Source organism: Stenotrophomonas sp. yr243, assembly GCF_900184195.1.
Classification (GTDB): Bacteria; Pseudomonadota; Gammaproteobacteria; order Xanthomonadales; family Xanthomonadaceae; genus Stenotrophomonas; species Stenotrophomonas lactitubi.
Genome location: NZ_FXWT01000003.1, coordinates 806,463 through 918,581 on the forward strand (window position 1 = coordinate 806,463; position 112,119 = coordinate 918,581).

Annotated in this window: 93 protein-coding genes and 3 pseudogenes (1 of these 96 cut by a window edge); 51 read left to right on the forward strand and 45 right to left on the reverse strand. The window is 65.1% G+C overall.

What is annotated here, in order from left to right; translation table 11 throughout:
- From QOL57_RS16510 to QOL57_RS16540, 7 genes are all read right to left on the reverse strand, one after another.
- Positions 1-79, reverse strand: the start of a protein-coding gene (locus tag QOL57_RS16510) for a DUF1295 domain-containing protein (RefSeq protein WP_089235745.1). It extends 698 nt beyond the left edge of the window; only the first 79 of its 777 coding nucleotides appear in the window; it begins with the start codon at positions 77-79; its stop codon lies off the left edge, out of view.
- A complete protein-coding gene (locus QOL57_RS16515; protein ID WP_089235744.1) occupies positions 79-621 on the reverse strand; it encodes a DUF2878 domain-containing protein in 543 nt (180 codons plus the stop codon). The genes QOL57_RS16510 and QOL57_RS16515 overlap by 1 nt, the downstream gene beginning before the upstream one ends.
- Before the next feature lies 1 nt (position 622).
- Positions 623-1,888, reverse strand: a complete 1,266-nt coding sequence (locus QOL57_RS16520) for a cyclopropane-fatty-acyl-phospholipid synthase family protein (RefSeq protein WP_089235743.1) — start codon at positions 1,886-1,888, stop codon at positions 623-625.
- Complete coding sequence (locus QOL57_RS16525) at positions 1,885-2,652, reverse strand: DUF1365 domain-containing protein (protein ID WP_089235742.1); 768 nt, start codon at positions 2,650-2,652, stop codon at positions 1,885-1,887. The genes QOL57_RS16520 and QOL57_RS16525 overlap by 4 nt, the downstream gene beginning before the upstream one ends.
- Positions 2,649-3,926, reverse strand: coding sequence for an FAD-dependent oxidoreductase (locus tag QOL57_RS16530; protein WP_089235741.1), 1,278 nt, complete (start codon positions 3,924-3,926; stop codon positions 2,649-2,651). Before QOL57_RS16530 ends, QOL57_RS16525 begins: the two co-directional genes overlap by 4 nt.
- Position 3,927: 1 nt before the next feature.
- Positions 3,928-4,884, reverse strand: a complete 957-nt coding sequence (locus QOL57_RS16535; protein WP_089235740.1) for an acyl-CoA desaturase — start codon at positions 4,882-4,884, stop codon at positions 3,928-3,930.
- A gap of 84 nt (positions 4,885-4,968) precedes the next feature.
- A complete protein-coding gene (locus QOL57_RS16540; protein ID WP_089235739.1) occupies positions 4,969-5,736 on the reverse strand; it encodes a hypothetical protein in 768 nt (255 codons plus the stop codon).
- Positions 5,737-5,880: 144 nt separating this feature from the next.
- On the opposite strand from QOL57_RS16540, the gene QOL57_RS16545 reads away from it, so the two are divergent.
- From QOL57_RS16545 to QOL57_RS16560, 4 genes are all read left to right on the forward strand, one after another.
- A complete protein-coding gene (locus tag QOL57_RS16545) occupies positions 5,881-6,504 on the forward strand; it encodes a sigma-70 family RNA polymerase sigma factor (protein ID WP_089235738.1) in 624 nt (207 codons plus the stop codon).
- A complete protein-coding gene (locus QOL57_RS16550) occupies positions 6,501-7,175 on the forward strand; it encodes a ChrR family anti-sigma-E factor (protein ID WP_089235737.1) in 675 nt (224 codons plus the stop codon). The genes QOL57_RS16545 and QOL57_RS16550 overlap by 4 nt, the downstream gene beginning before the upstream one ends.
- A gap of 19 nt (positions 7,176-7,194) precedes the next feature.
- On the forward strand, positions 7,195-7,878 hold the full coding sequence (locus tag QOL57_RS16555) for an NAD(P)H-binding protein (protein WP_089235736.1): 684 nt from the start codon (positions 7,195-7,197) through the stop codon (positions 7,876-7,878).
- 71 nt (positions 7,879-7,949) lie between these two features.
- Positions 7,950-8,246, forward strand: coding sequence for a hypothetical protein (locus tag QOL57_RS16560; RefSeq protein ID WP_089235735.1), 297 nt, complete (start codon positions 7,950-7,952; stop codon positions 8,244-8,246).
- An 11-nt stretch (positions 8,247-8,257) separates the two neighbouring features.
- Here QOL57_RS16560 and QOL57_RS16565 read toward each other — a convergent pair whose 3' ends face one another.
- A complete protein-coding gene (locus QOL57_RS16565; protein ID WP_089235734.1) occupies positions 8,258-8,743 on the reverse strand; it encodes a TspO/MBR family protein in 486 nt (161 codons plus the stop codon).
- Positions 8,744-8,823: 80 nt separating this feature from the next.
- Entirely contained in the window at positions 8,824-11,019 is a 2,196-nt protein-coding gene (locus QOL57_RS16570) for a hypothetical protein (RefSeq protein WP_244900596.1), read from the reverse strand.
- A gap of 120 nt (positions 11,020-11,139) precedes the next feature.
- Here QOL57_RS16570 and QOL57_RS16575 point away from each other — a divergent pair, with 120 nt between their 5' ends.
- The 4 genes from QOL57_RS16575 to QOL57_RS16590 all read left to right on the forward strand — a co-directional run bounded on the left by QOL57_RS16575 (position 11,140) and on the right by QOL57_RS16590 (position 14,273).
- Entirely contained in the window at positions 11,140-12,996 is a 1,857-nt protein-coding gene (locus tag QOL57_RS16575) for an XVIPCD domain-containing protein (protein WP_089235733.1), read from the forward strand.
- A 133-nt stretch (positions 12,997-13,129) separates the two neighbouring features.
- On the forward strand, positions 13,130-13,603 hold the full coding sequence (locus QOL57_RS16580) for an AraC family transcriptional regulator (protein WP_089235732.1): 474 nt from the start codon (positions 13,130-13,132) through the stop codon (positions 13,601-13,603).
- An 11-nt stretch (positions 13,604-13,614) separates the two neighbouring features.
- On the forward strand, positions 13,615-14,046 hold the full coding sequence (locus tag QOL57_RS16585; protein WP_089235731.1) for a VOC family protein: 432 nt from the start codon (positions 13,615-13,617) through the stop codon (positions 14,044-14,046).
- On the forward strand, positions 14,043-14,273 hold the full coding sequence (locus tag QOL57_RS16590; protein WP_089235730.1) for a hypothetical protein: 231 nt from the start codon (positions 14,043-14,045) through the stop codon (positions 14,271-14,273). The genes QOL57_RS16585 and QOL57_RS16590 overlap by 4 nt, the downstream gene beginning before the upstream one ends.
- Positions 14,274-14,356: 83 nt before the next feature.
- Here the strand turns inward: QOL57_RS16590 and QOL57_RS16595 are convergent.
- Positions 14,357-15,096 (reverse strand): annotated as a pseudogene (locus tag QOL57_RS16595) (DNA/RNA non-specific endonuclease).
- Positions 15,097-16,073: 977 nt separating this feature from the next.
- Here QOL57_RS16595 and QOL57_RS16600 point away from each other — a divergent pair.
- The 5 genes from QOL57_RS16600 to QOL57_RS16620 all read left to right on the forward strand — a co-directional run bounded on the left by QOL57_RS16600 (position 16,074) and on the right by QOL57_RS16620 (position 22,655).
- The gene (locus QOL57_RS16600) at positions 16,074-16,607 is read left to right on the forward strand and encodes a sugar dehydrogenase complex small subunit (protein WP_089235728.1); all 534 of its coding nucleotides are present in this window, start codon (positions 16,074-16,076) and stop codon (positions 16,605-16,607) included.
- A gap of 45 nt (positions 16,608-16,652) precedes the next feature.
- Positions 16,653-18,293: a GMC family oxidoreductase gene (locus QOL57_RS16605; protein ID WP_089235727.1), complete on the forward strand. Its 1,641-nt coding sequence runs from the start codon at positions 16,653-16,655 to the stop codon at positions 18,291-18,293.
- Complete coding sequence (locus tag QOL57_RS16610; RefSeq protein ID WP_089235726.1) at positions 18,290-19,687, forward strand: cytochrome c; 1,398 nt, start codon at positions 18,290-18,292, stop codon at positions 19,685-19,687. Before QOL57_RS16605 ends, QOL57_RS16610 begins: the two co-directional genes overlap by 4 nt.
- Positions 19,684-20,955: a carbohydrate porin gene (locus QOL57_RS16615; RefSeq protein ID WP_089235725.1), complete on the forward strand. Its 1,272-nt coding sequence runs from the start codon at positions 19,684-19,686 to the stop codon at positions 20,953-20,955. Before QOL57_RS16610 ends, QOL57_RS16615 begins: the two co-directional genes overlap by 4 nt.
- Before the next feature lie 125 nt (positions 20,956-21,080).
- Positions 21,081-22,655 carry a CocE/NonD family hydrolase gene (locus QOL57_RS16620; RefSeq protein WP_089235724.1) on the forward strand — a complete coding sequence of 525 codons (1,575 nt, stop codon included), beginning with the start codon at positions 21,081-21,083 and terminating at the stop codon, positions 22,653-22,655.
- Positions 22,656-22,728: 73 nt separating this feature from the next.
- Here QOL57_RS16620 and QOL57_RS16625 read toward each other — a convergent pair whose 3' ends face one another.
- Complete coding sequence (locus QOL57_RS16625) at positions 22,729-23,133, reverse strand: hypothetical protein (RefSeq protein ID WP_141134204.1); 405 nt, start codon at positions 23,131-23,133, stop codon at positions 22,729-22,731.
- A 255-nt stretch (positions 23,134-23,388) separates the two neighbouring features.
- Here QOL57_RS16625 and QOL57_RS16630 point away from each other — a divergent pair, with 255 nt between their 5' ends.
- Together QOL57_RS16630 and QOL57_RS16635 are read left to right on the forward strand one after the other, a co-directional pair.
- Positions 23,389-24,471, forward strand: a complete 1,083-nt coding sequence (locus QOL57_RS16630; RefSeq protein WP_089235722.1) for a retropepsin-like aspartic protease — start codon at positions 23,389-23,391, stop codon at positions 24,469-24,471.
- Positions 24,472-24,554: 83 nt separating this feature from the next.
- Positions 24,555-24,890 (forward strand): annotated as a pseudogene (locus QOL57_RS16635) (GFA family protein); the annotation flags it as partial.
- Positions 24,891-24,909: 19 nt separating this feature from the next.
- Here QOL57_RS16635 and QOL57_RS16640 read toward each other — a convergent pair.
- Positions 24,910-26,634 (reverse strand): fatty acid--CoA ligase, encoded by a 1,725-nt coding sequence (locus QOL57_RS16640; protein ID WP_089235720.1) that lies wholly within the window; start codon positions 26,632-26,634, stop codon positions 24,910-24,912.
- Between the two features lie 26 nt (positions 26,635-26,660).
- Positions 26,661-28,514 (reverse strand): 3-hydroxybutyrate oligomer hydrolase family protein, encoded by a 1,854-nt coding sequence (locus tag QOL57_RS16645; protein ID WP_089235719.1) that lies wholly within the window; start codon positions 28,512-28,514, stop codon positions 26,661-26,663.
- 88 nt (positions 28,515-28,602) lie between these two features.
- Here QOL57_RS16645 and QOL57_RS16650 point away from each other — a divergent pair, with 88 nt between their 5' ends.
- Positions 28,603-29,277: a response regulator transcription factor gene (locus QOL57_RS16650; protein ID WP_089235718.1), complete on the forward strand. Its 675-nt coding sequence runs from the start codon at positions 28,603-28,605 to the stop codon at positions 29,275-29,277.
- A 7-nt stretch (positions 29,278-29,284) separates the two neighbouring features.
- Here the strand turns inward: QOL57_RS16650 and QOL57_RS16655 are convergent, their stop codons facing one another.
- The 4 genes from QOL57_RS16655 to QOL57_RS16670 are packed head-to-tail and all read right to left on the reverse strand — an operon-like array spanning position 29,285 to position 36,234.
- Positions 29,285-32,617 (reverse strand): PAS-domain containing protein, encoded by a 3,333-nt coding sequence (locus tag QOL57_RS16655; protein ID WP_089235717.1) that lies wholly within the window; start codon positions 32,615-32,617, stop codon positions 29,285-29,287.
- A 46-nt stretch (positions 32,618-32,663) separates the two neighbouring features.
- Positions 32,664-33,149, reverse strand: coding sequence for a MaoC family dehydratase (locus QOL57_RS16660; protein WP_089235716.1), 486 nt, complete (start codon positions 33,147-33,149; stop codon positions 32,664-32,666).
- A complete protein-coding gene (locus tag QOL57_RS16665; protein ID WP_089235715.1) occupies positions 33,146-34,024 on the reverse strand; it encodes an alpha/beta hydrolase in 879 nt (292 codons plus the stop codon). The genes QOL57_RS16660 and QOL57_RS16665 overlap by 4 nt, the downstream gene beginning before the upstream one ends.
- A gap of 11 nt (positions 34,025-34,035) precedes the next feature.
- A complete protein-coding gene (locus QOL57_RS16670; protein ID WP_244900594.1) occupies positions 34,036-36,234 on the reverse strand; it encodes a TonB-dependent receptor in 2,199 nt (732 codons plus the stop codon).
- A 147-nt stretch (positions 36,235-36,381) separates the two neighbouring features.
- Here QOL57_RS16670 and QOL57_RS16675 point away from each other — a divergent pair, with 147 nt between their 5' ends.
- Both QOL57_RS16675 and QOL57_RS16680 read left to right on the forward strand, forming a co-directional pair.
- A complete protein-coding gene (locus tag QOL57_RS16675; protein WP_089235714.1) occupies positions 36,382-37,785 on the forward strand; it encodes a GntP family permease in 1,404 nt (467 codons plus the stop codon).
- 87 nt (positions 37,786-37,872) lie between these two features.
- Entirely contained in the window at positions 37,873-38,877 is a 1,005-nt protein-coding gene (locus QOL57_RS16680; RefSeq protein ID WP_089235713.1) for a PHB depolymerase family esterase, read from the forward strand.
- Positions 38,878-38,995: 118 nt separating this feature from the next.
- On the opposite strand, the gene QOL57_RS16685 is transcribed toward QOL57_RS16680, so the two are convergent.
- Genes QOL57_RS16685 through msuE form a run of 3 tightly spaced genes read right to left on the reverse strand, consistent with a single transcriptional unit; the run spans position 38,996 to position 41,693 of the window.
- Entirely contained in the window at positions 38,996-40,036 is a 1,041-nt protein-coding gene (locus QOL57_RS16685; protein WP_089235712.1) for a methionine synthase, read from the reverse strand.
- Positions 40,037-40,076: 40 nt separating this feature from the next.
- Positions 40,077-41,054 (reverse strand): DUF1852 domain-containing protein, encoded by a 978-nt coding sequence (locus QOL57_RS16690; RefSeq protein ID WP_089235711.1) that lies wholly within the window; start codon positions 41,052-41,054, stop codon positions 40,077-40,079.
- A 57-nt stretch (positions 41,055-41,111) separates the two neighbouring features.
- On the reverse strand, positions 41,112-41,693 hold the full coding sequence (gene msuE / locus QOL57_RS16695; RefSeq protein ID WP_089235710.1) for an FMN reductase: 582 nt from the start codon (positions 41,691-41,693) through the stop codon (positions 41,112-41,114).
- Between the two features lie 176 nt (positions 41,694-41,869).
- Between msuE and QOL57_RS16700 the strand changes: the two genes are divergently transcribed.
- Both QOL57_RS16700 and QOL57_RS16705 read left to right on the forward strand, forming a co-directional pair.
- Positions 41,870-42,781, forward strand: a complete 912-nt coding sequence (locus QOL57_RS16700; protein ID WP_089235709.1) for a LysR family transcriptional regulator — start codon at positions 41,870-41,872, stop codon at positions 42,779-42,781.
- Complete coding sequence (locus QOL57_RS16705) at positions 42,781-43,689, forward strand: methylenetetrahydrofolate reductase (RefSeq protein WP_089235708.1); 909 nt, start codon at positions 42,781-42,783, stop codon at positions 43,687-43,689. Before QOL57_RS16700 ends, QOL57_RS16705 begins: the two co-directional genes overlap by 1 nt.
- Here the strand turns inward: QOL57_RS16705 and QOL57_RS16710 are convergent.
- From QOL57_RS16710 to QOL57_RS16720, 3 genes are all read right to left on the reverse strand, one after another.
- The gene (locus QOL57_RS16710; protein ID WP_089235707.1) at positions 43,640-44,572 is read right to left on the reverse strand and encodes an ABC transporter six-transmembrane domain-containing protein; all 933 of its coding nucleotides are present in this window, start codon (positions 44,570-44,572) and stop codon (positions 43,640-43,642) included. The two genes, QOL57_RS16705 and QOL57_RS16710, sit on opposite strands and share 50 nt — an antisense overlap.
- 130 nt (positions 44,573-44,702) lie before the next feature.
- Positions 44,703-45,779 carry an ATP-binding protein gene (locus tag QOL57_RS16715; RefSeq protein ID WP_089235706.1) on the reverse strand — a complete coding sequence of 359 codons (1,077 nt, stop codon included), beginning with the start codon at positions 45,777-45,779 and terminating at the stop codon, positions 44,703-44,705.
- Positions 45,780-45,782: 3 nt separating this feature from the next.
- Positions 45,783-46,499: a response regulator gene (locus QOL57_RS16720; protein ID WP_089235705.1), complete on the reverse strand. Its 717-nt coding sequence runs from the start codon at positions 46,497-46,499 to the stop codon at positions 45,783-45,785.
- Between the two features lie 236 nt (positions 46,500-46,735).
- Here QOL57_RS16720 and QOL57_RS16725 point away from each other — a divergent pair, with 236 nt between their 5' ends.
- The 5 genes from QOL57_RS16725 (at position 46,736) to QOL57_RS16745 (ending at position 52,767) form a co-directional block, all read left to right on the forward strand.
- Positions 46,736-47,917: an efflux RND transporter periplasmic adaptor subunit gene (locus tag QOL57_RS16725; RefSeq protein ID WP_089237942.1), complete on the forward strand. Its 1,182-nt coding sequence runs from the start codon at positions 46,736-46,738 to the stop codon at positions 47,915-47,917.
- Between the two features lie 2 nt (positions 47,918-47,919).
- The gene (locus tag QOL57_RS16730; protein ID WP_089235704.1) at positions 47,920-49,863 is read left to right on the forward strand and encodes a MacB family efflux pump subunit; all 1,944 of its coding nucleotides are present in this window, start codon (positions 47,920-47,922) and stop codon (positions 49,861-49,863) included.
- Positions 49,864-50,016: 153 nt separating this feature from the next.
- Entirely contained in the window at positions 50,017-51,150 is a 1,134-nt protein-coding gene (locus tag QOL57_RS16735) for a serine hydrolase domain-containing protein (protein WP_244900591.1), read from the forward strand.
- Between the two features lie 70 nt (positions 51,151-51,220).
- Positions 51,221-51,802, forward strand: coding sequence for a hypothetical protein (locus QOL57_RS16740; protein WP_089235702.1), 582 nt, complete (start codon positions 51,221-51,223; stop codon positions 51,800-51,802).
- 143 nt (positions 51,803-51,945) lie between these two features.
- Positions 51,946-52,767: a trypsin-like serine protease gene (locus tag QOL57_RS16745; RefSeq protein ID WP_089235701.1), complete on the forward strand. Its 822-nt coding sequence runs from the start codon at positions 51,946-51,948 to the stop codon at positions 52,765-52,767.
- Positions 52,768-52,812: 45 nt separating this feature from the next.
- On the opposite strand, the gene QOL57_RS16750 is transcribed toward QOL57_RS16745, so the two are convergent.
- The 3 genes from QOL57_RS16750 to QOL57_RS16760 form a co-directional block, all read right to left on the reverse strand.
- Positions 52,813-53,304 (reverse strand): hypothetical protein, encoded by a 492-nt coding sequence (locus QOL57_RS16750; protein WP_244900590.1) that lies wholly within the window; start codon positions 53,302-53,304, stop codon positions 52,813-52,815.
- A gap of 104 nt (positions 53,305-53,408) precedes the next feature.
- On the reverse strand, positions 53,409-53,645 hold the full coding sequence (locus QOL57_RS16755; protein ID WP_141134203.1) for a hypothetical protein: 237 nt from the start codon (positions 53,643-53,645) through the stop codon (positions 53,409-53,411).
- A 20-nt stretch (positions 53,646-53,665) separates the two neighbouring features.
- The gene (locus tag QOL57_RS16760; protein ID WP_089235699.1) at positions 53,666-62,377 is read right to left on the reverse strand and encodes a glycoside hydrolase family 94 protein; all 8,712 of its coding nucleotides are present in this window, start codon (positions 62,375-62,377) and stop codon (positions 53,666-53,668) included.
- Positions 62,378-62,578: 201 nt separating this feature from the next.
- Between QOL57_RS16760 and QOL57_RS16765 the strand changes: the two genes are divergently transcribed.
- Positions 62,579-65,230 (forward strand): excinuclease ABC subunit UvrA, encoded by a 2,652-nt coding sequence (locus tag QOL57_RS16765; RefSeq protein ID WP_089235698.1) that lies wholly within the window; start codon positions 62,579-62,581, stop codon positions 65,228-65,230.
- 15 nt (positions 65,231-65,245) lie between these two features.
- On the opposite strand, the gene QOL57_RS16770 is transcribed toward QOL57_RS16765, so the two are convergent.
- Complete coding sequence (locus QOL57_RS16770; protein ID WP_198512171.1) at positions 65,246-66,211, reverse strand: AraC family transcriptional regulator; 966 nt, start codon at positions 66,209-66,211, stop codon at positions 65,246-65,248.
- A 103-nt stretch (positions 66,212-66,314) separates the two neighbouring features.
- Between QOL57_RS16770 and QOL57_RS16775 the strand changes: the two genes are divergently transcribed.
- Positions 66,315-67,559: an MFS transporter gene (locus QOL57_RS16775; RefSeq protein ID WP_089235696.1), complete on the forward strand. Its 1,245-nt coding sequence runs from the start codon at positions 66,315-66,317 to the stop codon at positions 67,557-67,559.
- Between the two features lie 24 nt (positions 67,560-67,583).
- Here the strand turns inward: QOL57_RS16775 and QOL57_RS16780 are convergent, their stop codons facing one another.
- Positions 67,584-68,528, reverse strand: coding sequence for a LysR family transcriptional regulator (locus tag QOL57_RS16780; RefSeq protein ID WP_089235695.1), 945 nt, complete (start codon positions 68,526-68,528; stop codon positions 67,584-67,586).
- 116 nt (positions 68,529-68,644) lie between these two features.
- Between QOL57_RS16780 and QOL57_RS16785 the strand changes: the two genes are divergently transcribed.
- Positions 68,645-69,676 (forward strand): NAD(P)-dependent alcohol dehydrogenase, encoded by a 1,032-nt coding sequence (locus QOL57_RS16785; protein ID WP_089235694.1) that lies wholly within the window; start codon positions 68,645-68,647, stop codon positions 69,674-69,676.
- 61 nt (positions 69,677-69,737) lie between these two features.
- On the opposite strand, the gene QOL57_RS16790 is transcribed toward QOL57_RS16785, so the two are convergent.
- The 3 genes from QOL57_RS16790 to QOL57_RS16800 all read right to left on the reverse strand — a co-directional run bounded on the left by QOL57_RS16790 (position 69,738) and on the right by QOL57_RS16800 (position 72,683).
- Positions 69,738-70,748 (reverse strand): NADP-dependent oxidoreductase, encoded by a 1,011-nt coding sequence (locus tag QOL57_RS16790; RefSeq protein WP_089235693.1) that lies wholly within the window; start codon positions 70,746-70,748, stop codon positions 69,738-69,740.
- Positions 70,745-71,524, reverse strand: coding sequence for an SDR family oxidoreductase (locus QOL57_RS16795; protein ID WP_089235692.1), 780 nt, complete (start codon positions 71,522-71,524; stop codon positions 70,745-70,747). Before QOL57_RS16795 ends, QOL57_RS16790 begins: the two co-directional genes overlap by 4 nt.
- A 61-nt stretch (positions 71,525-71,585) precedes the next feature.
- On the reverse strand, positions 71,586-72,683 hold the full coding sequence (locus QOL57_RS16800; protein WP_089235691.1) for an alkene reductase: 1,098 nt from the start codon (positions 72,681-72,683) through the stop codon (positions 71,586-71,588).
- 133 nt (positions 72,684-72,816) lie between these two features.
- Here QOL57_RS16800 and QOL57_RS16805 point away from each other — a divergent pair, with 133 nt between their 5' ends.
- A complete protein-coding gene (locus QOL57_RS16805; RefSeq protein WP_089235690.1) occupies positions 72,817-73,398 on the forward strand; it encodes a TetR family transcriptional regulator in 582 nt (193 codons plus the stop codon).
- A 90-nt stretch (positions 73,399-73,488) separates the two neighbouring features.
- Here the strand turns inward: QOL57_RS16805 and QOL57_RS16810 are convergent, their stop codons facing one another.
- Positions 73,489-74,382 carry a LysR family transcriptional regulator gene (locus tag QOL57_RS16810; RefSeq protein ID WP_089235689.1) on the reverse strand — a complete coding sequence of 298 codons (894 nt, stop codon included), beginning with the start codon at positions 74,380-74,382 and terminating at the stop codon, positions 73,489-73,491.
- 109 nt (positions 74,383-74,491) lie between these two features.
- Here QOL57_RS16810 and QOL57_RS16815 point away from each other — a divergent pair, with 109 nt between their 5' ends.
- The 3 genes from QOL57_RS16815 to QOL57_RS16825 all read left to right on the forward strand — a co-directional run bounded on the left by QOL57_RS16815 (position 74,492) and on the right by QOL57_RS16825 (position 77,240).
- Positions 74,492-75,550 (forward strand): alpha/beta hydrolase, encoded by a 1,059-nt coding sequence (locus QOL57_RS16815; RefSeq protein ID WP_089235688.1) that lies wholly within the window; start codon positions 74,492-74,494, stop codon positions 75,548-75,550.
- Positions 75,547-76,755, forward strand: a complete 1,209-nt coding sequence (locus tag QOL57_RS16820; protein WP_089235687.1) for an MFS transporter — start codon at positions 75,547-75,549, stop codon at positions 76,753-76,755. The genes QOL57_RS16815 and QOL57_RS16820 overlap by 4 nt, the downstream gene beginning before the upstream one ends.
- A gap of 137 nt (positions 76,756-76,892) precedes the next feature.
- Entirely contained in the window at positions 76,893-77,240 is a 348-nt protein-coding gene (locus tag QOL57_RS16825) for a cyclophilin-like fold protein (RefSeq protein ID WP_089235686.1), read from the forward strand.
- A 140-nt stretch (positions 77,241-77,380) separates the two neighbouring features.
- Here QOL57_RS16825 and QOL57_RS16830 read toward each other — a convergent pair whose 3' ends face one another.
- The gene (locus tag QOL57_RS16830) at positions 77,381-78,700 is read right to left on the reverse strand and encodes an outer membrane protein transport protein (RefSeq protein WP_089235685.1); all 1,320 of its coding nucleotides are present in this window, start codon (positions 78,698-78,700) and stop codon (positions 77,381-77,383) included.
- Between the two features lie 261 nt (positions 78,701-78,961).
- On the opposite strand from QOL57_RS16830, the gene QOL57_RS16835 reads away from it, so the two are divergent.
- From QOL57_RS16835 to QOL57_RS16865, 7 genes and pseudogenes are all read left to right on the forward strand, one after another.
- Positions 78,962-79,588, forward strand: a complete 627-nt coding sequence (locus QOL57_RS16835; RefSeq protein ID WP_089235684.1) for a TetR/AcrR family transcriptional regulator — start codon at positions 78,962-78,964, stop codon at positions 79,586-79,588.
- Positions 79,589-79,653: 65 nt separating this feature from the next.
- Positions 79,654-80,766 carry an efflux RND transporter periplasmic adaptor subunit gene (locus QOL57_RS16840; RefSeq protein WP_089235683.1) on the forward strand — a complete coding sequence of 371 codons (1,113 nt, stop codon included), beginning with the start codon at positions 79,654-79,656 and terminating at the stop codon, positions 80,764-80,766.
- On the forward strand, positions 80,763-83,828 hold the full coding sequence (locus QOL57_RS16845) for an efflux RND transporter permease subunit (RefSeq protein ID WP_089235682.1): 3,066 nt from the start codon (positions 80,763-80,765) through the stop codon (positions 83,826-83,828). Before QOL57_RS16840 ends, QOL57_RS16845 begins: the two co-directional genes overlap by 4 nt.
- A 79-nt stretch (positions 83,829-83,907) precedes the next feature.
- Positions 83,908-84,183: pseudogene (locus QOL57_RS16850) on the forward strand (beta-ketoacyl synthase N-terminal-like domain-containing protein); the annotation flags it as partial.
- Between the two features lie 34 nt (positions 84,184-84,217).
- Positions 84,218-85,147: a beta-ketoacyl-ACP synthase II gene (locus tag QOL57_RS16855; RefSeq protein WP_280521843.1), complete on the forward strand. Its 930-nt coding sequence runs from the start codon at positions 84,218-84,220 to the stop codon at positions 85,145-85,147.
- A 62-nt stretch (positions 85,148-85,209) separates the two neighbouring features.
- Positions 85,210-85,785 (forward strand): TetR/AcrR family transcriptional regulator, encoded by a 576-nt coding sequence (locus QOL57_RS16860; RefSeq protein ID WP_198512172.1) that lies wholly within the window; start codon positions 85,210-85,212, stop codon positions 85,783-85,785.
- An 86-nt stretch (positions 85,786-85,871) separates the two neighbouring features.
- Positions 85,872-87,059, forward strand: a complete 1,188-nt coding sequence (locus QOL57_RS16865) for a serine hydrolase domain-containing protein (protein WP_089235681.1) — start codon at positions 85,872-85,874, stop codon at positions 87,057-87,059.
- A 12-nt stretch (positions 87,060-87,071) separates the two neighbouring features.
- Here the strand turns inward: QOL57_RS16865 and QOL57_RS16870 are convergent, their stop codons facing one another.
- From QOL57_RS16870 to QOL57_RS16885, 4 genes are all read right to left on the reverse strand, one after another.
- Positions 87,072-88,718 (reverse strand): phosphoethanolamine--lipid A transferase, encoded by a 1,647-nt coding sequence (locus QOL57_RS16870; protein WP_343238822.1) that lies wholly within the window; start codon positions 88,716-88,718, stop codon positions 87,072-87,074.
- Positions 88,719-88,785: 67 nt separating this feature from the next.
- Entirely contained in the window at positions 88,786-89,178 is a 393-nt protein-coding gene (locus QOL57_RS16875; RefSeq protein ID WP_089235679.1) for a diacylglycerol kinase, read from the reverse strand.
- 60 nt (positions 89,179-89,238) lie between these two features.
- Positions 89,239-90,459, reverse strand: coding sequence for a HAMP domain-containing sensor histidine kinase (locus QOL57_RS16880; RefSeq protein WP_089235678.1), 1,221 nt, complete (start codon positions 90,457-90,459; stop codon positions 89,239-89,241).
- A gap of 45 nt (positions 90,460-90,504) precedes the next feature.
- Positions 90,505-91,200, reverse strand: a complete 696-nt coding sequence (locus tag QOL57_RS16885) for a response regulator transcription factor (protein ID WP_089235677.1) — start codon at positions 91,198-91,200, stop codon at positions 90,505-90,507.
- A gap of 123 nt (positions 91,201-91,323) precedes the next feature.
- Between QOL57_RS16885 and QOL57_RS16890 the strand changes: the two genes are divergently transcribed.
- Positions 91,324-91,863, forward strand: coding sequence for an NADPH-dependent FMN reductase (locus QOL57_RS16890; RefSeq protein WP_089235676.1), 540 nt, complete (start codon positions 91,324-91,326; stop codon positions 91,861-91,863).
- A 41-nt stretch (positions 91,864-91,904) separates the two neighbouring features.
- Here QOL57_RS16890 and QOL57_RS16895 read toward each other — a convergent pair whose 3' ends face one another.
- Positions 91,905-92,360 carry a hypothetical protein gene (locus QOL57_RS16895; RefSeq protein ID WP_089235675.1) on the reverse strand — a complete coding sequence of 152 codons (456 nt, stop codon included), beginning with the start codon at positions 92,358-92,360 and terminating at the stop codon, positions 91,905-91,907.
- A gap of 94 nt (positions 92,361-92,454) precedes the next feature.
- Here QOL57_RS16895 and QOL57_RS16900 point away from each other — a divergent pair, with 94 nt between their 5' ends.
- Positions 92,455-93,417, forward strand: coding sequence for a helix-turn-helix domain-containing protein (locus QOL57_RS16900; RefSeq protein WP_089235674.1), 963 nt, complete (start codon positions 92,455-92,457; stop codon positions 93,415-93,417).
- A gap of 37 nt (positions 93,418-93,454) precedes the next feature.
- On the opposite strand, the gene QOL57_RS16905 is transcribed toward QOL57_RS16900, so the two are convergent.
- Together QOL57_RS16905 and QOL57_RS16910 are read right to left on the reverse strand one after the other, a co-directional pair.
- Positions 93,455-94,231, reverse strand: coding sequence for a chromate transporter (locus QOL57_RS16905; RefSeq protein ID WP_244900588.1), 777 nt, complete (start codon positions 94,229-94,231; stop codon positions 93,455-93,457).
- 8 nt (positions 94,232-94,239) lie between these two features.
- Positions 94,240-94,704 (reverse strand): chromate transporter, encoded by a 465-nt coding sequence (locus QOL57_RS16910; RefSeq protein WP_244900587.1) that lies wholly within the window; start codon positions 94,702-94,704, stop codon positions 94,240-94,242.
- Positions 94,705-94,876: 172 nt separating this feature from the next.
- Between QOL57_RS16910 and QOL57_RS16915 the strand changes: the two genes are divergently transcribed.
- Positions 94,877-95,224, forward strand: a complete 348-nt coding sequence (locus QOL57_RS16915; RefSeq protein WP_089235673.1) for an RcnB family protein — start codon at positions 94,877-94,879, stop codon at positions 95,222-95,224.
- Positions 95,225-95,455: 231 nt separating this feature from the next.
- A complete protein-coding gene (locus QOL57_RS16920) occupies positions 95,456-96,805 on the forward strand; it encodes a chloride channel protein (RefSeq protein WP_089235672.1) in 1,350 nt (449 codons plus the stop codon).
- 7 nt (positions 96,806-96,812) lie between these two features.
- Here QOL57_RS16920 and QOL57_RS16925 read toward each other — a convergent pair whose 3' ends face one another.
- Positions 96,813-97,715 (reverse strand): LysR family transcriptional regulator, encoded by a 903-nt coding sequence (locus QOL57_RS16925; RefSeq protein WP_089235671.1) that lies wholly within the window; start codon positions 97,713-97,715, stop codon positions 96,813-96,815.
- Positions 97,716-97,824: 109 nt separating this feature from the next.
- Here QOL57_RS16925 and QOL57_RS16930 point away from each other — a divergent pair, with 109 nt between their 5' ends.
- The 5 genes from QOL57_RS16930 to QOL57_RS16950 all read left to right on the forward strand — a co-directional run bounded on the left by QOL57_RS16930 (position 97,825) and on the right by QOL57_RS16950 (position 103,265).
- The gene (locus QOL57_RS16930) at positions 97,825-98,946 is read left to right on the forward strand and encodes a 4-oxalomesaconate tautomerase (protein WP_089235670.1); all 1,122 of its coding nucleotides are present in this window, start codon (positions 97,825-97,827) and stop codon (positions 98,944-98,946) included.
- Positions 98,947-99,021: 75 nt separating this feature from the next.
- Complete coding sequence (locus tag QOL57_RS16935; protein ID WP_089237936.1) at positions 99,022-100,083, forward strand: ABC transporter substrate-binding protein; 1,062 nt, start codon at positions 99,022-99,024, stop codon at positions 100,081-100,083.
- Between the two features lie 14 nt (positions 100,084-100,097).
- On the forward strand, positions 100,098-100,931 hold the full coding sequence (locus QOL57_RS16940; protein WP_089235669.1) for an ABC transporter ATP-binding protein: 834 nt from the start codon (positions 100,098-100,100) through the stop codon (positions 100,929-100,931).
- On the forward strand, positions 100,915-101,691 hold the full coding sequence (locus tag QOL57_RS16945) for an ABC transporter permease (protein ID WP_089235668.1): 777 nt from the start codon (positions 100,915-100,917) through the stop codon (positions 101,689-101,691). Before QOL57_RS16940 ends, QOL57_RS16945 begins: the two co-directional genes overlap by 17 nt.
- A gap of 134 nt (positions 101,692-101,825) precedes the next feature.
- Positions 101,826-103,265 (forward strand): porin, encoded by a 1,440-nt coding sequence (locus QOL57_RS16950; protein WP_089235667.1) that lies wholly within the window; start codon positions 101,826-101,828, stop codon positions 103,263-103,265.
- Between the two features lie 24 nt (positions 103,266-103,289).
- Here QOL57_RS16950 and QOL57_RS16955 read toward each other — a convergent pair whose 3' ends face one another.
- Positions 103,290-104,537, reverse strand: coding sequence for an arsenic transporter (locus QOL57_RS16955; RefSeq protein ID WP_089235666.1), 1,248 nt, complete (start codon positions 104,535-104,537; stop codon positions 103,290-103,292).
- Positions 104,538-104,933: 396 nt separating this feature from the next.
- Between QOL57_RS16955 and QOL57_RS16960 the strand changes: the two genes are divergently transcribed.
- A complete protein-coding gene (locus tag QOL57_RS16960; protein WP_089235665.1) occupies positions 104,934-105,668 on the forward strand; it encodes a BPL-N domain-containing protein in 735 nt (244 codons plus the stop codon).
- Positions 105,669-105,674: 6 nt separating this feature from the next.
- On the opposite strand, the gene QOL57_RS16965 is transcribed toward QOL57_RS16960, so the two are convergent.
- The 3 genes from QOL57_RS16965 to QOL57_RS16975 form a co-directional block, all read right to left on the reverse strand.
- A complete protein-coding gene (locus QOL57_RS16965; RefSeq protein WP_244900585.1) occupies positions 105,675-106,157 on the reverse strand; it encodes a hypothetical protein in 483 nt (160 codons plus the stop codon).
- A gap of 30 nt (positions 106,158-106,187) precedes the next feature.
- Complete coding sequence (locus tag QOL57_RS16970; protein WP_089235664.1) at positions 106,188-106,544, reverse strand: hypothetical protein; 357 nt, start codon at positions 106,542-106,544, stop codon at positions 106,188-106,190.
- A 457-nt stretch (positions 106,545-107,001) separates the two neighbouring features.
- Positions 107,002-107,757 carry a tetratricopeptide repeat protein gene (locus QOL57_RS16975; RefSeq protein ID WP_089235663.1) on the reverse strand — a complete coding sequence of 252 codons (756 nt, stop codon included), beginning with the start codon at positions 107,755-107,757 and terminating at the stop codon, positions 107,002-107,004.
- Positions 107,758-107,952: 195 nt separating this feature from the next.
- On the opposite strand from QOL57_RS16975, the gene QOL57_RS16980 reads away from it, so the two are divergent.
- Positions 107,953-108,660: a hypothetical protein gene (locus QOL57_RS16980; RefSeq protein WP_244900581.1), complete on the forward strand. Its 708-nt coding sequence runs from the start codon at positions 107,953-107,955 to the stop codon at positions 108,658-108,660.
- A 400-nt stretch (positions 108,661-109,060) separates the two neighbouring features.
- On the forward strand, positions 109,061-112,119 hold a 3,059-nt coding region (locus QOL57_RS16985), incomplete at its 3' end, for an amino acid adenylation domain-containing protein (RefSeq protein ID WP_283401537.1).

The following is a 112,119-nucleotide window of genomic DNA, read 5'->3' on the forward strand; positions in this document are numbered from 1 at the left end:
TCTGGTGCCTGCGCTGCCACGCCCAGCCCCAGGCCATGATCAGCACGGCGTACAGCAGTACCCACCACACGCTGCTCATCAGGTTGCTCCAATCAATGGGGTGTCGTGGTTGCCGGGCGTTCGGCGGCGGGCCACCGCGCACAGCAGCGACAGCGCGATGCACCAGCCCAGCGCCAGTGTTGCTACGCCCTGCCAGGCCGGGGGCGTGAAATGCACCGCCTGGAATCCGCGCGCCGCAGATAGATACGCCAGCGGCGCCAGCAGGCCGAGGGCCACCGGCAGCAGCCAGTGCCGCTGCAGGAATGCCATCGATGCAGTCAGCGTCATCGCAAAGGCAGCCCACAGGGCGAGAATCCACGGTGGCGGCACCCAACCCAGCGGCGCAGCGGCGTAGTGCACGCCACCACTGGCGGCCGCGCTGCCATCCACCAGGAATGCGCAGGCCAGCGCGAGCAGCAACAAGCGCAGATCCAGACGGGGCTGCGCTGAAGTGAGCAGCTGGCTGCCGATGTATACGGTGGCTGACAGCATTGCCGGCCATTGCCAGCCCCGGCCGCCGCCGGCAACGGCGCACAGCCATACCAGCTGGTTGCCGATCACGTTGACCCAGGTGCGGCGCATGTCAGCCGGTCCGTTCGCCATGGGCATCCGCTTCGGGGCGGTAGCCAGGGCGTGCCAGCAGCAGATGGGAAACGCCGATGGAGCGCTCCAGGAAGCCACCTTCGCAGTAGGCCAGGTAGAACTCCCACAGCCTGCAGAAGCGCTCATCGAAGCCCTGCGCGTGTACCGCCGGCAACTGCGCGAGGAAGCGCTGCCGCCAGGCGCGCAGGGTCAATGCATAGGAGTGGCCGAAGTCCTGCTGGGCGATCAGCTGCAGGTCACTGGCCCGGGTCTTGGCAGCCAGGATGGCGTTGATCGAGGGAATGAAGCTGCCTGGAAATACGAAGCGCTTGATGTAGTCCACGCTGCGCCGCGCCTGTTCGTAGCGCTGGTCCTCGATGGTGATGGCCTGCAGCAGGGCCGCCCCGTCAGGCTTGAGCAGTCGCTGCAGGGTGGCCATGTAAGTGTCCAGATACTCGGCACCGATGGCCTCGATCATCTCGATGGAAACCAGTTTGTCGAACTGTCCCTGCAGGTCGCGGTAGTCCTGCATCAGCAACGTCACGCGATCCTGCAGGCCGGCCTCGTGCACGCGCTGCGCGGCCAGCGTGTGCTGCTCGGCGGAGATGGTGGTGGTGGTGACATGGCAGCCGTAATGCTGCGCGGCATGCACGGCGAAGCCGCCCCAGCCTGTGCCGATCTCGACCACGCGATCACCCGGCCGCAGTCGCAACTGCTGGCAGATGCGGTCCAGCTTGCGTCGCGACGCGCTTTCCAGCGAGTCACCGGCATCAGTGAACAGCGCCGAGGAGTACATCAGGTCCGACGACAGGAACAGGGCGAAGAAATCATTGCCCAGGTCATAGTGGGCGGCGATGTTGCGACGGCTGCCTTCGCGGCTGTTGCGCCGCAGCCGGTTCCAGCCGCGCAGCAGCCAGCCGCCGATGCGCGCCGGCCCGCGTTCCATGCCATCCAGCAGGTCGCGGTTGCGTACCAGCAGCTGCACCAGCGCCACCAGGTCGTCGCAGCGCCAATCACCGTTGATGTAGCTCTCGCCGGCGCCAACGCTGCCGTTCGCCGCCACCTTGCGGTAGAACGCGGGGTCATCGATGGTCACGGTGACCTGCAGGTCGCTTCCTGCGCTGCCCAGCTGCACCTCGCCAAACGCATCGCGCACGCACAGACGCCCGTTGTGCAGCGGCGCAAGCTGGTCCAGCAGGCGTCGGCGCAGGAACGCGTCCAGGGTGCCGGGCTGGGGCAGGGTGGCCGAGGGGGTCATTTCGTTCATCGCGGTTTCTCGGCTAGGGAAGGGTGGTCGTGCACGGGGTTGCGCTTGAGCCATAGCCGCAGCGCCTGCCAGTGGATGGCGGCGACGACCTGCGCGCTCATCAGCGGGTAGCAGGCCAATACCCGGGCAAGCCCACGGCCATCGATGGGCCGCCGCTGCATGCTCTGTGTGGCATCGAACTGGCGCTGGCCGTTGCGCCATACCTGCATGTGCACGCGCAGATCGTCCGCGGGCGCAGTGAAGCGCCAGTCATACGCGCAATCCATCGGCATGAAGGGTGAAACGTGGAAGGCCTTGTCGAACTGCCAGCGCAGGGCGCGGCCCTGCCGTATCGCAGTTTCGACCGGAAGCACGTAGGCGTGTCGCTCCTTCCAGGGCGTATTGGTGATCTCGGCGACGATGCAGTCCAGGGTTTCCCCGTCAGCCTGGTAGCAGTAGTAGAAGCTGACCGGGTTGAATACGTGGCCACCGAAGCGCAGGTGGGTCAGCAGCCGCACCGGGCCGTCGGGGCGCCGCCCCAGCGCCGTCGCGGCATGGTCACGCACTGCGTCGGCCAGGGGGGTCGCGGGATCACCCAAATAGTCGTTGCGGCGGAATTCTGCCAGGTTGCGGCGACCGACCGACCACAGCCAACGTCCGGCAAATACCTGGTCCAGCTCGTCCAGGTCCAGCAGCAGCTGCGCGATCGGGTAGCGGAACGCGTGTGCATGCGGGTGGTAGCGACGATGCTCGACGTGGCCGAAGTAGATGGCGCTGGCGCTCACGCGGGCACCTCCGCTTGCTGCTCGCTGTGGCTGCGGAATGAGCGTGCCTGCAGCGCGTCGATCACGCGGCGGGCACTGCGGATGCCGTCCTCGTGGAAACCCCAGCCCCAGTACGCACCCGCGAACCAGGTGTGGCGATGTCCCTGCACCTCGGCCCAACGCTGCTGTGCACTTACGGCGCTGTGGTCATGCACCGGATGTGCGTAGTGCAGGCGCCGCAGTACCTTGGCCGGATCGATCGCCTCGCTGCGGTTGAGGGTCACCACCAACGGAGTGTCGCCGGGCAGGCCCTGCAGCAGGTTCATGCAGTAGCTGACCGTGCAGGGCGCGGACGGATCGCGCGGCACATGCGCGTTCCAGGCCGCCCAGGCCTTGCGGTTGGCAGGCAGCAGCGAGGCATCGGTGTGCAGCACGGCCTCGTTGGGCTGGTAGCGGATCGCACCCAGCACCGCCTGCTCAACCGGATCCGCGTCTGGCAGCAGGGCCAGGGCCTGGTCGCTGTGGCAGGCCAGAATCACCTCATCGAAGCCTTCGATACCGTTCGCCGTGTGCACGCGCGCGCCCCATGGCATGCGCTCGACCGCGTGCACCGGGCATTCCAGCCGCTCGTGTACCCGCCAGCGCGCACGCAGGGCATCCACATAGCGGGCCGAACCGCCCTTGACCACGCGCCAGGACGCACGCCCGGTCATCTGCAACATCTGGTGGTTGGCCATGAACTGCACCAGGTAGCGCGCCGGGAAGTCCAGCACCTGCGCAGTCGGTGACGACCACAGCGCCGAGGCCATCGGCAGCAGATGCTCCTGCACGAACGCCTCGCCATAGCGCTGGCTGTGCAGGTATTGGCCCAGCGTAGGCCCCTTCTCCTCGCCGAGCAGCAGGGGGGCGTCACGATAGAAGCGCCGCAGGTCGGCCAGCATCCCCCAGAAACGCGGGGACACCAGGTTTCTTCGTTGGCAGAACAGGCCATCCAGCGAGGTGGCGTTGTACTCCACGCCGCTGCGCTCGCTGTGCATCGAGAAGCTCATCGTGGTGGGTTGCGAGGCCACGCCAAGTTCATCGAACAGGGCCGACAACAGCGGGTAGTGGTGCGGATTGAAGACGATGAACCCGCTGTCGACCGCCATCCTGCGTCCGTCCACCGTCACGTCGTGGGTGTGAGTGTGGCCGCCCAGGTGGTCGTTGGCCTCGAACAGAGTGACGTCATGCTCGCCGTCCAGCCACCACGCGCTGGCCAGACCAGCGATGCCAGAGCCGATGATCGCGATACGCATGTCAGTGCCTCGCCTTGGCCAGCACCCAGGCCGGGATCGGTTTGAGCCCCTTCACCAGGCCCAGCGCGGCCATGACGCGCAGGCCATACCAGCTGATGTCGATCTCCCACCAGTGGAAGCCCTGGCGCGCGGTGCCGGGGAAGAAGTGATGGTTGTTGTGCCAGCCCTCGCCGAAGGTCAGCAGGGCCAGCCACAGGTTGTTGCGGCTGTCATCGCGGGTCTCGAAGCGGCGCCGGCCGAAGCGGTGCGCCAGCGAATTGATGGTGACCGTGGCATGGAACAGCACGACGGTGGAGATGAAGAAGCCCCAGACCAGCAGTTGTGGGCCGGAGGTATGCAAGGTCGGGGCCACGCGTTCCAGTGCTGCACCGAGGCCGTACAGCGCAGCGGCCAGCAACACCGGAACCACGGTGTCGAACCGGTCCAGCCAGCGCAGCTCAGGGTATTTGGCCAGATCGGGAATACGCTGCAGATCGGTGGCAAAGGCGCCGCGGGTCAGGAACCATCCCATGTGGCTGCGCCAGAATCCGCCCTGGCGTGGGGAATGCGGGTCCTGCGGTTGATCCGCGTGGCGGTGGTGATGGCGGTGGTGGGCTGCCCACCAGAGGGGGCCACGCTGCACGCTGGCGGCACCGATGACCGCGAACACGAACTGCACGGTGCGCGATGCCTCGAAGGTGCGGTGAGAGAAGTAGCGGTGATAGAACGCGGTAATAGCGAACATCCTGATCGCGTACAGGAACACCGCGGCCGCGACGGCCGTCCAGGACACACCTACCCAGATCACCCCCAGGCAGGCCACATGCAGCAGCGCGAAGGGCAGGGCGCGCAGCCAGTCGATGCGGTCACCCTGGCCACCGTCGGCCGCCGCTTCGCTTCCGGCATCGGTATCGAACCAGCGCTGGAAGGTACGCAACAGGCGCGAACGTCTGCGGAGTGGAGGCGCTGCGGATGCCATGGACGGAAGACCGAATGAGTCGATTGCCTACCTCTACGTGTAGTAGTGCAGGTTGGATGCAGTGGATCGCATCCGTCTGTGTTTTCACTTGGTTGTCACAACGCAGCTCGATACCAGCGGCCGCTGCAGTTCATCGCGCCAGCGTTGCTCAGGTTGTTCCGTTGCGGATGCCGAGAAGCGCACGGTCACCTGCGGATAATCGCCGCGCGCATCGCGCAGATTGCTGGTACCTCGGAACTCCAGCAGACGGCGATCGGCATCGGCGTAGACCAGCGAAAGACGCGGCGCTACCGCCCCGAACCAGGTGTCAAGGCGGACATCCACCGCATGGGCGGCAAGCCCTTGCCAGCGCACCAGGCCGCGGTACTGCACCTGCACGGGATAGAAGCGCTGCCGCCCGGGCACCAGAAAGGGCAGGCTGACCGGGACTCCCCCCAGCAGCGTCTTCCAGTGGGCCCGCACGGCGGCATCGAAACCGGCGTCGATCACGGCATCCGGCGGAAGAGGCAGCTGCTTGGTTCGTGAAGGCGCGGACGTGTCTTCCTTCCAGTCGACCTGGACACCGTCGCGGCCGACCACTACGCGGGCCGCTTGACCACTGCGGGCGTCCTGCAGCACATAGCCCCGTACCTGGGCCCGCACGGCGGCGGGCATCTGCTTGCGGGCGAAAGGCTGCCCAGCAGGGCACAGGTATTCCACCCAGCGCTCGTTGCCATCGCCGGCTTCGCGCTGCCAATGCACCTCGCGGTAGGCGGTGGTTCCATTGGGCAGGGTGGCAACGCCTTCCAAACGCAACAGTGGCGCCGCGCCGGCAGCGCAGGGGGTGAGAAGCAGCAACCAGACAAGGCGCATCGGGGCGATCCACGGGAGGCTTGCCAGGCTGTACGTACGTCGGTGTAGGCTGGATGCACGCTGGCGCCCATCCGGGGTGCATCCAACCGGCGCTGCTGTGCGTAGAGGGAAGGACTCCTCTTCACTCAACGGCTGCCCCCGCCGATGTACCGTCCTCCCGCCAGCCCCTCTCTTTCCTTTGACACCGCGCGGATCGTGTCCAGTTCACAGCAGCCCAGCAACGAGCCGACGAACTGGAATGGCGAGATGGACGGCGTCGCCCGGCTGCGCGACCGTGACTGTTTCATGCGCATCTACGACCATTTCATGCCGCGCCTGTGCATCTACCTGCGCGGCCTTGGCGCACCTGCGGCGGTGGCCGAAGAACTGGCCCAGGAGTGCCTGCTGCGCCTGTGGCTGCGCGCAGCCGAGTTCGATCCCGCGCAGGGCGCGCTGAGCACCTGGCTGTACCGCATCGGCCGCAACCTGCACATCGACCGGGTGCGCCGTGAGCGCAGCTGGATGCAGGTGCAGGAGGCGGTGGAGGATGCTGCCGCTGGAGATGTCAGCGAACGCAGCAGCGCCGAACAGTTTGCCGACCATGCCCGCCTGCGCCAACGCATCAACGAGTTGCCGGCCACGCAGGCGCGCCTGGTGCGGATGTCCTATTTCGAGGCCAAGAGCCACAGCGAGATCGCACAGGCGCTGGGCATGCCGTTGGGTACGGTCAAATCGCACCTGCGACGAGCGTTCCTGCAGTTGCAGTCGAAGGTCGGGGGTGCATCATGAATCCGCACCATCACCTGCATGAGTCGACGTTGATGAGCTACGCCGCCGGTGCCCTGCCGACGCCCTTGAGCATCGTCGCCGGCACGCATCTGGAACAGTGCCCGCACTGCCGCCAGCGGCTGCGCGAAGCAGAGGCCATCGGTGCCGCACTGCTGGAGCAGACCCAGCCGCCGGCAGCTGAGGTGCGGCGGGCAGGGCTGCGCGACGCGATGCTTGCGCAGCTCGGTGAGGACCACGCCGGCATCGTTCCGAGCCCGCTGCGGTCGATGCCGCCGGAACGGCCCGAGGCCGACCCGGACCATCTGCCGAAGTCGCTGCATCCTTACTTTGGCGATTCGCTGGGTCGGCTGCACTGGCGGTGGATGGCGCCCGGTGTGCATTGCATCCGCGCCGAGCAGATGCCTTCGCTGATCATGCTGAAGATCGCGCCGGGCAAATGCCTGCCGATGCACAGCCACGGCCGCAGCGAACTGACACAGATCCTGCGAGGCTCCTACAATGATGCGCTGGGGCTGTTCGCGCCGGGCGATGTTGCAGACCTGGACGAGGACGTCGAGCACCAGCCTGTAACGGCGCCTGGTGTACCGTGCATCTGCGTTTCCGCGCTGGATGCGCCGCTGGTGTTCAGTGGTTGGCTGGCCCGCAAGATCCAGCGCTTCGTCAAACTCTAGTCTTCTTCAAGGTCAACGCATGCACGAAACACGCCCGCTGCGGATTCTGCTGACCGGTGCAACCGGACTGGTCGGGCAGGGCGTTGCCCGTGCCTGCCTCGCTTCGCCGCAGGTTGCGCGGACCGCAGCCCTGGTCCGCAGCAAGGCCGGGCTCGATGCTCGAATCGAGCAGATCGTGCTCGCGGATTTCCAGCAGGCCCGCAACGTGAGCCCGCAGTTGGCCGGATTCGATGCCTGTTTCTACTGCGCCGGCGCGCCACCGGTCGGCACCGCCGAGGATGAGTATCGGAAGGTGACGTTCGATGCGACCCTGGCTGTTGCTGCAGCGTGGGCGGAAGCGAATCCGGACGGCCGATTCCTGTATGTCTCTGGCGCCCACGCCAATCCACACAGCCGGATCATGCCGCTGCGCATCAAGGGTGAGACCGAGGTCGCGCTGGCGCAGCTCGCGGTGCGCACCGTGATGCTGCGTCCAGCCGGGGTACGCCCGGTGGCGGGAACCGGCACCCGTCATGCGGCATTGAAGCCGCTGTACCGCTTTGGCGGCCCCTTGATGGCTGCGGCGGGCCGCGTCCTGCCTTCGCTGGTGGCCAGCAACGAGGCCATCGGCCGCGCGATGATCGTGCTGGCGACGATGCCTGACCCGCCAGCAGTGCTGGAATGTGCGCAGATCAATCGACTGGGTTCTGCTTCCGCAGACTGAGGACCGTGGTGCACATCTGCTGCACATCGCGGCGACTACAGTCGAGGCTCCTCCTTCTGTGACGCATCGACGTGAACCTGCAGCCATCGTCCTCTCCGCTTCGCCCCTCGCGTCCAGCGCCTGACAACGGCCGTTTCGACCTGCTGGATGTCAACGCGCTGCAGGATCCCGGCAGCGGCCGCATCGTTCATCTCTATTCGCTGGTGGCGCGCTGCCTGTCCTGCGAGCTGGTGTTCAAGGCGCAGGAAGGCGATGGACTGGTCAGCACCTCTGCCGCACGCGTACTGCGTTGTCCGACCGGCTGCGGCGAGCAGGCTTTCAGGGGCAGCGTGCTGCGCCAGTGGCAGCAGGCGCCACACGCTCTGTAAGCATTGCCCGGCTAAAGCACGCCCGGATTGGCCTGCCACACGGCGTAGTTGAGCGCGCTGGCGAACGCCACCCATGCCAGGTAAGGCAGCAGCAGCCACGCGGCTGCCGGGCGCACGCGATGGAAGGCGACCACCGTGGCCACGATCAGCACCAGCAACAGCAGGATGTCCGCAAACGCCAGCGCCCCCTGCTTCCAACCGAAGAACAGCCAGCTCCACAACACATTGAGAGCCAGCTGCAGCAGGTAGAGCACCAGCGCAGGCGTGGCCGCGCGCCATCCGTCCTGGCGCCAGACCAGCCACGCGGCCAGCGCCATCAGCGCGTACAGCACCGTCCACACCGGACCGAACACGCTGGCAGGCGGCGCCCATGCAGGCAACGTGAGGCCTGCGTAGAAGTCCGCCGCAGAAATGGAGGCGCGTGCACCCAGCGCGGCAGCCAGAAAAGTAACCACGGCCCCGCCCAGAAGACCAACAACCTGCCTGCGGACATTCATGGTGTATCTCCTCCTGCACTGCCACCGGTTGTGACAGCGCGTTGTACGCAGTTGCGTCGTGACTGGATGCAGGCGCCCGGTCAGTCGGCTGTGCCACCGGTGCCGGACTGCGCAGGGGCTGGCAACAACGCAGGCCGACCGTCGAACCACTCCCGCGCGCCGGCCAGATGCCATTGCCGGCGCTGGCCATCCAGTTCGATGCCGGCGCCCAGCAGGCCCCAGCGCAGGTAGAGGTCGCCGCGCTTGCGCTGGTCCAGCAGATCCAGCCGCGCACGCAGCGAAAGACGCTCGTTTTCCGCTTGCAGCCCATCCAGCACCAGATGCCCGGCCCGCCAGCGCAGTCGGGTATGCGCGTCCACCTGGCCGGAATCGAGCAGGGACAACGCCCAGCGCGGGTAATCGCTGCGCTCGGCGAACAGCGCCAGCAACGGGCCGGCGTCGCGCATGGCAAGGTCCGCACGCGCGTCCACCTGGAAGGGGGACTGCGCATCGATGTCGCCGCGGGCGATGGTGACACGGCCCCACCACGGTTGTGGTCGCTGCTGGTCACCGACCTGCACGTTGCGCAGTTCGATCACGCTTCCGCCCAGATCGAACCGGCGCTGGCTGAAATCGCCACGCTTCAGCCTGCCATCAACCCGGGCGTCGCCCTGCAGGTCGAGCCCGGCCACCTGAAGGCGTGCGCGTTGACTGCGCAGGCGGACACTGCCGTTGCCGACCCGGCCCTGGGTATCAAGGTGAGCATCGCCGCTCACCTGGCCGGCGCCTCCCAGCAGCCGCACCTGGCCGCTGCCCAGATAGCGGTTGTAGGCGGTGAGGTCTGGAATGGTCGCGTCATCGAAGTGCAGCTGCGCACGCACACCCTTGCGCAGCTCGCGCAGGCGGCCGTCACCGGTCAGTGTCAGCGCCAGGTCGCGCCCATCGAACAGCGTGGCACCTTTGGCGTTGCCCGCACGGGCATTGAACGTGGGAAGCTTCACTGCCAGCACGGCGCGAGTCGGCGTGCCGGCCTGCAGTTGCCCATGCGCGCTGGCCGTTCCCTGCATGTGCACGCCGGCGACCTCGGCCACCGCCCGCGCCGCGGGAATATCGACGCTGCTGCCGGCGGCCAGCTCGCCGTTCTGCAGGCGCAGGTCCGCGCGCAGCACGCCGCCGCCCTGCAGCTGGAACCAGGGCTTCTGCACGAACAGTGCGGGAATCCAGTTGAGCGAGGTGAAGGTCCATTCGCCCTTGACCGTGCCGGAGGTGCGCCCCAGCACCTCGCTGGGATCGTCAAATGGAAGGTGTCGCCCGGCAATGATCAGATCCGCGTCCAGTGCAGCACCGGTGCCATCGCGCTGCGGCAATCGCGCCTGCAGACGGATATCGCGAGCGGCATCCAGCTGTATCGCCAGCGTTCCACGGTCCGGTGCGCCGGCCCCTACCTGCAACGGAACCCGCCAGACGGCATGGCTGCCCGGCTGCAGGGCGCCCTGGTCAAGGGTAAGCGAGGCCTGCAGCTGCCCCGGTACGGCGGCGCTGGCAACGGCGGGTCGTTGCGTGTCCGTATCCAGGCGCAATCCCTGGCTGCGCGCCTGTACCTTCAGCACTGCGTGCAGCAGGCCCAGCTTTTCCAGGCCCGGCGCTTGGTCACGGTAGTGCCGTGGATAGGAGAACTGCGACTTCAACTGCATGTCGCCGAGCAGCTGGGTGCCGTCAATGCTCATATCGGCATCAGCGAACGCCACCTCCGAGTCCAGCAGCTCCGATGGCCCGCCGCGCAGCTGCTTGACGAAGCCGACCGTGCCGCTGCCTTCGCCGACGATCAACAATTTGCCGGCGCGGAAGCTGCGGATGCTCTCACTGTGAATGGCATCGAATCGCAACGTCCAGCCGCGATCGCCGCGCGGAGGTGAGGGGATCGCCTCATCCACCCGCGCGATCTCGGCGGCTACACCGGTCGCGTGCAGCGACGGCACGCGCACCTCGCGCTCGAACAGTGGCAACAACGCCAGACGTGCACTGGCCCGGTCTGCGCGCAGCACATACACCGTGTGATTGACGTGGCCGCGCATCTGCACGTTCCAGGCGATCACATGGCCCGGCAGCAGCGTGATCGCGGGCCCGGTTGTCATCACGAACTTGTGCGGCTTGCGATTGGTGACCTGATCGAACAGCGGCGTGTTGAGAAAGACATTGCCCGCGAGCAGGTACAGCAGATACAGGCCCAGCAGATAAGGCAGGAGCTTGCGGGCATGGTGGAGCCATCGCTGCGGGCGGGCGAGGGAGCGGGGCATGGACCCTCGGCAGGGAATGGGATGGCCATCACTATCGTGGATGCTGCTGCGGCGCGATGTGAACGTGCCGCGCGCCCTGCGCCCTATAATCAGCGCGTCTCTGTTCAAGGAGGTCACGGCATGAATGCCCAGACCAGCAAGGAAGGCGCAACCCCGGATGCGCCGCGCGATGCCGCCGCGGCGTCGTTCGATCCGACTTACACCTCGGCCAACAGCGAGGTCCGCGCCGCCGCCGGCGGTTACTCGGTCACGTTGAACGAGGGTGACGGCGCGTTGAAAGTGGGTGCCGAGCAGAAGCGTGCAGCGTCCAGTCTTGCATCGCAGTTCCAGGGCACGTCGCTGAACATGGCCGGCAGCCCGACGCCCGATGGCGGCAGGGATTACCTGCTGACGATGGAGTCGGTGGTCGGTGCAAGCGTGAAGGGTGCCGGTTTCCAGGACACCAGCAGCACCGGTGTACGCGGGCGCTACAGGGTCACCCTGCCCAGTGACGCCCTGGACGTCGATCCCACACGCATCAACCCGTTTGATCCGCAGACCATTCCCAAGGGCGGCAGCATCACCCTTGATGGTCAACAGTTCACCGGCACCGCGCTGGAAGGCAGTTTCCGCAACATTGCCATGCAGAGCCAGACGACCGAGGCGAGCGGTGCCAGCTACCGTGTGGATCGCTTGGATGATGGCCGGGTGCGCGTTACCACCGGGCCGAACGAGGCGGTCGAGGCCTTCAATGGCATCGGCTTCAGCGCAGGCAGGTTCAGCGCGATTGCTGGTCGCCAGGACGCACTCGGTCACTCCGCCGTCCGCACCGCCACCTTCAACCTCGATCACGCCGAGGGCCGCCAGGCCTATGAACACTTCATCGACAACGGCACGATGAACAGCCAGACCCCGGGCGTGCAGGATCTGGCCACGGTCGAGCGAATGGGCATGAGCTCGCAGACCCGTTTGAAGGTCGGCTACGGCGACACGTTTGGCATGGATCTGGCGGGTGCACGCAACAGCGGTGATGTGGTGCAGGTCAGTCGCGAAGATGGCAGCCGCACCGAGCTGCGCAGCGTGCAGTACAACGGCAACCTGCCGGCATCCCGGATCAGCACTTACGGCGCCGATGGCCAGGAGGATACGGCGCAGCGCCGCTACGAATTCACCTTCGACCTGCGCGGGCACGCGCAGGGCGAACAGATTGCCGGCATGGTCAACGCGGCGCTGTCCGGCGACCCTGCCGGTGATCGCGGGCCAATGAAGGCCGGCGAACTGAATACCCTGAGCTTCAGTGAGGCCCAGATGCGCACGTTGATGGAGCGCACCCAGTCGATGGTCAAGGACAACCCCATGCTGGGGCCATCGTGGCAGGTGCTTGCAGAGGACGGCAGCGGCAAGCCGCAGCAGGACGTGGACGCCTTTGCCCTGGGGCTGGCGCGCAACCAGGGGCAATCCACCTACGGCATGGCCGAGCGCATGTTCCACATCGCCGCGGCTGGCGGCAAGGATCTGCAGAAGATCGACGCTGCCGTGCAGGGCGAACACCTGCAGTCACTTGCGCCGCCGTCACCGCTGCTGCCCCGGCAGGACCCCCGGCACACTGCCAGCCCGGACCATGGCATGTGGCTGCAGAGCCAAGGCGCGGTCAGCAGCCTCGATCAGGCGATGGGGCGACAGCCGGATGAAATGAGCGAACGCCTTGGCATGGCACTGCTGGTAGCGGCCAAGGACAAGGGCATGCAGCGGATTGACGAGGCCGTGCTCAGTGACGACGGCAGGTATGCATTTGCGGTGCAGGGCCAGCCGCACGCCGCGGATCGACAGATCGCCCGCACCGAGACCGCGCAGGCGGTGGCGACGCCGGTCAGCGAGCATGTGCGTGAACTGCAGGAGCAGACGCAGTCGGCAGCGGCCCAGCAGCCAAGCCCGCAGCAGGAGCGGGAACAGGAGCAGTCTGCGCGTGAGCAGTCGGCCCGTGTCATGGCGCACTGAGTTGAGCGTTGGTGTAGGGGTGAACATCCCTGCGCCAATCCGCAGCGGAATCTGCCTCGGGCACACGCTGCTGCGCGGACGTCGACCAGGGGATTGACCCCGCAGGCGGCACGGCTCAGGCTAGGCCGCACCTATGGCCGCCAACGCCCCTCAGAGTCCGGAACTGCTGCGCCGCCTGCTGCGCGCAAAAGATCACATGGATCGAGCCAGCCATGAAGACTGGCCGGTGGCACGGCTGGCACAGGTCAGTGCGGTGTCCACGGCCCATTTCGCGCGTTCCTTCAAGGAGGCGTTCGGAGTGCCGCCGCACCGCTATCTGCTCAGTCGACGCATCGAGCGGGCCGTCGCTCTGTTGCGCGATACCGACCTGCCGATCACCGAGATCGCGTTGCAGACTGGCTGGGCCAGCCTGGGCACCTTCGGCCGGATCTTCCGCGACATCACCGGCGACAGCCCCGGCGCCATCCGCGACCGCCAGCGTGCAAGCGCCCCGGCGCAGGACCTGGTTCCCGAGTGCCACGCCCGTGCCGCGCAGCGTCCGGACCTGAAGATCGCAGTTTTGGAGAAGCGCCGCCGCAGCGGCCTTGTTAGCGTAGATCCCACCTGAGGGAGGATCCTATGACTGGCATGGTGAATATGGTCGGCCTGTATGTGCATGACCAGGACGCAGCGCTCGATTTCTACGTCAACAAACTCGGCTTCCAGGTGCACACCGACGTGGGCAGCGGCGACTATCGCTGGCTGACGGTGCATTCGGGCGACGAGGCCGGTTTCCAGCTCGGGCTGTTCAAGCCGGGGCCGCCGGTGCACGACGCAGCCACTGCGCTGACCCTGCAGCAGATGGTGGCCAAGGGCGCGATGCCGCCGCTGGTGTTGGCGGTGGACGATTGCCGCGCCAGCTACAAACAACTGCTGGCTCGTGGCGTGGAATTCAACCAGGAGCCGGTGGAGCGCTACGGTGCGGTGGATGCCGGATTCCGTGATCCGTCCGGCAATGGCTGGAAGATGATCGAGCGCCCTGCGAAGACTGCCGCGAGGAAGCCGCAGTGAGGGCCGGCGGCTGGGCTCGTCCCGTGCACCGCTGGACGTCCATCGTCTTCACCCTGACGGTGATCGCCAATTTCGTGGCGCGCTGGACGGGGCAGGGCGAACCCCCGGCGTGGGTCACATATTCGCCGCTGCCGCCGTTGTTCCTGCAGCTGTTCACGGGGCTGTATCTGTTTGCGCTGCATTACCGGCGCGGAGCTCTCGGTTCGCGCGCCGACACTGTACCTTGAGGCGGCCCAGCAGAGGGGCACCCAGGCTTAGCTGGCAAGCGTGATGGGCCCGGCGAAGCGCACTCCGCCGGGCCGTTGGACACTCAGCTCAGATCGCAACCGCTGGGCAGCGGCCAACTGGCGCTGGGCAGCATGTTCTTCAGCGACGCCGGTGCGTTGATCGCCACGTAGCTGGCGCCCAGCAACTCTTCCAGATCCGCGATGGTGACCAGATAGCTGTCCAGGCTGCCCAGTCCCGTTTCATTGGGAATGATCCAGCTGATGGCCTTGGCGGTGCCGGTGTTCGGATCCTTGGTGATGATCGTCTTCCAGAAGAATTCCGGTGTCGGAATGCCATGGCTGGACAGGAAATAGTCATTGGACGCATCGCCATAGACAACGCCGCCATAGACGTCGACCGGGGCGATGTCCCGATAGCACTCGGCCACGTTCTCGGCCTTCACCCAGATGCCCTGGTTGAAGCTGGACACCTGCGGCACGATGTTGGTCATGTAGTTGGCGCGGCGGATGTAGGTGGTGTCGTAGTCCATGTGGTTGGACGTCACCAGGTGGCCGCGGTCATAGCCGGACTGCACGCTGGCATAGGAGGCAGTGCTGGTCTGGCCGAGGCAGCCGGCCGGCAGGTCCGGGTCCTTGTAGAAGCTGGACGGGCGGGCGGCCGAGCCGGTGTCAGCCACCAATGTGTATTCGTATCGGGTCGCGCTGTGGATGCTGCAGTCATAGGTCAATACGAATCCGCCCTTGTTGAGGGTCACGACCTGGCATGTACGGCACCGGCAAAGGTGCTGAAAACAAGGGCAAAGAAGAACGTGGCAAGGCGCATTGCGGATCTCCATGGGTATGGGCAAGGCGCAGCCGTCCACCACGGCAGGCCAGGCCTTTCCGTGTGAAGGACGATGCGGTGACAGGTATTGGGGACGCGACCCGGCCGTGGCCGGTACTGCCTGGGATCTCGACCGCGGAAGGGCACTAGGAATAGTGCTGCGGTGTCGTTAGCGTCATTTGTTGACGCCAGCAGGTCAACGACCAAAGTGCGAAGGTGTGACTGCGCGCAAGCACTGGGCTCCTGTCAGATCAGGGCACCCATGCATGAAAAGAAGAGCTGCTAGTGGCGTGGCCGTTGCCTGGGCGATACCTGTCCGCAGTGGGCGTGCCGACGATCAGCGTGACGCATCCCGGCCGGGTAAGCCGATGCCCGTAGCGACCGCGCAGCGCTGACGCCGTGATCCAAGCCAAGGCAGAGTCGAGTGTTCCCTGCCACAGATATTGGATCCAGCATCCATCCGGCAGCTGGAGGGCGACCTTTCCAGGCCTAACGCTTTGCAGGAGGCTGCGGCGGGGCATCCTTTCCGTCGTTGGCGTCCGTTCCCGATGCCTGGTCCTCGGAGGCTGCGGTCCCGCTACCGCCGCCGGGCACGTTGCGCGCCGGCTCGCTGCCCGCTGGTGCGGTTTGCCGAACCGCATCGGCATGCTGTGCCTGATCGGTCCGTTCGCCTTGGCCGCAGGCCGACAATGCCATCACCGCCACGGCACAGAGCAGTAGTACCCGCATGGCCAGACTCCAGAGTGGGAAACCCCCTTGTTTCTAGCGGTGAGAGCGTAATCCGGGCGTGACGGGGCCGCGTTGCCACCAGCGAAAATCCGCCTCCTCCGGCACTGAAAGGGAGCGCACCTGGCCCTTGTATCGCCCCTCCCACTCACCCCGCGACGACGAGCAGGTGCGTTACAGTTTCGCCTGTAGGTGCCCCCCGCGTCGCGGTCCGGGGCAGCCGAAGAAGTGACGCATCAGGAGTCCACATCATGAGTGTTCCCGAGGGATTGGAAGGGAGTGGGCAAGGCCTGACGCGCAGAGCCTTCCTGCTGGCGGTCGGCTCGGCTTCGTTGCTGGTGGCCTGCAACGGCAAGGTGCCAGCAACCGCTGCCAGTGCCGCCCCAGCAAAGCCGGCGGACGGGCGCTTTCTGCAGTTGTCGCAGGCGCTGACGGGCAAGACCGATCTCGATCCGGCGACCGCCGGCCGCATCGAAGCCGCATTCGCCAAGCTGCATCCCGAGATGCACGCCCGGTTCCCGGCACTCGCGGCCAAGGCGCAACAGGCACAAGGCCCCGAAGCACTGCTGGCTGCGGCTGGCGACGCACGGCCCACAGCGCTGGCCATCATCACTGCCTGGTACACCGGCAGCGTCGGCAAGGGCCCGCAGGCCATCACCGTTTCCTATCGCGACGCGCTGATGCAGCGCCCCGTGGACGATGGTCTATTCCCGCCGACCTACGCACAAGGCGGCCCTGCGTGGTGGACGGCTGCGCCGCCGCCGACGGTACGAGCGCACGGCTGAGCCAGCGCTTTCATCTCTTTCCCGTAATTGATCTGGATTCCCCTCATGAAAGCTCCGGTTTTCCGTGATGGCGACGCCGATGCCGATGTTGTGATCGTCGGTTCGGGCGTCGTCGGCGCATTGATCGCCCATCAGTTGGTTCGTGCCGGAAAATCGGTTCTGGTCCTTGAAGCCGGTCCGCGCCTGCATCGCTCCGACGTCGTCGAAAACTGGCGCAACGTCAGCTTCGAGCGACGCATCGGCAGCGACTTCCAGGGCCCATATCCGCAGTCGCCGCTGGCCACCGCGCCGCTGTACTTCCCAGCCAACGACTACGTGGGCCTCAGCGGCCCGGACGCCAGCAGCTTCCACCAGGGCTTCATCAAGGCTGTGGGTGGCACCACCTGGCACTGGGCCGCCTCCTGCTGGCGCCACCTGCCGGTGGACTTCAAGATGCAGTCCACCTATGGGGTAGGGCGCGACTGGCCGATCAGCTACGACGACATCGAGCCGTACTACTGCCGGGCGGAAGAGGCCATGGGTGTCTCCGGGCCGAACGACCCGGGCAAGCAGAGCCCCTCCGAGCGATCCAAACCCTACCTGGCCGACATGATCCCCTGGGGCAACGGCGACAAGGTATTCGCCGAGGTAGTCAATCCGCACGGCTACAACCTGGTGCCCATTCCGCAGGGCCGCATGATCACGCCCTGGAATGATCGGCCCGCCTGCTGCGGCAACAACAACTGCCAGCCGATCTGCCCGATCGGCGCGATGTACAACGGCATCCATACCATCGAAGCGGCCGAGAAGCTGGGTGCGCAGGTATTGGCTGAAGCCGTGGCCTACAGGATCGACACCGATGCGCAGAACCGGGTGACGGCCATCCACTGGTATGACAACAACAAGGTCAGCCACAAGGCCACCGGGCGCAGCTTCGTGATTGCCTGCAACGCGCTGGAAACGCCGCGCCTGCTGCTGCTTGCCGCCAACGAGCAGAACCCCAACGGCATCGCCAACAGTTCCGACCAGGTTGGGCGCAACATGCTCGACCATTCCGGCTTCCACTGCTCGTTCATCGCCGATCGCCCGATCTGGCTGGGACGCGGACCGGCGCAATCCAGTTGCATGGTCGGTCCACGCGACGGAGCCTTCCGTTCGCAGTACTCGGCCACCAAGATCATCCTCAACAACATCAGCCGCGTGGCGATCGCCACTGACCAGGCGCTGCAGAAGGGGCTTGTCGGCGACGCGCTGGACGCGGAAATCCGCCGTCGCGCGATCTTCGGCGTCGATCTTTCGATCAGCCTGGAACCCTTGCCGGACCCGAGCAATCGGCTGACGCTGTCGAAGACACGGGTCGACGGCCATGGCTTGGCCTGCCCGGACATCCATTACTCATTGGGCGACTACGCCCGCAAGGGCTATGACGAGTCCTGCAAACAGCTGCGGCATATCGGCTCGCTGTTCAACGCCGAGGAATTCGTCATCACCACGGCGCTCAACGCCAACAACCACATCATGGGCTCGACCATCATGGGCGCTGACCCGCGCGATTCGGTGGTCGATGGCAATTGCCGAGCGCACGACCACCCGAACCTGTGGCTGCCAGGCGGCGGCCCGATGGTGTCGGCCAGCGTGGTCAACAGCACCTTGACCATGGCCGCGCTGGCGCTGAGGGCAGCAGATGCCATCGAGCGTGCGGCATGAAGACCTTCGCGTCGGCTCTGCTGATGCTGCTGGCTGCAGCCAGTCAATCCGCGCGCGCAGACGAGGTCGCCGAACGTGGGCGCTACCTCTCGGTCGCCGCAGACTGCGTGGCGTGCCACACCAGCCCGAAACAGGGCAAACCCTACGCCGGTGGCTATGCGATTGCGTCCCCGCTGGGTGAGATCTGGGCCAGCAACATCACCCCCTCCAAAAGCCATGGCATCGGCCTCTACAGCGAAGATGACTTCGCCAAAGCGGTGCGCGAAGGCGTTCGCAAGGATGGCGCCCATCTGTATCCGGCGATGCCCTATACCTCGTATGCCAAGCTGACCGACGAGGACATCCACGCGCTGTATACCTACTTCATGAAGGAGGTGGCGCCGGTCGACGAGGAAGCGCATGCGACCGAACTGCCGTTCCCCTTCAGCATCCGCCAGTCCATGGCGGTGTGGAACCTGCTGTTCCTGGACAAGGAAACGTTCAAGCCCGATGCAGGCAAGAGTGCGCAATGGAATCGCGGCGCCTATCTGGTGGAAGGCCTGGCGCATTGCTCCAGCTGCCACAGCCCGCGCGGACTGATGATGCAGGAAGTGGGCGGCAAGGCCTTCGCTGGCGGATCGCTGGGGGACTGGTACGCACCCAACATCACCTCCCATCCCACCAGTGGTATCGGTGGTTGGAGCGATGTCGAGCTGGCCCAGTATCTGAAGACCGGACGCGTTGCCGGCAAGGCGCAGGCCGGTGGCGGCATGGCCGAAGCGGTGAGCAACAGCCTGTCCAAGCTGCAGGACGAGGACATCGCCGCGATCGTTGCCTACCTGCGCACGGTACCGGCTGTGGCCGATCCTGACGCCACGCGGGCCGCCTTTGCCTGGGGCGATGCCGCCGCCACACCGGGCGAGCAACCGGTACGCGGCACGGGTGCCGCATTGGCATCGGGCGGAGTGCTGTATTCGGGCCTGTGTGCAAGCTGCCATGGATCGCGGGGCGAGGGCAGCAGGGACGGGTACTACCCCTCCCTGGTGCACAACACTACCGTCGGCATGACCCGTCCGCAGAACCTCATCGCCACCATCATTGGTGGTGTTGACCGCGACGTGCATGGCGAACACGCGTTGATGCCGCACTTCTCGAAAGGCTCATTCGTACAGGACCTGAGTGACGCCGATATCGCAGCGGTGGCGACCTACGTGCGTACACATTTCGGGCCGGGTGACCAGGTCACCGAGGCACAAGTGGCGCTGACCCGTGCCGGCGGCGAGAAGCCATTGCTGGCGAAGATCGCACGGCTGTGGCTGCCGATGCTCATCGTTGCCGTGCTGGCACTGGTCGGCGTCCTGCTGCTGGTGCGGCGCGCCTGGAAGAAGCGCAAGGACAGGAGGGCCGCAGCATGAAGCTGCTCTCCTTGAACGGCCTCGGCCTGCTCCTGCTCGCGGTCAATGGCCCGGTGTCGGCCGCCGAAGCGAGTGCCACCGCCAAGCCCAAACCGGTGGACAGCATCGTACAGACGCCGCTGAGTGCCGATTGGGCCGCGCGCCTCTGGCTGCAGGACCGCGGCGTAACCCCCAGCGCACGCATCGTGATCGGCAGCGGCGTCAACAGCGGTGGTTACAAGGGCAGTGGTTGGTCCACCGCCGAGCACATCGACCTGGGTGCGACGATCGATACCGGCAAAGCACTCGGCTTTGACGGTACGCTGCGGGTGGTGTTTTCCGATCGCTTCGGCAACGCCATCAACGAGCGGTCCACCGGTTCCTATATCCAGAACCAGGCCTTCTATGGCCAGGGCCAGAACCTGCGTTTCAACGAGCTCTCCTACGAGCGGCTGCTGCTGGACAAGCGGCTGAGCCTGAAAGGGGGCTTCTACTCGATGGGCAACGATTTCGGCGGCTTGCCCTACACCTGCAACTTCAACAACAACGGCCAATGCGGGCATCCGCTGGGCCCGATCTACAGCTCCGGGTGGCTGGACAACCCGACGGGGCAATGGGGCCTGCGGGTCAAGTGGAACGATCCGTCGGGCTGGTATGCACAGACCGGCATCTACGACGTCAACCCGACGCGCAAGCAGGCCAACAGTGGCTTCCGTGTTTCGACGAAGGGAAAGACCGGTCTGTTCCTGCCCGTGGAAGTGGGCTACAGCCATGGCAAGTCCGGCGAGGACTATGGCGGCACCTACAAGGTCGGCTACTACCTGGACACCTCCAACGCCGATGACATCGGTAATCCGGCCGCACCTCGCGCCTCGCATCGCAGCGGTTCGTACGTGCAGGCCGCGCAGCGCGTGTGGAAGCCCGAGGGCGATACGGTGCGTGGCATCTCGGTGTTCGGCGTGGCCACCCGTGCCGATGCAAAGACAGGGCTGATGCGCTACTCGTGGGAAGCGGGCGTGAGCTGGCGCGGCGTGATCGCGTCGCGCGAAGATGATGTGCTCAGCCTGGCCTGGAACCGGCTGGACATCTCCGACCGGCTCGGTCGCCATCAGCAGCTGACCGGAAAGGATGTGCAGAGCAACGAGCAGTTCGTCGAGTTGAACTACGGCGTGCAGGTCGCCCCGTGGCTGGTGCTGCGGCCAGCGGTGCAGTACGTGGCGCGGCCCGGCGCCTATGCCAGCCGACCCGACAGCTGGGTGTTCACCCTGCAGGCGCAGGCGACGCTGTAGGCGCATTCAGGCCCGCGGCGTGGGGTGGCAGGACCGCCGCCCCATGTTGCGGCGCAAGGTGTCAGCCACCATTCGCACTGGTACGGTCCAACCCGTTGCACCACCAACAACGGGGAGAGACGACGATGCGCAAGGTATTGCTGCTGTTGATCCTGCTGACCGGACTGGCGCCCACCGCCTGGGCCGCCACGGTCAAGACCACCCACCGCACCGTTCCCAGCTGGGACGGCACACCCCTCGGGGTCTTTGTCATCGAGCCCCAGGACGCGGGTGGCGGCAAGTATCCGCTGCTGGTGATGCCCAGCAGCTGGGCCGTTCCCAGCGTGGAGTACGTAGGGGTGGCACAGTCGCTGGCCAAACGCGGCTACGTGGTCATCAGCTACAGCTCGCGCGGCTTCTGGGAGTCCGGCGGGGCCATCGACATCGCCGGGCCCGCCACGGTCGAGGATGTCAGCGCATTGATCGACTGGGCGCTGGACAACACCCAGGCCGACCCGGCGCGGATCGGCGTCTCGGGCATTTCCTACGGCGCCGGCACCAGCCTGCTGGCGGCGGCACGCGATCCCCGCATCAAGGCAGTGGCCGCCCTCAGCGGATGGGCTGACCTGCAGGCGTCGTTGTACGCCAACGACACCCCCAGCGCACAGGGAATCGCACTGCTGGTGGCCGCCGGCCTGGTCACCGGCCGCCCCGGGTCCGAACTGGCCACGATCAACCGCAACGTCGTGGTCGGCAACTATCAGGGCGCCGTGGAATCGCTGTTGCCGGTGGCCGCGATCCGCAGCCCCGCTGCGAGCATCAACGAGATCAACGCCAACCAGCCGGCCGTATTCCTGGCCAACGCCTTCAACGACAGCCTGTTTCCGCCGGGTCAGCTGGTGGATTTCTTCAACCAGCTGAAAGGCCCCAAGCAGCTGCAGCTGCGCCATGGCGACCACGCCCTCAACGAGGCCCTGGGCGCACTGGGCATTCCCAACGAGGTCTATGACTCGGTGGGCAACTGGTTCGACCATTACCTCAAGGGCGTGACCAACGGCATCGACCGCGAGCCGGCGGTGCAGCTGAAGTCACAGAAGGGAAGCTGGAGCAGCTACCCGAACTGGCAGGCCACCAACAGCGGCGCGGTCAGCTACGCGTTGACCGCACCCGGTGGCCTGCTTCTGCCCACCGGCGGCCTGGCTGAAGACGGGCGCAGCAATGGCTGGAATTACCGCATCGGCAGTGGCCTGCCTACCGCCGCCAATTCCGGCGTGGCGATGGTGTCGGGCTCGCTGCAGATGATCAACCTTCCGCCGGGTGCATACGTGCCTTTCATCGGGCGCAACGCAGCCGCTGTCTGGCAAGGGCCGATCTACTGGAACGCACGCCGCCTGGACGGTGCGCCGGAAGTGCGCGTGACCGTCACCCCCAGCCGCGCCAACACCACGCTGTATGCCTATCTGTACGCGGAGGATGTGCTGGGCAATGGTCAGCTGATCAGCCACAAGCCGTACACCCTGCGCGGCGTTGCGCCGGGCCAGGCGACCACCCTCGATCTTCGGCTGGAAGCGAGCAGCTGGAACATTCCGGCGGGCAGTCGCCTGACGCTGGTGGTCGATACGGTGGACCTGCGTTATGCAGGCATCAGCCAGTTGGGCGGGGCGGTGACCTTCAGTTCGCCCACGTCCGCGCCATCGGTGCTGAAGGTGCCATTGCATTGAATCCATACCGCGCCCGCGGTTGCGGGCGCGGCCGCTCCGTGGGCACACCGGCGGCAGATGCCGCGTGGTGTGCTCACAGCTTGCCGGCCACCCTGTAGCGGGAGACACCCTGTTCAATCAGCATCTGCAGTTCGTGCAGCAACGCCGGATCCCCGGCATCGAAGTTGAAGCAGGATTTCCCCTGCATATGCTTCTTCAGGGCCGGGCTGATGCCGGCCAACAGCTCGGGGAAGGTGTAGATGGGCATGAAGTGGAATGAATGCCTGCGACCCGATGCCTTCACCGTGCCGAAGAACTGAGCCTTGCCCTTGGCGTCTACGTTCCTGCAATTGGCGTAGAAGTGATCGTCCTCGTCATGCACGACGAGAAGATCGGCCTTGTAGGGAAGCAGCAGATCCCGCAGGGCGACGAACAGGTTGGGCGACTGGCCCTCCATTACACGATCCGACTCGGCGGCAGGTATGGGTGGTTTCTTCATGGAAGTCATCCCGGAGGGGAATGCAGCTGCGATATCGTGCACGGGTTCTGCTGGGCCAGCCTACCACGGGGCAGTATGCCGACAGCGGCAGAGGGCTATGGACTTATAGCCACGAGCGCCTGACCATGGCGCTCCAAGAAATACCCCCGCACCCTGGCAGCTCGATGAAAACACTGGCCCTGATCGCACTTTCCCTTTCCATCTGCATCAGCCTTGCCGGCTGTATTGCCCCGTTTCGCGTGAAGGCGCGGGAGTATGCGTCTGCTGACATGCCACCGCCAGAAAAGCGCGACGCTCCCGTTCCGTCAGCGCCACCGCAGTGACACCGCGTCGGTCAGCATCACCCGCAGCACCGGCATCGATTTAAACCCTTTTCGCATTGGTGGCATCCATCAGGTGCCACGCCACCATCGCCAAACGAAAGGGAAGTCGCCCGTGCCTGCAATCCTGCACTTTTTGGTGGCTGCCGCCATCACTTCAGCCGCTTCAGGCGCCAGTTCCAGCGCCAATACCACGCCTGTGGTTATCCCCTTCGAGCAGGACAAGGACCACCGGATCTACGTCCGCGGCAGCGTCAACAGGTCCGAGCCCTTGCGATTCCTGGTGGACACCGGCGCGGACGGATTGGCCATATCGCGCGCCATCGTGCCGAAGGCATCGGTGGTCATCGATGATCGCACTGAGAACACAGGTTCAGACGGCGTCACCACGATGGACTACAGCACGCGCAACGACGTGGAGATCGGCGGGCTGCACACGCGCATGGGCGCAGTGGTGGTCGACTACAGGAACCGCCCCTTTGATGCGGTTCTGGGCTGGAAGTTCTTTGAAGGGAAGGTAGTCGAGATCGATTACGACCGGCAGCAGCTGCTCGTCCATCGTAGCCTGCCGGATGTAACCGGCTATACCCGCGCCAACGTCCGCTGGATCGACAATACGCCCGCAATCGAAGTCACGCTCGGCAACGGTGACGCCGTCGTCAAGCCTTGGCTGGCACTGGACACGGGAAGCAACGGCTCCATCGATCTCAGCTATGCCTACAGCTCGCGCCATGGGCTGATGGAGGTATTCACCCAGAAGGTGGGGACTTCCAGATCCACGGGCAGCGCGGGCAATGTCATTCGCGCAGTGGATGTGCGCGTCCCGTCGGCAAGCATCGAGGGGCTGACCATCGTCAATTCCGCAGCATCCTTTCCCATCGACGATGACGCCTCCACAGGCGACGGCACGATCGGCGCGGGTATTCTCCGGCAGTTCAACATGCTGCTGGACATGAAGACGGGCGAGGTCTATCTGCGACGGAACCAGTACGTTGGCGTGGAGCCGGGCAGGAAGTAGAGGCTTCAGCCTTCCATCGCCTCTTGTGAACGGCGAGCGGTGACAGCACACTCCTCGCCAGCCATTCCCTTCAAGAGACGTCCATGGCCCTTCGCATCACCTGCCTGTGCGGCGCAAATGCCGTGGAACTGCACGGCACTCCCGCTGCGCAGGCGAACTGCCACTGCGCAACCTGCAGGGATTTCTACGGCGTTGTGATGCTCTCGGCCACCGCATGGGCGGCCGAATCGGTGACCATTTCAGGGGCGAAGAATGCGCGTTTCCAGCACCCGGCCAAGCAGCTTTCCAAGACCTTCTGCCTGAACTGCGGGGACGTGTTGTTTGGCACCAACCGCCTGGGCATGCGCGTGGTTCCCAACGCTCTTGCTGCGCGAGCTGCCGATGGCGTGCTGGATGCAGCGTTTTCGCCGACGATGCACCTGTTCTATCGGGAGCGCGTCATCGACGTTGCAGATGCGCTGCCGAAGTTCCTCGATGGCTGGGACGGTCCGCTTCATGTGAGCCCGGGTCATCAGCAACTGCCTCTGGATCATGCAGCCCTCGCAGCTTCTTCTTGTTGATCTTGCCCACACTGGTGCGCTCCAGCGAATCCACGAAGCTGACGCGGTCGGGGATCGCGTAGCGGGAGATATCGCCTGAGCGGCTGCGCGCTGCGACCAGCTCGATGATCTCTGCTTCGGTCACATCACTTCCGTCCTGCCTGACCACCAGCGGCAGCGGTCGCTCACCCCATTTCTCATCGCTGATGCCGATCACGGCGACCTCGTTGACCGCGGGATGCAGGGCGATGATGTCCTCCAGGGCAAGCGAGGAGATCCATTCGCCGCCGGTCTTGATCACATCCTTGATACGGTCGGCCACGCGCAGGTAGCCGCCGCCATCAATGTTGCCGATGTCCCCGGTATGCAGGTAACCGCTCGCCCACAATGCCGCCGAAGCGTCCGGGTTGTGCAGATAGCCCTGGGTGAGCCAGGGCGTGCGTACCACCACTTCGCCGGTAGCGATGCCATCGTGGGCAACGTCGTTCATGTCTTCGTCCACGATGCGCAGGTCCACCAATGGCACCGGAATGCCGGCCTTGGTGCGCAGTGACAGCTCCTCATCCGGGTCGTCCAGGGCGTGGGCATCGATCTGCGCGACGGTGAGCAGCGGGCAGGTTTCGGACATGCCGTAGCCGCCGAAGATATCGATGCCACGGGCCAGTGCCTGCTGCGCGAGTGCCCGTGGCAGTGCCGCTCCGCCGATGATCACCTTCCAGCTGCGCAGATCGGCGTCGGCCGCCGCGGCATGGCCCAGCAGCATATGCAGGATGGTCGGCACGCAGTGCGAGAACGTCACTTTCTCGCGGGCGATCAGCGCCAGCAGCTTGCCCGGCAGATAGCGCCCGGGGTAGACCTGCTTGATGCCCAGCAGCGTAGCCACGTACGGCATGCCCCAGGCGTGGACATGGAACATCGGGGTGATCGGCATGTAGACGTCGTCGCGGTGCAGGCGCCCCTGGCTGGATGCGCTGCCGAGTGCGGCCATCGCCGCAAGCGAGTGCAGCACCAGTTGCCGATGGCTGAAATACACGCCTTTGGGCAGGCCCGTGGTGCCGGTCGTATAGAACGTCGTGGCGCGGGTGTTCTCGTCGAAGTCCGGGAAGCTGATGATCGGCGTGGCCTCGCGCAGCCCGGCTTCATACTCGGTCACGAAGCCCGCTGGCAGCGGCCCATCCTCATCATCCAGCAGGACACGCGTGCGCAGGTCCGGCAGCTGTTCGTCGATGGTTTCCAGCACCGGCAGGAACTCGCGGTTGGCCAGGATCACCCGCGCACCGCTGTGATTGAGCGTATAGGCAATCTGCTCGGGCGCCAGGCGGATGTTCACCGTCATCAGCACCGCTCCGATCATCGGCACGGCGAAATAGCTCTCCAGGTAGCGGTTGCTGTCCCAGTCCATCACTGCCACGGTATCGCCGTGCTTTACCCCCAGCGAGGTCAACAGCCCGGCCAACTGGCCGATGCGCGCCTGCAGCGTGCGGTAGTCGAAGCGGATCTTGTCGCCGTAGACGATTTCCTGCTGTGGACGCACGGCCAGGGGCGTCAGCAGCAACTGCTTGATCAGCAGGGGATAGGCATGAGCCTCGGAAGCGGGCGCGTCTGTGGCGGTGGCGAATGACATGTGGGGGCTTCCTGGTGGGCGGCGCGTCAGCGGCGTGGGATGGCCTGGGCTGCGGGAATGGACAGCTGCTCGCGCAGCAAGGGCGCTTCGGCGCGTGGCGTTGGCTGGATGAGCGCATCCAGCGGCAGTGGATGCGCTGGATCCTCAAGGTGATCCCATACCTGGTCCATCGCCGCGAACATGTAGGGCAGCAGCGGCACGTAGCGCTTCCGGTAATCCGGGAAGGCCAGCAGCGAGTCGAAATGCTGTGCGTTGTTCACCCGCCAATAGGTGATCTGTGCCCCCGCCTTGCGTGCAAGTGGCACGTAGCGATCGCTGGTCATGCTGATCGGCACCAGCCCATCGTCGATGCCATGGATCACCACGATGGGCAGGCCGCGACGCGGGGCCTTGGCGGTGGCCGCGGCGATGCCGCCGCGTACCCGCCGGGCATCAGCGCTATCGCCATTGCCAAGTGCACGCAGGCAGTTCAGGCCATGCAGCGGATTGTCTGCCGCCCCGGCTGAATTGCCATCCGCCAGCACCACGCCGTTGCCCGGCGGAATGCCGCTGCCCTCACTCCACCAGGTTGCGCGAGCCTCGGCTGCGGCCGCGCCAGGCCTGCCATCTGCCCCAGTGGCCGAGAAACTGTACGCACAGGGATGTTCGCCAGCGCCGTAGCGCCCGTAGGCCGACGAATAGGTGGCCGCGATGGCGCGCCACAGATCGAACCCGGTCGAGAACACGCCGGCGCGAAGTGCATCGTCGCTCAAGCCAGCATCGAGCAGCTGCTGCCGTGCCGACCGTGCCTGTGCCGCAGTGTCATCGCCTTGCACCGACCCGGCGGATTTCAGCGTGGCGCATCGCTGTGTCCACACCGGCACGGCCTGCGCTCGCATCGGCGGTTGCGGCAGATCGTCCTCTGCCAGCAGGGCACAGGGCATCAGCAGCGCGGCCTGGGTGACGAAGTCGTACAGCGGCGGAGCGCCTGCCACCGACACATTCGGTTCGCCGGCCACCATCGCATCGAACCAGTCGCCTTCGATCTCCGCCGCGCGCAGCACGGCGCCACCGCCATTGGATACACCCACGCCCAGCGTGCGCGTGTTGGCCGCCGTGAATGGCTTTGATTCCGGGTAGGCGCGGTCCAGTGACTGCAGGCCGAACTGCAGCGCCTGCAGCAGATGACGACCCCAGTCTGCTTCCGGGTTGTCACCCGAATGCGCGTGTTTGAAGGCGACTCCCTGCGTGGCTGCCGCACCCGCAGGGATGAAAGCCAACGCGCCTTGTGAGGCGGGCGTGCCGTCTGCCTGGAAGCCGGCCTTGGCGTGCAGATCGTAGTAGTCGCTGCCTGCGCCCTTGTCGGTGTAGGCGATCGCGCAGCCGTGGGCCAGGCCCCAGCTGCCGGCTACCGCGATCGCGCCATAGATGCCACGCGAGCCGGATGACGCAGCGACGACCAGGCAGCGTCGCGAGGCGTCGAAACTGTCAGGCACCTGCACCAGCACGCGGTGGGGCTGGCGCGCGCCAGAAATGCGCGCATAGGCCGAGAACTCGCGGCCGGGCACCGCCTGCAGGCTGCCGTAGACATCGCCGAATCCACCACCGGGAGTCAGGTCGGCGATGCCGCGCCAGCTGCTCCAGATCGCACGACGCCGGGCCTCCTCGGCCGTGGGCTGGGCCGGGTTGCTGAAGGCTGGCGCCGTGGCCGAGCGCAGGGCGTCGATTCCCAGTCCCGCTGTCAGCAGTTCATCGTTGCCGCGATGCGCGGTTTCCCGCCACTGCTCGAACACCGGAACAGCGGTGGCGGGGCGGGGCGTGCCGGCATCGGCGACGGAGATGCCGCCCGGCAACAGGGCCAGCGCGGCGCACAGCGGAGCAAGGGAGCGATGGATGTTCATTGCTCCACCCTAGCAATCCCGGCGGCGCACGCCAGCGTACCTTGGTACCCGTGCCCAGACGCAGGCGATTTGCTAACCTCGGCTGGACATGCCGACCCTGCTCATCGCCGATGACCACCCCTTGTTCCGCGCGGCGCTGCATCGCGCGGCCGAGGAGGCGGTGGCCGACCTGCAGATCAGCGAGGCCGATTCGCTGCACAGCGTGCTGGAAGCGATCGAGAGCCAGCAGATCGACCTGATGCTGCTGGACCTGCATATGCCGGGCAACCATGGTCTTGCCGGTCTGGCGACCATCCGTGCGCTGCAACCGGGGCTGGCGATCATCATCGTTTCGGCCAATGAAGAGCCGCACGTGATCCGCCGTGCCATCGATCTGGGCGCGGCCGGCTATCTGCCCAAGAGCTCAGGGCTGACCGACCTGCAGTCCGCGCTGCAGACCGTGCTGGAAGGTGAACGCTGGATTCCGGCGCCGCTGCGCGAGCCGGTGGCGCGGGTGGCGCCCTTCAACAAGGACGCCGATCTTGCCGCGCGCTTGTCCAGCCTGTCCGCGCATCAGTACAAGGTGCTGAGCTTGGTGGCCGAAGGGCTGCTCAACAAGCAGATCGCAGACCGGCTGGGTGTGCAGTTGCGCACGGTCAAGGCGCACATGACCCGCATCATGGGCCGGCTGGGCGTGCGTAATCGTGCGCAGGCCATCCGTGTGCTGCACGAGATGGGGCTGACCGATCCCTCGCGGCAGATCGAAGAGACGCAGGACGCCTGACCCTTGGTCAGGGTGTTGCCGTAGCGGCCGTTGCCAGCAGATGGTTGATCGCCCAGCGCAGTGCCAGCGGCTTGAACGGCTTGTTGAGCAGCGACAGGCCCACGCTGCGCACCGCCTCGCGGGTGTCGCTGCCGGTGTCGGCGCTGAGGATCACCGTCGGCCGCGTCCCGTGGACGGCGACAAGGCGCTTCCACAGCGCGACGCCTGTATCGCCATCATCAAGGTGGTAGTCGAACAGCCACAGTGCCGCCTCCTGTGCTGAAGCACCCAGCGCATTGACATCGCGCGCCGCGATGACATCGCAGCCCCAGGAAAGCAGCATCTGTCGCATCGCCTCCAACGCCTCCGGGTCGTTGTCGACCACCAGCACGCGGATACCCTTGATGCTGCTGTTGCCAGCGGCGGGTTCAGTGCGCGGGGCCGCAGGTGGCACCGCCCGCACCACGCTGATGGAGAAGGTCGAGCCGCGATCAAGCGCGCTGTGCAGTTGCAGCGGCGCGTGCAGCAGGTCGGCAATGCGGCTCGCGATGGTCAGGCCCAGACCCAGGCCCTGGCCGTTACTGCGATCGCCACGGTGGAATTCCTCGAATACTACCGCCTGCTGCTCCGGCGCGATGCCGGGTCCGCTGTCATGCACGCCGATCGACAGGGTCTGGCCATGCCGGCGCACGCCCAGCAGCACGCCGCCATGGCGGGTGTAGCGGATGGCATTGGCCAGGAAGTTCTGCAGCACCCGACGCAGCAGCAACGGGTCGCTGTGCACCCACGCGCGGGTCCGTACATGGTGGAACTGCAGGCCGCGCGCCGCGGCCAGCACGGCGAACTCCTGCGCAAGCGGGTCCAACACGGTCGACAGCGCAAACGGGCGCGGATCGGCCACCAGTCCACCGGCTTCCAGCCGCGAAATATCGAGCAGTCCCGACAGCAGATCGTCGGTGGAGTCCAGCGCACCACGAATCTGGCGCAGGAAGCTGTCCAGGAACTCCGATTCGATGTGCTGCGACATGGCATCGGTCAGCAGCTGCGCCGCATGCAGGGGCTGGATCAGGTCGTGGCCGACAGCGGTCAGGAAGCGTGTCTTGGCCACGTTGGCCCGCTCGGCTTCATGCACGGCCTGCTCCAGCCGGGCAGTACGGTCCTGCACCCGGCGCTCCAGGGTTTCGTTGCTGCGCTTGAGCGCGTCTTCTGCACGCCGGAAAGCGGTGACATCGGTGAAGGTGGCCACGTAGCCGCCACCGGGCATCGGGTTGCCGCGGATTTCAACGATGGTGTTGTCCGGGAAGATCCGCTCGGACAGATGCGGAGTGCCGCGCCGCATGTGTACCACCCGCCGTTGCAACGCCTTGTCGCGCGAGTCGCCGGCGGTGTCACCGATCTTCAGCTGTCCCAACGCCCACGCCGTCAGGTTCGACACCGGCTGTCCCACCTGCAGCAGCTCCGGCGGGAACTTGAACAGCGCGGCATAACGGCTGTTCCAGGCTACCAGCTGCAACTGCGCATCGACCACGCTGATGCCCTGGCTCATGTTTTCCAAGGCGGCTTCCAGCAGGCGCTGGTTGAAGCGCAGTACCTGGGTGGCTTCGCCGACCGCACGGGTAACGGCGTCCAGCGGTGCGGCACCACCATCGCGGGCCGCCTCCACCAGCAGGCGTGCCATGCCCGCACCGACCACGGCAGTCAGCTCCCGCTCGATGGCGGTGACCCGCTCGTCATCCAGCATCTGCCCGGCATGCCCGTCCATCAGCTGGCGCGCCCGTTCCTGGCCGAGGAAGCGACCGGCAGTCTTGCGCAACGATGCCGCGGCCACCGCGTCGCGCTGCCGTGGCATCGAGGGACGCACCGCACGCGACACCAGCACAACGGTTACCAGGTTGACCGCCAGGCTCGCCCCCATGCTGATGGCGATATGGCCCGGCTGCATGCGCAGCGAGAACATCGCCAGCCAGTGCAGTCCGTCGGGGCTGGCCGACGGCGGCGGCGCCGGGATCACCATCGGCAGCAGCACCAGCCACAGCCAGACCAGTGAGCCCAGCACGATCCCGGCGATGATGGCGGGGGAGGGCGTACGCGGACGGTACACCGCCAGCAGTACTGCCGGTGCCAGCTGGGAGAGCGCGGTGAACGACATCAGGCCGAAATCGCTGAGTGCCTCGGTGCCGCTCATCGCGCGGCTGTACAGCCACGACATCAGGAACACGGCGAGGATGCCGGCGCGACGGAAGGCCAGCACGCGCGGTCGCAGATCGGCGCCGCTGTTGAAGCCGTTGACGCCGCTCAGCAGGCGCGAGCCGACGCCGTGGTTGCCGAGCATGATCGACAGGGTCAGCCCGGACAGGATCATCATGCCGGTGGCCGCGCTCAGGCTGCCCAGGTAGGCCAGCAGCGCCAGCAGGTGGTGGCCGCGTTCCTGCGGCAGGGCCAGGACATACAGGTCGGGCGACACCGAAGACGGCAACTGTGCGGCACCCGCCAGTGCCATCGGCACCGACGGCAGGCCGATCAACAGCAGGTACACCGGGAACAGCCAGCGCGCCGTCTTCAGGTCCGACGACTGCCGCAGTTCGACCACGCCCACATGGAACTGATGGGGCAGGGTGAACGCGGCCATCGCACCGAGCGCGACCATGGTCAGGTAATCAGGCACGACTGCCGGCGGCGGCAGGTGCGCCATCTTTTCAAACAGCGGCGCGCCGGCCTTGTGCACCGAGAGCGCGGCATACAGGCCGATGGCCAGCAGTGCCGTCAGCTTCAACAGCGATTCCACGCCCAGCGCGACTACGATGCCGCGGTTGTGTTCGGTGGCCGACGCCTTGCGTGCGCCGAACAGCGTGGTGAACGCCGCCATCGTCAGCGCGAACCAGAACGACATGTCCAGTTGCCAGCCGACGGGCGCGAACTGATCGCCAAGCAAGGCACCAAGGCCCTGGCTGACAGCTTTGAGCTGCAGTGCGATGTAGGGAATGATGCCGAACAGCGCGACCAGGGTGATGGTGATGCCCAGCCCCTGGTCGGCTCGCAGCCGCGCGACCACCAGATCGGCGATGGTGGCACTGTTGTGCTGTTTGGCCAGTCGCCCCAGCCGCACCAGGAACGGCAGGCCGAAGGCAAAAATGAGCGCCATGCCGATCAGTGTCGGCGGGATCGGAAAGCCCCACTGCACGCCCTGCGAGGCGGCCCCGTAGTAGGTCCATGCCGTGCAATGCACGCCCAGCGACAGCGCGTAGATGGCCGGCCAGAGCTTCGACAGCCGATGCCCCTGGCGTTCCCCCCATAGGGCGACGCCGAACAGCAGCACGGTCCACGCGATGCAGGCGAACAGGACGATGGAGGGCGTCAACATCGCTCCAGTGTAGAGAGAACCGTGGCCGGCGGGCAGCCGGGCGGCGCTAGTCGGCGAGCACGATCAGCGACAGCTGTTCGGCGACCACGGCCACCTCGCCGGCGGGGATCACTTCCACCGTCTTCTGCTGGGTCAACAGCCACTGCCCGGGCCTGCGTGCCTCCAGTGATAGCAGCTGCGAGCGCACCCGCACCTCGGAAGCGCTGGGTACCGGCGCCAGGAAGCGGACCTTGTTCAATCCGTAGTTCAGTACGTGGGCGATGCCGGGGAAACCGGCCAGGGCCGCCACATCGTCCTCGACGGTAAGCGAGAGCAGAAGGAAGCCATGCGCAATGGTCTGCCCACCCGGCAGGCCGGTCTGGGCGCGGGCCGGATCGGTGTGGATCCAGTTGTGATCACCGGTGGCGTCGGCGAAAGCATCGATGCGCGATTGCGTGATGCGCGTGCTGTCGCTCAGCCGTTCACTTGCCGCCCATTGCCGCAGGGCCTGCAGGGCGGCAGGCAGCTCATCTGTCGAAACCTCGGAACTCATCGCACGCGCTCCAGCAATGCCAGGATCGCATCACGCGCCTCGGCCTCGGACAACATCGGCGCATGGCCCACCTCCGGCACTTCAACGAGGTGGGCGTTGGGCGACGTGGCTGCCATCTGCCGCGCGACCTCGGCAGGCAGGATGTCCGACAACGCCCCGCGCACCACCAGTACCGGTACCCGCGACGTCAGGCCACGCACGGCCCGCCACAACACCGGGCGCAGCAGCCACAGCACCCACGGCCGCGTGGTGCGGATCACCGCCGGGTCGTAGTCCAGTTCCAGCAGGCCATCGCTGCGCTGGCGGAAGGTGCGCACGGCCATCGCCCGCCAGTCGTCGGTGGTGAAGCGCGGGAACGCAGCCTTGCCGATGGACTCCACATAGCTCGTGGCCTGTGCCAGGTCCATCGGTGGCACGGGCTTGCCGGCGTACTTGCTGATCCGCGCCAGGGCTTCGCGCGGCACCTTGGGGCCGGCATCGTTCAGCACCGCCGCGGCGATCAGCCCGGGTGCACGCGAGGCCAGGGTGATGGTGACCAGCACCCCCAGCGAGGTGCCGACGAACACCGCCTTGTCGATGTTCTGTGACCGCAGCAGCGCCACCATGTCATCGGCATAGGCGCGCGGGTTGTAACTGGACGGATCCAGCGCACGTTCCGAGCACGCTCGTCCACGCAGGTCAACGGCGATCACCCGCCAGCCGACCGCGGTCAGCGATTGCGCAAGGGCATCGAAGTCGGCGCCATTGCGGGTCAAACCGGGGATGCAGACCACCGTGCCACGGGGCGGTTGCCCCGCGTCCGGGGCATGGTCGCGCGCATGCAGGCGCAGGCCATCGTCACTTTTCCAGTACAGGTCATCGTAAGACGGTGTCATGCAGAAGCTTCCTAGAAATCGTAACGGACGCTGAGGCTATATTGGCGCGGCGGCCCATAGAAACCAATCAGCGTGCCGACCGCCGGAATGTTGTAGCCGGTGGTGCGGTATTCCTTGTCGGCCAGGTTGGTGCCCTGCAGCGAGAAGGTCCAGGCGTCGTCGAGCTTCCAGATCACACCGGCATTGACCAGCCCGTATCCGTCCTGGCGGATCACCGGGCTCAGATCGGTGGTCGGCCACACTTCGCTCTGGTAGCTGTAGCTCACCCGCGCGGACAGGTTGCTGCCATTGGCCAGGTCGGTGCGGTACTCCACGTTCAACGCGCCCGAGAAGTCCGGTGCGTTGGTGAACTTCATCTGCTTGGCCACGTTGACGCCACGATCCATGTATTCGTCATACTTGGCGTCCAGCCAGGCCAGGTTGCCGGAGATCAGCCAGTGCTGGCTGGGCAGGTACTGGTACTCGATTTCCAGGCCGTTGATGGTGCCGGCGCCGGCATTGGTGAAGTCGCCGAAGAAGGAATCGTCGACGCCATCGCCATTGGTATCGATGCCGGTGAACACCGACAGCTGGATGTCCTTGTACTTGTTGTGGAACGCCGACAGGTTCAGGAACAGGCGCTGGTCGAGGAAGGCCATCTTGCTGCCGATCTCGAAGCTGTCCACGGTCTCGTCATCGAACGGTTCGGCCGAGCGCGGCACCGCGACGGCATTGGCGCGGATGTTGTAGCCGCCGGACTTGAAGCCTCGTGTGGCCAGCCCGTAGACCATGATGTCCGGGGTGATCTGGTAGTCCAGCGACACCTTCGGCGAGACGTTCTTGAAGTTGGTCTTCTTGTCGAAATCCGCCGCCACCGCGATGGGTCTGCTGAAGGTCGCGTCGGCGTAGAAGCGGTTCAACACGACTGCGCGCTTGTCCTCGTCGGTGTAGCGGGCGCCGACGTCCAGCTTCAGCTTGCTGGTCAGGTCGAAGGTCCAATCGGCATACAGCGCGATGCTGTCGGTCAGCACCTTGCCGCGGGTGTCGCCGAACTGCAGGTTGAAGAAGTTGTTGCGGATCTGGCCGCCGGCTTCGCCACTGAACTGGTACAGGCCGACCACGCCGCGCACGCGTCCGCCGGCATCGTAGTTCAGCTGCACCTCGTTGCTGACCTGGTCGTCGTGGTAAGTGCCACCCACATCGGCCAGCTTGACCGGCGTGCTGTCGAAATCGATGTTCGCATCGCTGTCCGATTCGCGCTTGGCCACCACGTACTTCAGTGCGACATCTTCGCTGGGCCGCCAGTTCACCGTGGCCGAGGCACCCTTGGTCTCCACGCTGTTGAGGTTGCGCATGCCCGAGCGGATATCGTAGCGGTCATCCATCGGCGGGTAGGCGCGCACGAACGGGTTGGGCGCCAGCATCTTCGAACCGCGCATGCCGGACTGGTCATCGATCCAGTCCAGGGCGAACTGCACGTCGAAATCGTCACCCGCATACGCACCCAGGTTGAAGCGTGCCGCATTGATCTGCTTGTCACTCACCGGCTGGTCGGTGAAGGTGTTTTCGCCGAAGCCGTCACGATTCATGCTGGCCACTGCCACGCGGGCGCGCAGACCGCTATCGGCGCCACCGATCGGGCCGCCGATGGCCGCCTTGGCGTCCAATTGGCTGTAGTTGCCCACGGTGATCTGGGCAAAGCCTTCTGTCTGGGTGGGCAGGCCGCGCGAGATGTACTTGATCGCACCGCCGATGGTGTTCTTGCCGTACAGCGTGCCCTGCGGGCCGCGCAGAACTTCGATGCGCGAGACGTCGAACACGTCCAGCAACGCCCCCTGCGGGCGGGCAATGTAGACGTCGTCCAGGTAGATGCCTACGCCTGGGTCAGCGCCCCAGGTGGGATCGGACTGGCCGACGCCGCGGATGTAGGCAGTGACCGTGCTGCTGGCTCCGCGCGCCGCGTAGATGGTCAGGTTGGGCACCTGTCCATCCAGGTCGCTGATGTCCTGGACGTTCATCTTGTCGAGGGCTTCGGAGGTAAAGGCAGTGACCGCAACCGGCACCTCCTGCAGGGTTTCCTCGCGCTTGCGCGCGGTCACCGTGATGCTGTCCAGGTTGGTCGCCGAAGCGGTCCTGCCCGCCGTCGGCGTGCCCTGCGGTGCTTCCTGCGCCAGAACCGGCCCGGTGGCCAACAGCGTGCCGATCATCAGGCTCAAGCAATTCCGTTTCATTCGGTCCTCCCCCAAGGCAGATGGCCCATTGCCACCCATGCAGCCTAGGCTAGCGGCACCGTGGGGGCACCGGCGAGTGGACCTAGGTCCAGTCGGCAGCGGTCGCCAGATCCGGATACTGGGCGCGTCCCCACCTGGAAGCGCCGTATGTCGTTACTGATCGTACTTGCAGCGCTGGCCTTCCTCATTCTGGTGGCATACCGCGGTTACAGCGTGATCCTGTTCGCGCCCATCGCCGCACTGGGTGCTGTGCTGCTGACCGACCCCTCGCTGGTGGCACCGATGTTCACCGGCTTGTTCATGGACAAGATGGTCGGCTTCCTCAAGCTCTATTTCCCGGTATTCCTGCTGGGCGCGGTGTTCGGCAAGCTGATCGAACTGTCCGGCTTCTCCCGCTCCATCGTGGGGGCTGCGATCCGGTTGTTCGGACCGCAGCGGGCAATGCTGTCGATCGTGCTGGTGTCGGGCCTGCTGACCTATGGCGGCGTGTCCTTGTTCGTGGTGGTGTTCGCGGTGTATCCGTTCGCGGCCGAGATGTTCCGCCAGAGCAACATCCCCAAGCGCCTGATTCCGGCCACGCTGGCGGTGGGCGGCTTCAGCTTCACCATGGACGCGCTGCCGGGAACGCCGCAGATCCAGAACATCATTCCAACCACGTTCTTCGGCACCGATACCTGGGCGGCACCCGTGCTGGGCACGCTTGGCGGCATCTTCGTGTTGGCGGTTGGCATGGCCTACCTCGAGTGGCGCCGTCGCGTTGCGCTGCGCAACGGCGAAGGCTACGGCGATCCGGCCACCCTGGTGAACGAGCCCACACCGTTCGCCGGCACCCACCTGGCACATGCGGGCATTGCCGTGCTGCCGCTGCTGCTGGTGTTCGTCTCCAACAAGCTGTTCACCCTCGGCATGCCGCACTGGTACGGCGCTGAGCACAGCTTCGTACCGTCGATCATGGGCAGCGCCGCGCCCGTGGTACAGGACGTGGCGAAGATCACCGCAATCTGGGCCGTGCTGGGTGCGCTGCTGGTTGGCATCCTGTCGGTGCTGGCGCTGGCCTGGCGCCCGGTGGTCACCCAGTTTGCAGAGGGCACCAAGGCGGCGATCGGTGGTGCAGTGCTGGCCGCCATGAACACCGCCTCGGAATATGGCTTCGGCGCGGTCATCGCCGCGTTGCCGGGTTTCATGGTGGTGGCCAACCCGCTGGGCTCCATCAAGGATCCGTTGCTGCACGAAGCGGTGACCGTCACCGGCCTGGCCGGCGTCACCGGCTCGGCGTCGGGCGGCATGAGCATCGCCCTCGCGGCAATGTCGGAGACCTTCATTGCCAACGCGCAGGCTGCCGGCATCCCGATGGAGGTGCTGCATCGTGTTGCCGCGATGGCCTCCGGTGGCATGGACAGCCTGCCGCACAACGGTGCGGTCATCACCCTGCTGATGGTGACCGGGCTGACCCACCGCCAGGCCTACAAGGACATTTTCGCAGTGACCGTCATCAAGACCCTCGCGGTGTTCGTGGTGATCGGCATCTACTACGCCACCGGCTGGGTTTGACAGCGGCGTCGCAGCACCCTCTGGAAGGTCGGTCCACGAGGATTTCCGGTACCACTTCATCCACGACTCACGCATGAGGATCTGGTCATGAAATCTGGAATCGATTCAATCAAGGCGCTGATGCTGCTGCTGTGCACCTGGCTGGCCACGACGGGTGCCGCATCTGCGGCAGACTCACCCGGGCATTGGGATGTTGACCTGTACGGCAATCTGTTCGGTGCCCGCGAGTACCAGGTATGGGTACCCGCTGGCTACGACGAAACGCAGCCACTGCCCCTGTTGCTGGTGCTGCACGGCTGCGTGACCGGGCCGAACCTGATGGGCGAGGCCTCCGGCTTCAACGAGGTGGCCGATACCGAAGGCTTCATCGTGGTCTACCCGCGGCAGAACGTAACCTCCAACCCGGCACGCTGCTGGAACTGGCAGTTGCCGATCAACCAGGCGCGCGACAGCGGTGAAGCCTCGATCCTGGCCGGCATCGTGGACAAGGTGAAGGCGGGCTACAGCATCGATCCGCATCGGGTCTACGTCACCGGTATTTCCGCCGGCGGGGCGATGACCTCGATCATGCTGGCCTGCTATTCGGATGTGTTTGCTGCGGGCGCGATCCACTCCGGTGGCATGTACAAGGGCGCGACCACGATCTCCGGCAGCGCCTACGCGCTGTTGGCCGGCAGTATCTACTCACCGGACAGCAACGGGCGGCTGGCCTGGCAGTGCTCGGGTTCGCCGTCACCGCGACCGATCCCGGTGCTGGTGTTCCATGGCACCGCCGACGCTACGGTGAACCCGGTGAATGGACAGCAGGCCGTGCGCCAGTTCCTGCAGACCAATGACCTGGCCGACGATGGCCTGGACAACGACTCGGTGAAGCATGTGCCGACCAACACTTTCCACGGACAGGTGCCGGGTGGGCGTGCCTACACGGTCGACACCTACACCTACGGTGGCAGGACGCTGGTCCAGCATTACGTGGTGCAGGGCATGGGGCATGCCTGGAGCGGCAGCCAGTCCGGGTTGCCGTTCACCGATCCCAAGGGGCCGGATGCCACGCTGATCACGTGGCTGTTCCTGAAGGATCAACAGCGCTGAGTGTGGAGCGCAGGAGTGGGGGAGGCGGCGCCAGTGCGGGAGTGGAGGGCTCCCGCACTGGCGCGCGGCCTTTGCCTGATGGAGTCGGGCGCGTTCGACAGCATGCGCCCCGTCCCGCTCAGCCCTGTGCCAGAAGCTCCTCGCGGATGATCTGTGCACCTGCGCTGAGCGCCCGCAGCTTGCCCCGTGCCACATCACGCGACAGCGGCGCCATGCCGCAGTTGGTGCTGGGGTAGAGCTTGTCGGCATCCACGAACTGCAGGGCCTTGCGCAGGGTGTTGGCCACGCCTTCCGGCGTTTCAACCGTATTGGAGGCTACGTCGATGGCACCGACCATCACCTTCTTGCCGCGCACCAGCTCGATCAGGTCAATCGGCACGTGCGAGTTGTGGCACTCCAGCGAGATGATGTCGATGCTGGAGGTCTGCAGCTTCGGGAATGATTCTTCATACTGGCGCCATTCCGAACCCAGCGTCTGCTTCCAGTCGGTGTTGGCCTTGATGCCATAGCCATAGCAGATATGCACCGCGGTTTCGCACTTGAGCCCTTCGACCGCGCGCTCCAGGGCCGCTACACCCCAATCGTTCACTTCGTCGAAGAACACGTTGAACGCCGGCTCATCGAACTGGATGATGTCCACGCCAGCCGCCTCCAGCTCCTTCGCTTCCTCGTTGAGGATCTTCGCAAACTCCCAAGCCAGTTTTTCGCGGCTCTTGTAGTGCGCGTCATACAGGGTGTCGATCATGGTCATCGGGCCCGGCAGTGCCCATTTGATCGGCTGCGTGGTCTGCCTGCGCAGGAACTTCGCATCTTCTACAAATACGGGCTTCGGGCGGCTGACAGCGCTCACCACGGTGGGCACACTGGCGTCGTAGCGGTTGCGGATGCGGACGGTTTCCCGCTTCTCGAAATCGACACCACTGAGGTGTTCGATGAATGTGGTGACGAAATGCTGCCGTGTCTGCTCGCCATCACTGACGATGTCGATGCCGGCATGCTGCTGTTCCTGCAGGGACAGGCGCAGGGCGTCCTGCTTGCCTTCATTCAGCGCTTCATCCTGCAGTTTCCAGGGTGACCAGAGCTTCTCGGGCTCCGCCAGCCAGGAGGGCTTGGGCAGGCTGCCGGCGGTGGAGGTGGGGAGCAGTTTCTTCGTCGACATTGCGTCTTGTGTCCTGGGGGGCGAATGGAAAATCGATGGATCAGCGGGCAGCCCACTGCTCAAGCACGGCGCGATGCGGCTTGATGAAGTGCTCTTCAGTGAACTTTCCCTGCTTGACCGCGAGCTGGCTGCGCTCCTCGCGGTCGTAGACGATGCGGGTGGAGGAGTAGTCCTGATGCTTCAGGCTGGGCTGGTAGACCTTGCCGGCCACGGAATTGGCGTTGTAGATCTCGGGGCGGTAGATCTTCTGGAAGGCTTCCATCGTGCTGATGGTGCCGATCAGTTCCAGGTTCGAGTAATCGCCCAGCAGGTCGCCCTGGAAGTAGATCGCCAGCGGCGCGACGCTGCCCGGCGGCATGAAGTAGCGCACCTTCAGCCCCATCTTGTCGAAGTACTGGTCGGTGGGGGAGGGCTCGCCTTGCCGGTACTCCACGCCCAGGATGGGATGGTGGTTCTCGGTGCGGTGGTAAGTCTTGCTGCTGGAGACACTGATGCAGATGACAGGCGCCTTGCTGAAGTTCGCACGGTAGGCCTCCGACTCCAGGAAGTGCTGGAACAGCTTGCCGTGCAGGTCGCCAAATCCGTCGGGAATGCCGAAGGTGGCTTTGCCCTCGTTGCTGGCCGGGAGTACCACGCTGAAATCGTAGTCGCGGACATAGGACGAGAAATTGTTGCCGACAATGCCTTCGGTGCGCGTACCGGTGAGGGTGTCGGCGATGGTCGGCCGCAGCACCTCGATCAACGGGAACGTATCGCCGCCGTCGCCGCCATCGATGTGCATCTCCACGGAGATGATGTCCAGCTCGACGACGTAGCGGTCCGCGCTCGGGTTGTCCCAGTGCGCGAGGTCATTGAAGCGGTTGTTGATCATGCCGAGCGTGTTGCGCAGGTTTTCCTGGCGCGATTCGCCGCGCGCCAGGTTGGCGAAGTTGGTGGTGATGCGCGTGCCGTCAGCGGGCTGGTAATCCTCGTTGAAAGGAATACGGGTGATGCTGAAGGTGAAGTTGTTGGTCGTCATTGGCGGCGTTCCGGTTTGCGGGGTGACATCCGAATGCAGGTCGATGGCAGTCGGTGTTCAGAGAGCGGCAGCGGCCACAAGGGAAACAGGTGCTGCGCGATGGGAGAGGGCAAGCAACGGCATTGCCCGCTGTACCGCCAGGCGCGCCCGCTGGATCAGCGCCTCGTCGTGTACGCGGCCGTCGGCGAAATCACGGTCGGTCGCGTAGACGCCCAAGGGCAGGGTGCGTGCCTGGAAGAAGCTGAAGAGCGGGCGCAGCTGGTGGTCGATCATCAGTGCGTGGCGCTCGCTGCCGCCGGTGGCGGCCAGCAGGATGGGGGTATCGACCAGCGCGTCCTGGTCGATGAAGTCGAAGAAGTGCTTGAACAGGCCGGTGTACGAGCCGCGGTAGACCGGCGAGGCCACCACCAGTACATCGGCCTGCTCGACAGCGGCCAACTGCCGCTCCACGGTCTCGGGCAACTGCGAGCGCCAGAGCGCACCGGCCAACTGCGGCGCCAGTTCACCCAGTTCAATCAGGTGCTGATCGCAGGGCACGCCTTCGCCGATCAGGTCCAGCAGGTGCTCAGCCAGGGCCGCGGCCCTTGAGGGGCGCTGCAGCCCGCCGGAAACGGCGACGATACGGAGGGGGCGGGTCATCTCTTCGCTTTCAGCAGGGGAGGGGCTCCTTCGGGATGATCTGCAGGGGCGCAGTCCTGAAGGCCGGCGGGGTGACCGGGCTGGCAGGCATCCAAAGGCATGAACCGATGCTAGCCAGCCCTTCCCATGACGTAAAATGGTATTACTTCACCAATCCATGAGTGAGATTCATCGTCATGTTGGAGCGGATCCATCTCAGCATCGTGCAGCAGGTCGAACAGCAAGGCTCGCTGACCGCTGCCGCAGGCGTGCTCAACCTGACCCAGTCAGCCCTGAGCCACAGCATGAAGAAGCTGGAGCAGCAGCTGGGCACCAACGTCTGGCTGCGCGAAGGCCGCAGCCTGCGCCTGACCCAGGCGGGCCAGTACCTGCTGGCGGTGGCCAACCGGGTGCTGCCGCAGCTGGACCTGGCCGAGGAACGGCTGGGCCAGTTCGCGCAGGGCGAGCGCGGCGCCTTGCGTATCGGTATGGAATGCCATCCCTGTTATCAGTGGCTACTGAAGATCGTCTCGCCCTATCTGGCCGCCTGGCCGGACGTGGATGTGGACGTCAAGCAGAAGTTCCAGTTCGGGGGGATCGGCGCGCTGTTCGGCTATGAAATCGACCTGCTGGTTACCCCCGACCCGCTGCTGAAGCCGGGCCTGAAGTTCGTTCCCGTCTTCGACTACGAACAGGTGCTGGTCGTGGCAAAGGGCCACGCGCTGGCCAAGGTGGACCACGTAAAGCCGCGCCAGCTCAGCCAGGAAGTGCTGATCAGCTACCCGGTGCCGTTCGAGCGCCTGGACATCTACAACCAGTTCCTGCTGCCGGCCGGGGTCACGCCACGGCGCCACAAGACCATCGAAACCACCGACATCATGATGCAGATGGTGGCCAGCGGCCGCGGTGTGGCCGCCATGCCGCGCTGGCTGGTGGAGGAGTATGCCGTCCGCATGCACGTGGTGCCGGTGCGTCTGGGGGTGCGTGGTATTCCCAAGCAGATCTATCTGGGTGCGCGCGAGGCGGATACCGGCATCGATTACCTGCAGGCGTTTGTCGAGCTGGCCCGGAACAGTTCCCCCATCGCTGGCAACGGGCAAGCAGGTTGATGTCAGCACGCCCTTCACCGCACGCCGCGGCCTTCATCAATGCCTTCTCGCTGGAGGTCGGCGCGAAGGCCATTCCGGCGCTACGCGCGGAGGCCGCCCGCATAGCCCCGGGCACGACGATTTCCATTCCCTACCTGCCAAGCGAGGACGACGCTGGCCGACTGGCTGCAGCACGCACGGTGCGCGAACTGGGTTTCGAGCCGATGCCACACCTTTCGGCGCGCCGCATCGGCTCGCGGGCGGCGCTTCAGCTCTTCATCGACCGTGCCGTCATCGACGCCGGCGTCGAGCGCTGTCTGCTGATCGCCGGGGATCTCTCCACGCCTGCTGGACCGTTCGCCGACAGTGCATCGATCATCGAGAGCGGTGTCCTCGAGCGCGCCGGCATCAAGGTCGTGGGCGTCGGCGGGCATCCGCAAGGTCATCCGGTGATGAGCAGCGCCGATCGGTGGCGCGTGCTTGAACGCAAGTGCCAACGCATCGAAGCGCGAGGCATGGCGCCGCTTGTCATCACCCAGTTCGCATTCGATGCCGATGTCGTGCTGACCTGGTTGAATGAACTGCGCGCCCGTGGCATCACCCATCCGGTGCTGGTCGGCGTTCCCGGGCCCGCCAGCATCGCGCGGCTTGTACGCTATGCGGCAATGTGCGGCGTAGCTGCAAGCACCTCGATGCTGTCCCGCTACGGCATCTCGATCGGCCGCCTGCTGGGCAGGGCTGGGCCGGATGTGTTCGTGGATCGCCTGGTGGACGGGTTGACCGAAGCCCATGGGCAGGTCAGCGCTCATCTGTTTCCCTTCGGCGGTATCGCACAATCCATGGAATGGGTGGAGCACTACCGGATGCGCGAGGGCGAGCTCATGGCCCAGGACGGGCGCTGTCCTCCGCATCCTCCATCCCCGGGCTGACGCGGCGGCCGATGTCCTTCAGCCGGGCCAGCTGGTCGACCATCGACGGTGCATCGTCGAGGCTGCCGACAAAGGTCCACAGGTAGGTCATCACCGCATAGACGTGGCCCGGGGTCACGCCATCGGTTGTGGCCAGGCGGCCAATGGTCAAGGCGAACAGCACCGCGGCCGCCGCGCCGACCACCACGAAGGCACTGGCTTCGCGATCTGACAGCAGAATGCGCAGCCGCGACAGCGTGGCGTAGTGACGGCGCAGCACCGATGGGCTGACCCGGTCGACCAGCCGGATTTCATGCTCCAGCCGATTGTTCAGGCGGCCATGCAACTGCTCGTTGCGGCGAGCGAACGAGGGCAACAACAGCAGCGCACCGAGCAGGGCAATGAGGCTGGCCGCGCCAACCAGGGGTTCGATCGCCAGCAGCATCGCCGCCGCGCCGAACATGGAGACCAGCGCCGTAGCGATGATCGGCACGTGCTTCTCGAAGAAGTCGACGAACTCGCGGGCCAGTACCACGCGCGCCGCCGAGGTGGAGGTGGCCTGGCCAAGGCGCCGCTGTGCCTGCACCACATTCACCGCCAGATCGGCATAGATGCGGGTGAAGGTGCGGGTATCGACAGCACGGCGGGCGGCGCCCACCAGCCAGAACAACAGCACCACGCCTGCGTAGGAAATGGCATGGCCGACGTTGCCACGGATGATCGCATCCACCGCGAAACCGGCGAACAGCGGATAGGCCAACAGCAGCGCATTCTCCAGCGCCACCAGCGAGAAGGTTCCGGTGAGCTGCCAGGGATAGGTGCGCAGGATGGCTTTCAACGTGGCGGCCGCATTCTGCTGGCCGATGCTGCCGGCTGCAGCAGCCGGATCGTGTGGGTGCTTCATGGGAACCTGGGCGGATCGAGGGTGGGGCAGGGGATGGACGAAGGCTTCCCCCCGGCCGCACCCAGTATCGGCAGCGCCTTGGAGCGGGGATGGAGGAACGATGGAGATCGCGTGGAGAAACCGGCGGCGTTCAGCGACGGGCGTGCACCGGCCAGCGGATCTCGAACACAGTGCCGCCACGCCCGCTCGGCCGGCACTGTGCCGTTCCGCGATGGGCCACGGCGATCGCGCGCACAACGGCCAGGCCGAGCCCGGAACCGCCACTCTGCCGCGACCGCGACACATCGGTGCGCTGGAAGGCATCGAAGATGCTGTCGCGCAGTTCATCCGGCACGCCGGGCCCGCCGTCGTCCACGTTCACGGCGCAGTGCCCCTCGGCCAGCTTCACATATACCCGCAGTGGACAAGGGGTAGCGTGCCGGCGCGCGTTTTCCAGCAAGGCCAGTACCGCCTGGCGGATGCGTGCCGGATCGCAGTCCGCCAGCGCGGCGCGCGCCTCCAGCGTCACTGAAAAGCCACTCTCGGCCAGGGCGTCGGACATCGCCTCCACTACCGCAGCCACCTGCACGCTGACGTCGCTGCGCTGCAGGCGCAGGTCCAGATGACCACTCTCGGCCAGGCTCACCACCCGCAGGTCTTCGATGATGCGGGTCAGGCCTTCCAGCTGGGTCAGCATGCTGGTGAACTGCTCCAGCCGTGGCTCGAACACACCGTCGGCGATGCCCTGCAGACGACCGCGCAGAATGGTCATCGGTGTACGCAGTTCGTGCGCGATGGCCGCGTTCCAGAACACCCGGTTCTGCGACATGCGGCTCAGCCGCTCGGCCATGGAATTGAAGTCGCTCACCAGCGTGGCCGCTTCGGTCATCGAGGTGTGGTCGCCGCGCGCACGTGCATCCAGATCGCCGCTGGCCACGCGGCGCAGGCTTTCGGCCACCGAGTTCAAGGGCGTGATGATGCGCCAGGTGAGGCGCGAAGCGATCAGCGAAGCCAATACGATGACCACGGTGGCAGTGAGGCCGATCCACAGCCATTCCAGCCCCGACGGAAGCATCGTCTGCGGCGTGTCGTACCAGCGCGGGTAGAAGACTTCCATCAGGTAATAGAACAGATAGAAGCCGGCAATCGACAGTACCGTCGAACACAGCGATGCCACCACGATCGAAAGCGTGATCTGGCGGCCGATGCTTTTGCCTTTGGTGGTCATCCGTCAGCCCAGCAGCCGGTAGCCGACGCCGCGGATGGTCGCCGGAATGCCGCGCACACCCACATCCTCCAGCTTGCGGCGCAGCTTGCTCACGTGGCTGTCCACCGTACGCTCCTGGGCGTCGCCCTCGGGCAGGCAGGCGTGCAGCAGATCGGCACGTGCATGTACCAGGCGCGGCGCACGGGCCATGTGCACCAGCAGGCGGAATTCAGTGAGGGTGACAGTCAACGCATGTCCCTGGCCTTCGACATGGACCGTCACATCGTGGCTGCGCAGATCGATCTCGAACGGCCCTTGGCGGATCACGCCGTTGGGCACATCGGCCCCGGAAGGCGCGCTACGGCGCAGCACCGCCTGGATGCGCGCGACGATCTCGGCCGGGTTGAAGGGCTTGGCGACATAGTCATCGGCGCCCACGCGCAGGCCGGTCAGCTTGTCCAGGTCCTGGTCGAGTGCCGTAAGCATGATGACCGGGGTGTTGCCGCGCCGGCGCAGTTCGCTCAGCACCTGCCAGCCATCTTTCCTGGGCATCTGTACATCCAGCAGCACCAGGTCGGGGCGCAGCTGGTGATGGCTCGCCAGCGCCGCCTCGCCATCGCTGGCCCTGACACTGCGCATTCCGGAACGCGCAAGGTAGGCGCCGAGGATATCGGCGATTTCGCCTTCATCTTCGGCAATCAGGATCAAAGGCATCTGCTGGGTGCGGATATCGCGCTTCATTGCAGGCAGGGGGCGGAAGAACCCGGCGAGGCTAGCGTCCCTTGATGGAGACCCGGTCGAGATTGTGTCGAGATTGTGTGGACACGCGCCGAAGGGTTCAGCGGCGGGTGGTGCACCTGAACGCAGGCCCCGGCTCCATGCGATCTCCACACTGGCTCCAGGAAACCTCCAACTACGGCTCCCAGACTGAGGCCTGGGCGGTCGCGATGGGTGACCGCAAGCAGCCGGACATCTCGATGAAAACCCGCAAGACTCTGATCATCGCCGCCGCCGTGGCCGTCCTGGCGGGCGGTGTCGGCTGGTGGGCGTTCGCCGATGGCGATGATGGCACCCTGATCACCGCACCGGCAAGGGTGGCTGATCTGGAGAAGACCGTGCAGGCGGTGGGCCGGGTCAATCCGAAGGAACTGGTGGCGGTCGGCGCGCAGGTGTCCGGGCAGGTCAAGCGCCTGCACGTGGTGCTGGGCCAGCGCGTGCACGCCGGCGACCTGATCGCCGAGGTCGACTCGCAACCGCAGCGTATCGCCCTGCGCAGTGCCGAGGCGTCCACCAATGCGCTGCGCGCGCAGCAGACCGCCAGCCAGGCCCGCTATGTGCAGGCCAGTCGCATGCATGAGCGCCAGTCACAGCTGGTGGCATCGCGGCTGGTCTCGCAGGAGGGCTTCGAGGCCGCGCGAGTGGCACGCGACGCGGCACGCTCGGAAGTGGCGGCATTGCAGGCACAGATCGACCAGGCGGTGACCCAGGTGGAAACGGCCCGGATCAACCTGGGCTATACGCGCATTCTCTCGCCGACCGACGGCTACATCGTCGCCATCGTCACCAAGGCTGGGCAGACACTGAACTCCATGCAGACCACGCCGACCATCGTGATGCTGGCACAGATGGACACGATGACCGTACGTGCCGAGATCGCCGAGGCCGACGTGGAACTGATCGCACCTGGCCAGCCGTTGTGGTTTTCGACGCTGGGGCCGAGCGGACGGCGCTACGAATCCCACCTGCAGCAGCTGGAGCCCGCGCCGTCCTCGATTGCCGACGCGGTTTCGGCCGCTACCGGCAGCTCGGCGCAGACACCAAAGGCGGTGTACTACGCGGGCCTGTTCGATGTGGCCAACCCTGGCCTGAAGCTGAAGCCTTCAATGACCGTGAAGGTGACGCTGCAGCTGGCCCGGGCCAGCAACGCACTGCAGGTGCCGTTGACCGCACTGACCGGGTCGGACAGTGACGACGACAATCGCGGCAGCGTGCGCGTGGTTGATGCCAAGGGGCGCGCCCACGAGCGCGCGGTGACCACCGGCCTGCGCACTGCCACCGCCGTGCAGATCCTGTCCGGCCTGCGGGTTGGGGAGAACGTGGTGGTCGGCCAGGCCCCCAGTGGTGGCGAGCCGCAGGCCAGCAGCCTGCTGGGGATGTGAGCATGACCCACGCGCTGCTTGAACTGCATGGCGTATCGCGCGCCTACCTTACTGCCGCCGGTGAAGTGGTGGTGCTGAAGAACGTATCGCTGCGCATCGACGCCGGCGAGTTCATCGCCATCATCGGCCCGTCGGGTTCGGGCAAGTCAACGCTGATGAACATCCTGGGCTGTCTGGACCGCCCCACCCAAGGCAGCTACTGCGTAGACGGCGCGGCCACCGAGCAGATGTCGCCGGACGAGCTGGCGCGCCTGCGTCGCGAGCACTTTGGCTTCATCTTCCAGCGCTACAACCTGATGGAGAATCTGAGCGCCACTGAGAATGTCGCGTTGCCAGCGATCTACGCAGGCGTGGATGCCTCAACGCGCACGGCGCGGGCACGCGTACTGCTGGAAACGCTGGGGCTGGGCGAGCGTACCGGCAACCGGCCGAGCCAGCTGTCCGGCGGCCAACAGCAGCGCGTGTCCATCGCCCGTGCGTTGATGAACGGCGGCGCCATCGTGCTGGCCGACGAGCCCACCGGCGCGCTGGACCATGTCAGCGGCCAACAGGTGATGGCCGAGCTGAAACGCCTGCATGCGCAGGGCCACACGGTCATCCTGGTGACACACGATGCATCGGTTGCTGCCCACGCGGCACGGGTAATCGAGATCGCCGACGGCCGCGTCGTGGCTGATCGCGGTGCGGGTGGGTGCGTGGCCGCGCTTGCCAGATCCGGGCCCGAGCGCGGCCAGTCGTCGCGTGCCGAGCGGCGTGCTCGACTGGATGGCGTACGCGAGGTTGCGCACATGGCAGTGCGCTCGATGCTGGCCCATCGCCTGCGCACGTTGCTGACCATGCTCGGCATCATCATCGGCGTGGCCGCCGTGGTCACCGTGGTGGCACTGGGCAAAGGCGCACAGGCGCAGGTGGAATCACAGATCAACGAGCTTGGCGCCAGCACACTGGAGATCTTCCCGGGCGCCGATTTCGGTGACCCGCGTTCGGCGGAAATCGAAACGCTGGTGGTCGCTGATGCCGACCATCTGGCCGCACTCAGCTACGTGGACAGCGTCAGCCCGTCCTTGAGCGGCTCGGTGGCCGCGCTGCAGGGCAGCCGACGCGCCAACACGCAGGTGATGGGCGTTGGCGCAGATATGCCGCGCGTACGCGGCCTGCGCTTGAAGGCTGGGCGCTTCTTCACCGATGCTGAAGTGGACGCGCACCGCGCAGTGGGCGTGGTCGACCAGAAGGCCGCCACCGCACTGTTCAGCGGAAGCCCGATCGGCAGCACGGTACTGCTGGGCGGCATGCCGGTAGAGGTGATCGGCGTGGTCGGTGCCAGCGCCTTTGCCGGCGGTGCAACGCCCACTGTCTATGTGCCGTATACCTCGGCATCCTCGCGCCTGCTGGGCAGCCAGCGGCTGGAGAGCATCATCGTGCGTGTGCGCGACAACGTCTCCACCACCGCAGCCGAAGCCTCCTTGGTCGCCGAACTGCAGTTGCGGCACGGCCGTCGCGACTTCTTCATCTACAACGCCGACCAGATCCGCAAGGCGGTCATGAAGTCCAGCCAGACCATGGCCGCACTGGTGTCGGCCATCGCCGCCGTGGCCTTGATAGTGGGTGGGGTAGGGGTGATGAACATCATGCTGGTCTCGGTAAAGGAGCGCGTGCGCGAGATTGGCGTGCGCCTGGCGGTGGGCGCGCGGCAGGGTGACATCCTGCGCCAGTTCCTGATCGAAGCAGTGCTGATCTGTCTCTTCGGCGGCGTACTCGGCGTGCTGCTGGCCTTCAGCGCGGGTGCGTTGTCCAGCCTGTTGTCGCTGGGCATGCCGTTCCTGTTTACCGCCGCGCCGGTGCTGGCCGCACTGGCGTGTTCGTCGGCCATAGGCCTGGGCTTCGGCTACTTCCCGGCGCGTAGTGCCGCACAGCTGGACCCGATCCAGGCGCTGGCGGCGGAGTAGGGTGCGAGCCTGCCCAGCCATGAGAACAGGCACAGGCGTGGGCCTTGGCCATCGGCTATCTTAAGGCCCCATTCCGCTCCTCCCTTCAAGCGGCGACGCATGCATGCGACTTCGATGAGTGTCCGAAACAGGCGATGGCTCAGCTGCCTCCTGGTGTTCGCCGCGCTGTTGGTTGCAGGCTGCGCCAGCGAAACGGCTCCAACAAAGGATCTGGGGGAGGAGATCGATGACGTTGCCGGGACGCTGATCCGGCAGCCGTTGCTTCATTCAACCTCGATCGGCGTCGTGTACCGGGGCAAGGAATTCATCCGTCATCGCGGCGACATGGAAACCGGCAAGCCAGGCCTGCCGACCGATGCGACGCTCTACGAGATCGGTTCGTTGAGCAAGACCCTGGCGGGCACCCTGATGGCCAATGCCGTCCTGGAACACAAGGTGGGTCTGGACGACGATGTTCGACAGTACCTGCAGGGGGACTATCCGAACCTGCAGTACAAGGGCGAGCCTATCCGCGTCCGCCATCTGTTGTCGCACACCAGCGGCCTGCCGAACATGTTGCCGGAGCGTGCGAACACGGTGCTGGCGGACTTCACCGATCATCGTACGCCCGGCGAGCTCAACGCCATCTACGCGCACTACGGCAAGGCTGACTTCTTCAAGGATCTGCACACCGTCGAGATTGGCCAGGCGCCCGGCAAGGATTACGCGTACTCCAGTGCAGGCACCGAGCTGACGGCGCATATCCTGGAAACCGTCTATAAGAGCGACTACGAATCACTGCTGCGCCGATTCTTTGGCGATTCCGCGGCAATGACCGGCGTCAAGCTCAAACTGAGCGACGACGAGGCGCCGCAGCTTGCCGTCGGCTATCACAGCGACAGCCCGGTACCGACCACGCCGATGCCGCAGTTGCCGTGGGGCGCATCCGGGAACGTAAAGGCGACTGTCCCGGAGATGGTGAAGTACCTCAGGTTCCAGCTGGCCAACGGGCCCGTAGTAAAGGAATCGCATCGGCCCTTGGTCAAATTCGATTCCGAGTTCAGCATCGGCTACTTCTGGAACATCGTCGCCGGCGATCAGCTGAAGGGCGTCTACTACGCCCACCATGGTGGCGTGCCCCGTTCGCAGTGCTACATCTACATCATGCCGAAGTACGATCTTGGCATCTTCGTCATCACCAACCAGAGCGGTGACCAGACTGCGCGCGCCATGCAGACGGCGATCGATACGCTGGTCGAGAAGATCGCCGCGCGGGAGGCTGCCGCTGGCAGTGAAGTTTCCCGATAGAGACTGTACTTCCCGTCCGTCCGGTGTAGTGCCGAATGGTGTTGGCACCCCCAGGCAGGAGCATTTCGCGTTGATCACCCGTACGTTGAACAGCGTTCTGTTGTTCGCAGGCCTGGCACTTGCCATGGCGCCCACCGCGACAGCAGCAGAATCGATCCACAAGACCGTTCCCAAACAGGAAGACATCGATCGAGCGCTGGCGTTCGTGTCGTGCAAGGCGGATCACACCGCATTCCGGACCTTGGCCAATCAGGTGCGCGGTATCGCAACCAGCGGGAAGTCATCGGCTGGCTGGGAGTCGATCGCCGGCAAAGGTGGCGGTTACAGCAACGCACTGGGCGACATGCCCGGTGTTGTCGCGGAAATGCAGCTTCCAGCACCGCTTCTTGTCTTCGGTCATCCGTCCACACGGTTGATACTGACGCGCAGTTCCGTGGTGGCTGTCTTTGATGAAGCCATTGCTGCGGACCTCACCAAGGCCCTGTCCCTCGACGCACCGGAGACACAGGGCGCCCCCGCAGGAATGCGCGTGGTGCAGTCAGCACTGGAAGCGCAGGGCGATGGCATCGAAGTGATGGCACTGGTGGCACAGCGCATCGACGCCGACCCGACGCCGATCGCCGTGGCCGGGTGCCTGTACTTCACCCGGTAGGGCTCGGCGCCCCCTGCCGCCAATCAGGCGAACGATTGGGGCCTTGTAGATCCACGTGCAGCGACATGGTTGATCGCGCGTCCATCACCCGTGTTGATGTGTTCGGCTAGGCTTGGGGGATGATCACAAGGATGAAGGCTTCGATGAATCGCTGGTTCTTTCTGGTAATTGCCGCACTCCCGCTCGCTGCCGGGGCCATCGTCATCCGCGATGATGTGGACGATGCGAGGTACCGCATCGAAGGATCCGACTTTCCTGCACTGGCAGACATGCCGGGAGAAGGGCATGGCGTACTCATCGCCCCACGCTGGGTGGTAACCGCAGCACATGCCGCACCGATGGAGGGGATGGGAGCAACAATCTCCATCAATGGAAGGGACTACGGCGTGGAGCGCGTGTTCCTGCATTCCGACTACAGGAGAATGCCTGAGGCCTTGGGCAAGGAGGCGCTGGCAACGGGAAATCCCGCCAAGATCCACGCGTTCCTGGCCGAAACGGATGACATCGCACTGATCAGGCTTCAGGCACCCGTAAATGATGTACAGCCCGTGCCGCTCTATCGAGGCACCGCTGAGGTCACACAGATCGCAGCGCTGATAGGGAAGGGCGCCACAGGCAATGGCGCCGTTGGGCTGGTGCCGGGCGGGCCGCATCGCACGACGCTGCGGCGTGCATACAACGCCATTACTGGCGGTAACGATCGGTATCTCTGGTACCGGTTCGATGCTCCTCCGCATGGTCTGCCGCTTGAAGGCGTGCTGGGAAACGGCGACAGCGGCGGCCCACTGCTCATCAAGAATCACGGAACCTTGCAGCTGGTGGGCCTCGGTTCCTGGATCACTGCCATTCCAGAGCACGCGCTTGAAGCGGGCTTCTATGGCCAGGTGGTCTACAACGTACGTGTATCGCGCTACATCGACTGGCTCGAGAGCGTAATGCGCACCAGCGATGATGCGTCACACTGATCCTCCGTTCGCCTCGATCTTTGGCAGGTAGTCGCGGCGGAACGCTCAGCGCATCGCGCATGTCGTCGAGGTGGACCGCGGGGCGGGAACCCGCCAGACCTCTTCGCCCTCCTCGTCATCGCCGACGTAGAACGCGATGCGCCCATCCTCCTCGTAGCGGAGAGTAGGGCTGAAGGTAATGGTGTCGATTTCGCTGCCCTTGCCGATGAAACGCATTTCGCCGCCACAGACAAAGTTCGAACCGGGCGCCTCTCCCAGCGCGCCACAGTTCAGTGGCGAGGATTCGGCACGCACCAGCTGCTTTACCCGAGGCTGGATGCGCCCTTGGTCGGCCAGTTCGCAGAAGTAGTCGGCGATGGTGTTTCGCACCTGCGCCTGCGAGGGCATCCACGATGGGCAACCGGATGCATCACCTTTGCAGCTGCTTGCCGGAGCGGTGGAGGCAGGCTGCGTGGACGGTGCTGCGATCGCCGTGGAGAGAGACAGCAGGGATGTCGCAATGACAAGTTGCAGGCGAGTGAAAACGAACATGCGCATCTCTGGAAACTCGAGATCGACATCCTAACGCAGGGAGCCCGACTCGGCCTTTGCTCGAGCTGCTTCTGCAGCGAGGGGGATCAGCGTCGCGATGGTACCAACCCTCATTCCCCTGGCTTCCTCGGCGGCAGGCAGTCGTCACGTTCGTGCCAGAGCGGCAGCGCCAGCGCATGGCGCTTCAGCATGGCCTGGATGCACGCGTGCGCGTGGTCCCTTTCCGCGTGCTCACACTGGTCCAGAATCTCTGCAGCCAGCGTTTCAAACTGCGGCCAGAACTGCGCCGGATGGCGCACCTGCGCCAACCAGTGCACCAGCATGTCGGCCAGTGCATCAAGCTGCACCTGTATTTCGGGGCGAACGTTCATCCCGGGGTCGCACTCAGGTCAAGCGCGACCCGGTAGTGATGACCATCGTCGCGGAGCAGGACGGTGAGGCCCGGCTGCAACATGCCATCCACATGCAGCGTTGGCTGGCCCTGCGCAGTGCGGGTCACCACGAACTCGTAGAAGCTGCGACCGAAGCGGTAGCTCAGTTCGAAGGACGGCCAGTGATCGGGCAGGCACGGTGCAAGCGACAGACGATCACCTTCACGACGTATGCCCAGCAGGGATTCCACCAGCAGGCGGTACATCCAGCCCGCCGACCCGGTGTACCACGTCCAGCCGCCGCGCCCGACATGCGGAGACACGGCGTATACATCGGCAGCCAACACATAGGGTTCGACGCGGTAGGTCTGCACCGCTTCCGGGTCCAGCGCGTGATTGAGCGGGTTGATCATGTCGGCCAGTTCCCAGGCACGCACCGCATCTCCCTGCTGTGCGAATGCCATCGCCGCCCACACCGCCGCGTGGGTGTACTGGCCGCCATTCTCGCGCACGCCCGGTACATAACCGCGAATGTAGCCGGGGTCCTCCGTGGTCTGGTCGAAGGGCGGATCAAGCAGCTGGATCAGCTGGGCGTCCTTTCGCACCAGATGCGTGTACAGCGAATCCAGTGCTTGCTGGGCACGCTCAGGCGCGGCAACGCCTGACAACACCGACCAGCTCTGGGAAATCGAGTCGATGCGGCATTCCTGGTTCTGTGACGAGCCCAACACGGCGCCGTTGTCGAACCAGGCGCGGCGGTACCATGCCCCATCCCAGGCATGCTGTTCCAGGTTCTGGCGCAGGCTTTCGGCCTGCTGCTGGCACCACTGCGCACGGGCGGCATCGCCACGCGCGTTGGCCAGCCCGATGAAACGGTGCAGCGTGTCATGCAGGAAGAACCCGAGCCATACACTTTCACCGCGCTGCTGGTCGCCGACGCGGTTCATGCCGTCGTTCCAATCGCCGCTGCCCATCAGCGGAAGACCGCGCTCGCCGAGCAACCGGCAGCCGCGCTCGAGGGCGCGGACGCAGTGCGCATACAGCGTGTCGCGCTGTGTCGACGGTGTAGGCAGGTCGTAATACCCTTCCTCTTCCGGCGTCACCGCGCGCCCCTCGATGAAGCCGACCACTTCGTCCAGCACGCTGGCGTCGCCGGTGACCTCCAGATAGCGGCATGCGCCCTGGGGCAACCAGAGATAGTCGTCCGAGCAGCGGGTGCGCACGCCGCGACCCTGCGGCGGATGCCACCAGTGCATCACATCGCCTTCGGTGAACTGGTGTGCAGCACACAGCAGCAGGTGTTCGCGGGTCAGGTCCGGGCGCGCGTGTACCAGGGCGAGCGCATCCTGCAGCTGGTCGCGGAAGCCGAACGCGCCGCCTGACTGATAGTAGCCACTGCGCGCCAGGTAGCGGCAGCCCAGGGTCTGGTAGACCAGCCAGCCGTTGGCCAGTGCGTCCAACGCCGGGTCCGGGGTGCGCACCTGCACCGTGGCCAGCACATTGCGCCAGTGGATGCGCACCGCGTCCAGCGCGTCGATGGCCTCCTGAGCGCCCTGGCGGCTTCGCGCCAACGCCAGCGTTTCGTCGCGGTCGCGCCCTGCGCCAAGGCGGAAGGTCGTTTCACTGCGGTCGCCCGGGGCCAGCTCCAGCGGCACCTGGATCGCCGCGCAGGGATCCAGGCCCGCACCCACCCGTGCATCCAGACGCTCGCGCCGCAACGCTGCCGGTGCGTGCAGGCTGCCGTTGCGGCCGATGAACTCCAGGCGATCACAGGTCCAGCCGCAGCCGTCGGCATCGGTGTCGAAGAAGGCCATCCGGCCGCCGAAATCGGTGCTGTAGGCGTTTCGCGCCAGCAGCGCCCCGGTCTGGTGGTCGCGTTCAGTGACCACGTGCATGCGCGACTTCGCGCGCAGGTCACCCATCACCCATTCGACGTAACCGACGGCCGACAGCCGCCGTGTCCTGCCCGACAAGTTGTGCAAGCGCAGGACCGAGAACTTCAGTGCCGCAGTGACGTCGACGAAGACCCACAACTCGCTGGCGATGCCGTCCTCTACATGCTCATAGACGGTGTAGCCGAATCCATGGCGCGTACGGTAGGCCCCGGTGCCCCTGCGTGGCAGCGGCATCGGCGACCACACACGACCCGTATCCTCATCGCGCACGTAGAAGGCCTCGCCGCCCGTGTCCGACACCGGATCATTGAGCCAGGGCGTCAAGCGGAATTCATGTGCGTTCTCGAACCACGTGTAACCCGGCGCACTCTCGCTGACGACCGTGCCCAGGCGGGCGTTCGCGATCACGTTGGCCCATGGCGCCGGCGTCGGCGCGTCTTCGCGCACCACCACGACGTATTCGCGGCCGTCCTCGCTGAAGCTGCCGGTACCGTTGTCAAACTGGCCAGTGCCGCGGTAGGGAAGGAACGGCCACGGGTCGTCCATCTCGTCGTCGTGCTCGGCACCCGGGGGCAACCCGAAGTCGGGGCTCGAATCGGCGACGATGGGCAGCCCCGGCGTCGGCTCCGACGACAGTGCCAGTTCCTCCTGCACCGCCTGACGCGTCAACGGCGGGATCCGGCGCGGGGGCAGAGGCTGACGCCCCACCTGCGCAGCCAGCGTGCCGTCCTCGTCGCTGATCACCGCCCGCGCCACCGCCTGCAACAGGATGCGGTCCTCGTGCGTCATGTTCTGCACCGGGCGCACGAAGATGCCACCGGGGCGATCAAGCAGGCCTGTTTCCGAACTGGCGGCGACCATCCCCAGAATCTGGTCCTGCAGTTCCTGCCGATAGCCGGCCTTGCTGTCGTTCCAGATGACCAGGTCGGTGTTGAGTCCCTTCTGGCGCCAATAGGCGTGCGCCTGCACCAGTTGTCGGACCAGTTCCACGTTGTCCGCATCGGTGACCTTGAGAAGCACGATGGGCAGGTCGCCCGAGATCGCATGGCTCCACAGCCCGGATTGTCCGCGCTGGTTCTGCAGCAGGACGCCGGCACCCGCGCGCAGCAGTGGACCGGCATACAGCACGTGGGCAGCCAGGCGCTCGTACAGCGCGGCCTCGGCCTGGCTCGCGTTGATCTGCCGGCGCACCACCTGGCTGTGTGTCCAAGCCAGGTCGAAGACGCGGTCGGCCAGGCGGCGGTCACGGTACTTGTCTACCAGCGCCTCGCAACCGGGGCGGTCGGCGCCGACGCCATACACCATGTCCAGCTGCACGGTCTGCTCGGGCTCAAGCACCACACGGACGCGGATCGCTACGATCGGGTCGAGCACCGAACCGTCGGTGCCGGAAAGATCGGTATCGGTGGTCAATGCCTGCGGCGTCCGCGGCGTATTGCCACGGCCGAGGAAGCGCGCACGATCGGTTTCGTAGGAGATCGCCACCACCTCGGCGTCATGGACCGCAACCAGATGGAACATCCACGGCGGCACCTCATCGTGCGAACGGGGCCGACGCGTGCACAGCACGGCCTGCTTGGCGGCCAGGATCTCGCTCTGCACGAAGAGGTTGCTGAAGGCCGGATGCGCATCGTCGGCCGCGGCGGGTGCCAGCACCACTTCGGCATAGGTGGTGATTTCCACCGTGCGCGGGCGACGGCTTCGGTTGGTCAGGCGCAGGCGCCTGAGCTCGATGTCGTCCTCAGCAGAGATGGCCACCTGCAGGTGGCTCTCGCAGCCGCGGCGCGTACCACGGAACTCCGCCTTGGCATCCGAGAAGATCGCCTCGTAATTGTCCACCGCCACGCAGGTGGGCTGGTAGGCGGCAGACCAGAACTCGCCGCTGTCCACATCGCGCAGATAGCAGAACGACCCCCAGGCATCGGTGGTGCCATCCTCGCGCCAGCGGGTGAGCGACAGGTCGCCGTAGCGGCTGTAGCCGCCGCCGGCATGGGTCAGCATGCCGTGGTAGCGTCCATTCGACAGCAGCTGCACCTCCGGGCGCGGGCCACCCGGGTCCCGCAGTACGCGCAGGGACGTCTCGTCCTCGGCCATGGCGGAGTGTTCGCCCAGCGCTTCCACCTCATGTGGATGGAATACGCCGATGCGCGGGATGCGTTCCTGCAGCAGCAGCAAGGTGGCCTGGAACTCGACATCGGCAAGGAAGCGGCGCTGCATCGGCTGGTCGCGCAACAGGTAATCCAGCGACAGCAGGCCCATGCCCTGGTGGTGGGCCATGAACGAACGCAACAGCACGTGATCGTGCCCTGGCGGCAGCCGGGCAGGGGTGTAGTCGATCGCCTCGTACATGCCAAAGCGCCCGGAGAACCCCAATCCTTCCAGCACCTGCAGATTCTGGCAGGCCGCTTCCGGCGCCACCATCAGCGCCATCATGCTGGCATAGGGCGCGATGACCCGATCCTGGCCCAGGCCGCGCTTCAGCCCCAACCCCGGCACGCCAAACGCCCGGTACTGGTAGTTCAGGCGGGCATCGACGGCGTTGTAGCCGGACTCGGACACGCCCCACGGCAGGTTCAGGGTGCGGCCGTAGACAATCTGCGCCTCGACCGCGTGCCGTGCGGTCTGGTCCAGCAGCGTGTCCGGATAGCTGGGCATCACCAGCTGCGGCATGAGGTACTCGAACATCGAGCCACTCCATGACAACAGCGTCGGCGTGCCGTTGACCTCGGTGAGCATCCGGCCAAGCGCAAACCAACTCTCCTGCGCCAACTGGCCCTGGGCGATGGCGACGAAGGCACACAGCCGCGCTTCAGAGGCCAGCAGATCGTAGAAGCTGTTGTCGAGGCGGTGGTCGTCGACGTTGTAGCCGATCGAGAGCAGGTTGCGGGTGCGGTAGAACAGGAACCCGTATTCCATCAGCGAGAACTGCCCGGCGCGGTGCGCCAAGGCCTGCAACTGCTGGATGCGCACGCGTGCATCCGCACCGACCGTGCCCGGCAGCGCGGCCAGCTGGCGCAGGGTTGGCACCGCTGCCTCGGCGTCCGCGCCGGCATCGGCAGGGAGGTCGGCCAGCGTCGCGTGGGCGGCATGGCATTCGGCGGCGAACAGGGTCGGCCAGTGCAGCTCGCCTTCCTCGGGCGATTCCGCTGCCGGCCACTGCACCAGAACGGCGTCGGCCAGATCGACCAGCTCCTGCAGACGGGCGAGGATCTGCGCCATTCCGACGGGGCGGTCGACACGCGCTGACGCCAGACGCTGGCGCAGGTGGTTGAGCACCTCGACCAGTGCCGCATCGCCGGGGCGTTGACGCTGCCGTTCCTCTTCCAGCACGCCGAGCGTATCGGCCAGGCCCTCGAAGGTGTGCGGCGCCAGCACCGGCGCGTCCACCAGCGCGAGCAGGCCCTGGCGCAGCGTCAGCAGATGCCCGGCAAGATTGCCGCTGTCCACGGTGGAAACGTAGCGCGGCGGCAGCGGTGCCAGGGTTTCGGTGTCGTACCAGTTCAGGAAGTGGCCGCGATGGCGCGGCAGCTGGTCCAACGTGTCGAAGGTGAGGGCCGTACGTTCAGCAACCGCACCCAGCTGCAGGTAGCCGAAATCCCACGCCGACAGATTGGCCAGCAGGGACAGGCCGATGTTGGTCGGCGAGGTGCGCCGCGCCACCACCAGCGACGGATGCTCCTGGATGTTGTCCGGTGGCAACCAATGATCCTGCTCGCGCACCCAGGCCTGGAAGAACGACCAGGTGCGCCGCGCCAGCCGGCCAAGGAATGCCCGCTGCGTAACGGAAAGCTCCGCCACGCTCGCAACCGGCGGCCGACCCAGCCACGCCATCAACGCCGGCGCGAAGGTCCACGCCAACAGCAAGGGCAGGGCGAGCGGCAATGCCTGCGGACGCGCGACGGCCACCACGGCCACCAGCGCGAGCGCCAGCAGCGAGGCCGGCGCCATCACCCGCCATTCCGCGCCGCGGTCGCTGCCAAGGCGACGCTCGACCTCGCTGGAGGGGTTCCACTGCAGCAGGTGGCGGCGTGTGACGGCCATGCGCCAGAGCGTGCGCAGCACCGCGTCACTGGCCAGCAACGCTTCGAAAGGCAGGCACGCAACCTGGGTCGACGCGCGCAGCAATGACTGCAACGTACCGCGCCCGACCTTGATGTAATGCGCCTCCAGCGGCGTGTCGTCCGGAACGCTCAGGGCATCGCGCAGCATGCCTATCAGCGGCGGCGCGAACCACAGCGCCAGCACCCACGCCGTCCATGCAGCAGGGTTTCCGGCATACAACCAGCCCACCGCCAGCAAGCCCAGTGCAGCGATCGGCACCAGGCTGCGGCGCAGGTTGTCCAGCAACTTGCCGCGTGACAGCAGACTGAGCCGGTTGCGTTCCCATCCCGGGCCCGGGCGCGGCGTCCACGGCATCAACCAGGGCAACAGCTGCCAGTCGCCGCGGATCCAGCGCGCACGGCGCTTGGCGTCGGCGGCATAGCGCTCGGGATAGTCCTCGTACAGGCGCACATCGCTGACCAGGCCCGCGCGTGCATAGCAGCCTTCCAGCAGGTCGTGGCTGAGGATGCGGTTCTCGGGCAGGCGACCCTCGAGCGCATGCTCGAAGGCCTCGACGTCATAGATGCCCTTGCCGACGAACGAGCCCTCGTCGAACAGGTCCTGGTAGACGTCCGAGACCATGCGCGTGTACGGATCGATGCCAGGTTCGCTGCCGAACATCCGGGCAAAACGCGAAGTGCGGCGCCGCCCCAGACTGGTGCCGACGCTGGGCTGCAGGATGCCGTAGCCCTCCACCACCCGTTGCAGCGTCGGATCGAAGCGCGGGCGGTTGAGCGGGTGCGCCAGGGTGGCGACGAAGGCGCGTGCCGCATCCCGCGGAAGTTGTGTGTCCGAATCCAGCGTAATCACGTAACGGACGCCGATCAGTGCGGCCGCGTCACCGACGATGCGCATGAACGCGGCCGCATCGCCCTGGCGGAGCAGGGCATTGAGTGCTGCCAGCTTGCCACGCTTGCGCTCGTGTCCCATCCACACGCCTTCACCCGGGTTCCATTGCCTGGGGCGGTGCAGCAGGTAGAAACGGTCGCCGCGCTCAGGCGCGTAACGCCTGTTCAACTCCTCGATCCGCGCCACGGCGTGCGCAAGCAGAGTGTCGTCCGTCGGCGCCGTGGCTTCCGCCGCGTCGAGAAAGTCCGTCAGCAGCACGAAGCGCAGCTGAGGATCGCGGTTGGCCAGGAAGCGGACTTCCAGCGCTTCCACCAGCACATCGATTCCGTCGACGCTGGACAGCATCGAGGGGACCGCGACCACGGTGGCGCAGGTGGCAGGGATGCCCTCGCTGAAATCCAGCTTGGGCAGCGGCCTGGGTGCCACCAGCACCGTCGCGGTCCAGTTCACCAGCACGATGCCCAGCTCACTGAACACCAGCAGCCCCAGCAGCGCGGCCAGCCAGAGGGGTGCCGCGCCACTGCCGGTTGCCAGCAACCCAGCGGTGGCCAGCACCGCCAGCAGGACGATCGGCAGCAGGTACAGCGCAAGCGGCACGCGATGTGCCAGTCGCCGTGCCTTGCGGTGGCGCGGTGCGGCCTCGGCCACCGCTTCAGCGGTCGCGTCCACACCTTCGCCAACCAGCCAGTAGCCCACGTGCGTGCGCGGTCCCTCCGGCGCTGTCGCCGCCCGTGCCAGGTCCAGCGCGATGGTGGCAACGCGCTCCTCTGCCATGCGGCTACCCCGGGCGATCTTCTCCACCACGTGGCGATAGGCGTCGCGGGTAGCGAAGTCCATCTGCGCATACACGGCCATCGGGTCTTCGCGCAGCCGCTGCTCCACCACACTCATGTCTTCAACAAAGGTGCGCCAGTCCATGGTGGAGAGAAAGCGCAGGCTGCCGATGCTGTTGCCGATGGATACCTGATCGGCCGCCTGCTGCTGACCCTCGGCGGCGACCAGTTCGTCGATGCGCTGCCCAGCCGCTGCCGCCCACTGTTCCAGCCACGCGACGGGCATGGCCCACGCACCACCGCGCCCATGCAGCGAGCGCGTCAGCTCGGCAATGAACGCGCCGGTCAATGGCGGCGCGGACCGTGCCATGTCCGCAACCACCAGGACCACGTCGGTCGGGGTCTCGGATGCCGCTTGATTGAGGTTGTCAGCCCATTGCGAGGCCAAGCGACGGTCGGTCCCATCGCGCATCACCCGCGCAGCCATGCGACGCAGATTCTCCAGCAGGGCCAGGCGCAGCATGATGGGCACCGCCCACAGCTCGCCCAGGCTCAGCGGCGCGAGCGACTGGTACGAGGCGATGAAGCGGCCCAGCGTATCGGCGTCAATGCGACCGTCGCCGTGCGCGATGGCCTGCATCGACAGTTCATACACCCGCGGCAACCCGGCCGATGGGCCGGAGGCAAGTGAAGGCAGCTGCCGGCTGTAGCCGCGCGGCAGATGGCGGCGCGCGGTCTGGATCTGTTCTTCGATCAGGTAGTAGTTGTCGAGCAGCCATTCTCCCGCCGGGGTTACCGGTCGCTGTTCGCGCACCACGCTGCTGAGCAGCGTATTTGCGTCTTCCAGCACACGCTCGTTCGCCTGCAGGCGATCGAGCAAGCGCTCCGGGCTGGGCCGCAACCGCACGCGATGCTGGCGTGCGAGCGCGCGGCCGTACACCTCCATCTGTTCAACGCTGTACAGCGCGGCACGCAGTGGGCCCTCGGTGGCCTCGATGGCGGGGACCGAGGCTTGTCGCTCACGCCAGCGCCAACGGACGAGACGACGCAGACGGAGCCAGCGACCAAAGAGACGACGAAGGTGGGGCATGGGTTACCGAGGGGGGAGGGCGCGTCCTGCATGGTTGCATTGCGGGTGCCGTGGTAGCCGTGAAGGCCGGGCTGTCGGCCCGTGATGCCGGAGTTGAGGCCCCAGGACGGAACTCCCTCGCCACATTCACCCCGCAGCAGCGAAAATGCATCACCGGGCGCGCTCTGATGCGCGCCGCTCACTGCCCGCAGGATCGCGAAGATGTCCAACACCCCCTTTGGCGAGTCATCATGCGCTGCCGCCGCCAGCAGTTGCGTCGAGGTACGCGGCGCGCGCGAGCACAACCTCAAGAACGTCGATGTCTCCATTCCGCGCAATGCACTGGTGGTGTTCTCCGGCGTGTCGGGCTCCGGCAAGTCATCGTTGGCCTTCGGTACCGTCTTCGCCGAGGCGCAGCGGCGCTACTTCGAGTCCGTTGCGCCGTACGCAAGGCGCCTGATCGACCAGGCGGGCGTGCCCGATGTGGATGCCATCGATGGGCTGCCGCCGGCGGTAGCCCTGCAGCAGCAGCGCGGCGCCAGCAATGCACGCTCCTCGGTGGGCAGCGTCACCACGCTGTCCAGCCTGGTGCGCATGATGTATTCGCGTGCTGGGGCATACCCAGCCCATCAGCCCATGCTGTACGCCGAGGACTTCTCGCCCAATACGCCGCAGGGCGCCTGCAGCACCTGCCACGGCCTGGGGCATGTCTACGAGGTGACCGAAGCGCTGATGGTTCCGGATCCGTCGCTGACCATCCGCGAACGCGCCATCGCTTCCTGGCCGCCGGCATGGCATGGCCAGAACCTGCGCGACATCCTGGTCACGCTGGGCTACGACATCGACATACCGTGGAAGAAGCTGCCGAAGAAGGACAGGGAGTGGATCCTGTTCACCGAGGAAACTCCCAGCGTGCCGGTCTATGCCGGCTTCACTCCTGCCGAGACCCGTGCCGCCCTCAAGCGCAAGCTGGAGCCCAGCTACATGGGCACGTACACCGGCGCCCGCCGTTACGTGCTGCACACGTTTGCCAATACCCAGAGCGCGCTGATGCGCAAGCGGGTGTCCCGCTACATGGAAGACAGGCTGTGCCCGGCCTGTCACGGAAAGCGCCTGAAGCCGGAGGCGCTCTCAGTCACCTTCGCAGGCGTGGACATCGGCGAATTCATGCGCCTTCCGCTGGATCAACTGGCGGACCTGCTGGAGCCCATCGCGCAGGGCGATTTCAGCGCACACAGCCGGGGTGAACGCACCAGCAGAAGCGCCACCCGCCGCGACCGCACCACGCGGGCAGCGAGCGGCCGTCCTGTCCATGCTTCGGCCCCCGACGTACGGCTGACCTCTGCCCTGTCGGAGGAGAAACGTCTGGCTGCACAGCGGCTTGCAGGCGGTGTCATGGCGCGTGTACACCAGCTGCGAGGCCTGGGCTTGGGGTACCTCTCGCTGGATCGCGCCACGCCAACGCTATCGGCTGGCGAACTACAGCGTCTGCGGCTGGCCACCCAGCTCAGTTCGTTTTTGTTTGGTGTGCTGTACGTGCTCGACGAGCCATCGGCCGGCCTGCACCCGGCCGACAGCAAGGCGCTGTACGACGCGCTGGACCGGCTGCGTGACGGCGGCAACTCGGTGTTCGTTGTCGAACATGATCTGGAGCTGATGCGCCGCGCGCAGTGGCTGGTGGATGTCGGCCCTGAGGCGGGCGAGCATGGCGGGCGCGTGCTCTACAGCGGCGAGCCCGAAGGCCTGCGGCACGTGCAGGATTCACGCACGGCCCGGTACCTGTTCGACCAGGTGCCTGCGGCCGCCAGCCGGCAGCGCAGCGCCAACAGCTGGCTGGAGCTGAAGGGCATCCACCGCCATAACCTGCAGGGTGTGGATGCGCAGCTGCCGCTGGGGCTGCTGACCGCAGTGACCGGCATTTCGGGCTCCGGCAAGTCCAGCCTGATGGCACAGGCACTGCCTGAGCTGATGCTGCTGCACCTGGGGCATGAGCCCGCAGACGATGGAGCGGAGGGCACGCTTACGGAAGGGCCGACCGTGATCGAGACGACGCGAGGTCAGCTTGCAGGTGATGTGGACGCCATCCAGCGGGTCGTGCAGGTGGACCAGAAGCCGATCGGCCGCACGCCACGATCCAACCTGGCTACCTATACCGGGCTGTTCGACCACGTGCGCAAGCTGTTCGCGGCGACGCCCGCCGCGCGCCGCCGTCGTTTCGATGCGGGCCGCTTTTCCTTCAACGTGGCCAAGGGCAGATGCGAGACCTGCGAGGGCGAAGGGTTCGTCAGCGTCGAACTGCTGTTCATGCCCAGCGTCTATGCACCGTGCCCCACCTGCCACGGCGCCCGCTACAACGAGGCCACGCTGAAGGTGCTGTGGAACGACCGCAACATCGCCGAGGTCCTGCAGATGACGGTAGACCAGGCGCATGCGTTCTTCATCGAGGAGGATGCCATTGCCCGCCCGCTGCAGCTGCTGAATGAAATCGGTTTGGGCTACCTGAGGCTGGGCCAGCCGGCCACGGAACTGTCAGGCGGTGAAGCACAACGCATCAAGCTGGCGACCGAGCTGCAGCGCAGCCAGCGTGGGCGCACGCTTTACGTGCTGGACGAACCCACCACCGGCCTGCATGCGTCGGACGTGGACCGGCTGCTGGTCCAGCTGCAGCGGCTGGTTGAAGCGGGAAATACGGTGGTGATGATCGAGCACGACATGCGTGCTGTCGCGCAGGCGGACTGGGTGATCGACCTCGGGCCGGGTGCGGGCGCTGCGGGTGGCACCATTGTGGCGAAGGGAACGCCGCAACAGGTGGCCCGCGCCAAAGGCAGCAGGACGGCGCCGTTCCTTGCGCGGGAGCTGGGGCAGGGCGGATGAGTGGCTGGGAGTGGACTATGGTGAGATCAAGGAGCGCCCGCGCCGAGTCGCCCCAGGAGAGTGGCCCATCACGCGCTTGTAGGCGCGACTGAACGCTGCCTGCGACGCGTAGCCAAGACGCTCTGCCACGACCTCGATGGAGAGGCTTTGGTGGGTCAGCCATTGACTCGCCAATTGCATTCGCAGCTCGGTCACGTAGCGCAGGGGCGCGGTTCCGATAACGGTCTGGAACCGGTCTGCAAAGACAGAACGTGAGATGTTGGATTCTGCAGCCAGCGCGTCGACGGTCCAGTCACGCCCAGGGTCTTTGTGCAGGGCAAGCAACGACAGCGATAGACGAGGGTCGCGCATGGCCATGACCAGGCCAGATGCGCCGTCGCACCCGCGCTCGACCCAATCACGGACGATCATCGCGGCAACTGCATCCGACAGCCGGGCGAGTATGCCGGCAAATCCAATACGTCCGGAGCACACCTCGCGCTTCATCGCGTCGACCATCGGCAACAGCCCGGGGAACTGGGTGCCATTGCCATCGGCCAACATCACCGCCGGCATCAACCTACTCAACCCTTGCATGCCACCCAGATCGAACACCATGCATCCGTGGAAAAGCACGGAGCTTGGCACGGCATGGGTGCTCGGGCACGTGTCTATCCCGTTCACCGTGTCACCCAGCGGGGCGGCGTCTATCGTTTCCAGGCACTGGACGGGATGGTCCTCGGCAGACAGCAGCGCGTGTCCTTCTCCGCGGGGAAGAAGCGCGACATCCCCGGCGGAGAGGAGGTGTTGGCTGCCGTCCTCGCCACGAAGAATCGCCGTGCCCACTGCCACGTAATGGAAGTAGGCATGCCCTGGCTTCGGGGGAAATCCAAGCCCAAAGGTCGGCCCGGTCTGAATGCGTCGGTATTGAACGCCATGCAGCCGCATGCCGGTCAGCAGCTCGCTGATCAGGTCGGTGGGCTGGGATGGAGCGTGGCTCATGAGACGCCTCGGGGTTTCGATCAAAAATACAGGCCAGACAATCATAGATCATCCGGGCGTGGCTCCCTAGACTCTCGGCTGCACGAATGCGCTGGGATCTTTGATGAGCAATAACGTAGTTGATGCCGTGGACGCGCCTGATTCTGTGGCCCGGGGTAGCGGGGAGCCGTCTTCATCGGCATGGGTGGCCGTGTTTTCGCTGGCCATGGGTGTCTTCGGGCTGCTCACGGCCGAATACCTGCCTGCCAGCCTGTTGACGCCGATGGCGTCGGATCTGGGGGTGTCGGAGGCGTTGGCCGGTCAAGCCGTGACGGTCACTGCTGTGGTGGCGCTGTTAGCTGGCCTGTTTGTCCCTCGGCTCACCCGTTCGATCGACAGGCGCCTGGTGCTGCTGGGTTTCACGGCTCTGATGATCCTCTCCAACGCTCTGGTGGCATTGTCGTCCAGCATGGGCGTGCTGCTGGTGATGCGCGTACTTCTGGGCATCGCGCTGGGCGGTTTCTGGAGCATGGCAGCGGCCGTGGCCATGCGGTTGGTGCCGCCACAACGCGTGCCTCGCGCGCTCTCCATCATCTTCAGCGGCATTGCGGTTGGCACGGTGGTGTCGGTGCCTTTGGGGAGCTACCTCGGTGGGCTGCTGGGCTGGCGCAGCGCCTTCTGGGCCGCGACCGCGGTAGGTGGACTCACGCTTGCGTTCCAGTGGTTCACGCTGCCCCGAATGGCCCCGCGCAAGGCAGCAGTTCCGGAGTCGGTGGTGGGGCTCCTGCGCCGGCCAGGCGTTGCGGTCGGCATGCTTGGCTGCGTTCTGGCGCACACCGGCCAGTACTCGCTCTTTACCTACATACGTCCTACGTTGGAGAGCCTCGGGCAGATGAGCGCGGATGGCCTGGCGCTGATTCTGCTCGGGTTCGGCGTGGCGAACTTTGTCGGAACACTACTGGCCGGCTGGCTCATGGAGCGCAGCTTGAAAGTCACGTTGGTGATCATGCCAGCCTTGGTGGGCGTAGCCGCGCTCGGCATGGTCCTGTTGCCGGTGGGCGTTGGCGGGCTGGCGATGCTGGTCGCGCTCTGGGGTCTGGCCTTCGGTGGCGTGCCGGTTGCCTGGTCGAGTTGGGTCGCGCGTGCGGTGCCTGACCAGGCCGAGAGTGCCGGCGGGATGGTGGTCGCTGCAGTGCAGTCCTCGATCGCGGCGGGGGCGGCCTTGGGTGGCCTGGTATTCGGGCTGGGGGGCATCGTTGCCGTCCTCAACGTTGCAGCGGCGGTGATGCTGCTCGCCAGCCTGCTCATTGCGTTCCGTGTCAGGGTGAGTCCGGCGACGTTGTCGGCAGGTCTGGCGTTTCACATCTAGTCGTCATCTGTCCTGAGCGTCCTATCAAGCGCCCACCTCGGGCAAGGCCGAATCCCAAGGAGCGAGCGAAAGGAAGCTGGCCAAGAGATCATCGACCGTGGCGCGGATCTTCGGCGCCAGGTCCCGCGTAGCCGGCCACAGTGCATGTATCGGCGAGCCCCTCACCCCTTCCGCCCCCAACACAGAAACCAGTTCGCCACTTCGCAACGCATCGGCCACCAGCCAAGTGGGCAGTTGGGCAATGCCCAATCCTTCAAGCGTCGCAGCGCGCAATGCTTCGCCGTCACTGATGGTATGCCTGCCATTGATCGTGACAGTCGTTGCGCGTCCGGTTTCGTCCAGCAGTGTCCAAGGCAGAATCCGACCCTGGCTGCCAAACGCGATGCAGTCGTGCGCGCCCAGATCGGCGATACGCACAGGCGTACCGCGTTCTGCCAGGTAGGCCGGTGAGGCGCAGGTGAGCACGCGCTGGTGCCCGAGATATCGCGAGGCCAGGAACGCGCTGTTACCCGGATCGCCGAGGCGCACCACCATGTCGATACCCTCCTCAAGAAGGTCGACGGCGCGATCGGAGAAGCCCACGTCGAGGCGAAGCTGGGGATGTCGTCGTGTGAGTTTCAACAAGTGCGGCATCACCCATCGCCTGCCAAAACTCACCGGCAGGCTGATGCGCAACGTGCCTGCGACCTCGCGCCTGCGCGACGCAGCGCGTGCTTCAGCTTGGTCCAGTTCGGCCAGCACCGTCAGGCAGCTCTGATAGAAGTCCGATCCCGCTTCGGTAAGGGCCAGCCGACGCGTGGTGCGCTCCAGCAGACGCACCCCCAGCCGCTGCTCCAGTGTTGCAACGCTTTTGCCGACCGCTGATTTGGTGACGCCGAGCCGCAGGGCGGCAGCGGTGAAGCTACCCGTTTCCACGGCTTGAACGAAGACGCTGATGCCTTGAAGCCGCGACGCGCTGTACGGTGCCATGGGTGGTGATTGAAGAAATAGAGTGGACAGTCTATAGCCGAAATGTGCGCCATGAAGCCAGGTAATCGCCAATAGACTGGCGCATCGCGGTAGTGCGAGATGCCAGAGGGTTGAACATGACGAACACGAAGATGAGGGTCTGGCAGCTGCCAGCCATGGGAATGGAGCATCTGGAGAGCGCGGAACGCCCGATCCCGGCGCCTGGCCCGCACGAGTTGCTGGTGAAGGTGGCTGCAGTGTCCTTGAACTATCGGGACGCGCTGGTCATCAACGGCGCGTTGCTGCCAGTGCCGCCCCCAATGCCGTTCGTGCCGGGGTCGGACATGGTGGGTGAGGTGGTTGCAGCGGGGGAGGCAACAACACGATTCACGCCCGGTGATCGGGTGCTTGGCAACTTCTGGACACAGTGGCTGGATGGCAAGCCACCCGCTGCCATGCTCCAGCACGGCCTCTCGCTGGGCGGGCCGCTGCCCGGCATGCTAGCCGAGTACGTGCTGATCCATGAAGACGTTGCGGTGGCCGCACCCGCATCCTTGTCCGACGAGGAGGCCTGCACGCTGCCGGTTGCCGCGCTCACCGCATGGTTCGCACTGGCCGAGGCAGTCCATGCGCGCGCGGGCCAGACAGTGGTGGTGCAAGGCACCGGCGGCGTGTCGCTGTTCGGCCTGCAATTTGCCACCGCCCTGGGCGCGCGGGTCATTGTCACCTCGCGTAGCGACGGCAAACTGAGCAAGACAGCAGGCCTGGGCGCCTGGGCAACCATCAACACCAGCCAGACGCCCGACTGGGCGAGCGCGGTTGTTGAACTGACAGAAGGCGAGGGCGCTGACCACATCCTGGAGATGATGGGCGGCAACAACCTGGGCCAGTCCGTGCGCGCCGTGGCCGGTGGGGGAAACATCCTCCAGATCGGCTTCATGGAGGACACCGAAATCCGCATGCCGGCCATTCCGCTGCAGCTCCGTCGCGCAACACTGCGCGGCGTCTCCGTGGGGCATCGGCGGGCATTCGAGGACATGAATCGCGCCATCGACCGGCTGGGTATCAAGCCGGTGATCGATCGGGTGTTTTCGTTCGCCGAAGTACCTGAGGCGTTTAGCCGACTTCAAGAAGGGCCGTTTGGGAAGGTGGTCATTCGGATTGCATAACGACCCGAAGCGGGCGATCCAACTGAAGGTGGCCGCACCCGCAGTTGGCCAGCGGGCCGCATTAGTCCAACCAAGGCAGCTCCACCACCACTTTGCCCTTCGCCCGCCCGCTCTCCACATAAGCCAACGCGCCCTGGGTCTCATGGAACGGGAACACCCGGTCAATCACCGGGCGGATCGCACCGGACTCGACCAACGGGGTGATCCCGCGTAACTGCTGCCCGTCGGCGCGCATGAAGACAAAGGTGTAGGTCACGCCTTTCTGACTGGCCTTGCTGCGGATGCCACGGCTGAGCAGGCGCAGGACCTGCTTGAGCGGCCAGCTGAGTCCGCGCGCGGCGGCAAAGGCCGGCGTCGGTGGCCCGGAGATGGAGATGAGATGTCCGCCCGGCTTGAGGATCTGCAGCGAGCGCTCCAGCTCCTCTTTACCCAGGCTGTTGAGCACCACATCGTAGTCGCGGAGCTCGGAGGCGAAGTGCTGCTGCCTGTAATCGATGACGACATCCGCGCCCAGCGCCTTCACCCACGCGACGTTGGCCGTGCTGGTCGTGGTCGCCACGAAGGCTCCCAGATGCTTGGCCAGTTGGATGGCCACGGTGCCGACGCCGCCGGAGCCCGCCTGGATGAAGACCTTCTGTCCTGGCTTCAGCTGAGCGGTTTCCACAAGCGTCTGCCACACGGTCAGTGCGACCAGCGGCAGCGAGGCGGCCTCCACCATGTTGAGGTTGCGGGGTTTGGGCGCCACAGAGCCCGCGTTGACCGCGATGAACTCGGCGAACGTGCCGATGCGATCATCGTCGGGACGTGCATATACCTCATCGCCCGGCTTGAACTGGGAAACGCCCGCGCCCACACGCTCCACCGTACCGGCCAGGTCGTTGCCGAGAATCAGAGGCAGGCGATACGGCAGGACCGCCTTGAACTCGCCACGCCGGATCTTCGTATCCAGCGCGTTGACGCTGGCCGCGTGCACGCGGATGAGCACATCGCCGTCGCGCAGCGGCGGCGTTGCTACATCACCGACGTGCCCCGTTTCCTTCTTGCCATACCGGTCAATGAGGAAGGCTTTCATGCGCGGTAACGCTCCGCAGCCTGCGCCTGGCGGAGATCCGAGAGCAGGCCCTGGCGCGATGCCTCCAGCGTGTCCCAGCGTTCGGCCACATGCAGCGGCGGAATGGTCACGGTCTCGCGGCGATCAAAGCCGACCAGGGCGGCATCGACCAGTTCGCCAACGTCCATCACTTCGGGCAGCGTATTGATGTCGATGCCGGCACGCTCCCAGATCTCGGTGCGGGTGGCCGCCGGCAGGACGGCCTGCACGTAGACGCCCTTGGGCGACAGTTCCAGGCTGAGGCCTTGCGAGAGGAACAGCACGAAGGCTTTGGTCGCGCCGTAGACGGTCATGCCAAGTTCCGGTGCCAGGCCGACTACCGAGCCGATGTTGACGATTGCGCCTTCGCCGGCGGTGGCCAATCGCGGTGCAATGGCAGCGGCCAGGCGCGTCAGAGCGAGGGTGTTCAGTGTTACCAGTTGGTCGATGCTGTCGGCCGATTGCGCGGTGAAGCCGCCGGACTGGGCGATGCCTGCGTTGTTGATCAGGATGCCGATACGGGCATCGTCACGCAGGCGGGCTTCCACGGCGGCCAGATCGGTGCGCTGGGTGAGGTCGGCCGGCAGGACCTCTACGGCCACCCCGGTGTCCTGGCGCAGGCGCGCGGCCAATGTTTCCAGGCGCGTCTTGTCGCGCGCAACCAGCACCAGGTCGTGGCCGCGGCGTGCGAAGCGTTCGGCGTAAACGGTGCCGATGCCGCTGGAGGCGCCGGTGATGAGGACGGTGGGAAGGCTCATGGTGTATCTCTTGGAATTGGAAGGGGCGAACGGGGTGTGCAGCGCGGCGCTGTCGATCGGGTTACTGCGGCGCCGTATCGGTCAGGGTGGGGTAGTCGGTGTAGCCCTCCGCACCGCCGCCGTACAACGTCGCCGGATTCAGTGCGTTCAACGGCGCGCCGGCTTTGAGGCGTTCGACCAGATCGGGATTGCTGATGAAGGCACGGCCAAACGCGATGAGGTCTGCCTTGCCGGCGGCAAGCTGCGTGTTGGCCAGTTCAAGGTCGTAACCATTGTTGGCCAGGTAGGTGCCGGTGAAGCGCCGGCGCAGGCTGTCAAAGTCGAACGGCGCTACGTCGCGCGGGCCACCGGTAGCACCTTCCACCACGTGCAGGTACACGATGCCCAGTGCGCTGAGCTGATCGGCGATGTAGTCGTACTGCGGCTGCGGGTCGCTGACGGTGGAAATCGCGTTGGCCGGAGAAACCGGCGAGATGCGCACACCGGTGCGATCGGCACCGATCTCCTGTGCCACGGCGGCGGTGACGTCCAGCAGCAGGCGCGCGCGGTTCTCGATCGAACCGCCGTATGCATCGGTGCGCTGGTTGGCGCCGTCCTTGATGAACTGTTCCAGCAGGTAGCCGTTCGCACCGTGGATTTCGACCCCATCAAAGCCGGCGGCGATGGCATTGGCGGCGGCCTGGCGGAAGTCGTTGACGATGCCGGGCAGCTCGTCGATCTCCAATGCGCGCGGTTCGGACACATCAACAAAGCCGTTGTGCACGAACGTCTTGGTCTGCGCACGGATGGCCGAAGCGGAGACGGGTGCGGCGTGGCCGGGCTGCAGATCCACGTGCGAGATGCGGCCCACGTGCCAGAGCTGCACGAAGATGTGCCCGCCACGTGCGTGCACGGCGTCGGTGACCTGGCGCCAGCCGTCGATCTGATCCTGCGTGTAGAGCCCGGGCGTGTCCTGGTAGCCCTGGGCCTGGGCCGAGATCTGGGTAGCCTCGGTGATGATCAGGCCGGCCGAGGCCCGCTGGGCGTAGTAGCTGGCCGCCAGCGGGCTGGGCACCAGGCCGGCATCGGCGCGGTTGCGCGTCAGCGGCGCCATCACGATACGGTTGGCCAGCGTCAGCGGGCCAAGCGGGTAGGGCTGGAAGAGTGTCGTGGTCGTCATCTGATGTGGGGCTGGTGGTCGTTGCCGCAATGATGATGACCGTAATCCATGATGTCAATGGTTTGATGATGAACGTAATCCATATATGCTAGACTGCCGCCCTTCCGCAGCACAGCCCCTGGGGCATCGAGTCATGAAGGTCACCAAGGCACAAGCGCAGGCCAACCGGGCGCACATTGTCGAAACCGCATCCACGCTCTTCAGGGAGCGGGGCTACGACGGTGTGGGCGTCGCAGACCTGATGGCGGCCGCAGGGTTTACCCACGGTGGCTTCTACAAGCATTTCGCCTCCAAGACCGACCTCATGGCCGAAGCCTCCATCTGCGGCCTGGCGCGATCTGCCGACGCCGCAGCGGGCATGGATCTGGCGGGATTTCTTGGCTACTACCTTTCCCGGGAACATCGGGATGACCCAGGCCACGGCTGCACGATGGCCGCGTTGAGTGCCGACGCCGCGCGCCAGCCGGCAGCGGTCAAGGCAGCCTTTGCGGCCGGCATTGATGCCCAGGTAGGGCGCCCTGCCGGCGAGGATGATCCGTCGAGCGAGCACGCCAGCCCGGAGGCGCGTGCGCGCCGGATAGCCCTGATGGCCATGGCCGTGGGCGCGGTGGTGCTGTCCAGGTCCTGTCCGGATGATTCGCCGCTGGCGGACGAAATCCTGGATGCGTGCCGGGCGGCTGTCATGGCGCGCCTGTCGGATGCGCCCGATCGCTGAGTCGCGCCTGCGCGCGTGCGTCTGGGCCGTCAGCCGGCGCGCGCGATGCAGGCCGCCGTGCTTCAGTCCGACCTGTTGCCGCCGCGGAACTTAAGCGTCCCGCTTCAGCCAGGCCACCAGCGCCGAAAAGGCCGGCGAGGGCTGCCGGCGGTTCGGGTAGTACAGGTGATAGCCAGGGAAAGGCACACACCATTTGTCGAGCACGGCAAGCAGCCGGCCCTCGGCAATGTGATCGGCCACCATCGGCTCAGGCACGTACGCCAGGCCCAGGCCGTCCAGGGCGGCATTGATCACGTGGATCATGCTGTTGAACACCAGTGGTCCGTCGCCGCGCACGGTGAACTCCTTGCCCTTCTCCTCGAACTCCCACGCATAGATGGCGCCATTCGGCCGATGCCGGATGTGCACGCAGCGATGTTGGGTGATATCGGCGGGCTTCCTTGGCTTGGCATGCTTCTGGAAGTAGTCGGGCGATCCCACCACCACCAGCCGCCAATCCGGCCCGACCCTGACCGCGATCATGTCCTTGCTGAGCGCCTCGCCCAGCCGGATGCCGGCGTCGAAGCGCTGTTCCACCACGTTGGTGAAGCCGTAATCGACGTAGAACTCCAGTGTGATGTCCGGATACTCGGCGAGGAATCCGGCAAGGCGAGGGCGGATGATGGTCTCCATCGAATCGTCCGTGCAGGAGATCCGCAGGGTTCCGGCCGGGCGATCGCGCAGATCCCCCAATGCCTCCACACTGGCGCCGATGGCCTCGAAGTGCGGTGCGATGGAGCGCATCAGGCGCTCGCCCGCCTCGGTCGGGGAGACGTTGCGCGTGGTCCGGGCCAGCAGCCGGATGCCCAGGCGCTCCTCCAGCAGCCGCATGGAGTGGCTGAGCGCCGAGGGTGTCACTCCCAGGCGAACAGCTGCCTTGGTGAAGCTCTGCTCCTGTGCCACCACCAGGAAGGCCTGCAGGTCGTTGGTCTTCACGCTGCTCATGGGTCAATTGTGAGCTCAACTCAGTAATGCATCAACTTTCAGCCGGCTTATCGCGGTAGCAGGCGCCGCCTATCGTGGCGACCTGAGTTCCCACTGAGGCCGTCCGCACATGAAACCCACCACGCTGCTGCTGGCACTGATTGCCAGCCATTTCGTTCCGCAGTCGGCCGTGGCCGCCGAGGCACCGGTCGCCGCAAGAACCGCCGGCGCCGACAATTTCTACAGAAGCGCCAGCGTAAAAGGCGAGCGCGTCAGCTTCCGCAACCAGTACCAGATGGAGGTCGTGGGCACGCTGTACCGTCCTCAGGGCCCGGCGCGGGGTGGCCGCGCACCAGCCGTGGTAGTCGGTCATCCGATGGGCGCAGTGAAGGAGCAGAGTTCACAGCTGTATGCGCAGAAGCTGGCTGAGCAGGGCTTCGTTACGCTGGCGATCGACCTATCCTTCTGGGGTGAAAGCGCCGGTACGCCTCGGCACCTGGTGTCGCCGGAAATCTACTCGGATGACATCAGCGCGGCGGTGGACTTCCTGAGCACGCAGTCGTTCGTGGACCCGGAACGGATTGGCGGCTTGGGTATCTGCGGTAGTGGCAGTTTCGTGATCAGTGCTGCGAAGATCGATCCACGCATCAAGGCAATCGCTACGGTCAGCATGTATGACATGGGCGCCGCTGTGCGCCAAGGGTTGAACAACACGCAGTCGCTTCAACAGCGCAAAGCGATGATCCAAGCGGCGACGAAGCAGCGCCTGGTTGAGTTCAACGGTGGGCAGGCCGCCTATGTGCCGGGCACCGTGAACACGCTGGATGCCGATACGCCGGACGTGCAGCGTGAGTTCTTCAATTTCTACCGTACGCCGCGCGGTGCCTATGCGGCCACAGGCGAGCAGCCCGAACGAACCACCCAGCCGCTGTTCAGCAGTCTGGTGAAGTTCGTCAACTTCTATCCGTTCAACGACATCGAAACTATTTCACCGCGGCCGATGTTGTTCATCTCGGGCGACAATGCACACTCCCGTGAGTTCAGCGAAGACGCGTACGGCAGGGCAGGCCAGCCAAAGGAACTCTACTGGGTGAAGGGCGCCGGTCACGTGGACCTGTATGACCGCACCGACCTGATTCCCTTCGCCAGGTTGGCGACGTTCTTCCAGCAAGGCCTGGCTGGGAAATGAGCAGTAACGACGCGACGGCCGAACGGGCCAACTGGGGCGGTGTGCTGGCGATGACGCTGTGCGTGTTCGCACTGATCGCCTCTGAGTTCATGCCGGTGAGCCTGCTCACGCCCCTGGCGGCTGACCTCGGTGTGTCCGAAGGGCTGGCCGGGTATGGAATTGCCATCTCCGGCGCCTTCGCAGTGCTGACCAGCCTGTCGATCTCCCGGTTGGCCGGCAGCATCAACCGGAAGACGCTGCTGCTGACGCTCACCGCAGTGATGGCGGTGTCGGGCCTGGTGGTGGCGATGGCTTCCAGCTACCCGATGTACATGATGGGCCGGGCGCTGATCGGCGTGGTGATCGGTGGGTTCTGGTCGTTGTCTGCGGCCACGGCCATGCGCCTGGTGCCTGCAGCGCAGGTGCCGCGAGCACTGGCGATCTTCAATGGCGGCAACGCGCTGGCGACGGTAGTGGCTGCACCCTTGGGCAGCTACCTTGGCGGCGTGATCGGATGGCACGGGGCATTCCTGTGCCTTCTGCCTGTGGCAGCCATCGCGCTGGCATGGCAGTGGCTGTGTCTGCCTTCCATGCCCGCAGAAGGAAGGCAATCCCACGGCGGGGTACTGGCCCTGCTGCGGCGGCGGGTAGTGATGCTGGGCATGGCGGCGTGCGGCGCGTTCTTCATGGGGCAGTTTGCCGTGTTCACCTATGTGCGCCCGTTCCTGGAGAAGGTCACGGGTGCAGGGGAATCCGCGGTTCCGCTGGTGCTGCTGGCCATGGGTGCAAGCGGCTTTGTGGGCACGCTCGCGATCGGGGCATTCATCAGGCGCGGCCTCTACCGCACATTGGTGGCGGTTCCCACCGTGATGGCGGTGATTGCAGTAGCGCTGGTGCCGCTGGGTTCACACCTGTGGCCGACCGCCGTACTGCTTTCCGCATGGGGCCTGCTTGCCACGGCTGCACCGGTGGGCTGGTGGAGCTGGCTGGCGCGCACGTTCACCCACAATGCTGAAGCCGGCGGCGGGCTGATGGTGGCGGTGGTGCAGTGTTCGATCGCGCTGGGGTCCTCCCTCGGCGGCCTGCTGTTGGACAGCGCTGGCTTCGCCAGTACGTTTCTGGCCAGTGCTGGCCTGCTGTTGTTCGCGGCCTTGCTTGCCTATGTCACGGCCGCCGATGCTGCATCCGCGTCCGGCTCGGCGGTTGCCGCGGAAGCCCGAGGCTGATGGGACGCGCGGCGTGGATCATTGGGCAGTTGCTTTCGCTTTGCCTTGCATTCGCGGCGGTGTCTGCATGTTCTGCCGAGCAGAATCAACACGCCGCTGCGCTCATGGAAACGGCACCCAACCCGAAGGTTCCTGCAATGAAGATTCGGCTGATCATCAACGACCATACACTGTCGGCCACGCTGGAGGACACCATTCCCGCACGCGAGTTCGCCGCCCAATTGCCCATTAAGCTGCAGCTTGAGGACTATGCTGCCACCGAGAAGATCGCGCAGCTGCCGCGTAGCCTCAGCATCACCGGCGAACCGGAAGGGATCACGCCAGTGGCGGGCGATATCGCCTTCTACGCACCGTGGGGAAATCTGGCGATCTTCCACAGACCGTTCGGCTACTCGAAGGGGCTGGTGCTGCTGGGACGTATCAACGGAGGCCTGCAGGCCCTCCGTGCCGAGGGGCCGCTGGTGGTTCGCATGGAATCCGAGTAGCGGTTGGCTGCCGTGCTCACTGCGAACCGTTTCTCTGTTGGCGACAAGGCCTGGCATCCGCCTTTGTGATCGGGATGACCAAGGCGGCTGGCGGCTTGCGCCGCCAGCCTACGGACGCGGGAGGGGACCCGCCCGGTGCTTTAGAGGTAGTAGGCGGCTGAAAATGCCACGATGTCTGAGCCGACGTCGTACTTGCCCTGCAGGCTGCTGCCCGTCGCCGAGACCACCGACACTTCCGGCTTGTCCAGGAAGAGATGCGTGTAGCCGAAGCTGTATTCAGCCGACTCAGAGGCTCGATACGTAGCGCCCAAGGATAGCCACTTGCGGTCGCTGTCTGGCACACGGACATCACGGATATCGTCTGTCACAGGGCTCTGATCGGTCGCGATACCCGCGCGGAGCGTTAGCTTCTGGCTGTAGCGATACTCCGTACCGATGGAAGCAAACGTTGTATCCCGGTAGCTGAAGTCCAGAGCCCGACTGGGCTGAGCAGAGTGGAAGTCCAGCCTGATTTCGGCGAACTTGGACCACGCGGTGCGTGTGACATCGGCCATGACCGTCCACCGGTCGTTGACCTGGTGGCTGATGCTGCCGGTCAGCGTGGCGGGAAGATTGAGCGCAGTGCTTGCGTTGGTGTCGACAAACCAGCCAGGACGCGCCGCTGCCAACAATGGTGCGGCGGTCGCTGGAACCCCGAAGCGTACCTCTGCGTCGTTGAGCTTGTGTTCCACCCTGGATCGATAGGCGATGCCGATATTGGTTCCCTCTACAGGGGTGAAGAGCCCACCGAGGGTGAAACCAACCGCGTCATCCTTGGCGTCAATGTGCGTGTGGCCATCTGCACTTCCCGGAGAAAAGCCTGGCGCCCGTGCGCCGGCGAGCACGGCGCCGAAATCGACCGCATCATGAAGCTCCGCTTCCACACGCTCGACAAAAACAGAGGCGCCGAAGGAGACATAGGGATTTACGTCGTAAGAAAGCGACAAACCAAGGTCAACCGATTTGATCTCTGTCTTGATCCCGTTGTAGCGACCTATCCAGTTGCTCTCATATTCGGTCTTGAAGCCAAAGGGCGCCGTCAATGAAAGTCCCAGGTGGGCCTTCTCACCCAATGGGGTATGGAAATAGAGGGCAGGGATGGGGCTGGTGTCACCTGCGTCCCCGCCATCACCTCCAGAGAGCGGACGTCCCGGGGCATCGCGGCCCTCGCCTTTGAAGTCCACGGTGTAGTTCACAACACTTGCATCGGCTTGGAACAGTCGCCCATCAAGGAGGCGCATGGCAGCAGGATTGTCCGCTATCACCGATGCGTCGCCTGGCGCACTGATCGAGCCCGCAAAGGCGCGGCCCAGGCCCTTTGCACTTTTCTCCTTCAACTGGAATGCAGCAGCCTGCGCAGTGCCGGTCGTGCCTGCCAATGCACTCAGTAGCGCCAGCGCAAGTATCGTTTTTGCGGTCATTGCTTGCCCTCCACAGGCAATTGTCGATGCGGCGGTTCCCATGGGGAGATTCTTGATTGAGAAGGCGCTCCTCACGGCGTGAGACGGCTCGGATTTGGTGCGTAGCGCGCATCCCGGTTGCCGGAGTCATCGCCCAGCTGAGCCGCCCCGATTATTGGACCTGTGACCATATACGTCAATCGTCACTTTGAATCGAATAGTGGACCGATACCCGATCGGTCACCATTTGCCCGCATCACTACGCGGCGCTACCCTTGCCCGATGTCTACTTCATCCTCTGCAGCACTCGACGCCGGACGCGGCCCCGCCGAGCACGACGTGCGCACCCAGATCATCGAGGCTGCCACCGCGCATTTCAGCCACTACGGCTATGACAAGACCACGGTGTCCGACCTCGCCAAGGCCATCGGCTTCTCGAAGGCGTACGTCTACAAGTTCTTTTCCTCCAAGCAGGCCATTGGCGAGGTGATCTGCGCCAATTGCCTCAGTCAGATCGAAAGCGAGGTTCATCAGGCCCTGCGGGGCGTGCAAGCGCCTGCCGAGAGGCTGCGGTTGTTGTTCACCGTCATTGTGGAGGCCGGTCTTCGCCTGTTTCTGCAGGATCGGCGCCTGTATGAAATTGCCGTTGCGGCCGCGACGGATCAATGGCCTTCAGCGCAGGCGTATGAAGGGCGCATCAGGCAGCTTGTTGAAGACATCATCAAGGATGGACGCGCTTCCGGCGCATTTGAGTGCACGACGCCGCTCGAGGACACCAGCCGTGCGGTCTACCAGGTCCTGCTTCCTTATCTGAACCCTGTAACGCTGCCGCACCTGGCGCCCCTACACAAAGAAGCGCCAAGTGCCTTGCAGGAGTTGGTCCTCCGGAGCCTTGAGTCACGCCCGTAGTGACTATTGACTATAGTAGTCACTAGGAACAAAATCCCTCCGGATACCCCACTCCGGAAGACCGCATGCGTCGCCGTTTTGTAGTCACAGCCCTCTCCTGTGTTGCTCCGTTGTTCCTTGTGGCCTGTGGAAAGTCGGATGAAGTCGACCCCCGGACCGCTCCGCCCATCGTCCGGATTGCCCAAGTGCAACCGGGGGCGGGAGGCGCGCGCACGTTCACAGGAACCGTCGCCGCGCGCGTACAGAGTGATCTGGCCTTCCGGGTGGGCGGCAAGGTCACCGAGCGCCTCGTCGAGACGGGGCAGACGGTCAAGCGCGGCGACGTGCTCTATCGGATTGATCCCGTCGATCTGAATTTGGCAGCGGCCTCCCAGCAGCAGGCCGTCATCGCGGCCCGAGCGCAAAGCGTGCAAGCCAACGCTGACGAAGCGCGATACCGCGATCTGGCAGCCAAGGGCGTCGTTTCCCGGTCGGCCTACGATCAGATCAAAGCGGCGGCGAACGCAGCATCGGCACAGCTCAAGGCGGCCGACGCGCAAGCCCGGGTTGCACGTAATGCCAGTCAATACACGGCGCTCGTCGCCGATGCCGATGGGGTAGTCATGAACATCTCCGCTGAGCCCGGTCAGGTCGTGGCGGCGGGGCAGATCGTCGCCCGGCTTGCCCGTGCAGGCAGTCGGGAGGCCGTGGTCCAGTTGCCCGAGACGCTGCGACCCCAGATCGGCTCCGTGGCCTCAGCATCCTCGTTCGGGGGAAGCGGCAAGATCCCCGCACGGTTGCGCGTGCTCTCTGAATCGGCAGACCCTGCCACCCGGACCTTCGAAGCCCGCTACACCCTGGAAGAGGGCAGCACGGCGCTGCCGCTGGGTTCCACGGTGGCGGTCGAACTTGCAGGCGCAGCACCTGCCGGTGCGTCGGTCGGCGTCGAGGTGCCGTTGGGCGCGCTGTTCGATCCTGGTACCGGTCCCGGCGTCTGGGTGATCGGTGGTGAACCGCTCAGAGCCCATTGGACGCCGGTCGCCGTCAAGCAGTTGGGTGATGACCGGGTCGTGGTTGAGGGGGCCCTGAAAGCATCGGATCGCGTGGCTGCCCTCGGCGCCCATCTACTCCGCGAAGGGCAGGTGGTTCGCATCGCTGAGACCGCCAGGAACGCCGCTGCAAACGGAGCCCACCAGTGAGTGGGTTCAATCTGTCGGCACTTGCGGTGCGCGAGCGTGCCATCACGGTTTTCCTGATCTTTCTGGTCTCCGTTGCCGGCATCGTTTCCTTCTTCCAGCTCGGCCGCGCTGAAGACCCTGCGTTCACTGTCAAGGTCATGACCATCGTGACGGCCTGGCCTGGCGCTACGCCAACAGAAATGCAGGACCAGGTCGCCGAGAAGCTGGAAAAGCGCCTGCAGGAACTGCGCTGGTATGACCGCAGCGAAACCTACACCCGGCCTGGCCTGTCATTCACTACGCTGACATTGCAGGATGGCACGCCACCGTCGGAGGTGCAGGATGAGTTCTACCAGGCGCGCAAGAAGATGGCTGACGAAGCGGCAAACCTGCCCGCAGGCGTGATCGGCCCCATGGTCAACGACGAGTACGCGGATGTCACGTTTGCTCTCTTCGCACTGAAAGCGAAGGGTGAACCATTCCGCGCATTGGCGCGCGATGCCGAAACCCTGCGCCAGCGCTTGCTGCACGTGCCTGGGGTAAAGAAAGTCAACATCATCGGTGAGCAGTCCGAGCGCATCTATGTGGAGCTGTCACACGAACGGCTGTCGAACCTGGGCATAACACCGCAGGACGTGTTCGGGGCGCTGAACGGACAGAACGCGTTGACCCCGGCAGGCTCGGTCGAGGCCAAGGGTCCGCAGATCTTCATTCGCCTCGATGGCGCGCTCGATCAGCTGGACAAGATCCGCGATACACCCATCGTTGCACAGGGCAGGACCCTCAAATTACGGGACATCGCCACCGTCAAGCGCGGCTATGAGGATCCGTCGACCTTCATGATCCGCAACGGCGGTGAGCCGGCCATGCTGCTGGGCATCGTCATGCGCGACGGCTGGAATGGCCTGGATCTCGGCGCCTCACTCGACGCGGAGGTCAAGAAGATCAATGACGGGCTTCCTGTAGGGATGGCGCTGGACAAGGTCACCGATCAGGCCGTGAACATCAGCTCGTCGGTAGACGAGTTCATGATGAAGTTCTTCGCCGCGTTGCTGGTGGTGATGCTGGTCTGCTTTGTGAGCATGGGCTGGCGGGTGGGTGTCGTGGTGGCTGCGGCCGTGCCGCTGACCCTCGCTGCCGTGTTCATGGTGATGGCTGCGACCGGCAAGAACTTTGACCGCATCACGCTCGGCTCGCTGATCCTTGCGCTCGGTCTGCTGGTGGACGACGCCATCATTGCCATCGAAATGATGGTGGTGAAGATGGAAGAGGGCTATAGCCGGGTCAAGGCATCGGCCTACGCGTGGAGCCATACAGCAGCGCCCATGCTGGCCGGCACCCTGGTCACTGCGGTGGGCTTCATGCCCAACGGTTTCGCCCGGTCCACTGCGGGCGAATACACCAGCAACATGTTCTGGATCGTGGGCATTGCGCTGATCGTGTCGTGGGTGGTCGCGGTGTTCTTTACGCCTTACCTCGGGGTGAAGCTCCTCCCTGAACTCAAGACCGTCGAAGGCGGACACAGCAGCCTCTACGACACGCCGCGCTACAACCGTTTCCGTTCAATCCTGGCGCGCGTGATTGCGCGTAAGTGGCTTGCCGCAGGTTCGGTGATCGGTCTGTTCGTGCTTGCTGTGGTGGGCATGGGGCTGGTGAAGAAGCAGTTCTTCCCCATCTCCGACCGCCCGGAAGTGCTGGTCGAAGTGCAGATGCCCTACGGCACCGCCATCGAACAGACCAGCCTGGCTACCAGGAAGGTCGAAAAGTGGCTTTCGGAGCAGGAAGAATCGAAGATCGTCACGGCCTATATTGGTCAGGGCGCTCCCCGGTTCTATCTTGCCATCTCGCCGGAACTACCGGATCCGGCATTCGCCAAGATCGTGGTGCGTACCGACAGCCAGGAACAGCGCGATGCCTTGAAAGCAAGGCTGCGCCAGGCGGTGGCTGAGGGATTGGCACCAGAGGCGCGTGTGCGTGTGACGCAGCTGGTGTTCGGGCCTTACTCGCCCTATCCGGTGGCCTACCGTGTCAGCGGTCCGGATACGGATGTCATCCGTGGCATTGCGGCCAAGGTGGAGCAGACCATGCACGCCAGCCCGATGATGCGCACGGTCAACAACGATTGGGGCGTGCGCACGCCAACGCTGCACTTCACGCTCGATCAGGACCGCTTGCAGGCCATGGGCATGACCTCGGCGTCCGTCTCGCAGCAGTTGCAGTTCTTCCTGAGCGGCGTGCCGGTCACTGCCGTTCGTGAGGACATCCGCACCGTCGAGGTTGTCGCTCGATCCGGTGGGGAAACGCGGTTGGATCCTGCGCGCATCGCAGACTTTACTCTCGTCGGTGCTGCTGGCCAGCGTGTGCCGCTGTCGCAGATCGGCTCGATCGAGGTTCGGATGGAAGAGCCGGTGCTGCGCCGCCGCGATCGGGTGCCCACCATCACCGTGCGCGGTGACATTGACGATGCACTGCAGCCACCGGATGTATCCACCGCGATCAGCAAGCAACTTGCACCGCTCATTGCCTCGCTGCCCGAGGGCTACGCGATTACCCAGGCCGGCTCCATCGAGGAATCGGGCAAGGCGATGAGCGCGATGCTGCCGCTGTTCCCGATCATGCTGGCGGTGACCCTGCTGATCATCATCCTGCAGGTACGCTCCATCTCCGCGATGATCATGGTCTTCATGACCAGTCCGTTGGGGCTGATCGGCGTGGTGCCGACCCTGCTGCTGTTCCAGCAGCCGTTTGGCATCAACGCGCTGGTTGGATTGATCGCATTGTCGGGCATCCTGATGCGCAACACGCTGATCCTTATCGGCCAGATCCACGAGAACGAAGAAGCGGGGATGGATACCTTCCACGCCATCATCGAGGCGACAGTTCACCGCGCCCGCCCAGTGATCCTCACTTCTCTGGCAGCGGTGCTTGCCTTCATTCCGCTGACCCATTCGGTGTTCTGGGGAACGCTTGCCTACACGCTGATCGGCGGCACCATTGCCGGCACCGTGATGACACTGGTGTTCCTGCCGGCGATGTATGCCATCTGGTTCAAGGTGCGAGCGGACAAGACCCCCGTCGCCTGATGGTGGGCCCAAAGAACCTCCTCCAAATAGGACGTGAGCCATGAGTACTGCCGACAGAGACCGCATTGTGGTGACCGGAATGGGCGTGGTCAGTCCACTCGGCTGTGGAGTTGAAACCGTCTGGTCGCGCCTCCTGGCGGGGCGCTCCGGGATCGGGTCGCTGGGTGCCGAGCTTGCCGCGGGAACCGGCTGCGAAGTCGGCGGCCGCGTGCCTGACCGTATTCAAGATCCCGAGGCAGGTTTCGATTCGACCGGCATCATCGCGCCGAAAGACCTCAAGAAGATGGACCGGTTTGTTGAGTTCGCGCTGGTCGCCGCCCACGAAGCCCTTGAGCAGGCCGGTTGGCGGGAAGCCGATGAGCGTGGGCGGCTGCGAACGGCAACCGTGATTGCCACCGGGATCGGGGGGGGGTGGATCCATCGTCAATGCGGTCCACACCACCGAAAGCCGAGGGCCCGGCCGGTTGTCGCCCTTCACTGCACCCACCTTCCTGGCGAATATGGCGGCTGGGCAGGCATCGATCCGTTACGGGTTCAAAGGTCCGCAGGGCGCTCCCGTCACGGCCTGCGCGGCGGGTGTCCAAGCCATTGGTGATGCGGCGCGTCTCATTCGGTCCGGTGAGGCGGACATCGCGTTGTGCGGTGGGGCGGAGGCGGCGATGCACCGGGTCAGCCTGGGCGGCTTCGCCGCTGCCAAGGCACTGAGTACGTCGTTCAACGGCTCACCCCAGGCAGCCTCTCGCCCGTTTGACGAGCAGCGGGACGGCTTTGTCATGTCCGAAGGGGCGGGGCTGCTGGTGATCGAGCGGCTGGATCACGCGCGCTCGCGTGGTGCCATCCCGCTGGCCGAGCTGGTCGGCTATGGCACCACTTCGGATGCCTACCATTTGACTGCGGGACCCGACGACGGCAGTGGCGCCCGCAGGGCGATGGAGATCGCGCTGGCGCAGGCGGGCATTTCCGCTGAGCAGATCGACCACATCAATGCGCACGCGACTTCGACCCAGGTGGGGGACCGGGCAGAGCTCGCGGCCATGCGTGCCTTGTTCGGCGCCCGTCCAGATCTTCTCATCTCTGCCACCAAGTCCAGCACCGGGCACCTGCTCGGGGCGGCTGGCGGCATCGAAGCAATCTTTACGGTGCTTGCCTTGCGCGATCAGGTCGCGCCGGCGACGCTCAACCTCGGCCGCCCGGATCCGTTGGCAGGCGGGCTTTCGATCGTCGCCGGTGGGCCGCGGAAAGCGGAGATCGAGTTCGCGTTGACCAATGGATTTGGCTTTGGCGGCGTGAATGCCAGTGCATTGTTCAGGCGGATGTGAGCGTGGTTGGCTCCAGCGGCCTCCCAAGCAAAACCGCCCTGCGCTGGGAAGGAGCACGGGCGTTGAGCCGACGTTGGATACTGGATGCAGCCGGCACTGTGTTTGCGGAAGAGGGGTTTGAGAACGCGACGATGAAGCGCATCGCTGAGGCCTGTGACGTCAGCAAGGTCACGATCTATGCCCACTATCGTGACAAGGCGCAGCTCTACGGGGCGGTCATGGACAGCCATCTTGCATCCTTGCCGGTTGCTGGGCTCCACATGCGTGGAACGTTGGATCTTGGCGAAGCGCTGATGCGGATCAACGATGGCATCGGACGGTTGGCGGCAAACCCTTCATGCCAGGCCTTCTGCAGGACGCTCTCGCGTTCGGATCATGCCCGCGCTGTCTACATGGAGCGCTGGCGTGCGGTGCTCCAGCCGTACTTCGATCTCGCCGCGCAGGCGATGGCGACGGCCTCTGCATGCTCGCCGCGTTCCAGTGACAGTGAGAAGTTTCTCAGGCTCATCCTTGCAGAGCATGGCCTGCCAAATGGGGCAACGCCCATGTCTGGAAGCCATGCCACGGTCGCGCTTTTCGTGCGCGCCTATGCACAAAGGCCGTCGGATGCCTGGCAGGCGCCGCCCGAGCGTGGGTGAAGGCACCCGGTCGGCGCATGACTTCATGCACTGCACGATGACTACAAATGTAGTCATCGTCTGTCTGTCCAGTGGAGGAGCCCGCCATGAGAGCCTGTTTGTTCGTCTGCATATTCTTCCTCGCGCTGCGCCCCTGGGTGGCCGGCGCCAACACGCCTGACGCCCTCGCAGCGATCGAGCTGAATGCCCGCAATGCGCGTTCCGATGCGGTCTTCATTGAGCGAGAAGGCTCTGTCCTGCTACAGATCGCGCCCGCCGCCGGTGAAGAGCGTGTCCATCTGATGTCGGCGACCAAGTCCGTCGTCGCCCTGGCTATCGGGCTGCTGCTCGATGACGGCAGGCTCGCTTCAATCGACGAGCCGGTCAGCACTGTTTACCCGGAATGGCGGCAGGGCAGGAAGCGGGACATCACGATCAGGATGCTGATGGACCACACCTCCGGACTGCAGAACGTAGCCAACGCCGGCGTGGAACTGGAGGGCGCACCGGATCTGGTGAAGCTGGCGCTGGCGGCCGAGGTGTCCACCGATCCAGGCACCACGTTCGCTTACAACAACAAGGCCACCAATCTCCTGCCGGGCATCGTCGAACGGCTTGCCGGCAAGCCGCTGGATGTCTACCTCGACGAACGGCTGTTCAAGCCACTCGGCATCTCCGGTCATGCATGGATGAAGGATCAGGCCGGCACGCCCTTGGGCATGGCCGGGCTATCGCTGTCAGCCCCTGATCTGGCGGCGATCGGAAGACTGATGCTGGCCGGTGGCGTCGCCCCGGACGGCGAGCGGTTGCTGAGCGAGCGCTCGGTGGCGTTGATGACTGCCGAGAGCGCACGCTCCCCCGATGTCGGCCTGCTGTGGTGGCGCATCCCCGCTTGGGAGCACTACCGGCTGAAATCAGCGGCAGCAGCCCTCCTGTCTGCCCGCAGCGTGGGCGCCGGGATGCAGGAGGTGCTGCTGGCCACCGAGGGCCGGCTGTTCGACAGCAAGGCAGCGCTGATCAGCTTCCTGGCCGAACGCCTGGGACCTGCCTGGCCACAGCGTTACGCGGCAGAAATCAGCGGGCGCGGACTGAAGCTCAGCGACGTCTTCGACATCGACCGGGGGCCTGTAGCGGCATACGCAGCCAACGGCTATCTCGGCCAGCACCTGGTCATTGTTCCCGGCAAGGGCGTGGTCGCGGTCAGGCAGATCCACCGGCGGGACAGCCACAGCGCTCCGCTCGACGATTACGCCGCGTTTCCCATGGACGTACTGCGTTTGGCGGAGACACTGTGACAGTCGACGGCGCTAGGGGAGGCGGCAGCCCGCGAACACATCCAGGCCCGGCTCGTAAACCCCGCTGCTGATATCGAACAGCCCCAGCAGGGAGTGGAAGAGATTGTCGTGGCTGTAGGATCTGGTGCCCGCAGCATGACGCAGGCAGGCAACCTCAAGTCGTGCATGGGTCGCGAAGGCAGGAGAGAACCACATCACCAGCGGCACCTGAGTCTGCTCCCGTGGCGCTATGAAGTAGGGCGTCCCGTGCAGATACATGCCGTGCTCGCCAAGCGACTCGCCATGGTCGGACACATAGATCAGGGCAACATCGCGCTGGTCCGCGTAGGTCTGCAGCAGGTCGATGGCCTTGCCTAGCAGGCGGTCGGTATAGACCAGCGTATTGTCGTAGGTGTTGACCAGCGCTTCATTGCTGCACTTCTGGATCTGGTTGCTGTCGCAGGTGGGGCTGAATGTCGTGGCATCGGCCGGATAGCGTTCAAAGTACGTGGGCCCATGGCTGCCCAGCTGATGCAGTACGATCAGCCCATCACCCGGCATCGCCTCGATGCGCGCGCCCAGCTGGTGCAGCAGGATTTCGTCATGGCAGGTGCCATCCCGGTTGACACACAATCCAGGCACTTTCAGCGGAGGCATGTCATCGGTGGGCACGCGCTCGCACACGCCCTTGCAACCGCCATTGTTGTTGTCGCGCCAAAGCACGCTGACACCAGTCCGCTGCAGGATGTCGAGCACGTTCTCTTCCGACGCCGCAGCCACACCGTCGTACTGCGACCGCGTCATCTGCGAGAACATGCAGGGCAGCGACACCGCCGTTGCGGTACCGCAGGAGGAAACGTCGCCGAAGCTGATGACGTTGTCTTTGCGTGACAGGTACGGGTTGGTCTGGCGCGGGTAGCCGTTGAGCTGGAAGTTCTGTGCTCGTGCCGTCTCGCCAGCCACCACGACGACCAGGCGGGGGCGTTTGCCGGGTGTGCGGGTGGCATCCTCGCCGACAGCCCGCAATGGTTGCGCCTTGGCGCTGTAGCTGCTCCTGAGATAGCCATAGGTGTGGCGGACCACGTTCAGCGGCAACACCTGCTCGCGGATGTAGCGATTGTTGCGCAGCAACGACGAATACTCCTTGTAGAACGCAAACGACACCGCCGTCAGCACCATCAACGTCGCCAGCACATTTCCCAGCCATACCAGCGCCGCCCGCAGGGGGCGGCCGCTGTTTCCGGTGCGCATGACCAGCAGGACGCACGAGGGCAGGGCGCCCAGCAACAGCACTGTCAGCAGCAGCGGCACCGAGAGATAGGACGTCATCTCGGCCTGGTTGGTCTCCAGCGCGTTCTGCACCATGTCGCGGTCGATCAGCACGCCGTAATGAAGCATGAAGTAGCTGCACGCGGCACTGATGAGAACCAGGAGCGCCAGTAACGGCTTGCGTACATAGGGAAGGACGCCGATCGGCGTGAACAACAGATTGAACAGGCAGAACAGCAGTACCGGCAGGCTGAAGAAGAACAGGGTGCTGCGCAGGTCATGGATGTCCATGACGGACCACAGTGTTTTCCAGAGGGCGATGTTTCCCAGCGTGGCGAAGAACAACGCGGTGCACCACACAAGCACGATCGGATGATGAGGGGAAAGTCTGAAGCATGGACGCACGTGCACAATCCGTTGTACGAGAAGTGCGCGCAGTATCTGGATGCGTTTATCAGGAAGTTGTCAGCTTTCGTGCTCAGCCCAGCAGAACCACGGCCCATACCGTAGCGACCATCAACAGCGCCGTGGTCTGCGCCGCACTGCCCATGTCCTTCGCATTCTTGGAAAGCGGGTGAAGTTCCAGCGAGATGCGGTCGACCACTGCTTCGATGGCCGAGTTGAGCAGTTCCACCATCAGGCTGATGAAGCAGACCACCAGCATCAGGGCGCGCTCGCTTCGGCTGACATCCAGCAGGAAGGCCACGACCGCCAGTGCGCCATGCAGCAACAGCAGCTGGCGGAAGGCCGCCTCTCCCCGAAAGGTGGCGATGAAGCCATCGCGCGAATGGATCAGGGTATGGAAGATGCGGCGCAGGCCGGTCTTTCCGTGCGGGTACTTGCCGTTGCCATTGGGGTGCCCTGGCTGCATTTCGGTCCTGCCTACATATTGAGATCCGGCAAGGATGTGCAGGCCCGTGTCAGGAAGCTGTCAGGTGCCTGCTGCGGCTGGGTGCATCTGCACAGTGAACAGGCAACCTTGCGCCGATGTCTCGACCGTCATCTGCCAGCCCATATGCTCGACCGCACGCTGCACGATGGACAGGCCCAGGCCTTCACCACCCTGCCGGGTGCTGGGCATGAAACGCTTGAACTGCTGCGCATCGATGCTGGGCGGCAGCCCCGGGCCGGTGTCGGCGATCCGCAGCGTGGCACTCCGCAGCTCGACCCGCACTTCGCCTTCTTCCGTGTACTGGCAGGCATTGCGCAGCAGATTCCAGATCACACTACGGGCCAGCTCTGCATTGGTCAGCACCTGCTGGTCCTGCGGCGCATCCAGAACCAAGCGCACCGGCTTTCCCGAAAGCCACGGCGCACATCGCTCCCTGCATTCCTCGATCAGCGCCCGCAGCGGAACGAGGCTGCGCGGCACCGTCCTGGGGTCACGCGAAAGCAGCAGCAGGCAGGTCAGCTGCCGCTGCATCTCTTGCGTGGTGCGCATGATGCGATCGGCGCTGGCCACCAGGTGGCTGTCGGCGGGCAGCTGGTGCACCAGTGTCTCGGCCGCACCACCGATGATCGCCAAGGGCGTGCGCAGCTCATGACTGGCATCGCCCGCAAAGCACTGTTCGCGTTGCAGGAACTGCTCAAGCTCGTCGCTGTGCTGGGCGAAAGCGCGTGCCAGCACCCCGATCTCGTCACGCGCGTCCTGGAAGGGGAAGGGTTTGTGCTTGCTCTGTACGGCATCGGCCAAGTGGGTAATGGGCGCGATGACATGGGCCGCGGTTCGGCGACCGATCCAGAACGCGCAGAGCACGCAGGTGAGGATGACCAGTGCCGCAAAGGCGTTGATCAGATGTTCCAGGTAGGCGTAGTGCTGACCGTCCTGCAGCAGGTAGTAGCGCTGTCCGTCGCTTTCGAAGACCCGTAGATGCCATTCGTTCGGACCCTCTTGACCGTAGTAGCCCAGCCCGTACCTGCGCAGCACCAGAGGGACCGAGCGCGCGTCATACAGCTGGCTGCCTTTCGTCAGTTCCGGTTGCTCGCCACTGGCCAGTGCGGCCTGCAGCCGATGGACCTCGCGGTCCTGGGTCATCGAAACGACGGAGGCTCTTACCTCGTCGTAGTCCACCAGTTCGACCAGCACAATGAAGCCCATGGCACCGGCCATCAGCAGCACGAACGACACCGTGATGCGCGTTCTCAGTGTCATGCTTCGATAGAGCGACCTCAGCGAGCGGCCAGTCATCGGCAGGGACTACTCCGCAGGTGCCAGTGCCGGCCTGTCCAGCCGCCAGCCAACGCTGTGCACCGTGGCAATGAGTGCAGGGTTGAACGGCCTGTCTACCTGCAGGCGCAGCTCATGGATGTGCGTGCGCAGTGCACCGCTCTCCGGCGGCTCGTCGCCCCAGATCAGGTATTCCATCTCCTGCTTGCGCACCACTGCGGGGGCAGCCCGCACCAGGCACATCAGCAGCTTGTGCGTTGTCGGGGTCAGATTGAGGGTGTGGCCCTGGCGCCACGCCTGCGGCGAGCGGGTGTCGACGCGCAGATCGCCCCAGTCCAACACACTCTGGACCTGCCGGCCTTGGGCGCGGCGGACCAGCGCCTTGATGCGTGCGTCCAGCTCCTTCAGGGAGAAGGGCTTGACCAGGTAATCATCCGCACCCAACGCGAGCCCCTGCACGCGGTCCTCCACCGGATCACGGGCGGTCAGCATCAGGATCGGCACCGGGTTCTGGAACTCCTGACGTAGCGCCTGGCACAGTGCCATGCCATCGAGGCGGGGCAGCATCAGGTCAAGCAGAATGGCGTCGTAATGGTTCTGCGTTGCCCTGCGCAGGCCGGTGGCACCATCCCGCGCATCGTCAAGCACGTAGCCCAGTGGCTCGAAGAAGGCGTAGAGATTTGCAACCAGCTCGGGGTTGTCTTCAATGATGAGCAGACGTGTCATAGGCTATGCGCATCCGTGCATGATCAATGGACGTTGAACGACCACCGCTAGTTTGCCACGTGCAACGGGTCGCTGCGGGTCATTGCCGGACACGGCGGCAGGTGCCTGTGATAGCGTGCCGGGATGAAGATCCTTGCCCTATCCGGTAGCGCTCGCCGGCTGTCCACCAACACCGCATTGCTGAGGGCGCTGGAAGAAATCGCGCCACCGGATATCGCACTGGGTACCTACGCCGACCTCGGCGCACTGCCCGTTTTCTCTCCCGATCTTGAAGATCTGCCCTTGCCTGACAGCGTTGTGCACTTCAAGCGCTGCATTGAAGCCTGCGATGGCATTCTGATTTCGAGCCCCGAGTACGCACGAGGCATTCCGGGCGGCCTGAAGAACGCCATCGATTGGCTCGTATCGGGCGACCTTGTGATTGCAAAGCCCATCGCGCTGGTGCACGCATCCCATCGCGGCGACGACATGCTCGCGTCTCTGCGGCTTGTGCTGTCGACAATCAGCTCCCGCTTCAACGAAAAACTGTTCCTGCGCTTCCCCTTCATGAAGATGGAGCCGGAGGCCATTGCCGATGCTGTAAGGCAGCCGGTCAATCGCGGACCGGCGGAGGCCTTTCTTCAGGAATTTTCCCGCTACTGCCAGCGACCAGAGGGTGATTGAACATGATCGTTGGTGCAGTCTGCTGACAAGGGCTTGTGGCGTCAGCGGTTCACCGGTGCTTGCAGATGGGAATACCCCGCGGCCTCCACGAACTGCGGCAGTGTCCACAGCTGGCCGTTGGGCCCCCACGTGCCATCGGTGACATCGCTCACCATGATCGAAGCAGCCAGCCGCTGCGTATCCGGCAGGGCCAGCGATTCCAGAATGGCCTGGTGCACAACCGCCGCGTAACGGGACCGGTGCTGTTCGTCGAGTACGCCGGCGGGTGCGAGGACGTGGACCAGGCACGGAATGACGTGGAGGAAGTCGGCACTGCCGCCACAGCGCCAGAAGCCGGCCGGCACTTCCTCGGCAATCACCCAGCACAGGCCGCGTTGGCGAGGATCAGGCCCCAGGCCGCTGCATTGCGTTGCAGCGGTATTCACCGCGGCGATCATCCGCTCGCGCTGAAGAGCGGTCAGTGCGTCGGCGGGTGTCTTGATGAGGATGGTGGGCATGGTTAGCGCTGGTGGGTCAGGGAGCGCCCATTCAACCGCGCCACGGCGCGGGTCTGAAGTGGCCGATTTGCCAATAATCGCGCAGAATCAGCCAATGCATGATTTCGTCCTGGTGGTGCCGCGCGCGCCCTTTGCCTCCAGCGTCACCCTCACCCTTGATCTTCTGACCACCGCGGCCAAGCTGGCGTGCCGGGTCGGGGTTGCACCGCCGCGCTGGCGGGTCTGCGCGGTGACGCCTGGAATCATCGAGCTTGGTAACGGCCTGCAACTGCAGACAGACAGGTTGCCCGTGCGCTCCTCTGCACGCGAATGCTGGATCCTGCCAGGGCTGGACATCGACGATGCCAGCCAACTCGACGCGCGCTTGGCCCAGCCGGACATTCCGCCTTTGGTCGCTGCGCTGCGTCGCCATGCCAGAGCGGGCGGCACGATTGCAGGCTCCTGTTCTTCTGTGTTTCTGCTCAACGCAGCCGGGTTGCTGGATGGACGCTGTGTGACCACAACATGGTGGCTGGCATCCGCGTTGCGGCGCGTGGCGCCCAACACGCGCGTGGAGCCCGACCGCATGGTGCATGCGGATGGTCCGTTGGTCACTGCTGGCGCCGCCATGGCACACATGGACCTGGTGCTTTACGTCCTGCGTCAGCGCTTCGGCGAGCAGCTCACTGCCATGCTGGGCCAGGCATTGCTGGTCGAGCAGCGTCGCCTGCAGTCGCTGTATATGTCGCCGGCGATGATGGTGCCCGAGAACAACCTGATAGCACTGTTGACCAGCCACATTGCAGAGACACTCCCGGAACCAGTCACCGTGGGCACGCTTGCAGCGCGGGCCAACATATCCACACGCACCCTCAACCGCCAAGTGAACAAGGTGCTCGGCTACGGGCCGCAGCAGTTGATCCAGTCGGTGCGCTTGAACCGGGCGCGGGTGCTGCTGGAAAGCGGCGGGCTTTCGGTGGAAGAGGTGACCGCGCAGGTGGGGCTGGGCGATTCTGCGACGCTCAGGCGATTGCTGCGCAGGCGACTGGGCCTGAATCCTACTCAGGTTCGGGGGTAGGAGCGCACGCATCCCTGCCGGGCGCCGGCATCGCCAGCTACCTGAATTGCTGTACGACCAGCGCAGCAACGACGCACCACAGCACAACCCATACCGCCGATATCCGCGCAACCGCCAACAGCCCGAAGCCCACGGCAGCGATTGCAAGATCGAACGGTGTGCGCACGCCGTCCGTCCACACCGGATCATGAAACGCGGCAGCCAGCAGGCCGACGACGGCCGCGCCAGCCCCGGCCACCGCCCTGGCAGCCCATTGTCGGCGCACCAACTGGTTCCAGATCGGCAATACCGACAGCAGCAACAGGAATCCCGGCAGGAAGATGGCCAGCAGCGCGATCCCTGCACCTGCCACCGCGGGCAGGCCCAGCGGCGTCTCTGCCCCAAGGAACGCGGCCAACGAGAACATCGGGCCAGGCATCGCTTGGGCAGCGCCGTAGCCTGCGAGGAATGTGTCCGGACTGAGCCAGCCACTGTCGACCACCGCATGCTGCAGAAGTGGCAGTACGACGTGGCCTCCGCCGAAGACCAAGGTCCCGGCCTGATAGAACGCGCTCGCAATGCCGGGTGCCGTCGGCACAGCAGAGGAGGGCAGCATAAAGGAAGCCGCCAGCCCGCCCAGAAAAAGCGCAAGGCTGATGGCGCCGCCACGGACGCTGTAGGGGACTGGAAAGACCGCAGCAACAGGCGCCTTTGCACGCCTGCAGAGCCACAGGCCGAGCAGGCCGCCCAACCCCACGGCGATCAACGACCCCCATGCATTGCCTGTCAGCACCGTCACCGCCGCAGCGACGCAGGTGATCAACGCATGCCGCATATCGGGCACTAGTCGGGCACTAGTTGCCGCGCCATACCCAGCAGGCCGTGGGCGACTACCGCGACGGCCACAAGCTTCAAACCGTGGACAACGACCGGGTAGATACCTTGATCCAATCGCGAGGTTGCCACGGCAAGGCCAAGCATCAGCAGCGAAGAGGGAAGGGTGAATGCAACGAATGCCGCCAACGCGCCCCGCCAGCCGCCACGGAACAGGCCAATGGCAAAGCCCATCTGGCTGCTGGCCGGCCCCGGAATGAACTGGCAGACCATCAACAACTGGGCGAAGTGGGCATCATCCAGCCAGCGTCGGCGCTGCACGAACTGGCGATGGAAATAGCCCAGATGGGCGATGGGGCCGCCGAAGGATGTCAGCCCCAGTCTGATGAAGACAGAAAACACCTCCGTGGCGCTGCCGCGGGCCTCCAGCGCGTCATCGGCATCATGTTCGGGCAGGGGCGGCGATCCGGGCACGGGCCGAGGATACACAGTCTGTCTGTCTCTGATTGCAGCACCACAACGGGCGGATGGGCGCGGCGGGCGGACGTCCGGGCGGGCCTGGTGGCGCGCATGGATCCGTTCACGGGGACTGCTCTATATTCCGTGGCACAAGGCCGCATACCGCGGCTGGACCGGGAGCATCCCCATGAAAACCGGACGCTTGCTTGGCATTGCACTTGGCGCCGCAGTGGCTCTGGTCGCCGCACCTGCCTGGGCCGATCCGCCGCACCATGCACGTGGCAACGGACCGCCGCCCCATGCAGGCGGCCCCCACAAGCGCGACGCACCACCGCCGGGCTGGCAGAAGAAAGCATGGCGCCGCGGTGACCGCTTGCCCTGGGCCGAGGTCGACCGGCGCTACTGGGTGGACGACTACGCGCATTACCGTCTGCGCGACCCCGGCCGCGGTCAGCGCTGGGTGCGGCAGTCGGATACGGAATACCTGCTGGTGGAGATCGCCACCGGCGTGATCATCGACGCCTTGCGCCGCTAGAATTACAGGCAGAACCCGCCCGGAGTCGCGCCACCGCTCCGGGGCCTTGGCTTGCGGTCATGGAAACCGGACAGGCCTGGGCGGATTCCTGCTCAGGAGCGGATCGACTGCGTGTATTCCTGCATCCGGCAGCAGTGCCTGGGAAGCAGCCTGCCATTTCACCGGATACAGCAGGCTCAGCCGCCACACTCGCCACTTCCTTGGTGCCACGCGCGCTAGCAGAATCGCCCGATGTTCGATCTTCAACGTCTCCGCGCCCGTATTTCAGCGATGGTGCTGACCGAAGGATGGCGCCGGCGCGCGGCATTGTGGAGCGGCGCGGTGGCCGTAGCACTCGTTGCCATCGTGTTCGCCAAGGCCAGCGATGCCGCCTTCCATGTCTTCCAGCGTGTCATTGCCCATTCCCCGTGGTGGGCGTTGCTGCTCACGCCGGGCATCTTCGCGCTGCTGGCCTGGCTGACCGCCGGTGCGCTCAGGCCCACCCGGGGCAGCGGCATTCCGCAGGTCATCGCATCGCTGGAACAGCCGGACCCGGAATTCCGGCAGGTCAACCTCTCGCCTGCGGTTTCGGCGGGCAAACTGCTGCTGACCTCGCTGTCCCTGCTTGGCGGCGCGTCGGTTGGCCGCGAAGGCCCCACCGTGCACGTGGGGGCCAGCCTGATGTACCTGTTCGGGCGCTGGTTCGGGTTCAAGGATCCCCGCGAGCTGTCGCACTTCCTGCTGGCAGGTGGCGCGGCCGGCATCGCCGCGGCCTTCAATACGCCGCTGGCGGGCATCGTGTTCGCCATCGAAGAGTTGAGCGGGCGCTTCGAGCACCGCTTCTCGGGCACCTTGCTCACCGCGGTCATCGTGGGCGGCGTGGTGTCCTTGGGCCTGCTGGGCAACTACACCTACTTCGGCCACGTTTCGGCATTGCTGCCTCTGGGCCAGGCGTGGGGCGCCATTGTGCTGTGTGGCGTGGTCGCCGGCCTACTGGGCGGACTGTTCGCGCGGGTCGTACTGCTGACCATGTCCGGTCATCCGCGCTGGCTGGGAAGGCTCAAGCGGGACCATCCGGTGGCACTGGCCGCGGCCTGCGGGTTGATCGTGGTGGTGCTGGCGCTGATCTTCGGCGACGGCGCGTTCGGTACCGGCTACGAGCAGGCGCGCAGTCTGGTGCAGGGGCAGGCAATCGTCGGTCACGAGTTCGGCCTGATGAAGCTGCTCGCCAATCTGGCGTCCTACGTGGCAGGCATCCCTGGCGGATTGTTCTCGCCAGCGCTCGCGGTGGGGGCAGGGCTGGGGCACAACCTGGCGGTGCTGATGCCGGCGGTGGATCCGAAGGCGTTCGTGCTGCTGGGCATGTGCGCCTACCTGACAGGCGTGACCCAGGCGCCACTGACCTCGGCAGTGATCTCGCTGGAGCTGACCGACAGCGGCGATCTGCTACTGCCGATCCTGGCCACCGTGCTGATTGCCCGGGGCGTGTCCGGCATGGTCTGCCGGGTGCCGATCTACCGCGGGCTGGCCGAGCAGCTGCTGGCCAGCAGCGCCGTTGCTGGCGGCAACACAGCCACAGCTGCAACACGCCCTGCGGACTAAGCCGCACTCAGGTCTGCGCGCGCCACTGGCTCATCAACATCTGAAGAAAGCGTTCCGCAGTAGGCGAGAGCAGGGCACCGCGACGGCGCACTATACCGATGGTGCGCGACACCACCGGGTTGCCGATTGAACGCGTCACCAGCGTCGGATGCTCGCCGTCGGGAGTCGCCATTTTCGGCAGCACCGATACCCCGATGCCGGCCTCGACCATGCCCAGCGACGTGGACAGGTGGGTCACTTCGTAATGCCAGCTCAGCTTGAGGTTCTCGCGCGCCAATGCGCCGTCCAGCAGGGTGCGATTGCCACTGGTGCGATGCACGGTGATCAGCTGGTGCTCGGCCAGATCGGCCCATTCCACCGTGCGCTTGCGGGCCAGCGGATGATCGCGCCGGCACGCCAGCACGAACGGATCCTCGGCCAGCACGTCGAAATCGAGATTGGGGTCGTTGGCGCCCATGAAGTTGATGCCGAACTCGACTTCGCCGCGCTCCACCGCCTGCAGGCCTTCGGTGGCCGGGATATCCAGGATGCGGAAGCGCACGTTCGGATGCGCTTCGTGGAAGCGCGCCATCACGCTGGGCAGGAAGTAGAACGCCGCCGTAGGCAGGCAGGCGATGGTCACGGTAGCGCCGCGGGTATCTTCGCGGCCGCGCAGTGAGAACAGCGATCCATCGAACTCTTCCAGCATGCGCCGCACCAGCGGCAACAGGTTCTCGCCCACCGCCGTCGTGCTGACGCTGCGCGTGGTGCGCTCCAGCAGCGGCGAGCCCACCGCCTGCTCAAGCTTCTGGATGCGTCGGCTCAACGCTGGCTGGGAGACATGCAGGATCTCGGCAGCGCGATGGAAGCTGCGGGTCTCCGACACCAGCAGGAACGCGCGCAGATCCAGAATTTCGCAATTGATGCTCATCGGGTATCAATCATCCAAAAATCAGCAATTCACAGATCAATTGGGGTCATGCCAGTATCGAATCACAGAGGGGTCATTCATCCCCTATACGCATCAATCTATCACACGTATGTCCAACGATCTGCTCAGCATTCCCTGCGTATTGATGCGCGGCGGCACCTCCAAGGGACCGTTCTTCCTGGCCAGCGATTTGCCGGCCGATCCCGCCGAGCGTGACCGTCTGCTGCTGGAGGTGATGGGTTCGGGCCACCCGCTGCAGATCGACGGCATCGGCGGCGGAAACTCACTGACCAGCAAGGTGGCCATCATCGACCGCTCCAGCCGCCCCGATGCTGACGTGGACTATCTGTTCGCCCAGGTGCGGGTGGAGCAGCAGGTGGTCGATACCTCACCCAACTGCGGCAACATGCTGGCGGCCGTGGGCCCGTATGCGATCGAGCGCGGGCTGGTACAGGCACAGGACCCGCAGACCGAAGTGCGCGTGCACAACGTCAACACCGGCAAGCTGATCATCGCCACGGTGGAAACCCCGGGCGGCAACGTGGTCTACAGGGGTGATACGCGCATTGCCGGAGCACCGGGTTCGGCCTCGCCGGTGCGGCTGTCCTTCCTGGACGCGGCCGGGGCACGTACCGGCAAGCTGCTGCCCAGTGGCCATGCCCGGGAAACCATCGACGGCGTGCCGGTCAGTCTGATCGACTGCGCGATGCCGCTGATGCTGGTGCAGGCCGAAGACCTGGGCGTACGCGGCGATGCCTCACCTGCCGAATTGAATGCTGATGCTGCGTTCATGGCGCGACTGGAGGCGCTGCGTATCGAGGCCGGCGCCCGCATGGGCATCGCCGACGCCGGCAACAAGGTCATTCCCAAGCCGGTGCTGCTGTCCGCACCGCAACACGGCGGGCGGCTGCAGGTGCGCTATTTCATGCCGCACCAGTGCCACACCGCGCTGGCCATTACTGGTGCAGTGGGTATCGCGACCGCCGCTGTCACCCCTGGCACGCTGGCCCACACTTTGGTCGGGTGCCTGCCGCTGCCCGGCAGCATTACCCTCGAACATCCGAGTGGGGCCCTGGAGGTGGGCCTCAGTCGCAGCTCGGACGACGCGCCGGTGGTCGCCAGCGTGGTGCGCACCGCACGTCGTCTGTTTGAAGGTCGCGTGTTCGCCACGTCGCCCGCGCCCGCCAGGGCCAGTGCGACCCAAGCCCGCAAATGGACGTCAGCGGCATGATCTGAAACCGGTCGGGCCGGCACAGCCGTGCTTGCCCGCCATCACAACGTAGATGCTTCACTCCTGGGAGGGATGATGTACAAGCAGTTCTTCATGGCCGCGCTGTGCGCGGTCGGCCTGGCCGCGGCCGGATGCAGCAAGCCGGACGCCACTGCCGCCGGCGGTGCCGCGCGCGGCGGCGACAATGCCCCGGTGCGCATCAGCGTCGGTTCCTACAACCTCAACAACCTGCCGTTCTTCATCGCCGACGCCAAGGGCTACTTCAAGGACGTCGGCCTGGAAGTGAAGACCGAGAACTTCGCCCAGGGTGGCTCCAAGGTGCTGCAGGCGCTGGTTGCCAACTCCACCGACGTGGCCGTCGGCTTCTACGACCACACCATCCAGATGCAGGCCAAGGGCAAGGACGTGGTCGCCTTCGTGCTGCTCTCGCGCAATTCCGGCCTGGTGATGGCCGGCCGCGAAGACGCCACGTTCGATCCTGCGCGCCCGCAGACCATCAAGGGCCAGAAGGTCGGCATCACCGCACCGGGCTCCTCGTCGGACTTCTTCGTGCGGCATTTCCTGGCCCAGCATGACATCCCGATCGACAGCATCTCGCTGATCGGCGTAGGGTCCGGTGCCGCCGCGGTCGCCGCTCTGGAGCAGGGCAAGATCGACCTGCTGGTGAATTACGATCCTGCCGCCACCCTGATCACCGAACGCAAGGTCGGGAAGATCATCCTCGACGCGCGCAGTGATGACGGCGCGCGCCAGGTCTATGGCGGCCTGTACCCGACCTCGGTGATGTACGCCAACCAGAGCTTCCTGGACAAGCGCCCGGAAGCGGCCGAGAAGATCGCCCGCGCCGAGCAGATGGCGCTGAAGTTCATCGCCGACAACAGCGCCGAAGACATCGTCGCGGCCCTGCCTGACAGCTATGTCTCCGGCGACCGCGCCACCTATGCCCGCGCCGTGGAGAACGCCCGCGCGATCTTCACCACCGATGGCCACTTCACCGCGGCCGATCTGGAAACACCGCTGAAGGTGCTGCGCGAATTCAACACGGACGTGGCCAAGGCCAACATCGATCTGTCCAGGACCTACACCAATGCCTTCGTCGAGCGTGCCCACGCTGCGGCGCCGGCTGCCCAACGTTAAGCGGAGGTAACCCCATGGCCCTCAATGCCACCGTGCGCCAGCTCAACGGCGCGCCGCAGCTGGAGCCTGCACAGACCATGGTCGCCATCAACAAGGTGACCATGTCCTTCGGCGAATTCACCGCCGTGCGCGATGTCGACATCCAGGTGGGCGACGGCGAGTTCCTCGCCATCGTCGGCCCCACCGGCTGCGGCAAGAGCACCATCCTCAATTCCGTGGCGGGCCTGCTGACCCCGTCGTCCGGCGACGTCGCCATCGATGGCCGCAAGGTCAGCGGCGTGCAGGAATCGGTCGGCTATCTGTTCCAGCAGGATGCACTGCTGCCGTGGAAGACCGCCTACCAGAACGTCGAACTGGGCCTGCGCTTCCGTGGCGTGCCTGAAGCCGAGCGCAAGGCCAAGGCCAATGCCTGGCTGGCCAAGGTCGGCCTGACGGGCTTCGAGCACCGCTACCCGCACCAGCTGTCCGGCGGCCAGCGCAAGCGCGTGCAGATGGCGCAGGCGTTGATCGTCGAGCCGAAGGTGATCCTGATGGACGAGCCGTTCTCGGCGCTGGACATCCACACCCGCCACCTGATGCAGAACGAACTGCTGCGGCTGTGGCAGGAGGATCGCCGCTCGGTGATCCTCATCACGCATGACCTGGAAGAGGCGATCGCACTGGGTGACCGCGTGGTGGTGCTGTCCTCCGGCCCGGCCAGCCGCGTCGTGCGCAGCTTCGACGTGAACCTGGAGCGGCCGCGCAACGTGGCCGAAATCAAGCTGGACGAACGATTCACCGACCTGTACCGCGACATCTGGGCCTGCCTGCGCGGCGAAGTGGAGAAGAGCTATGCACGCCAAGACTGACAAATTCATCCAGCTGGCCCTGGTGGTCGCCGTGTTCGGCGGCTGGGAAGGCGGCATCGCGCTGGGCGTGATCGATCCGTTCTTCTTCCCCTCGCCAACGGCGATCGTGCAGCAGGCCTGGACCTGGCTGTCGGATACCTCGTTCTACCAGCACGTCTACATCACCCTGACCGAAACCGCGCTTGGCTACATCATCGGCACCGGGCTGGGCGTGGCCGGTGGCGTGTGGCTCGGCCTGAGCCGCCGTTCGGCACGCATCCTGGACCCCTTCATCAAGGGCTTCAACGCGATTCCGCGCGTGGTGCTGGCGCCGATCTTCGTGTTGTGGCTGGGCCTGGGGCTGTGGTCGAAGGTGGCGCTGGCGGTCACGCTGGTGTTCTTCACCACCTTCTTCAACGCCATGCAGGGCGTGCGCGAAGTGAACCCGGTGGTGCTGGCCAATGCCCGCATCCTCGGCGCAGGCCGCAGCGACCTGCTGCGTCACGTGTACTTCCCGGCTGCGGCCAGCTGGATCCTGTCCTCGCTGCGCACCTCGGTCGGTTTCGCCGTGGTCGGCGCGATCATCGGCGAGTACTTGGGTGCCTCGGCAGGGTTGGGCTACCTGATCGCCCAGGCCGAAGGCAACTTCAATGCCGTGGGCGTGTTTGCCGGCATCATCATCCTGGCCGCCTTCGTGCTGGTCATCGACGCCATGCTGGATGTGGTCGAGAACAAACTGATCACCTGGCGCCCGAACGCGCAGACGCAGGCCACCAGCTGAGCGCGGCCGCTTGAGCCCGCTTGCCGCGCCGCCGGGCTGATCCGGCGGCGCGCGCCTCCTTCCCCGATCTTCCCCCGCACCACCGCAACAGGCCAGCGCCCGGCCAGGGGGCCGGCTGGCCGGAGAGAGAGACCATGAACCATTCCACCGTGCTGCTGCCGGCAGCGCTGTCGGTCGCGCTTGGCCTGCTGTTGGCCACTGGCCATGCCGGCGCCCAGTCCACGTCATCACCGCCTGCGCCACTGAGCCAAGCCCAGCTCTCGCAACTGGTGCAGCAACAGGCCGTGCAGATCCAGCAGCTGGAGGCGCGCCTGCGCGCTGTCGAGGGCGGGCAGGGCACTGCAGCCCAATCACCGACAACGGCAACGCCCGCGCCCTCGCTGGAAACCCGGGTTGCCGCGCTGGAATCGGGACAGTCCAAACAGCCCAAAGTGTCCTGGTCGAAGGGGGCGCCGGAGTTCAGCAGCGCCGACGGCAACGTCACCTTCCGGCCGCGCGGGCGCCTGTTTGTTGATGCCTCCAGCACCGACGGCTCCGCGGTGAACGACCGCAACCTGTCCGGCACCGAAATCCGTTCGGTGCGCCTGGGCGCCGAAGGCCGTTACGGCATCTTCGGCTGGGCCGTGGAGGGCGATTTCGCCGACAACGACGTGGCCTGGAAATCGGTCTACGCCACCGTCGATCACCGCCTGTTCGGCCTGCCTGCCGACCTCACCGTCGGCAACCGCCTGAACGATCGCGGCATCGACGGCTCCAGCAGCACCTCCAACACACCCTTCCAGGACCGCAACGTGGTGGGCACCTTGATGCTGCCGCAGCGCGGGCTGTTCGGTGTCGGCCTTACCGAGCGCGTGTACGGCAAGGGCTGGCACGCCAGCCTTTCGGTGGCGGGCAATGACCTCAACAACGCCGGCACCGACAACGACAGCCAGACCTGGGCCACGCGCGTGCACTGGAACCCCATCGAGAGCTCCACCGCGACGGTGCATCTGGGCGCATGGGCCTTCCACGAGGAGATCGCTGCCGGCGCCAGCGGCGTGGTGCGCAGCTCGGCCATCGCCGGGCATTTCAACGACCTGGTCAAGATCACCCCGGGCACGCTGCTGGGCGCCGAGCGCAGCACCGGCTATGGCGCAGAGCTGGCGGGCTTCTTCGGCCCGGCCTGGGCGACCGGCGAATGGGGCACCCGCAACCTGCGCGGTGCCGATGCCAGCGGTCGCTACGACCTCGACCACCAGGCCTGGGCCGTCTCGGCCGGTTGGTTCCTGGCCGGCGCCACGCCGGCCTATTCGGGCAAGGCCGGCACCTGGGGCCGGGTGAAGGTGGCCGACCCGGTCACACGCGGCGGCAGGGGCGCGTGGGAGCTGAAGGCACGCTATGAAGACGTGGATTACGCCGAACTGCCCAGCGGCGGTACCGGCCATGCGTGGACGCTGGGCACGAACTGGTACCTCAACGATTTCAGTCGCGTGATGTTCGAGGCCATCCGCTGGCAGACGAACAACCGCAGCGGCACCGGACCAGGGAAGGACGAAGGCACCACCTTCAACACCCGCCTGCAGGTGGCGTTCTAGGCCTGTACGGCGCCCGCGCCCCGATCAGAGCAGCAGCAACGCTCCGATCAGCGCGGGCGGCATCACCAGCGCGCCGACCCGCAGGAAGTCGAGCGCGCTGACATGCTCGCCTTCGCGGCGCAGCGCCACCAGCCACAGCATGGTGGCCAGCGAACCGGTCACCGACAGGTTCGGGCCCAGGTCCACGCCGATCAGCAATGCCGCGCGCGTCTGCGCCGGCAGCTCGGCCATCTGCCCCAGCGAGCCCGCCGCCAGACCCACCGGCAGATTGTTGGCCACGTTGCTGAGCAGTGCGGCCGAGGCGCCAGCCAGCCAGCCCGCCTGGTGCGGCGAGGTCTGCGCCAGCGCCTGCAGGTTGCTGGCCGCCGTCTGGATGACACCGGTCTGCGACACCGCTTCAACCAGCACGAACAGGCCGGCCACCAGCGGCAGCACGCCCCACGACACGTGGCGCAACAGCGGCAGCGGGCTGTGACGCTGGCGGATCGCCACCACCGCGACGCTCAGCGCGCCTGCACAGAAGGTGGCCAGGCCCAGCGGGCCGTTCATTGCGGAGGTCACCAGCAGCACGGTGCCGGTGAACAACACACCCAGCGCACTCAGCCGGCCACCCTCGGTAAGCGGGCGATGCTCGGGCGACGCTGCCAACGGCTGTGCGATCTCGCGGCGATGCACCCAGCGCAGCACCAGGTAGGTGGCGCCGATCGCAGCCAAGGAGGGCGGCGCGAACTGCGCCAGCCACTGCAGCAGCGAGGGCATGTGGTTGCCGTACACCACCAGGTTGGCCGGGTTGGAAATGGGCAGCACGAAGCTGGCCGCGTTGGCGATGAACGCGCACACGAACAGATAGGGCAGGGGATTAGCGCGCGCCGCCTTGCATGCCGCATAGACGGCAGGCGTCAGCACCACCGCCGTGGCATCGTTGGACAGGAACACCGTTACTACCGTGCCCACCAGAAACACCAGATCGAACAGGCGCCGCCCCGAACCGCCGGCATGCCGCACCGCATACAGCGCCAACCAGTCGAACAGGCCCTCGCGCCGCGCCAGTTCGGCCAGCACCATCATGCCGATCAGGAACAGGTAGACATCGCGCCCTTCGGCGACCGCATGCCAGGTGGTGCCGAGCGACACCGCCCCGAGCAGCGGAAGCAGTGCGGCCGCGCCCAGCGCCCACATGTATTCCGGAATGCGGAAGGGGCGGAACAGCAGGCCGACGGTGGCAACGGCCACGGCCGCCCAGATGATGATGGGAGAATAGGGAGCGAGCATGAAGTAAGTGGGGGTCTCAACTGCACCGGCGCGTAGCCAACAGCGACGCGCGCGCTGCATCGCGGCAAGTGCAAGAAAGTCGGCATCATACCCGGTTGATGGTTCACGCCATTCACCGTGACGCGTCACGGTAATTCCAATTCTGGACCCCCACAATGCAAGGGATAGTGCCGGCCACTGGCCGGAAAAACGCCACCCGAAGCCCCTCCAGGCCACGATGTGGTGCCCGCCACAAACCCCAGTGGGACAGGGGGCGCAATGGACATGCTCCCGCATCGCCTCTGCCCATTGGATTCAGAGCAAATTCACCCGCAGTGCAGCGTAATCCGGCCACCTGCCACCGCTCTCACCCCCATCCTATGCAGACGTTTTCAGTGAACCAGCGGAGATCTTTCGGTGGCTAAATTCCTGCGGACAGGCACGCTCCTGGCAGCACTGCTACTGATCTCGGGCGCCGCCTTATCCTCGACGCCTCCTCGTATCGCAATCTATCGCGGCGACGCGGGATGCGATGACTGCTCAGAGACCGTTCGACGCTCGATCGAAGCATCGGGAAAATACCAGGTGGAGTACGTCGGGCCGGATGAGTCGCTGGACGTTACCCCTGAAAACCTCAAGCGCTTCGATCTGTACATCCAGCCAGGCGGAGGCCAGAACATCCCAGCGGCGCTTCGAGCTTTAGGAGGGCAGCGTTCCAACGCCATCAGGGCGTACGTTGATCAAGGCGGTCACTACCTTGGCTTATGTATGGGCGCGTATTTGGCGGACGCGAACAACCTGGGCTTGATTGACGAAGAGCTGGACAGTGCCGTCGGCCGTCCCGGCTTTCCGGTGCATTCGATTGACGACGCCGCCGTTGCCGTGGAGTGGCTTGGGCATCAGGTTCAGATGTTCTTCCAGGACGGGCCCTACTTCCCTGCTTCCCCCTCTGCTGGGTTCAAGGCGCTTGGCCACTATAAAAATGGCGACATAAGTGCCGCCTCATATCGTTACGGCTCGGGAAAAGTTGTTCTGACTGGTCCGCACCCTGAGGCTGGCCGGGCGTGGTTTGAGCAAGCAGAAATCCCAGTGAGCCAAATGCCAAAGTCTGACGTGATGGGGAACGTTTTAGCCGAGGCCCTGGCGCGATAGCTCTCGTCACTCACAGCGCTCCTCCTCAGGCACGCCGCCAGCGACCATCAGCAATAATCGATCCTGCACGATTGGCTCCTGCACGCCCGCCAGGGACTGCTCCAGATAGCTCAATGGCTGCAGCGGCCACTCCAGCGTGGCCTGCAGGTGGAAGATCGCAGGCGCCCGTCGCCCGGCCCCAAGTGGCAGGCTGATCAACAGAAGAGGGTGCCGCCTCTCCACGTACAGTACCGGCACACCCCTGCACTGAATCTGGAAGGAAGACGCTGCGTTCGGCCCATCCAGGAACTCGAAACCGTCCCCTGCCCGCGACTCTGCGAATCGGAAAGCGTGGCGACGAAGCGTCGAGAACATCTCATCGGATTCGCCCCGGTACGCGAGGATCTCTGGCTCTTCAGGCTCAGGCCAATGAATCCGTGCTGCAACGACCATCGCCAGGAAAAGCACCCACATCACTGCGTGGTGCACCTTCATCAGCGGAGTGTGCACAACCAGCGTGCACCTTACCAAGGCAGTCCTTCAGTCTGCCGGCTGCAGCCGTTCGCTTGCGTGGGCTGCGAGCCCCATACCGGCCATGATCAACCCTTCCATCACCCGGTCGCCGACGTACTGGTCCGGCTCGCCGTTCTGGCGGGTGCGTTCTGCAGCCAGCAGCACTTCCAGCACCACGCGCAGGCCCGTCAGCGAGCAATCGGTATCAGCCAGCGCCATCTGCCGGCCACGCAGCTGATGGCGCTCTGGCCAGGGCTGGCCGTTGGCGGCAACGCCCGAGCCGATGCTGTGCAGCAGGGCGATGAGTGTGTTCGGATCCAGCGCCGGGCCGTTCGCGGGTACGTCGCGAATCGATTGCGGGGCAGGGGAGTAGGACTTGGTCATGGCAGGGCTCCTTGCGTGCAGGCAGAAGCCGCCACCGATAAAGGTGGCGGACGATGCGTGGTTCGAAACCCCGTGTGTGGATGACCGGGCAGGCGCAAGGCCTCCACGCACCGCCCGCCATAGCCGGCAGACGGATTGCCAGCCGACACCGCGCGGGGCGGTGCCGGCTGGCAAGCGCAAACTACATCCACACAATCGGGGTTTCGAATCCCGGCCACCTGTTCAAGGTGGCACAGCAAGGAATACGCCCGGTTGTTCGCGATGCCAATGCAGTAAGGCTGAAGCCGACACCACTTTCAATATTTTCAGAATCGTTGCATGCGACGCAGCGAGGCTGGAGCCTTGCGCTGCAATGCTATCGGCGATGTCGGCTGTGCCTGACTGCGGACCGTCGGCATCCGCCCGGCGGGATCGCGAGCGGGGCGGATGCGACAGGATTACCAGAGGCCGTCAGGCGTCAGTAGCCCTTCAACGCGACTTTGGTTCGCTCCAGCCAGGCGGCATTATGGCTACGGGCGTGGCGTGACCAATGCTTGGCATCGTCGATGATGCTGGCGAACAGGCTGCGGGCCTGCTCACGGTCGGCGGGCTGCGGCTGTGCCATCAGCCATTCGGCGAACAGGCAGCGAGCGGCCGCGTCATTTCCGCATTCCACCGCGCGTTCGAATGCGGCGCGGGTTTCCGGTGCCTGGGTCGCGGCCAGTGCCTGCGCATACAGCAGGGTTTGTTCTGGTTTGCGGCGAGCGTCCGGGTAGCGGGTGAACAGGCCGTCCAGCGTTTCAGCAGCGAGCGCAGCATGCCCGGAGTCGAGGCGCGCGCGGGCCAGGCCGGTCAGGATGTACGGATCATCGCCCAGTGGCGAGCTGGCGGCCTGCTCGAGCAGGGTTCTGGCTTCCTCTGTCTGGCCGGCATCCAGCAGCGTCATGCCCAGGCGGAGACGGTTCTGCACGGTGGGCGTGCGCGCCAGTTCGGCTCGTGCGTTGCGCAGCTCCTGGCCGGGGTCCATGAGCCGCTTGGCGGAGCGCATTGCCTGTCGGGCGCCGCGCGAGTTGCGGGCTTCCGGGAAGTAGATCGCCAGGAAGTAGACAACGCTGCCGAGCAGCGGGAACGAGAAGAGCAGGATGAGCCAGTAGAGGCTCTGGCCTGAGCGGATGGCGTGCACCGCGAAGTAGATGGCTGCAAGTACGTGCAGTCCGATTCCTATGTAGGGCATGTGTGCCGTCTCGTCCTTGTGGGGCTGGCACTATAAGTGGGCGTGGGGCGGGTCGCCAATGGAACGGGGGCAATCTGGCCTGATGCGTCACGGCAAGTGGGTTAAACCCTGTCGGGCGCAGCGCTGCATGTCACTCTGTGGCGGGACTGCATTGATTGAAGGGGATACATGGAGCGTACGGAGAAGAAACTGACGATGACCGATGTCGCCGGATGGGGCTCGGCGCTAGTCACGTTTGGCTTGGTTCAAGGGGCGTTCTATCTCAAGGCGTATTGGGGCCACTTTGGCCTTGATCCCTTTCAGTTTGTTGCAGTGGGCGAGCTGGCTCTGGCCGGCCTCACGGGTATCGGCACGGTGTTGTTCCTTATGCTGGTGGCGCTACTGATCGGCGGCTGGTTGGAAGTTAAACTGGCGAGCAGCAGTTCTGAGCGGAAGCTGCTCGCATGGTTGGCGCCAGTGCTCTTCTTTGCGGGATTGGGTGCGCTGCTTTGGTGGGCGAGCGCGTGGCCTGTTCTTATAGGAGTACTTCTGACTGGCGTTTGTGCCTTGGCCGTGCGCCTTTCACCGATTGTTCCATCGGCCGTCAAGGACTCTCCCAGGTTGATCTACGCCCTGGTGATGCTGGTCTATGTCTCGATTGCTTCGAGCTGGCTGGGTTTCGAACGTGCCAGGGCGATTTCATCTGGAAGTGGCAAGTACACGGTGGCTGTGCGTGTCGATGGCCAGGTGCAGAGTGGCCTGAATCTGATTGGGCGGCTTGGTGACAGCTATGCGCTGTGGGACCAGGCGAGGAGAGCCACTGAGCTTGTGCCTGTGGGTGAGGTTAGGGGGATGGAGATTGTTCGAACGGGGGCGGTGCAGCCTTCTGTCGACCTAAAGGGCCCGGTGACTGAAGTGCTCTAGCAATGCCTATGAACTGCCTATCTTGTGGTGATAATGAATATTTATCGCGAGCACGGCCAATACGCGGGATGCTGACTCAACATCGCGCTGACAATCGGGCCAATCGTAGAACGACTGCCCCGGGTTTGATCGGAATCCTAGCATGGTGTGTAAATTGCTTTCACGGAGATGGATTGATCGTCTTGCCTCCATTGCCGGGTGATCGGGCAACCATGCCTTCCCAATGGTCTGTACAGTCGCCGCACGTTGACATACTCTCGACTGATTAGGCTCAGGCAGTGCGCCGCCTGGGCTGTGCTGGATGGACACTGCAGAGAGTTCCAAGGCAGGATTAGCGACTGCTGCGTGTAGTATCTCTGTCAGTTGATGCAACCTCGTTCTGACCTATGGAAGGGAAGGTATGCAGTTGACCGTTGCCGAAGAAGACGTGCTGGGCCTGTCAGGCAATCAGCAATTGATATGGATCGACCAGGCGGCACATCCGGACCTTCCCGGTCAGAACATAGGAGCGTCAATCGAAGTCATGGGGCATGTCTGCCCGATTCGATTGGAGCGTGCACTCAACGAAATTGCGCGCACGCACGATGCGTTGCGTATCGTGATTGGAAGTGAGGGCGGACGCCCGTTTCAACAACTCTTGGAGTGTGTTGATGTAAAGCTGATTGTGATCGATGCGGATGCGGGTGCCGGATCGCATTGGCGAGATACGATGGATGGGGAATTTCGGCGGTTATTTTCCCTGCAGCCAAGCGAGCTTCCCTGGTCATGTACGCTACTCAGGATATCCGCCCAGCATTCATGCGTATTCTTCCGATTCCACCACATCATCATGGATGGCGTGGGCGTCGGCATGCTATGCAGAGCGTTGAGCGACGCCTATCTCGGGGTGATGCCCGCACGCGCGCCCGGATCCTTCCTTCGACAGATCCAGGATCATCGGAAATATCTTGCCTCTGAGAGATTCCAGCGGGATCGTGCTTACTGGCTAGGTCGATATCCCGACGGCGCTGCACCAGCCCTTGCGCCAATGCCGTCCAACGCGTCGGCTGCAGTCGGTGCCAACGTCATTCGTTTTCCTCTCGGGCGCGCTGTCTACAATGCGCTTACAGAAAGGGCATCATCGTCAGGATGTTCTGTTTCCAACCTGATACTGGCCTTCATCGGACTGTACCTCGCCAGGACCAACGGCGAGGGGATGGCCACGGTGGGGCTGGCCATCCATAACCGAGATGGTGCTACAAGCAAGGCGACGGCAGGCATGCTGGCCTCCGTTCTCTTGGTGGACATTGATCTGCGCGCTCCGACATCATTGTCGCAGTTGTTGGGCAGTGTCGCTCGGTGTACGAAACAGGGACTTCGTCATCGACGGTTCCCGCTGATCGAGCTTAAGAAGAGCCTTGTCCAGGCAAAACGCAAGCAGCGCCTGTTCGATGTGAGTGTTTCGTTCGAATCTTTCGGCGAAACAGAAGGCTATTTTGGAGGGGATGCGCACGCGGTCGCCTTGAACAATGGTTGCGAGCAGACGCCACTTGCCTTCTACATTCGCGACTACGATCCTGATGCAGACCTCGTGGTTGATGTCTCGTTCAATGGGGAGCTGTTGTCCACAGCTTATGCGCAGCAGATTGCGGTCCATATCCAACACCTGTTGACTCGCCTTCCATCGATTTCCCCTAGCGTCGACGTCAACACGCTATCGATGATGCCATTGGCCGAAAGGAACCAGGTAGTCCATGAGTTCAATTCAGTCACGCGCGGGTATCGCTGCGCGCCGCTGATCCATCACGCCTTTGAAACGCATGCGCGCACGAATCCGGCGGCCGTCGCAATCGAGTTCGACGGCGTCACGTTGAGCTACGAGCAATTGGACTGTCGGGCAAATCAGATCGCTCACGTGTTGCAAGGGTTGGGTGCCGGCCCGGACAGGTGCGTCGGGATCTGTTTCGAACGAGGCCTGGACATGGTCGCGGGCTTGCTGGGCATTCTCAAGGCCGGCGCTGCCTACCTCCCTCTTGATCCAAGTTATCCGCCTGAACGTCTCGCGTTCATGCTGCACGATTGCCAACCGGTGGCGGTGCTGACCGGGCGCAGTCTTCGCCCAATGATCGAACCGATAGCGGCGGGGATGCCGGTGATCTCAGTGGATACCCCCCGCATCGCCGGGGCGCCCACGCACGCGCCGGCCGTTCCTGCGTTAGATGCTCATCATCTTGCCTATGTGATCTATACCTCTGGCTCGACCGGTCAGCCCAAGGGTGTGATGGTGGAGCATGGTCAAGTCGCCCGGTTGTTCGCGGCGACCGATGCGCAGTTCCAGTTTGGCCCCGAGGATGTGTGGACACTGTTCCACTCCTTCGCGTTCGATTTCTCGGTATGGGAGATATGGGGTGCACTGCTGCACGGTGGTCGGTTGGTCATCGTTCCCGCAGCTGTCAGCCGCAGTCCACGGGATTTCCATGCATTGCTGATCGAGCAAGGCGTCACCGTGCTCAACCAGACACCCAGCGCGTTCCGGCAGCTGATCGCAGCGGAGGCTGACAGTACCGCGACGCATCGCCTGCGTTACGTCATCTTCGGCGGCGAAGCGCTCGACCTGCCCATGCTGGCACCGTGGATCGCACGCAATGATCCTGATCAGACCCAGCTGATCAACATGTATGGCATCACGGAAATCACCGTACATGCCACGTACCGCCGCATCGAGCGGCGTGACGTTCAGGCGGGGCAGGGCAGTCTGATTGGCAGGCCCTTGTCGGATCTACGGGTCCTGGTGCTGGACCCCCACCAGCAACCGGTCCCGATCGGGGTGACCGGCGAGCTCTATGTGGGGGGTGACGGCATTGCGCGCGGCTACCTCAACCGCCCCGAGCTGACTGCCGAGCGTTTCCTGCCCGACCCCTACAGCTCAGACCCGTCGGCGCGACTGTATCGCACCGGTGACCTGGGCCGCTGGTTGCCCGGCGGCGAACTGCAGTACGTGGGCCGCAACGACTTCCAGGTGAAGATTCGTGGCTTCCGGATCGAACTGGCCGAAATCGAGGCCCGCCTGCAGGCGTGTGATGGGGTACGCGAAGCGGTGGTGCTTGCACGCGAGGACAGCCCCGGCGACAAACGCCTGGTTGGCTATGTGATCACAGAGCCGGAATCGGACCCCAGTGCCGCAGAGCTTCGCGACCATCTGCTGCTGCACCTGGCCGACTACATGGTTCCCGCCGCGTTTGTACGCGTCCAACAGTGGCCCCTGACCAGCAACGGCAAGCTCGACCGGGCTGCATTGCCGGCGCCCGACGCCAGCGCCGTCGCCGCCCGTGGCTACGAGGCGCCGGTGGGGGAGACAGAACTGGCCATCGCTGCGGTATGGCAGGAGGTGCTGGGACTGGAGCAGGTGGGACGCCACGACAACTTCTTCGAACTGGGCGGGCACTCGTTGCTGGTGATCACAGTCATTGAGCAACTGCG

Coding starts and splice junctions, on each gene's coding strand:
- QOL57_RS16680 (WP_089235713.1), top strand. CDS start 37,873: ATGAAATCTGGAATCGATTCAATCAAGGCGCTGATGCTGCTGCTGTGC.
- QOL57_RS16580 (WP_089235732.1), top strand. CDS start 13,130: ATGGCCGCCAACGCCCCTCAGAGTCCGGAACTGCTGCGCCGCCTGCTG.
- QOL57_RS16650 (WP_089235718.1), top strand. CDS start 28,603: ATGCCGACCCTGCTCATCGCCGATGACCACCCCTTGTTCCGCGCGGCG.
- QOL57_RS16655 (WP_089235717.1), bottom strand. CDS start 32,617: ATGTTGACGCCCTCCATCGTCCTGTTCGCCTGCATCGCGTGGACCGTG.
- QOL57_RS16570 (WP_244900596.1), bottom strand. CDS start 11,019: ATGCCCCGCTCCCTCGCCCGCCCGCAGCGATGGCTCCACCATGCCCGC.
- QOL57_RS16645 (WP_089235719.1), bottom strand. CDS start 28,514: ATGAACATCCATCGCTCCCTTGCTCCGCTGTGCGCCGCGCTGGCCCTG.
- QOL57_RS16885 (WP_089235677.1), bottom strand. CDS start 91,200: ATGACACGTCTGCTCATCATTGAAGACAACCCCGAGCTGGTTGCAAAT.
- QOL57_RS16835 (WP_089235684.1), top strand. CDS start 78,962: ATGTCTACTTCATCCTCTGCAGCACTCGACGCCGGACGCGGCCCCGCC.
- QOL57_RS16935 (WP_089237936.1), top strand. CDS start 99,022: ATGTACAAGCAGTTCTTCATGGCCGCGCTGTGCGCGGTCGGCCTGGCC.
- QOL57_RS16630 (WP_089235722.1), top strand. CDS start 23,389: ATGCGTCTGCTGACATGCCACCGCCAGAAAAGCGCGACGCTCCCGTTC.
- QOL57_RS16545 (WP_089235738.1), top strand. CDS start 5,881: ATGTACCGTCCTCCCGCCAGCCCCTCTCTTTCCTTTGACACCGCGCGG.
- QOL57_RS16770 (WP_198512171.1), bottom strand. CDS start 66,211: ATGAGCCACGCTCCATCCCAGCCCACCGACCTGATCAGCGAGCTGCTG.
- QOL57_RS16930 (WP_089235670.1), top strand. CDS start 97,825: ATGTCCAACGATCTGCTCAGCATTCCCTGCGTATTGATGCGCGGCGGC.
- QOL57_RS16725 (WP_089237942.1), top strand. CDS start 46,736: ATGAAAACCCGCAAGACTCTGATCATCGCCGCCGCCGTGGCCGTCCTG.
- msuE (WP_089235710.1), bottom strand. CDS start 41,693: ATGACCCGCCCCCTCCGTATCGTCGCCGTTTCCGGCGGGCTGCAGCGC.
- QOL57_RS16805 (WP_089235690.1), top strand. CDS start 72,817: ATGAAGGTCACCAAGGCACAAGCGCAGGCCAACCGGGCGCACATTGTC.
- QOL57_RS16750 (WP_244900590.1), bottom strand. CDS start 53,304: ATGCGCATGTTCGTTTTCACTCGCCTGCAACTTGTCATTGCGACATCC.
- QOL57_RS16915 (WP_089235673.1), top strand. CDS start 94,877: ATGAAAACCGGACGCTTGCTTGGCATTGCACTTGGCGCCGCAGTGGCT.
- QOL57_RS16720 (WP_089235705.1), bottom strand. CDS start 46,499: ATGAAGCGCGATATCCGCACCCAGCAGATGCCTTTGATCCTGATTGCC.
- QOL57_RS16890 (WP_089235676.1), top strand. CDS start 91,324: ATGAAGATCCTTGCCCTATCCGGTAGCGCTCGCCGGCTGTCCACCAAC.
- QOL57_RS16515 (WP_089235744.1), bottom strand. CDS start 621: ATGCGCCGCACCTGGGTCAACGTGATCGGCAACCAGCTGGTATGGCTG.
- QOL57_RS16600 (WP_089235728.1), top strand. CDS start 16,074: ATGAGTGTTCCCGAGGGATTGGAAGGGAGTGGGCAAGGCCTGACGCGC.
- QOL57_RS16745 (WP_089235701.1), top strand. CDS start 51,946: ATGAATCGCTGGTTCTTTCTGGTAATTGCCGCACTCCCGCTCGCTGCC.
- QOL57_RS16940 (WP_089235669.1), top strand. CDS start 100,098: ATGGCCCTCAATGCCACCGTGCGCCAGCTCAACGGCGCGCCGCAGCTG.
- QOL57_RS16895 (WP_089235675.1), bottom strand. CDS start 92,360: ATGCCCACCATCCTCATCAAGACACCCGCCGACGCACTGACCGCTCTT.
- QOL57_RS16865 (WP_089235681.1), top strand. CDS start 85,872: ATGAGAGCCTGTTTGTTCGTCTGCATATTCTTCCTCGCGCTGCGCCCC.
- QOL57_RS16535 (WP_089235740.1), bottom strand. CDS start 4,884: ATGGCATCCGCAGCGCCTCCACTCCGCAGACGTTCGCGCCTGTTGCGT.
- QOL57_RS16905 (WP_244900588.1), bottom strand. CDS start 94,231: ATGCGGCATGCGTTGATCACCTGCGTCGCTGCGGCGGTGACGGTGCTG.
- QOL57_RS16715 (WP_089235706.1), bottom strand. CDS start 45,779: ATGACCACCAAAGGCAAAAGCATCGGCCGCCAGATCACGCTTTCGATC.
- QOL57_RS16840 (WP_089235683.1), top strand. CDS start 79,654: ATGCGTCGCCGTTTTGTAGTCACAGCCCTCTCCTGTGTTGCTCCGTTG.
- QOL57_RS16540 (WP_089235739.1), bottom strand. CDS start 5,736: ATGCGCCTTGTCTGGTTGCTGCTTCTCACCCCCTGCGCTGCCGGCGCG.
- QOL57_RS16900 (WP_089235674.1), top strand. CDS start 92,455: ATGCATGATTTCGTCCTGGTGGTGCCGCGCGCGCCCTTTGCCTCCAGC.
- QOL57_RS16610 (WP_089235726.1), top strand. CDS start 18,290: ATGAAGACCTTCGCGTCGGCTCTGCTGATGCTGCTGGCTGCAGCCAGT.
- QOL57_RS16665 (WP_089235715.1), bottom strand. CDS start 34,024: ATGACACCGTCTTACGATGACCTGTACTGGAAAAGTGACGATGGCCTG.
- QOL57_RS16520 (WP_089235743.1), bottom strand. CDS start 1,888: ATGAACGAAATGACCCCCTCGGCCACCCTGCCCCAGCCCGGCACCCTG.
- QOL57_RS16615 (WP_089235725.1), top strand. CDS start 19,684: ATGAAGCTGCTCTCCTTGAACGGCCTCGGCCTGCTCCTGCTCGCGGTC.
- QOL57_RS16950 (WP_089235667.1), top strand. CDS start 101,826: ATGAACCATTCCACCGTGCTGCTGCCGGCAGCGCTGTCGGTCGCGCTT.
- QOL57_RS16765 (WP_089235698.1), top strand. CDS start 62,579: ATGTCCAACACCCCCTTTGGCGAGTCATCATGCGCTGCCGCCGCCAGC.
- QOL57_RS16760 (WP_089235699.1), bottom strand. CDS start 62,377: ATGCCCCACCTTCGTCGTCTCTTTGGTCGCTGGCTCCGTCTGCGTCGT.
- QOL57_RS16800 (WP_089235691.1), bottom strand. CDS start 72,683: ATGACGACCACGACACTCTTCCAGCCCTACCCGCTTGGCCCGCTGACG.
- QOL57_RS16685 (WP_089235712.1), bottom strand. CDS start 40,036: ATGTCGACGAAGAAACTGCTCCCCACCTCCACCGCCGGCAGCCTGCCC.
- QOL57_RS16830 (WP_089235685.1), bottom strand. CDS start 78,700: ATGACCGCAAAAACGATACTTGCGCTGGCGCTACTGAGTGCATTGGCA.
- QOL57_RS16690 (WP_089235711.1), bottom strand. CDS start 41,054: ATGACGACCAACAACTTCACCTTCAGCATCACCCGTATTCCTTTCAAC.
- QOL57_RS16730 (WP_089235704.1), top strand. CDS start 47,920: ATGACCCACGCGCTGCTTGAACTGCATGGCGTATCGCGCGCCTACCTT.
- QOL57_RS16980 (WP_244900581.1), top strand. CDS start 107,953: ATGACCGATGTCGCCGGATGGGGCTCGGCGCTAGTCACGTTTGGCTTG.
- QOL57_RS16575 (WP_089235733.1), top strand. CDS start 11,140: ATGAATGCCCAGACCAGCAAGGAAGGCGCAACCCCGGATGCGCCGCGC.
- QOL57_RS16555 (WP_089235736.1), top strand. CDS start 7,195: ATGCACGAAACACGCCCGCTGCGGATTCTGCTGACCGGTGCAACCGGA.
- QOL57_RS16955 (WP_089235666.1), bottom strand. CDS start 104,537: ATGCTCGCTCCCTATTCTCCCATCATCATCTGGGCGGCCGTGGCCGTT.
- QOL57_RS16530 (WP_089235741.1), bottom strand. CDS start 3,926: ATGCGTATCGCGATCATCGGCTCTGGCATCGCTGGTCTGGCCAGCGCG.
- QOL57_RS16785 (WP_089235694.1), top strand. CDS start 68,645: ATGACGAACACGAAGATGAGGGTCTGGCAGCTGCCAGCCATGGGAATG.
- QOL57_RS16705 (WP_089235708.1), top strand. CDS start 42,781: ATGTCAGCACGCCCTTCACCGCACGCCGCGGCCTTCATCAATGCCTTC.
- QOL57_RS16550 (WP_089235737.1), top strand. CDS start 6,501: ATGAATCCGCACCATCACCTGCATGAGTCGACGTTGATGAGCTACGCC.
- QOL57_RS16815 (WP_089235688.1), top strand. CDS start 74,492: ATGAAACCCACCACGCTGCTGCTGGCACTGATTGCCAGCCATTTCGTT.
- QOL57_RS16825 (WP_089235686.1), top strand. CDS start 76,893: ATGAAGATTCGGCTGATCATCAACGACCATACACTGTCGGCCACGCTG.
- QOL57_RS16670 (WP_244900594.1), bottom strand. CDS start 36,234: ATGAAACGGAATTGCTTGAGCCTGATGATCGGCACGCTGTTGGCCACC.
- QOL57_RS16945 (WP_089235668.1), top strand. CDS start 100,915: ATGCACGCCAAGACTGACAAATTCATCCAGCTGGCCCTGGTGGTCGCC.
- QOL57_RS16875 (WP_089235679.1), bottom strand. CDS start 89,178: ATGCAGCCAGGGCACCCCAATGGCAACGGCAAGTACCCGCACGGAAAG.
- QOL57_RS16925 (WP_089235671.1), bottom strand. CDS start 97,715: ATGAGCATCAATTGCGAAATTCTGGATCTGCGCGCGTTCCTGCTGGTG.
- QOL57_RS16660 (WP_089235716.1), bottom strand. CDS start 33,149: ATGAGTTCCGAGGTTTCGACAGATGAGCTGCCTGCCGCCCTGCAGGCC.
- QOL57_RS16790 (WP_089235693.1), bottom strand. CDS start 70,748: ATGAAAGCCTTCCTCATTGACCGGTATGGCAAGAAGGAAACGGGGCAC.
- QOL57_RS16620 (WP_089235724.1), top strand. CDS start 21,081: ATGCGCAAGGTATTGCTGCTGTTGATCCTGCTGACCGGACTGGCGCCC.
- QOL57_RS16775 (WP_089235696.1), top strand. CDS start 66,315: ATGAGCAATAACGTAGTTGATGCCGTGGACGCGCCTGATTCTGTGGCC.
- QOL57_RS16975 (WP_089235663.1), bottom strand. CDS start 107,757: ATGCCCTACATAGGAATCGGACTGCACGTACTTGCAGCCATCTACTTC.
- QOL57_RS16820 (WP_089235687.1), top strand. CDS start 75,547: ATGAGCAGTAACGACGCGACGGCCGAACGGGCCAACTGGGGCGGTGTG.
- QOL57_RS16710 (WP_089235707.1), bottom strand. CDS start 44,572: ATGAAGCACCCACACGATCCGGCTGCTGCAGCCGGCAGCATCGGCCAG.
- QOL57_RS16625 (WP_141134204.1), bottom strand. CDS start 23,133: ATGAAGAAACCACCCATACCTGCCGCCGAGTCGGATCGTGTAATGGAG.
- QOL57_RS16810 (WP_089235689.1), bottom strand. CDS start 74,382: ATGAGCAGCGTGAAGACCAACGACCTGCAGGCCTTCCTGGTGGTGGCA.
- QOL57_RS16605 (WP_089235727.1), top strand. CDS start 16,653: ATGAAAGCTCCGGTTTTCCGTGATGGCGACGCCGATGCCGATGTTGTG.
- QOL57_RS16970 (WP_089235664.1), bottom strand. CDS start 106,544: ATGACCAAGTCCTACTCCCCTGCCCCGCAATCGATTCGCGACGTACCC.
- QOL57_RS16920 (WP_089235672.1), top strand. CDS start 95,456: ATGTTCGATCTTCAACGTCTCCGCGCCCGTATTTCAGCGATGGTGCTG.
- QOL57_RS16675 (WP_089235714.1), top strand. CDS start 36,382: ATGTCGTTACTGATCGTACTTGCAGCGCTGGCCTTCCTCATTCTGGTG.
- QOL57_RS16880 (WP_089235678.1), bottom strand. CDS start 90,459: ATGACACTGAGAACGCGCATCACGGTGTCGTTCGTGCTGCTGATGGCC.
- QOL57_RS16780 (WP_089235695.1), bottom strand. CDS start 68,528: ATGGCACCGTACAGCGCGTCGCGGCTTCAAGGCATCAGCGTCTTCGTT.
- QOL57_RS16585 (WP_089235731.1), top strand. CDS start 13,615: ATGACTGGCATGGTGAATATGGTCGGCCTGTATGTGCATGACCAGGAC.
- QOL57_RS16565 (WP_089235734.1), bottom strand. CDS start 8,743: ATGAATGTCCGCAGGCAGGTTGTTGGTCTTCTGGGCGGGGCCGTGGTT.
- QOL57_RS16795 (WP_089235692.1), bottom strand. CDS start 71,524: ATGAGCCTTCCCACCGTCCTCATCACCGGCGCCTCCAGCGGCATCGGC.
- QOL57_RS16640 (WP_089235720.1), bottom strand. CDS start 26,634: ATGTCATTCGCCACCGCCACAGACGCGCCCGCTTCCGAGGCTCATGCC.
- QOL57_RS16700 (WP_089235709.1), top strand. CDS start 41,870: ATGTTGGAGCGGATCCATCTCAGCATCGTGCAGCAGGTCGAACAGCAA.